Genomic DNA, 115,343 nt, shown 5'->3' with positions numbered 1-115,343 from the left:
TGAAAGCACCTTGACCCCAGGAAGGACGCCATGGCTCCACCCCCGGTAACCGGTCTCATCCTTTCTGGCGGCGGCGCCCGCGCTGCCTACCAGGTCGGCGTGCTGGCGGGCATCGCCGAGTTGCTGCCCGCCGGCGCGCACAACCCGTTCCCGGTCATTGTCGGCACCTCCGCCGGGGCCATCAACGCCGTCACCCTGGCCAGTGGTGCCGTGCACTTCAACGAGGCCGTGCAACGGCTCACTGCCTTCTGGCAGAATTTTCGCAGCCATCTGGTCATCCGCAGCGACTGGCCCGGGGTCGTGCGCCAGGCCAGCCGCTTCGTCGGCCACAGCCTGCTGGGGCTGGGCGGCCAGGCCCCCGTGGCGTTGCTCGACAGCAGCCCATTGCGCAGCCTGCTGCAAACGCACCTGAACCTGGATGGCATCGGCCACGCCTTGGCCGCCGAGCAACTGCGCGCCGTGGCGGTGACCGCCTTTGGCTACGAGTCTGGCCAGGCGGTGACCTTCTACCAGGGCCGCGGCACCATCGAGGCCTGGCTGCGCCATCGGCGTATCGGCGTACCCGCACCGTTGACCATCGACCACTTGCTGGCCAGTGCGGCGATCCCGCTGTTGTTCGCCCCGGTGCAACTGGGCGGCGAGTATTACGGCGACGGTGCAGTGCGCCAGTCGGCGCCGATCAGCCCGGCCTTGCACCTGGGCGCCAGCCGGGTGCTGGTGGTCGGGGTCAGCGGAAACCCGCAGCGGCCAGCGCCACCGGTGCCGCCCCAGCGTGTGTTCAGCGGGCAGCAGCCGAGCCTGGCGCAGATCGGCGGGCACCTGCTCAACAGTACGTTCATTGACAGCCTGGAAGACGATATCGAACTGCTGCAGCGCCTCAACCACTTGAGCGGGCTGTTGCCGGCGCACCTGGATGCCCGGCGCCTGGGGCTGGCACCGATCGACGTGTTGGTGGTGGCGCCCAGCCAGCCGCTGGATGAGATTGCCGCTCGGCACCGCCGCGAGTTGCCGGCGGCGTTACGCCTGTTTTTACGGGGGCCGGGGGCGACGCGCACCAGCGGGGCGGGGGTGTTGAGCTATTTGCTGTTCGAGGCCAGCTATTGCAGTGAACTGATCGAGCTGGGGCGCAAGGATGCCTTGGCCAAGAAGCGCGAGCTTTGCGAATTCCTGGGGATTTGATGTTGCCTGTGCGGGCCCTTTCGCGACAAGGGGTTGCGCCAATACCTGTGTAGGCGCGGGTTCACCCGCGAAAGGGCCGCAGCAGGCTTACTCGGCTATCTGCAACTTGCGCGCCTGGGTATACACATACCGCACCTTTTCATATTCGAACGGCGAATTCAGCTGGCCATAACGGAAGTTGGTGGTGTAGCGCTTGTCCACCACACGCAGGGCGAAGATTTCCGGGTGATCGGTGCTGGCTTCGGCCACGTTCAGGTAGTTGACCGCCTGCTCTCCCGCATAGTCCACCACCAGCCCGGTGGTATCGCGCAGGTTCGATGGGCCTAGCACCGGCAGCATCAGGTACGGCCCATCCGGCACGCCATAGAAGCCCAGGGTCTGGCCAAAGTCCTCGCTCTGGCGCGGCAGGCCCATGCTGGTCGCCGGGTCCCACAGCCCACCCACGCCGATAATCGTGTTGAACATCAGTCGCGCAGTGATTTCTGCCGAGCGCTTGGCTTTGAGCTGCAACACGCTGTTGAACAGGTTCGGCACATCGCCAAGGTTGTTGAAGAAGTTGCTCACCCCTGTGCGCACGAACTTTGGGGTTACATACTGATAGCCACTCACCAGCGGCAGCAGCACCCATTGGTCCAATCGGTAGTTGAAGTGGTAGATGCGCCGGTTGATCGACTCCAGCGGGTCGTACACGTTCAGCGCCTGCAGGGTTGAGCGCTCGAACTCGCGCTGGTCCAGCCCCGGGTTGAATTTCAGCTCACGCAGCGGGTCGAGGAAGCCATCGGCTTCGGGCGCCAGTGGCGCGGTGCCGATCACCTGCGGGTCGGCCTCGACCACGCTGGCTCTGGGTGCGGTTTCGGCGGCCAGGGTGTGGCCAGCGGCAAGCAGGGCAGTGGCGAAGAGGAGTTTGTTAACCACGGAAGAACTCCAGCATGGCGTCACTGTTGACGCGGTAGTTGAGGTTGCCGCAATGGCCGCCATGGGGGTAGAGGGTCAGCCGTTCACCGAACACCTTGCGCAGGAAGCCAATGTCGCCCGGGCCGAGAATGACGTCGTCGGCGTTGTGCATCACAGCGATCTTGTCACTGCTGCGCAGGTAGTCTTCCAGGGCATACAGGCTGACCTGGTTGACCAACTGCAGGATGCTGTTGCCGTCGGTGCGGGCGCGCCACATCGGAATCACCTGCTCGGTCATGTAGCAGTCGAAGTCGCACTGCAGGGCGCGCTTGAAGAACGGTGTCAGGCTGCTGCCTTCGGTGATCGGGAACTTCGGCGGAATGATCAGGCCACGGCGGTTGATCAGGTCGGAAGTGAAGGCGATGTCGGCTGCCGAGAAGCGGAACGAAGTGCCGATCAGCATGGCCATCTGCTCGTTGGACAGGTGCTGGCGCGACTGCTGGAAGTCGTACAGCAGGGCGTCGTTCAGGTCGATGTAGCCCTTGTCCTGGAAGTAGCGGGTGAGTTTTTCCAGCATCAGCTCGTAGAACGTGGTGCTGCGGTCGATGCCCTTGACCTGGGTTTGCACCAGCTTGTCGAGGTTGTTGATCGAGGTGTAGAGGTTGACCGGTGGGTTGAGCAGCAGCACACGTTTGAAGTTGAAGCTGCGGCGGGTTTCGTCCAGGTGGCTGACGAAGGCGGCGTCGAGCGCACCCAGGCTGTAACCGGTGAGGTAGAAATCACTGACTGGCAGGCGTGGATGCTGGGCGCGCACGGCCTGCATGACCCGGTACATGTCTTCGGCGTCTTCCTGGCTGATGCCGGGGGTAGCAAAGCGCGAGGCTGCACTCATGAAGTCATAGCTGGTGGGCGATGACAGTTGCACCACGTGGAAGCCGGCCTGGTAGAACAGCTTTTTCAGGTATTCATTGATGCTGCTGCTGTAGGGCGCACCGGTGCCGGCGATGATGAAGATCAGCGGCGCTTCGCGATCCTGGCGGGCCAGGCGGTACTTGAGCTTCTTCACTGCCCAGAAGTTGTCGGGCAACGTGAACTCACGTTCCGGGCGCAAGTTCAGGCTGTAGTCGGACTGATTGATGTCATCGTCGCTGGGCAGCTCAGGGCGCTTGTCCGGCGGCGTGGTGGCGATGGTGGCCTCGAACGGGTTGGTAAGAGGGTAGCCATAGCTGGCAGCGTCGATGTCCCGCGCTGAAGCGGCCACAGCCATGAGCAAGCTGCCGAGCAGGGCAGCGAGGCGCAAAGATCGAAGCATGTAATCCCCCAAAAGAACGCAAGGTCGAGCAGTGTGCAGGCTAGGACCACAGCCAGGCGGGCAAAGTTGCCCGCTGCGGTGGCCTTTGGCGTACTTGCTATCTGCAACATAGCCGCCGGGGTGTGATTTTGCCTTAGAAACGGGCATAAGCGATCATGGATGCTTTCGATTACCGCTATTGGAGAACAGGATGTCTCGTTCGCTGCCGACGGTGCTGCTGGTGCTGTTTCTGGGGCTTTGGCTCGCGGCCAGCTATGGTGTGCGTTACGGCCTGATGGAGGATGGCCAGTGGGTAGGGCTGTGCGCAGTGCCGACGGCGTACTGGCAGTGCGAGGTGCGTTCGCTGCTGGGGTTGGGCATTCACCATCAAGTCATGGCCTGGGGCGGATTGGGCCTGGCGCTTCTGGCCCAGTTCGTTTCCGCGCGTGCCGGCTGGTGGCTGGCAGTGTTGGCACTGGTGTTCGCGGTGCCGGCGCTGGTGCTGTACACCGCCAGCATTGCGGTGTTTGCGCTGGTACTGGCGGGGTTGCGCCTGGTCAGGCAACCCCCAATGTAAGCAGCTGCGCGTAACTTGTGGGAGCAACTGTCCTGCTCAATTTCCAAAAGCTGGCGCTCCCACAGGGATTGCGCCAGCTTTTGGAAATTGAGCAAGACAGTTTACTCACACAAGGTTCGCGCCGGGCTCGAGGACTATGCAGTATCAAGCCTGTCGCATCCGCAAGCTTCGCCACAACGCCGCTGTCATCAGCACACTCACCACCGCCCAGCCCCAGGCCTGCTGGTTCTCCAGCCCTTCGACGAACAACTGCGGCGCCACCCCGGCGCCGACGATGAACGCCAGCAACGCCACCTCCGCCCGTCGCGCCCGCACCGGCCACAGCACATACACCAGCGCCGGCAACGCCAGCGCCGCGCTGGGGAAGCTGCGGTAGCGCGGGTCGAACACCATTGCCAGCATGCTCACCGCCGCAGCGAAGCCCGCCGCCAGCAACAGCCAGCCGGCTCGCACCTGCAGCCAGGCGAACAAGCGCTCACGCCAGCCGGCCCGCCGCGCCAGCGCCAACAGCGCGTGGGCCAGTACCAGCAGGTTCAGCCCGGCCAGCATCAGTGCCCACAACCATTCCCCGGCAAAGCGCGCATGGGTGCGCATCAACTCACCCCACAGGCCCAGGCAAGCGGCGCCAAACGCTGCCAGCAGTGGCAGCAGGAAGGCGGCCAACGGTGTAGCGGGGCGCCCGGCCAGCACCAGCATGATCACCATCAGCACGGTGCTGGCCAGCAACCACTGCGGCCAGTCATGCAGGTTGCTCACGGGCCCTTCGAGCACGCCCTTGTCCTGCCGGTCCGCGTCGTACAGCCCCCAGTAGCCACCCACTGCGCCCTCATTGGCGCGTTTCCAGGGCTGATCGAAGGCTTCGATCAGGTTGTAGTGCCAGCCATTGCGCTCGGCCATGGCCACGAAGCCACGGATGAAGCGCGCCTCATTGACCCGGCTGGGCACCGCCGTTTCGCGTTGGCGGCCTTCGCTGGGCCAGCCGGTTTCGCCAATCAGTATGTCCTTGGGCGCAAAGCGTGTGCCGAACACCCGGCGCACATCGGCAACGTGGGCCAAGGCATCGTCGATGCCACGCGGATCGTCCTCCCAGTAGGGCAGCAGATGGATGGTGAGGAAATCCACTGCCGGGGCCACCTGCGGGTGCTGCAGCCAGAACTCCCAGACATCGGCGTAGGTCACCGGCACCTTGACCTGGCGCTTCACCCGCGCGATCAATTTGGCCAGGTGGGCACCGGTCACCTCCTTGCGCAACAGTGTCTCATTGCCGACGATCACCGCGCTGACCACGTCCGGGTTGGCGTTGGCAGCAGCGATCAGCAGGTTGATTTCCCTCTCGGTGTCGGCCGGGTGGGCGTTCACCCAGGCGCCCAGCATCACCTTCAGCCCATGCTTGCGTGCCAGCGCGGGGATCGCCTCAAGACCGCTCATGGAGTAGGTACGGATGCACTGGAACCGCTCGGCCAGTAACGCCAGGTCGGCGTCCATCCGCGCTGGGCGCAGGCGAAACGGCTGGTCGTAAGGCGACTGGTCTTTGTCGAACGGCGTGTACGAAGCGCATTGCAGCTTGTGCGCAGGGCTGGCCGCATCGGGCAGGTGCACAGGCTTGCCCAGCCCGTACCAGAGCCCCCCCAGCCCGAGCAGGGCCAGCAGGCAGGCAAGCAGGTACAACGGCAATGACAAGCGGCTACAACTGGGCATGTGGCGGTCCATCGTCTGGCACAAAAGGTTAGATAGTAGCCCGGCGCCAAACCTTTGGCATGCAAGGATCGCGCAGGCCGAGGTAGGCCGATGGCGCTAATGGCATAGTGCTGTCGCATATGGGGCGGGTGCAGGTCGCAGCTGGATCAGGTCGACTTGTGTTGCAGGAAGATGATGCAATCTCCAAGACCTGACGAGGGGATGCTTTGATGGCAACTTTGAAGAAAATGCGACGTTTCCTGGGCGTGGGCACCGCCCTGGTAATGGCCATGAGCGCTGCACAGGCTATGGCCAAAGAAGTAAGCATTGGTTACGTGGATGGTTGGGCCGACAGCGTGGCGACCACCAACGTGGCCGCCGAAGTAATCAAGCAAAAACTCGGCTATGACGTGAAGTTGCAGGCCGTGGCCACGGGGATCATGTGGCAGGGTGTGGCAACTGGCAAGCTCGATGCCATGTTGTCGGCCTGGTTGCCGGTGACCCATGGTGAGTACTGGGCCAAGAACAAGGACAACGTGGTCGACTACGGCCCGAACTTCAAGGACGCCAAGATCGGCCTGATCGTCCCCGAGTACGTCAAGGCAGTGAGCATCGCCGACCTCAAGACCGATAACAGCTTCAAGGACAGGATTGTCGGCATTGACGCAGGCTCCGGCGTGATGCTCAAGACCGACCAGGCGATCAAGGACTATGGCCTGACCAGTTACAAGTTGCAGGCCAGCTCGGGTGCGGCGATGACGGCGGAACTGGGCCGTGCCTATGCCAAGCAGCAGTCGATTGCGGTGACCGGTTGGGTTCCGCACTGGATGTTCGCCAAGTGGAAGCTGAAGTTCCTCGAAGACCCGAAAGGCGTATATGGCGCGGCAGAAACCGTGAACAGCATCGGCAGCAAGGAACTGGCCACCAAGGCACCGGAAGTGGCGGAGTTCCTGAAGAAGTTCAACTGGCAGTCCAAGGACGAGATTGGCGAGGTGATGCTGGCGATTCAGGAAGGGGCCAAGCCTGAAGCGGCCGCCAAGGACTGGGTCGCCAAGCACCCTGATCGTGTGAAGGAGTGGACTGGCAAGTAATCACCTTCCAGGGCCAATAGGGTTTCTTCGCGGGTGTACCCGCTCCTACAGGAGCGGGTACACCCGCGAACGGCTCATCACTTTGTTACGCAATCGGTAAAACACCGTTGCATCTAAGACTAAGGTCGTCTGGTTGGCGTTCATCGGCAGCATAAAGTAAGGGTGTGGGTTCCATCCCGTATCTGTGCTGCTAGGACAAAAACAATGAACGACAGCATTTACCTCTCGATACAAAACAGCCCCCGTTTCAAGGAGCTGGTCACCAAACGCGAACGGTTCGCCTGGATTCTCTCGGCGATCATGCTCGGCCTGTACTGCGCCTTCATCCTCCTGATCGCCTACGGTCCTCATTTGCTGGGCGCCAAGCTCAGCCCTGAGTCATCGATTACCTGGGGCATTCCCCTGGGCGTCGGTCTGATCGTTTCGGCATTCGTCCTGACCGCCATCTACGTGCGCCGCGCCAACGGCGAATTCGATGAGCTGAACAAGGAAATCCTGAAGGAGGCGCAACAATGATTCGCCAAGTCAAAGCCCTGGCCGTACTGGCCTGCGGAGCCTTCGCACCCGCCGTGTGGGCCGCCGATGCCCTGACCGGCGAGGTGCAGAAACAACCGCTGAACGTTTCCGCCATCGCCATGTTCGTGGCCTTCGTCGCCTTCACCCTCGGCATCACCTACTGGGCCTCCAAACGCAACAAGTCGGCATCGGACTACTACGCTGCCGGTGGCAAGATCACCGGCTTCCAGAACGGCCTGGCGATTGCTGGCGACTACATGTCGGCCGCCTCGTTCCTGGGTATTTCCGCGCTGGTGTTCACCTCGGGTTACGACGGCCTGATCTACTCGATCGGCTTCCTGGTTGGCTGGCCGATCATTCTTTTCCTGATTGCCGAACGCTTGCGCAACCTGGGCAAGTACACCTTCGCCGACGTGGCCTCGTACCGCCTCGGGCAAAAGGAAATCCGCACCCTGTCGGCCTCCGGTTCGCTGGTGGTGGTGGCGTTCTACCTGATCGCGCAGATGGTCGGCGCCGGCAAGCTGATCGAGCTGCTGTTCGGCCTGGACTACCATGTGGCGGTGATCCTGGTGGGTATCCTGATGTGCCTGTACGTGCTGTTCGGCGGCATGCTGGCCACCACCTGGGTACAGATCATCAAGGCTGTGCTGCTGCTGTCCGGTGCCAGTTTCATGGCGCTGATGGTCATGAAGCACGTGGGCTTTGACTTCAACACGCTGTTCTCCGAAGCGATCAAGGTACACGCCAAGGGCGAGGCGATCATGAGCCCCGGCGGCCTGGTCAAGGACCCGATCTCGGCATTCTCCCTGGGCCTGGCACTGATGTTCGGTACTGCCGGCCTGCCGCACATCCTGATGCGCTTCTTCACCGTCAGTGACGCCAAGGAAGCGCGCAAGAGCGTGCTGTACGCCACCGGCTTCATCGGCTACTTCTACATCCTCACCTTCATCATTGGCTTTGGCGCGATCCTGCTGGTCAGCACCAACCCGGAATTCAAGGACGCCGCAGGCGCTCTGCTGGGTGGCAACAACATGGCTGCGGTGCACCTGGCCAATGCGGTGGGTGGCAGTGTGTTCCTCGGCTTCATCTCGGCGGTGGCCTTTGCCACCATCCTGGCGGTGGTGGCTGGCCTGACCCTGGCCGGTGCCTCGGCGGTGTCCCACGACCTGTACGCCAGCGTCTGGCGCAAGGGCAAAGCTAACGACAAGGACGAGATCCGCGTATCGAAGATCACCACTGTCGCCCTGGGTGTGCTGGCGATCGGCCTGGGGATTCTGTTCGAGAAGCAGAACATCGCCTTCATGGTCGGCCTGGCGTTCTCCATTGCGGCCAGCTGCAACTTCCCGGTGCTGCTGCTTTCGATGTACTGGAAGAAGCTGACCACCCGCGGCGCCATGATCGGCGGCTGGCTGGGCCTGGTGAGTGCGGTGACGCTGATGATCCTTGGCCCGACCATCTGGGTACAGATTCTCGGCCACGAGAAGGCCATCTACCCGTACGAGTACCCGGCGCTGTTCTCGATGGCCATTGCCTTCGTCAGCATCTGGTTCTTCTCGGTCACCGACAAGTCCAAGGCGGCTGAGGATGAGCGCGCGCTGTTCTTCCCGCAGTTCGTGCGTTCGCAGACTGGCCTGGGTGCCAGCGGGGCGGTTTCCCACTGAAGCTGTAGCCATAACGCGCTGAAATGCACAACGCCCCGCTAGCCGGGGCGTTGTGCATTCAGGGGTTGCTCCAGGCAATACTGGCAAACTGCATCCCTTGGGAAATTTCCTAAATCCGCTCGGAACGGTCCTAACTTCCAATCGCCAGCGTTCACGAATAATCGCCACTACTGATCGGGCAGTCGCCCCTCAGCCAGTGATTCCCTCAAGGAGATTTGATCGTGAAACGTATGCTGCTTGCCCTCCCTCTGGCCATGCTGTTTGCCGGTGCCGCCCACGCCTTGGACCCGATCGAAAAGCAAGTGCAGGTCACTGCCCAGGTGCCGACCGATGCGTTCTTCGTCGAGCCGGTGGGCGGCAACTGGATGAACGACCCGCAAGAGCTGGGTTGGAACCCCAATCAGGCCAAGCTCGACCCTGTCCGCAAGGAGCTGCAGGTCAAGAGCACCGTTGGCGCTATCAACGCCTACCTGGTCTCGCCCGCAGTCATTGCCAGCGGTTCCCACAACATTGGCTTGGATGTGAAGGTTGGCGACACCGTGTTGCAGACCACCCCAGTCGAAGTGGTCAGCGCCACCCAAGCCGCACCGGGGGCGATCGTCGGCTTCGAAATTGCAGCCCAGCCTGCCCCAGCCGCGGGTTATGAGCCAGGCAACTACCAAGGCCTGGTGAGCATGATCTTCGAAACTGGCACGCCTTGATTCACCCCCCCCATCGTTCATTCGTTGTTGCCTGTTCCTGCCCTCGGCGCTTGCCGCGGGGCGGGCAGGTATTGCCCGCAAGCGACGCCCATGACCCTACAATTTCCCCTTTCCGCGCTGTACCTGAGCTTGCCGTTGGCAGCCTGCCTGGCCGCAGTGCCAGTGACGGGCCACGCTGCGACCGCAGCGCTGGGTGGCATCGAAGGTCTGCCCAGTGAGTTTGAAGCGCACTTTTATGAAGTGCCGTTGGCCGTGAGGGTAGACTTGGATGGCCGCTATCTGGGTGATGCCATGGTCGTGCTCAGCCGGGATCAGCGCGTGCAACTGCTGGAATTCACCGAAACCGTCGACAGCCGTGAACCAGAAAGCCTGAGGCGGCGCTGGCGCGAACGCCTGGTCGAGGGGCGCCCGCTGGGTGACTGCCAGGCAAACTGCCCAGATGGCCTGCGCGCAGTGCACTACAGCTTGGCCAATTCGCAGTTGTCACTGCTTACCGACCAGGCCGAAGCGTCAACGGCCGGCGAGCGTTATCACCGGCTTCCCGAACAGGGCAGCTACGGCCTGCTGGTGCGTAACCAACTCAACCTGGTCAATGATGGCCGAGTCACCAGCGGCCGCTATGCATTGCAAGGGCAGGGCAGCCTGGGTAACTGGACGACCCTGGCCGATGGCCAGCTCGACCGTGGCAGCGACAGTCAACAGGGCACGCGCTACCGGGTTGACCAGTTGTACGGTGAGCGACTGGCGCAGGACCACTTTTATCGCCTGGGCTATTTCACCCCCAGTGCCCAAGGCCTGACCCGCCAGCCACGGCTGATGGGGGCCAGCCCCGATACCACCCTGGGCCTGATGTTCGGCAGCAGCGACAGCCTGGCCATCGACAATGGTGCGCCCAGCGCGACGCCCATCTATGTCACGCCCAACCGCCCCGCCGTGGCGGAAATCTACCGCAACGGCGTACTGATCAATAGCCAACCGGTGCAGCCCGGCCTGCAGACGCTGGACAGCAAAGTGTTACCCGGGGGCATCTATGAAGTGGAAATCCGCCTGGTCGAGGACGGCCAGGTGACCTCGCGCAGCCAGGCATTCATTTACAAACCCAGCAACTGGCGCAGCACCGATGCCCCCTGGCGCTACAACCTGTACCTGGGGCGGCAGAGCAGCCTGTTGAGCAACTGGCAGCGCGACGCAGATGACAGCCTGGCGGCAGGCGTGCTGGCCAATTACCTGGTGCACCCGCGGGCTATCGTCGGCGTTTCGGCACAGCGCATCGACCAAACCCTGCAATACGGCACGTCGCTGGACTGGGATGTGCTCGACCGCTTCAAACTGTACGGCAACCTGTTCCGGGCCCAGGGCTACGGCAACGGCTACGACCTGCAATTAATTCACGCCGGTGAAAACAGCTCATTGGTGGCCAGCCAGAGCAGCACCTGGCTGACCCGCCCCGAATCACTGCGTGATGACCGTCAGCCGAGCCACTGGCAGGCGCGGCAAACCCAGACGTCGGTGTCTTACAACCATCGCCTCGACCCGCGCAATACCGCCAGCGTGCGTGTGTCGCACAGCAGTGGGGCCAGCGCCGGTACGGGGGTGGATTTGGGCTGGTCGTACTTCGGCCAGCTACTGGGGTCGCAGGCCAACTGGCGCCTGTCGCTGTTCGACCGACCGGGCAACGCGGGTACTGGTGAGGCCCGCAGCCGCGGCGTCAACTTGAGCCTGAGCATGAGCTTGGGCGGCACGAGTGGCCGGCGCCTGTCGGCCAGCGTCGGCAGCCGCACAGCGCGCGATGGCGGGCGCGACCTCAATGCCGCAGTGGCCTATCAGCAGGACGTCGACCTGGGCCCGCTGCGCAGCGTTGGCCTGACCGCCAGCGCCGACCGCTATGGCGCCGGCCTGGGTGGCGACACGCAGTTCGAGAGCCAGCAGCTGCACGGTGATGCGTATTTCCAGCGGTCTTCCTACAACGGTGAGTTCAGCGGCGGCCTCAACCTGGAAAGCATGCTGGCTGTCGGGGCTGGCAAGGCGGCCGTGAGCGGCCAGTACCTGCCTCACCAGGCTGGGCTGATCGTCGATGTCGAAACCGATATCCAAGGCTTGAAACTACGCGCTGACGACCGCCATGGCGGTACTGCCAATCTGCGGCCTGGGCGCAACCTGGTCCCGGTGGCCGCCTACAAGGCCGGCCATGTGCAATTCGACCTTGAAGGCGCGCAAGCCACCGCAGCGGTGATTCAGCCTTCCAGTGTGGACTACCACCTGAACCGTGGCGGCATTGGCTACCGCCAGCTTCGGGTATTGCGCACGCTGACCGTCATCGGCCGCCTGCTCGACAGCCAGGGTCGCCCGCTGCGGGGCGCGCAGGTGATCAACCACGCCAGTCGCAGTGTCAGTGAGGCTGATGGGTTCTTCGCCGTGGAAATGAGCGAGTCCACACCCAGCCTGGAGGTGCGTCAGCAAGGGCAGGTCGTATGCCTGTTGACGCTGAATCTTACGCAGCTGGTACGTGAAGACGATGTGCTGTTGGCCGGCGACCAGCGTTGCACGCCCGCAAGCCTGGCCAAGGCCGCTGATAGCGGGGGGGAGCGTGTTGAGAGCTAGCTCAGGGTCGGTAACAGAGCGGCCCTACCGTCGTTTCAGACGGCTCCTACACATCCTGCGATTGTTCCCGCTTTACGGTATGCCAATCGCTGTACTTATCCAAGGAACCTTCAAACGTGAATATCCATCGTCTGCTTGCCCTGGCCTGTCTGGTTACCCCGCTGGCAGCCATTGGGGCGCCCGAGCTTAATGTCGGCGCGTTGTACGATTACCTGGATTCCGGCAAAAGCACCTTGCTCAAGCGGGTGCGCAACGGCGGTGATACCACGGCGTTCGTCAAGGTCAGTGTCGCTGAGCTGGTGTACGACACCGATGGCAATGCCCGCGAGGTCGACACCGAGGGCATGCCGTTGGAGCAGCGCGGCCTGGTGGCCAGCCCGGCGCGGCTGATCGTGCCGGCGCAGGGCATGCAGGCGGTGCGCCTGGTGTACCGCGGGCAGCGCGATACAGAACGCTATTTCCGCTTGCGCTTCGTCCCGGTCCTGCCCGAGCTGGGTGATGGGTTTGCCGTGGACGAGGGCGAGGCTGAGCGGTACCGCAATAGCCTGAAGGTTGGGGTCAACTTGCTGGCCGGCTACGGCACGTTGCTGTTCGTTCGGCCTGGCGAAACCCGGTTTCAGACGTCTGTGCAGCGCAAGGGCGGTGGCCTTACGGTCAGCAACCAGGGCAATGCCACTGTCGTGCTGGATCAGTTCCGGCAGTGCCAGGCGGCTGGCGTAGCCTGCGAGACTGCCACCAAACATCATGTGTTGCCGGGGCGGACACGGCAATTCGAAGGGCAGGCGGCAAAGGTTCATCAGTTTGAGTTGCATGAAGGCGAAGCGCGCAAGCGCATGGTGGTGGAAGGATGAGTCGTAGCACAGGGCGCTTGGCCCGCATCCGTCACTTACGCGTCGGGCTGGTCGCAGGTTTGCTGGCATTCGCCCCCTTGGCCAGCGCACTGGAGGTGACGCTTTCGGCGCAATACCGTGGCGGTGGGTCGGGGCGCTTCGAGAACACCACGCCGCCTGCTGAATTTTGCAGGGTTTGGTCTGCCCTGTGCGCCAGTACCGGCACCGTAAGCCTGCCAATTAGCTACCAGAAGACAAGCATCAACCTTGCCCCCGACCTGCGCGATCGATATTTCGTGAAACTGCCGGGGCGTCGTGAGGTGGAGGTACGCCATCAACAGACGGGTGAGCCCAGGCAGATGACCTTCGAGGTGCGCTCCATCAGCCAGGAAGCTGTGTTGGGTAGCCCTTACAACCCGCTTAACGGCAGCTTCTCCGGCGGTTGTCGTGGTAAGAACTCTGTCGGCAACCAAAGCCGCTTCAGATACCACACCTCGTTGGTCAACCCGCAAAGCCCGACCCCTTGCGTGATCAGCTACTCATGGGTGCCGGATGATCAGGTAGATACCACGACGGTATTGGACACGGGCATTTCCTTCGAGCTGGACATCCCCCCGCCGTATCGCCTGCGCGCCGGTATGTACCGTGGCAGCCTCACTTACACCATAGGCCCTGGGGGCGACTTTGATTTCGGCAACAATGTTACCGGCCTGAGCGGCGATACGTTGGTGATCAACTTCGAACTGGATGTGCAGCACGCTTTCATCTTTGAGTTCCCGCCTGGCTCGGAGCGCGCCGTGCTTGAGCCCAAGGATGGTTGGCAGGCCTGGCTGGGCGGCGGCCAGGCCCCTGGGCTCATCTACCGAGACCTGCCGTTCCGGCTATGGTCCACCGGCCCATTCAAAGCCTACAAGTTGTGCCAGCACTACACCGCAGGTACGTGCGGTATCCGTAACGACGCCAGCCACGAGGTGCCTGTGACCGTGGCCATTACCTTGCCCGGAGGTATCGAGCACCAGGGCCGGCCGGTTCAGCAACTGGCGTTGCCTAGCGGGCAGGCGGCTGCGTTGGCGTTCGAATCGGCGATGCCCACGCTCAATCGCCCTGGCCAGTTGCGTTTCCAGGTGGAGCGCAACGACGTGCAGGCCATGCTTCGACACCCTGGCGCCACCTATGCCGGCCAGGTCACCGTCGTTTTCGACGCTGAGCTTTAGCCCACCGCCATGATGCGCGAGGTTAACCTATGTACAAAGTCGTGGTGGTTGACGACCATCCGTTCATCCGAGCCACCGTGTGCATGCTGCTGCGCAAGGAACGGCTCGATGTCGTCGGCCAGGCAGACAATGGTATTGACGCGGTGCGGCTGGCGCGTGAGTTGGGCCCGGACCTGGTCATCCTCGATATCGCCATGCCCGGGCTCGATGGCCTTGAGGTAATCGCCCGCATCAAGGCCATGACGCAGCCGCCCAAGGTTCTGGTGCTGACGTCGCAATTGCCCGAGGCCTATTCGCTACGCTGCATGCAGGCCGGTGCAATGGGCTTCGTGGCCAAGACCGATGAGCTGGACGAGCTTGGCAAGGCGGTGCGCGCAACATTGTCGGGTTATACGTACTTCCCTGAAGTGGCGCTGAGTTCGGTGCACAAGCAGGACCTGAAGTTCACGGACGCGCAATGCATCGCCTCACTGACCGACCGTGAGCTGATGATCCTGCAGCAGCTCGCCCGCGGGCTGAGCAACAAGGCGATCGGCGAAGCCATGCTGCTGAGCAACAAGACCATCAGCACCTACAAAACCCGGCTCATGGAAAAACTGCGGGTCAACTCGTTGATCGACCTGGCGGACTTCGCCCGTCGCAATGCGCTTATCTAGTCGCTACCCGTGCCAATCCGCGTCCTGCTGCTGTGGCTGCTGTATTGCCTGAACCCGCTACCCGTTTTGGCCGCACCGCAGCTCTACACCCGGGGCGTGGAAACGGGGCCTGCGCTGGCGCTGGCCCCCGCCGACCTGCGCTGGCTGTGGGAGAAGCGCCATTTGAACCTAGGGGTAGTCGGCCGCGACAACCCGCCCTTCGACATGCTCGGCACCGGCCAGGCCTATGAAGGCATCAGCGCCGAGTACGCCAGTGTGCTGGCCGAGAAGCTGGGCCTGGAAGTACGCCTGAGCCTGTTCGAGACCTACGACGCGGCTTTTGCGTCCTTGCGCAAGGGTACTGTCGACCTGGTCAGCTCGGTAACAGCACAGCAGGCGCAGGACGCCAAGCTGCGCCTGTCCAGCCCCTACATCGTTGACCAGCCATTGCTGCTGGCCAGTGAGCGGTTCGTCAGTGGCAACAGCGCAAGCCCTCGGCTGCTGGCGGTCGAGGGGTATCGACCGTTGGCCCTGCTTCAGCACAACTATCCCAACGCACGGATCCAGCTGCACCCCACCCCCTACAGCGCCTTGGCGGCGTTGCAGTTCGGTGAAGCTGAGTTGTTTCTAGGCAATGCCCTGAGCAGCCGCTATCTGTTGGCCCGAGGGCAACTGCCAGGCCTTGAATGGGTCGACCAGCCCGATTTTGCAGCCCAGCCCCTGGGCTTTGCCATGCTCGGGGACCACGGCCCATTACCCAGGTTGGTCGATGCCGTGCTGCAAGGCCTGACCGAACAGCAACATGCCCGCCTTCGCGGGCACTGGAGCCCACAGCCTGCCAGCCCCGTCAAACCCGGCCTGGTTGAACTCAGCGAAGCCCAGCAGCGCTGGATAGCGGAAAACCCCGTGGTCAAGGTGTTGCTCGGTGAGCACCAGCTACCGTTGAGCTACCGCGATGAGCATGGCCAGGTGCGCGGCTTGAGCATGGACGTGCTGCAACGCATCAGCCGCCTCACCGGCTTGCACTTCGAGGTGCAGGGGGGCACAGACATACAACACATGATCGAGCAAGTGCGCCAGGGCCAGGCCAATCTGATTGCCGGGCTGGTGTACAGCCCGGCACACGCCAGGCAACTGCGTTTCAGCCGCAGTTTTCTGAGCTTGCCGCTGGTCCTGGTAACGCGCAACGAGACCGTGGCCCTCAGCAGCCTGGCGCAGCTCGGCAGGCGGCCGCTGGCGCTGGTGCGTGGCAGCGCCCAGGCGCAGACGCTGGCCAAGTCTTACCCGGGGATCCGTCAGCGGCTCGTGCCTCATCCATTGGCTGCTCTGCAGGCGCTGGAGCAAGGCAAGGCAGGCGCCGCCGTGCTGCCACTGGACCAGGCGTGCTCGCTGGTTGCACGTCACTTTCCCGGCAGGCTGCGGATCGCTGCCAGCCTGGCGCTGCCACCGATGCACTTCGCCTTTGCCAGTAGCCATGCCGACGAAGAGCTGCTGGGTATTCTCGACAAAGCCTTGCTCGCGCTGCCCCCGGCAGAAATGGAGACCATGCTGCGACGCTGGCGTAACCCGATGATCGTTGGCGACGGGTTATGGCGCCGTTATGGCGGGCGCATGCTGGCGGGCTTCGCCTTGGCATGCAGCCTGCTGTTGCTGTCCCTGCTGTGGGTTCGTTACCTGCGGCGGATGCAGGTGCAACTGCATCGTGCAAAGCGCGAGGCCGAGGCGGCCAACCAGGCCAAGACGCAGTTTCTCGCGGCCATGAGCCATGAAATCCGCACGCCGCTGCATGCCGTGCTGGGCATGTTGGAGCTTGCCCGACGCAAGGCAGGGCAGGGCGAACTGGACCATTTGGCCATCGAAGTGGCGGCGGATGCTGCTATCGGGCTGCAGGAGTTGATCGGCGATGTACTCGACATCACACGCATCGAAACCGGCCAGTTGCAGCTGGCACTGGTGCCGGTGAGCTTGCGCGAGCAAGTCGCCCGGGTGGTTCAGCTGTTCGAGCAACAGGCACGCGGCAAGGGGCTGGCCCTGGACATGGTGTGCAAGGGGGCGGTGGAAAACTGGGTGATGCTTGACCCGGTGCGTTTCAAGCAGGTGCTGGCCAACCTGGTCAGCAATGCAATCAAGTTCACCGCGCAGGGCAAGGTCCTAGTCAGCCTGAATATGCAGGCTGCAGCCGGGCGGGCAAGTGTATTGCTCGAAGTCGCAGACACCGGCATAGGCATTGCCCAGGCCGAGCTGGAAAGCCTCGGGCAACCTTTTCGCCAGGCCAGCAATCAGCGCCAGTCGCCACGCAGCAGTGCCGGGCTGGGGCTGGGGATCAGCCGCAGCTTGTGTGAAATGCTTGGCGGGCAATTACGCTTGCACAGCGTGCTGGGCCAAGGTACGCGGATTGAAATCCGCCTGGACCTGGCGCTGGCAGCCCGGCCAGTGCTGGCCAAGCCGGCAACGCCGCAGGGCGACCCTCCCAGGCTGGCTGCCCTGCGCGTGCTGGTGGTCGATGACTACCCGGCCAACCGCTTGCTGCTCGCGCACCAGTTGGCGTTTCTCGGTCACCAGGTGCAAGTTGCCGAAGATGGTGATCAGGCCTTGCGCCTCTGGTTGCAGCAAACGTTCGACGTCGTCATCAGCGATTGCAACATGCCCAGGCTTGGCGGTTTTGCTTTGGCCCGGGCAATCCGCGAACACGAACGGCGCCGGGCCAGGCCTCGCTGTCGGGTGGTGGGGCTGACCGCCAGTGCCCTGCAAGAGGAGCGCCGTCGCGCGAGGCTTGCGGGTATGGACCACTGCCTGTTCAAGCCGCTGAACCTGGATACCCTCATGCAAACGTTGCAAGCTTTCCAGTACGTCAGCCGTGAGCCAGGCGAGCAACTGCCTGCCGTTGATCTGGCCCATTTGCGTAAGCTGGTTTGCGATGACCAGGCTGTGTTGGTGGCCCTGCTGGCCGATCTGGCCAGCAGTAACCTGGCGGATCTGGCACAGCTCAGATACTCGAGCGACAACCCCTCGGCGCTCGTTGAAGTGGCGCACAGGGTGAAAGGCGGCGCACGCATTGTGCGGGCACAAGCGTTGGTGGCGTCATGTGAACGGCTTGAAGCGCAGTGTACGCAACGGCCGGCGGATACGTCACAGGTGCGCCAGGCAGCCAGAGCGCTGGAGGAGACCATGCTGCGCCTGGACCGCTGGCTTGCCAGCTACCTCGGGGAGCATGCTCCCCGCCGCCAGGGCGGTACTGACCACACAGTCATGTCTGCCCATTCACTACCCTGATGAATCCTCCCAGCCCCCTTGCCCTTGATTAGACTCGCTGTACTACCTGCCAGAACAAGGCCAGCCACCATGCATAACCGCATCATGATCACCGGCGCCGGGTCCGGCCTCGGTCGCGAGATCGCCCTGCGCTGGGCGCGCGAGGGCTGGCGCCTGGCGCTGGCCGATGTCAACGAAAACGGCCTGCGCGAAACCCTGGAACTGGCCCGGGCCGCCGGCGGCGATGGCTTCATCCAGCGCTGCGATGTGCGCGATTACAGCCAGCTCACCGCCCTGGCCCAGGCATGCACCGAGCAGTTCGGCGGCATCGACGTGATCGTCAACAACGCCGGCGTCGCGTCTGGCGGTTTTTTCGCCGAACTGTCCCTGGAAGACTGGGACTGGCAGATCGCGGTCAACCTGATGGGCGTGGTCAAGGGCTGCAAGGCCTTTTTGCCGCTGCTGGAGCGCAGCAAGGGCCGGATCATCAACGTGGCTTCGATGGCCGCACTGATGCAGGGCCCTGGCATGAGCAACTACAACGTCGCCAAGGCTGGCGTGCTGGCGCTTTCGGAAAGCCTGCTGGTGGAGTTACGCCAGCAGGAGGTGTCGGTGCACGTGGTGTGCCCGTCGTTCTTTCAGACCAACCTGCTGGACTCCTTCCGTGGGCCGAACCCGGCGATGAAGGCGCAGGTGGGCAAGCTGCTGGAGGGTTCGCCCATCAGCGCCGCCGAGATTGCCGGATACATCCACCAGCAGGTCGCCGCGGGCGAGTTCCTGATTTTGCCCCATGAGGCCGGGCGCCAGGCCTGGCAGCTGAAACGCCAGGCGCCTGAGCGGCTGTATGACGAGATGGCCGATATGGCGGTAAAAATGCGCGCAAAGGCTCCTTCGCGATGAATGTTCTGTAGACGCACTGACCGGGGGCAGGGGGGTACAGGCCTGCTTCCGACAAGACCAAACCAGCTGATGCGTTAAGCCGCAGCATTTCAAAACGCCCCGACTGTCGGGGCGTTTTCATTTTTCGCAGTCACTCAGAAAACACCTACATACGCATTGATGCCCCATTCGTAAAGTGCCCGCCTGTCATACGGGCATCGATAAATGCCGGCATATTCGGGGACTGCTCAATGAAGTTACGTTGTTTTACCGCCTGCGCCCTGCTGCTGACGGCGGGGGCCGTAGGGGCGAAGGAAATACCTCAGGACGTCAGCGTTCAGGCTGTCGTTTCGACACCTGAATTTCAAGTGACTTCGGTGGGTAATTGGTGGGACGACGAACTTCGGGCGGAATATGACCCGAGCCGGCTCGTCTTCAAGCAAATTAAAAAAGATGTGTTTGTAAAAAGTACCTATGGGCCGATCTATGCGAAAACGGACAGTCCCTATTACCGGTTTACACGGGTAGGCGGTGCGGAATTTCAGCGCCGTTACTATATCTCGCTGAATCGCGTTGTCATGGGCACGGCGCCGGTCGAAATCGTCAGTGCTGCTGACGCCGCTCAGGGGAAAACCATTGAATTCAGGTTCTACCCCATGGGAGAGGGATCCACGGTTCGCATGCCCGGTACCTACACCACCCACGCCACTCTGATGTTTGAAACGGGTGCGCCCTGATAGTCGTTTTATGCGGTCGCTCCCGCGCGCCTGCTATTGATAATGTGCAACCGTTGAAGGAAATTTGATATGAAATCCTCTGTATTGGCTATTCCATTCTTTGCGATGTTTGCCGGTGCCGCTGTCGCCGCCGCTCCTGAGCCGATCAGCCATGACATTTCTGTAACGGCAGTCATTCCCGGCAATGACTTTTCCGTGGAACCTGTCGGTGATTGGGTTCGAGATGGCGTGACGCTTGAGTATCAGCCGCAGGCCGAGCAATTCACAAAAGTGACTGAAAATTTTATGGCCCAGAGTGATGTCGGTGCCATTCAGGCGAAGTTGCTGCAAGCCGCAGAGTTGCAAGAGCAGAGTAACGTTGACCAGAAGATTGCGCTGGTCATTACGGTAGGGGATAAGCCGTTGTCGCTCGCGCCTCAGGAAGTCATGGACGCCGAAGATGCCAAAGGCGGTAAAGAACTTCCTATTGCCTTTGAGGCTGTAAAGCCTGAGGGCGGTTTCGTGAAGGGTGATTATAACGGGGTCGTGAAAGTGTTGTTTGAGACGTCCTCCACCAGCCTTTGATCGATGCAGTGCCGCCTGCCTCCACCCTGTCGGATGTTGTCCAGCGGTGGGCAGGTGTTGATGTGGATTGAATCATGTTCCAGTTTGCTGCACCCGGCCGTGCACTCGCTGCCTGGTTGCTGGGTGCTGCTTGCCTCTTCCCTGTCGAAGTGTTGGCTGAACGCGAGCCCGATGCTAACGGCCTGAACACGTTCGGGCGTTTGCCTGAAGACTTCGAGGCGCACTTCTTCGAGGTGCCACTTGCGGTGCGAGTTGAGCTGGATCAGCGCTACCTGGGTGATGCCATGGTCGTGCTGAGCCGTGATAACCGTGTGCAAATGCTGGCATTTACCGACACCGAGCAGAGCACAGAGCCCGCCACATTGCGCCAGTTATGGCTTCAACGGCTGGAGGGCGGGCGCATGCTGGGCGACTGCCTGCAAAACTGCCCGGACGGGTTGCAGGCTATCCATTACAGCCTGGCCAATTCGCAGCTGTCGCTGCTCACCTCCGATGCCGAGAAACTGGAGCAGGACGCGCGCTATCACCGTCTCCCAGAGCAGGGCAGCACTGGGTTGCTGCTGCGTAATCAACTGAATCTGGTGAATGATGGTAATCAGACCACGGGCAGAATCGGCCTGCTCGGCCAGGGCAATCTGCATAACTGGACCACGCTGGCCGAGGCGCGCGCGGATCGTAGCCCAGCTGAGCAAGGCGATGTGCGTTACCGCATGAACCAGCTTTACGCAGAGCGCATGCACGAAGAGCAATTCTTTCGGCTGGGCTACTTCTCTACTGGCGCAGAAGGCCTGGTGCGCCAGCCAACGCTCCTGGGGCGTCGCCCTGACAGCACGCTTGGTTTGATGCTGGGCAGCAGTGACAGCCTGCTGGTCGACAATGGCCAAGCCAGCGCCATCCCTGTCTACGTCACGCCGAACCGCCCGGGTATCGTCGAAATCTATCGCAATGGTTCACTGATCAACAGTCAGCCGGTACAGCCTGGTTTACAGGCACTCGACACGCGGGTGTTGCCCGGCGGCATCTACGATGTCGAGCTGCGCTTGCTTGAAGACGGCCTGGAGACCTCGCGTAGCGAAGCGTCCATCTACAAGCCCAGCCGATGGCAGAACATCGATAGCCGCTGGCGCTACAACGTGTACTTGGGCCAGCAGCTCGAGTTGCTGAGTAACTGGGATAGCCATCGCGAACAGGGCCTGGCGCTCGGGGCCCTTACCAATTATCTGCTGCACCCGGCTGCGGTGCTGGGATTGTCGATGCAACAGGTCGGCGCTGATCTGCAATTGGGTACCTCGCTGGACTGGGATGTCCATGAGCGGTTCAAGCTGTACGCCAGCCTTAATCAAACCCAAGGTCTGGGCAATGGGGGTGATCTGCAGTTGACCTATACCCATCCCTCGGGCTCATTGTTGCTAAGCCACAACCAGACCTGGCTCGAGCCCAGCGGTCAGGAGCGCGACGATCGTTCACAGCGGCAGGTGCGCAGCCGCACCGCCTTTTCGATCAACCAGCGGGTAACCTCGCGCAGTTCGGCGACACTGCGCCTGGAACACAGTGCGGGCTCGGCCAGCGGGCTGGGAGCCGACCTCAGCTGGGCGTTCTACGGAAAACTGCGGGGGCATCAGAGCAGTGTTCGCCTGTCACTGTTCGACAGGCCCGGCACGCGCAGCAGCGCCGGTGTTCGCAGCCGCGGCGTTAACGTCGCTGTCAGCATGAAGCTTGAGCGCGACGGCAAGCAGCTTGGGGTCGATGTCGGTAGCCGCGCCTCGCGTGAGGGGGGGAACGACCCGTACGCTTCGCTGTGGTACAGGCAGGACGTCGACCTGGGCCCAGTGCATAGCCTGGGGGGCAGCGCAACGCTCGACGGCTATGGCACCAGCCTTGCCGCCAATGGGCGCTTTCACAGCCAGGCATTGCAGGGCGATGCCTATGCCCAGACTTCATCGTTCAACGATAACCTCAGCGGTGGCCTCAACCTGGAAAGCACCTTGGCGCTGGGCGCCGGGAAGCTGGCCATGGGGGGCCAAAACCTACCGCTCGATGCCGGCCTGATCATCGATGTCGAAAGCGACCTGCAAGGTGTGAAGCTACGTGCCAACGATGGCCAGGGCATGAGTGCAATGCTCCACCCCGGGCGCAATATCGTGCCGGTGACGGCGTTCAAGTCTGGTCATGTGCGCTTCGACTTCGACGCGAAGGACATGCCGCCAGCGCAGATCCAGCCCCTTGCTGTCGACTATCACCTCAACCGCGGTGGGGTGGGCTATCACGCGGTGAAAGTCATGCGAACGGTCACTGTGTTTGGCCGGCTGCTCGACGGCCATGGCCAGCCGCTGCAAGGCGCACATGTGATCAATGACGCCGGCCGCACGGTGGTCGAGGTGGATGGCTATTTCAGCGTCGAAATGAGTGAGGCACGGCCCACCCTGGAAATTCGCCATGGCACGGCAGGCAGCTGCCTTCTGACATTACCGCCGGACAACTTTGACCGCGACGATGACTTGCTGATCGTAGGTGATCAGCGCTGTGTACCGCGTATGGGCTGAACCGGCTTTCAGCCTGTCGCTTTAGAGGGCCTGATCCCGGGCCAGGATTGGATGTTGTGCAAACAGAGGTTGAAGATGCAAAGGTTCACATTTTACTTATCACGCTTGTTGTTCGCCGTGCTGCTGCTGCCAGGGTTTGCCAAGGCCGGGCCACAGCTGGATGTCGGGGCCTTGTATGACTACCTCGAGCCGGGCAAGGGCACCTATGCCAAACGCATCTACAACCGTGGGGACAGTACCGCGTTCGTCAAGGTCAGCGTGCTGGAGCTGGTGTACGACGGCGAAGGCGAGCCGCGTGAAGTAGACGTCGATGAGTTGCCCTTCGACCAGCGCAGCGTTGTTGCCAGCCCTGCGCGGATGATCATCCCGGCTCGTGGCATGCAGGCAGTCCGGTTGCTGTATCGCGGTGAGCGGGCTCAAGAGCGTTACTACCGGCTGCGTTTCGTGCCAGTACTGCCGGAACAGGATGACAGCTTTGCACTGGACGATGCGGAGCTTGAGGCTTACCGCAATGAACTCAATGCCGGTGTGCAGTTTCTGGCCGGCTACGGCACCATCCTGATCGCCAAGCCTACTGCCACGCAGTATCAGACCTCGATCGAGCGAGCGGGCGGAAAGTGGACCGTGCGCAACGAGGGCAATGCCACGGTGCTGCTCGACAATGTCCAGACCTGTGTGCGGGGCGACGACGACTGTGATCACCCGGCCAAGCACCATATTCGCCCTGGGCGCACGCGCGAGTTCATCGAAAAAACCGGTGTCGAATACCGCTTCGAGCTGGTGGAAGGCGATGCGCGCAAAGCCATCGATTTGAAAGCAGGGTGAGAGGTCCAGGCATGGCTGGTAAATGTGCAATGCTGGCGCTGCTGGTCGGCGGCTTTGGCGCATCGTGGGCGCAGGCTGCCGAGATCACGCTTGAACTGCGTTATCGCGGCGACACCAGGCAGTTCGAAAACCTGACACCGCAGTCGTCCCCTGTTTGCACCCAGCTGCCGCAGCTTTGTGCTGATCCACTGCAGAGCTTGCTGGATGTGAATGTTGAATATTCCAAAACAGTCGATGGCGAAGGCGCCGACGGTTTCTACCTCTCGGCACCTGTTCAGCCGACGCCGCTGCTGATGGTCCGTGATCAGACCGGTGAGCAGGTCAGCATGGACTTTGCCATTACCCACCTGGGCGGCACAGTGAGTTCGGACGATGGGGCGCCCACGCTTGCGGCGCGCTCGGGCCTGGACTCGAGTGGTTGCCAGGTTGCGTTGGCGAGCGCGGCGCATCGATTGTTTCTGTGGTCGGTGGCCAGCAGTGGGTGTTGGGCCGACCTCAACGCAGCGAATGCAGGCACGTACCATGTCAGCCACCTTACGCTGGGTTATCGGCTGAAGACGCCTTTGCCGGCGAGCTTGAAGTCGGGCGTATACCGCGGGCGGGTGGTCTATTCGGTAGGCCCTGACAGGGATGTAGGCCTTGGCTCGAGCCGAACGGTCTCCGGGCTCAGCGCAGATTCAGTCGCGATCAACGTTACACTTGAGGTGGTGCATGACCTTGAGGTGCGTTTCGAGCCGGGTTCCGAGCAGGTGGCGCTGGAACCGCCTCAGGCCCGTGGACAAGGCAGCCGAGGGCAGGGCAATGCAGACAGACTGGAAAAGGACGTGGCGTTCAGCCTGACTGCCAGCGGGCCATTCAAAGTTTGGGCCCTGTGCAGCACCGGGTTGGGAAGCACGTGCAATCTACGGTCGGCCAAAGGCCATGGCATACCGCTGTCGATGGCAATGACCTTGCCAGGTGTTACCTACAACGGTCGCTCGCTCTACCGGCAGGCAATGGCCTTTGGCGGAGCTGGGAACGCAATCAGCCTGGAAGTCCCGCCTGAAGGTGTGACCGGTAGCCAAGGGCAGTTGCATTTTCATGTGTACCCTCGCGGCCACGCCCCGGATCAGGATATGTTGCCTGGTACCGAGTATCAGGCCGTGGTGACGATCGTGTTCGATGCGGACCTTTAGGATGACAAGCGGGTGTTGCTACCCGCCTGCCATGCGCCTTCAGCAGTTGCCTGAAGTGGCTGTCCGCATCGGGTCATATCATCCCGAGCAACAGCAAGACCAGCAGAATCACCAATACCACGCCAATAATGCCGGATGGGCCATAGCCCCAACTACGCGAGTGGGGGAAGACCGGTAAGCCACCGATCAGCAGCAGAATCAGGATGATGATAAGGATCGTGGTCATGGTGGAGTCCTTGCGTGGTTGAGGGGCAAGGGCCTCGAATTGCAGGCCTCTTGTTAAATCGGACCGGCGCCGCTTGCGAAAGATTCCATTGGTGTATCGCGTGTACCGGCCTCTTCGCAGCACAAGGCCGATATGCTCGTGAAAATGCGCGCTCAGCCCCATTCAAGAGGAATGGTCTGTAGGAGAAGTTACTCTGAAATGTAGGGCTCTTCTGAATTGCAGGGGAACTATTGAGTAGCCGAATGCCTGGCAGGCAGTCTCCGGTTTTCCATTTGGCAGGAGGATCGGCACATGTTGGTAATCGGGCGTGAGGTGGGGGAAATCATCGTGATTGGCGATAACATCCGCATCATGGTGGCGGATGTCCGGGAGGGCGTGGTGCGTTTTGGCGTGGACGCCCCGCGCTCGGTGCCGGTGCACCGGGCCGAGGTGTACAAGCGCATAAAGGAGGCCAAGCAAGGCGAGGCCTGATGTTGCCATCAGCATCCCTACGCAGTCTTGCCCGCGAAGGGGGCCGAGCCTGCTAGTCGAGCAATTCGCGGGGCACATCGTGCTTGGCCAGCAACTGGCACTGCTGGCTCTCCAGGTCGAACAATATGAACGCCTGCCCCTTGGCCAATGCCTGGCGTACCCGCAGCACACGGGTTTCCAGCGGGGTGTCGTCGCCATTGTCGGTGCCGTCGCGGGTAACGAAGTCCTCGATCAGGCGGGTCAGGGTTTCAGCTTGCAGTTGGTCGTAGGGGATCAGCATGGTGGGCGGCGTCTTGGTATTGGTGCAGGCATGCTACGCGAAACCTTGGGGAATTTGGGGCCGCATGGCGGCCCCGAAGCCCTCAGCCCTTGTTACCCACCAGGCTGTCCACTGCTGGCACCCGCGTGTCGCTCTCCATCTGCGCATCGTGCTCCAGCTGGTGGCTGAAGCGTTCCAACGATGCATTGGCCGGCTGCGAATCACTGGCAAACACAGGCGGGCTCAGCAGGTACGCCGACAACAACCGGCTCAGCGCCGCCAGGCTGTCGATATGCGTGCGTTCGTAACCATGGGTGGCATCGCAACCGAACGCCACCAGCGCGGTACGAATATCGTGCCCGGCAGTCACCGCCGAATGGGCATCGCTGAAGTAGTAGCGGAACAGGTCGCGCCGCACCGGCAAGTCATGGTCGCCGGCCAGTTTCAGCAGGTGCCGGGACAGGTGGTAGTCGTAAGGCCCCGACGAGTCCTGCATCGCCACACTGACCGCATGCTCGCTGGAAGCTTGCCCAGGCGCCACCGGGGCGATGTCGATGCCGACGAACTCGCTGACGTCCCAGGGCAGGGCGCCAGCTGCGCCCGAGCCGGTTTCCTCGGTGATGGTGAACAGCGGGTGGCAGTCGATCAGTGGCTGGCGACCGCTTTCCACCACGGCCTTCAATGCCGCCAGCAATGCGGCTACGCCAGCCTTGTCGTCCAGGTGACGGGCGCTGATGTGGCCGCTTTCGGTGAACTCGGGCAATGGGTCGAAGGCTACGAAGTCACCAATGCTGATACCCAGTGCCTCACAGTCGGCGCGGGTGGCGCAGTAGGCATCCAGACGCACTTCCACATGCTCCCAGCTCACCGGCATCTGATCGATGGCGGTATTGAAGGCATGCCCGCTGGCCATCAGCGGCAGCACGCTGCCACGGAATACGCCGGTGTCGGTGAATACGCTGACCCGGCTACCTTCGGCAAAGCGGCTGGACCAGCAGCCGACGGGCGCCAAGGCCAGGCGGCCATTGTCCTGCAATTGGCGCACGCTGGCGCCGATGGTATCCAGGTGGGCAGAGACGGCGCGGTCGGGCGAGGTCTGCCGGCCCTTCAGCGTGGCGCGGATGGTGCCGCGGCGGGTCAGCTCGAAGGGGATGCCCAACTCATCCAGGCGTTCGGCCACGTAGCGCACGATGGTGTCGGTGAAGCCGGTGGGGCTGGGGATGGCGAGCATTTCCAGCAGCACGCGTTTGAGGTAGTCGAGATCGGGTTCAGGGAGTCGTTCGGACATGTCCAGGCCTCCGGTCGGGTTAAAATTTCGCAGTCTTTGTGGGAGCGGCCTTGTGTCGCGAAAGGGCCGCAAAGCGGCCCCGGCAATATCGGCAGCGAAGCTGAGATCCTAGGGGCGCTTCGCACCCCATTCGCGACACAAGGCCGCTCCCACAAAAAGCCGAGCAGTTGTCAGGCCAACGGCCGGCTATGGGGAAACAGCAGGTCGATAAAACGCTCGGCCGTGGGCTGCGGTTCATGGTTGGCCAGGCCAGCACGTTCGTTGGCCTCGATGATCACGTACTCCGGCTGCCCGGCATCGCGCACCATGAAGTCCAGCCCAACCACCGGAATTTCCAGTGCCCGTGCCGCCCGCACGGCAGCATCGGCCAGCACCGGGTGCAGGCGATCGGTGACGTCTTCCAGGGTGCCGCCGGTGTGCAGGTTGGCCGTGCGCCGCACGGCCAGGCGCTGGCCGGCCGGCAACACGTCGTCATAGCCAACGCCCGCTGCGCGCAAGGTGCGCTCGGTTTCGTCGTCCAGCGGAATGCGGCTTTCGCCACCGGTGGCGGCCTGGCGGCGACGGCTCTGGGCTTCGATCAACTGGCGCACACTGTGCTTACCGTCGCCCAGCACCTGCGCTGGGTGGCGGATGGCCGCGGCCACCACCTCGTAGCCGATCACCACGATGCGCAGGTCGAACCCGGCATGGAAGCTTTCCAGCAGCACGCGGCTGTCGAACTGGCGGGCGTGTGCCACGGCGCGGGTGATGTCGTCGATGCAGGTCAGGTTCACCGCCACGCCCTGGCCTTGCTCGCCATCGACCGGCTTGACCACCACCGCGCCATGCTCTTCGAGAAACGCCAGGTTGTCATCGGCATTGCCCGCCAGCTGTTGAGCGGGCACCTGCAGCCCGGCGTTGTGCAGGGCGTGCTGGGTCAGGCGTTTGTCCTGGCACAGGGTCATGGTCACGGCACTGGTCAGGTCGCTGAGCGATTCCCGGCAGCGAATGCGCCGCCCGCCCAGGCTCAGGGTGAACAGGCCGCCAGCGGCGTCATCGACCTGTACTTCGATGCCCCGGCGTAGCGCCTCGTCGACGATGATGCGAGCGTAGGGGTTGAGGTCGGCTTGCGGGCCAGGCCCGAGGAACAGTTGCTCGTTGATACCGTTCTTGCGCTTGACTGCGAAGGTGGGCAGGTTGCGAAAACCCAGTTTCTGGTACAGGCGCTTGGCCTGGCGGTTGTCGTGCAGCACTGACAGGTCCAGGTAAGCCAGGCCACGGCTCATGAAGTGTTCGATCAGGTGGCGCACCAGCACTTCACCCACGCCGGGGCGGGTGCAGTGTGGGTCCACCGCCAGGCACCACAGGCTGCTGCCATGCTCGGGGTCATCGAACGCCTTGGTGTGGTTCAGGCCCATGACGCTGCCGATAATCGCGCCGCTGTCTTCGTCCTCTGCCAGCCAATACACCGGGCCACCCAAGTGCCGGGGGGTAAGCAGCTCGGCGTCGACGGGGAGCATCCCGCGCGCCTGGTACAGCGTGTTGATCGCCTGCCAGTCGGCGGGGTTCTGTGCCCGGCGCACGCGGAAACCGCGAAATACACGCTGCGCCGGGCGGTAGTCGGTGAACCACAGGCGCAGGGTGTCGGACGGGTCGAGGAACAGCTGCTGGGGGGCCTGGGCCAGCACCTGCTGCGGTGCGGCCACGTACAGGGCGATGTCGCGTTCGCCCGGGTGCTCGTCGAGCAGATCCTCGGCCAAGGAAGCCGGGTCGGGGTAGGTGTGGCCTATCAACAGCCGGCCCCAGCCGCAGTGCACGGCACGCGGTTGGTCGTGGGGCTGGCTGCCGTCGCCGGCCAGGCGCGCCTGCAGGCGCTCGTAGGACGGCGCCTGGCCGCGCAGCAGGCGCTGACCATAAGCGATTTCATGGGCTTTCATCGGTCAGATTCCTTGTTCGCTCAGCCACAGGTTCAGCGCCGCCAGTTGCCACAGCTTGGAGCCGCGCAATGGCGTCAGCTGGCCGTGTGGGTTGCTCAGCAGGCGGTCGAGCATGGCCGGGTTGAACAACCCTCGGTCCTGGCTGGGGTCGGTCAACAGTTCGCGTACCCAGCCCAAGGTGGCACCTTCCAGATGCTTCAGGCCCGGTACCGGGAAGTAACCCTTCTTGCGGTCGATCACCTCATGCGGGATCACCCGTCGCGCTGCCTGCTTGAGCACCTGCTTGCCGCCGTCGGGCAGCTTGAAGCGTGCGGGAATGCGTGCCGACAGTTCCACCAGGCGGTAATCGAGGAACGGCGTCCGCGCCTCCAGGCCCCAGGCCATGGTCATGTTGTCCACCCGCTTGACCGGGTCGTCGACCAGCATCACGGTGCTGTCCAGGCGCAGGGCCTTGTCCACGGCAGCCGGTGCGCCGGGGCGCGCGAAGTGTTCGCGCACGAAGTCGCCGGCGGCGTCGGTTTCCAGCAGCCAGGGGGCCTGCACGGTGTCGCGGTATTCGGCGTGGCTGCGGTCGAAGAAGGCGTCACGGTAGGCCGCATAGGCATCGTCGGCGCCGTCCACCTGCGGGTACCAGTGGTAACCGGCGAACAGCTCATCGGCACCCTGGCCGCTCTGTACGCCTTTGCAGTGTTTGGCCACTTCCCGCGACAGCAGGTAGAACGCGATGCAGTCGTGGCTGACCATCGGCTCGCTCATGGCGCGGAAGGCGGCCGGCAGTTGGTCGATGATTTCGTGTTCGGCAATGCGCAACTGGTGGTGACGGGTGCCGTAGTGTTTGGCGATCAGGTCCGAATACTGGAACTCGTCGCCGCGCTCGCCGCCGGCATCTTCAAAGCCGATGGAGAAGGTCGACAGGTCGTCAACGCCCACTTCGCGCAGCAAGCCGACCAGCAGGCTGGAATCGACGCCGCCGGACAGCAACACACCCACATCGACGGCTGCCCGCTGGCGGATGGCTACGGCGTCGCGGGTGGCGTCGAGTACGCGGGTGGTCCAGCCTTCCAGATCAAGTTCACGCTCGTCCGGGTTGGGGCCGTACTTCAGCCGCCACCAGGTCTGGCGTTCCACTTCGCCATGGCAGTCGATGCGCATCCAGGTGCCGGGCTCCAGCTTCTGCACATTGGCCAGCAGGGTGCGTGGTGCCGGTACCACGGCGTGGAAGTTCAGGTAGTGGTTGAGGGCCACGGGGTCGAGCATCGGGTCGATGTCGCCGCCCTTGAGCAGTGCCGGCAGGGTCGAGGCAAAGCGCAGGCGCTCGCCGTTGCGCGACAGGTACAGGGGTTTGACGCCCAGGCGGTCGCGGGCCAGGAACAGGCGTTGGTTGTCGCGCTCCCAGATGGCCAGGGCAAACATGCCGTTGAGCTTGGGCAGCAGCGCCGCGCCCCAGGCGTGGTAGCCCTTGAGCAGCACCTCGGTGTCGCCGTCGGACCAGAAGCTGTAGCCCAGCGCCTGCAATTCCTCGCGCAGTTCGGGGAAGTTGTAGATGGCACCGTTGAAGGCCAGCGACAGGCCCAGCGTATTGTCGACCATCGGCTGCGCCGAGCCGTCGGACAGGTCCATGATCTTCAGGCGCCGGTGGCCCAGGGCGATCGGGCCTTGGCTATGGAAGCCCCAGGCATCCGGGCCACGCGGGGCCAGGTGATGGGTAATGCGCTCTACCGCAGCCAGGTCGGCTGGGCGAGGGGCTTGGTCGATGGGGGTGAAACGTAACTCTCCTGCTAATCCGCACATAAGTCCTTACCGGTTTTTCCGTTGGGGAGGTGATGCCCCGGATTAGGGCACCTTAAGGAACTGACCTATGTGCTTTTCGAGAGTTTTAGAATGTTTGGTTATATGACGCCGGGCAGGCAGCCCGATGCAATCATTTCCCCCGGATCAACCGGCGCAATCCAAACCGGTTTGGATGGCAAGCCTCCGCCACCGCCCGCGGCAATGGCAGCGGTTCGCCACATACCCAGGCCGCCACCAGCTCGCCGCTCAAGGGCGCTGTTATCAACCCGCGTGAGCCATGCCCGCTGTTCACATACAACCCGCCCAGCCAAGGGCAGGGCACATCCGGTACTTGCCGCGCATCCCGGCCCAGTACTGCATAGGCTTCGGTAAACGCCTGCGCGTCGGCAATGGGCCCGACGATCGGCAGGTAATCCGGGCTGGTGCAACGGAACGCAGCACGTCCCTGCAATTGCTCGGGGTCCAGTTCAGCCACAGCCAGCCGTTGCGCCAGATCGACGGAAATTTCGTCCAGCAGCGCCAGGTTGCCCTGGTGCTCGGCCACCGTCGGTGCAAGGTCTTCGCTGTGGAAGTCAAAACTGGCGCCCAGTGTATGTTCACCCTCGCGCGGCGGTGCCACATAGCCCTCCGCGCACACCACGGTGCGCAGTGCCTGGCTGCTGGCGGTGGCCGGCAAGCGGGTGATCTGCCCACGGATGCGCTTGAGTGGTAACTGCGCGCAAGGTTCGAAGCGCAGCACATCCGCCGCACCGGCCAGGACCACCACTGGAGCGCGGGCTAACAGCTGGTCGCCAGCCCAGGCTTGCCAATGCTCATCCACTTTGCGCAGTTCGAGCACGTCTTGGTGGGTCACCACGCGAATACCAGGGTGCTGCAACTGCTGTTGGCACAGCGCTGGCGGGTGCACCCAGCCACCTTCGGGGTAGAACAACCCGCCGCCAGGCAACGCCACGCCGGCGATGGCTTCGGCCTCCGCGCGCGCCAGGCAGTGCAGCAAGCCATGGTCGAAGGCGGCAGCCAGCTTGCCCTGGCGTTCGGCCTCCTTGCTGTCGAAGGCCAGTTGCAGCACCCCGCAGGCATCCCAGTCACGGCCACGCTGCAAGCGCTGCAGCTGACGCCGGGTGTAGCCGAACCCGGACAGGATCATCTGCGACAGCGCGGTGCCATGGGCAGACAGCTTGAGGTACAGCACCCCTTGCGGGTTGCCTGACGCTTCCTGGGCCGGGGCTTCGTGGCGCTCCAGCACGGTTACCTGCCAGCCGCGCCGGGCCAGGCTGGCGGCGCTGCTGCTGCCGGCAAGTCCGGCACCGATCACCAGCGCCTCGCGCGGCCCCTGTGTCACCGCGGGGCGCGCGTACCAAGGCGCGCATGGGCCGGGCAGGGGGCCGACGTAGGCGCCGCTCATCACCTCCCACTTCTTGCCGATGCCTGGCACCTTCTTCATGGCGAAGCCGGCTTCCACCAGGCTGCGGCGTACCCAGCCGGTGGTGGTGAAGGTGCCCAGCACCGTGCCCGGATGCGATAGCCGCGCCAGTTGCGCAAACAGCTCCGGGGTCCACATGTCGGGGTTCTTGGCGGGGGCGAAGCCGTCGAGGAACCACACATCGATCTGCGCATCGAGTTGCGGCAGCTGTTCCAGCACATCGCCTATCAACAGGGTCAGGGTGACCCTGCCACCGGCGAAGGTGAACTGCTGAAAGCCCGGGTGCACCGCCACGTATTGCTCCAGCAGTGGCTCGGTATAGGCGGCCAGTTCAGGCCACAGGCGCACTGCGCGGGCCATGTCGGCGTGGTCGAGGGGGTACTTCTCGACGCTGACGAAGTGCAGGCGCGCGTCGCTGTGTGCGTGCTGGTCGAACAGCTGCCAGGCGCAGAAAAAATTCATGCCGGTGCCAAAACCGGTTTCGCCGATCACCGTGCAGGCGTGCGGCGCCAGGTTGGCAAAACGTTCGGCCAAGCGGGTCTGTCCGAGGAACACGTGCTTGGTTTCTTCGATGCCTTCGTTGACTGCGAAATAGACGTCGTCATAGTGCCGCGAATGGGGGCGGCCCTGGTCGTCCCAGTCGATCTGGGCGTGCTGGAGGAGGGTGGGCATGGTGGGCTCGGTTGCAGCGGATGGCGGGATTTTATGCCATCCGGCTGAGCTGTGGGAGCGCGTTCATTGGTGAAGAGGTCAATACAGGCCGAAATGAAATCCGCTAGTCTTGCTTATCCATTGAAGGAGCCAGTGCATGTTCGAATCTGCCGAAATCGGCCACAGCATCGACAAGGAGGCTTACGACGCCGAGGTACCCGCTTTACGCGAGGCCCTGCTCGAAGCCCAGTACGAACTCAAGCAGCAGGCGCGGTTTCCGGTGATCGTGCTGATCAACGGCATTGAAGGCGCCGGCAAGGGTGAGACGGTAAAACTGCTCAACGAGTGGATGGACCCGCGCATGATCGATGTGCTCACCTTCGACCAGCAGACCGACGAAGAGCTGGCCCGCCCACCCGCCTGGCGCTATTGGCGGGCCTTGCCACCCAAGGGGCGGATGGGTGTGTTCTTTGGCAACTGGTACAGCCAGATGCTGCAGGGGCGGGTGCACGGGGTGTTCAAGGATGCCGTGCTCGATCAGGCCATTACCGGTGCCGAGCGCCTGGAGCAGATGCTGTGCGATGAAGGTGCGCTGATCATCAAGTTCTGGTTCCACCTGTCCAAGAAGCAGATGAAGGCACGGCTGAAATCGCTCAAGGACGACCCGCTGCACAGCTGGAAGATCAGCCCGCTGGATTGGCAGCAGTCGCAAACCTACGACCGCTTCGTGCGCTTTGGTGAGCGCGTGCTGCGCCGCACCAGCCGCGACTATGCGCCATGGCACATCATCGAAGGGGTAGACCCGAATTACCGCAGCCTGGCGGTGGGGCGCATTCTGCTGGAAAGCCTGCAAGCCGCGCTGGCCAATAATCCCAAGGGCAAGCACCAGGGCAACGTGGCCCCGCTGGGCCACAGCATCGACGACCGCAGCCTGCTTGGCGCCCTGGACATGACCTTGCGCCTGGACAAGGCCGACTATCAGGAACAGTTGATCACCGAACAGGCCCGTCTGGCCGGCCTGCTGCGTGACAAGCGCATGCGCCGGCACGCCCTGGTGGCGGTGTTCGAAGGCAACGACGCTGCCGGCAAGGGGGGCGCCATCCGCCGCGTGGCGGCAGCGCTGGACCCGCGGCAGTACCGTATCGTGCCGATTGCTGCGCCTACCGAAGAAGAGCGCGCCCAGCCGTACCTGTGGCGGTTCTGGCGGCACATCCCGGCACGGGGCAAGTTCACCATCTTCGACCGTTCCTGGTATGGCCGGGTGCTGGTGGAGCGGGTGGAAGGCTTCTGCAGCCCCGCTGACTGGATGCGTGCCTACAGCGAGATCAACGACTTTGAAGAGCAGTTGGTGGATGCCGGCGTGGTGGTGGTCAAGTTCTGGCTGGCGATCGACCAGCAGACCCAACTGGAGCGCTTCGAAGAGCGTGAGCAAATTCCGTTCAAACGCTACAAGATCACCGAGGATGACTGGCGCAACCGCGACAAGTGGGACGAATACTCCCAGGCGGTGGGTGACATGGTCGACCGCACCAGCAGCGAGATCGCCCCTTGGACGCTGGTGGAGGCCAATGACAAGCGCTGGGCGCGGGTGAAGGTGGTGCGCACCATCAACCAGGCGCTGGAAGCGGCGTTTGCCAAGCACAAAAAATAGCCGACGGTGATGTTGCCTGTTCTGGCCCTTTCGCGGGTAAACCCGCTCCTACAGGGGTACGCGATCCCTTGTAGGAGCGGGTTTACCCGCGAAAGGGCCAGAACACGCAACACCTCCCCCCAGCCATGCCCCAAAAGAATGACCTGATGAATTCTTTTCTCGGCACTCTCCACCGTCCCCGTCCTCCAACCCCGTAGAATTCAACAACCCCCACCACGGGCTTGATCGAGGATTTTATGCACACCACTTCTGGCCGCTGGGGCTATGGGCTGTTCCTGGCACTTCTGACGGCGCTGCTCTGGGGCATCTTGCCGATCAAGCTCAAGCAGGTATTGCAAGTGGTCGACCCGATCACTGTCACCTGGTACCGCCTGCTGGTCTCCGGCAGCCTGTTGTTCGCCTGGCTGGCGGCTAACCGGCGTTTGCCGTCCATACGCAAGCTGGCGCCCAGGGGCAGGGGCCTGGTGCTGGTTGCGGTGCTCGGCCTGATGGGCAACTACGTGCTCTACCTGATCGGTCTCAAACTGCTTAGCCCAGGCACCGCACAACTGGTGGTACAGATCGGCCCGGTGCTGTTGCTGGTGGCCAGCGTGTTCGTGTTCCGAGAGCGCTTCAGTGTGGGGCAGGGCATGGGCCTGTTGGTGCTGCTGGCAGGGTTTGGCCTGTTCTTCAACCAGCGCCTGGAAGAGCTACTGACTTCGCTGGGTACCTACACCACCGGCGTGTTGACCATCTTGCTGGCGACCAGCATCTGGGTGTTCTACGCCCTGAGCCAGAAGCAGTTGCTGACCGTGTGGCACTCGCAGCAGGTGATGATGGTGATCTACCTCAGCTGCGCTGCGTTGCTGACACCTTGGGTGCACCCGCTGGAGGCCTTGCAACTGACCCCGGTGCAAGGCTGGCTGCTGCTGGCCTGTTGCCTGAATACCCTGGTGGCATACGGCGCGTTTGCCGAAGCACTGGCGCACTGGGAGGCCTCACGGGTAAGCGCCACGCTGGCGCTGACCCCGCTGGTGACCTTCGTTGCGGTGGCGCTGGCGGCGTTGGTTTGGCCTGAGTATGTGCATGCCGAGGACATCAATGCCCTGGGCTATGTGGGGGCGGTCACGGTGGTGTTCGGTTCGGCGCTGGTGGCGCTGGGGCCGTCGCTGGTGGCGGGTTGGCGGGCCCGCCGGGCGCGGTTGGCCTAGTGTGGTGTTTCACAAATAACGACCATAACGCGCGGCGCTTTTTGCGCTCATGCGGCGTTGTCGCTCCTCGCCGTAGCTGGGCTACGACTCGTCGCGACGCCTTGCTTGAGCGCAAAAATCGCTCGCGAGTTATTGGCCGTATTTGCAAAACACCACACTAGGTCTGTCGATTGCCTGTACCGGCCCTTTCGCGGGTGAACCCGCTCCTACAATGGATCGCCGCTCGTCGTAGGAGCGGGTTCACCCGCGAAAGGGCCGGTACAGGCTACAGAGCAGTCAGCCCTTGCCGCCCGGCGCCAGCATGTTCTCCGGCCGCACCCACTGGTCGAACTGCTCATTGGTCAGGTACTTCAACGCCAAGGCCGCCTCGCGCAGGGTCTTGCCCTCGCTGTAAGCCTTTTTGGCAATTTCCGCCGCCTTGTCATAGCCAATATGCGGGTTCAGCGCCGTCACCAGCATCAACCCGCGCTCCAGGTGCGCGGCCATCTGCTCGGCATCCGGCTCGATACCCGCCACGCAATGCTGCTGGAAGTTGCGGCAACCATCGGCCAGCAACTCGATGGATTGCAGCAGGTTATGGATGATCACCGGCTTGAACACATTCAGCTGCAAATGCCCCTGGCTGGCGGCAAAGCCGATGGCCGCATCGTTGCCCAGTACCTGGCAGGCCAACATCGACAGCGCCTCGCACTGGGTGGGGTTGACCTTGCCCGGCATGATCGAGCTGCCGGGCTCGTTGGCCGGCAGGCGCACCTCGGCCAGCCCGGCGCGCGGGCCGGAACCCAGCAGGCGCAGGTCGTTGGCAATTTTCATCAAGGCCACGGCCAGGGTTTTCAGGGCGCCCGCCAGGCTGGTCAGCGGCTCGTGGCCGGCGAGGGCGGCGAACTTGTTCGGCGCGGTGATGAACGGCAGGCCGGACAGCGCCGCCAGTTCGGCAGCGATGGCCTCGGCAAACCCCTGCGGGGCGTTCAGCCCGGTCCCCACGGCAGTGCCGCCCTGGGCCAGTTCGCACACCGCCGGCAGGGTGGCGCGGATGGCGCGCTGGGCGTAATCGAGCTGGGCGACGAAGGCCGACACTTCCTGGCCGAAGGTGATCGGCGTGGCGTCCATCATGTGTGTGCGACCGGTTTTTACCAGCTGGTGGTGACGCATCGACAGCTCGGCCAGCCCTGAAGACAGTTCGGTGACGGCCGGCAGCAGCTTTTCCTGCACCGCCTGGGCTGCCGCAATGTGCATGGCGGTGGGGAAGCAGTCGTTGGAGCTCTGCGAGCGGTTGACGTGGTCATTGGGGTGCACCGGCGCCTTGCCGCCACGGCCTTTGCCGGCCAGTTCGTTGGCGCGTCCGGCAATCACCTCGTTGACGTTCATGTTGCTCTGGGTGCCACTGCCTGTCTGCCAGACAACGAGCGGGAACTGATCGTCGTGCTGGCCAGCCAGCACTTCATCGGCGGCCTGTTCGATCAGCCGGGCGATGTCGGCCGGCAGGTCGCCATTGCGGTCGTTGACGCGTGCGGCGGCCTTCTTGATCAGTGCCAGGGCGTGCAACACCGCGAGGGGCATGCGTTCCTTGCCGATGGCGAAGTTGATCAGCGAACGCTGGGTTTGCGCACCCCAGTAGGCGTTCTCCGGAACTTCGACCGGGCCCAGGCTGTCTGTCTCGATACGGCTCATTCTGTACTCACTCCTGTGTAGTTCGAAATCGCAGTTTAGGCCCTGATTCGACCGAGCGGTTCCGTCGCTCGTCGTGCCACTTGAGCACATCGCCACCACGGCGCAGAATGCTCTACTCTGAGGTGCCCGCCTCCCTCTCTTTGAAGGAAATGCAATGACCCGTCTCCGTGTCCTTTGTGCCGCCGTTGCCCTGGTTTGCGCCAGTGGCCAGGTACTCGCTGCCACCGCCAGCCACAACGCTGCTGCCGAGAAATTCCTGACCCTGGCCAACGCCGACAAGCTGGGCACCCCGGTGTACATGCAAGTGCAGCAGATGTTCGCCCAGCGTTTCGCCCAGACCAAGGCCCCGGCCGCCAAGCAACCGGTGCTGGAAAGCTACCAGGCCAAGGCCAATGCCGCCCTGGACAACGCCATCGGCTGGAACAAGCTGAAGCCGAAGATGGTCGACCTGTACACCCAGACCTTCACCGAGCAGGAGCTGAAAGACCTGGTCAAGTTCTACGAATCGCCGCTGGGCAAGAAAGTGCTGCGTGAAATGCCCAAGGTCACTCAGCAGTCGGCACAGCTGACCCAGCAGAGCCTGGAGCCAGCAGTACCGGTGGTGAACAAGCTGCTGGAAGACATGACCAAAGAGCTGGACCCGAACGCTGGCAAGGCCGCCGCCCCAGCGAAGAAGTGAGTACGCCGCAATGACCATGCAACAACGTATCGAACAGCAACTGGCCGCGCTGGCGCCGCAACACCTGCAAGTGCTCAACGAAAGTCACATGCACAGTCGTGGTCAGGAGACCCACTACAAGGCCGTGATCGTCAGCGAGCAGTTCGCCGGGTTGAACAGCGTCAAGCGCCACCAGAAGGTGTACGCCACCATGGGTGAGCTGATGGGCGAGATTCACGCCCTGGCCATCCACACCTACACCGCCGAAGAGTGGGCCAAGGTCGGCGTTGCACCGGCCTCGCCGGTGTGCGCCGGCGGCGGGCACTGAAACCTTTCTGTTGTTCTGGTAGAATCCTGCAAAATCCGGGGGCCGCTTTGCGGCCCTTTCGCGACACAAGGCCGCTCCCACAAAAACCGCACTAGCCATCAGGTTACGCGGTCCCCTGTGGGAGCGGCCTTGTGTCGCGAAAGGGGCGCAAAGCGCCCCCATGCTTTTCTATACCGTCAAACCCGGTCCGCCCCTTACGAGGGCAACCACCTGGAGATTCCGTTACATGTCTCAAGCCATCGTCGTCGCGGCGCTGTACAAGTTCGTCACTCTGGAAGACTACGTCGAGCTGCGCGAGCCGCTGCTCAAGACCATGCTCGACAACAACGTCAAAGGCACCCTGCTGCTGGCCCACGAGGGCATCAACGGCACCGTATCGGCCACCCGCGAAGGCATCGATGGCCTGCTGGCCTGGTTGCGCAACGACCCGCGCCTGGTCGATGTCGACCATAAAGAGTCGTATTGCGACGAACAGCCGTTCTACCGCACCAAGGTCAAGCTCAAGAAAGAGATCGTCACCCTCGGCGTGCCGGGCGTAGACCCCAACCAGGCCGTTGGCACCTATGTCGAGCCCAAGGACTGGAACGCCCTGATCAGCGACCCGGAAGTGCTGCTGATCGACACTCGCAACGACTACGAAGTGGCCATCGGTACGTTCAAGGGCGCCATCGACCCGAAGACCGAAACGTTCCGTGAGTTCCCGGAGTACATCAAGGCCAATTTCGACCCGAGCAAGCACAAGAAGGTCGCCATGTTCTGCACCGGCGGCATCCGTTGCGAAAAGGCCTCCAGCTACATGCTCGGTGAAGGCTTCGAGTCGGTCTATCATCTTAAGGGCGGCATCCTGAAATACTTCGAGGAAGTGCCTCAGGAAGAAAGCCTGTGGGACGGCGACTGCTTCGTCTTCGACAACCGGGTTACGGTGCGCCATGACCTGAGCGAAGGTGAGTACGACCAGTGCCACGCCTGCCGCCATCCGATCAATGCAGAGGAGCGCGCGTCCGAGCACTATTCGCCAGGTGTCAGCTGCCCGCATTGCTGGGACAGCCTGAGCGAGAAGACCCGGCGCAGTGCCATCGACCGGCAGAAGCAGATCGAGCTGGCCAAGGCCCGCAACCTGCCGCACCCGATCGGTTACAACTACAAAGCCGAGGCTTGAAGCATGTCTGCACGCCTGATCTATGTGATGGACCCGATGTGCTCCTGGTGCTGGGGTTTTGCGCCAGTGGCCGCGGCCCTGATCGCCCAGGCGCGTGAGGCAGGCGTGCCTGCCCGCTTGGTAACGGGCGGGCTGCGTACGGGCGGCAGCGCCCTGGACAGCTCCACTCGCAAGTACATCCTGGAACACTGGCAGGCGGTGGCTGATGCTACCGGCCAGCCGTTCCGCTTCGAGGGGGCCATGCCTGACGGCTTCGTCTACGACACCGAGCCGGCCTGTCGCGCCCTGGTCGCGGCACGCGAGCTGGATGCCGAGCGCGTCTGGCCGCTGCTGGCGTTGATCCAGCGTTCGTTCTACGAGCAGGGTACCGATGTGACCACCGCGCCGCAGCTGGTCGAGCTGGCCTCCCAGAGTGGCTTCGACCGTGCCGCGTTCGCCGAAACCTTCGCCCGTGCCGATACCCGCGCCGCCACCGCGGCCGACTTCGCCTGGGCCCAGGACCTGGGTATTGCCGGTTTCCCGACCTTGCTGGCCGAGCGCAATGGCCAACTGGCCTTGCTGACCAACGGCTACCAGCCGCTGGAGCGCCTGCAACCCTTGCTCGGCCGCTGGCTGCAGCAGGCCGCCTGTGCTTGATGTACCAGGGTCACCCGACCCGGTACCGGGCAAGCCATACACTGCGGGCGATCGACTGAGCTGGGCGGAAATCCGCCGCCTGGCCCTGCATCACAAGAAAAACCTCTGGTCCGCCAACCTCATTGCGTTACTGGCGGCGTGTTGCAGTGTGCCCATTCCGCTGCTGCTGCCGCTGTTGGTGGACGAAGTACTGCTCGGCCATGGCGATGCCGCGCTGAAGTGGATGAACCACCTGCTGCCGTCCAACTGGCAGGTAGCAGCCGGCTACATCGGCCTGATGCTGGCGCTCACCCTTTGCCTGCGCCTGGCTGCGCTGGCCTTCAACGTGATCCAGTCCAAGCTGTTCGCCGGGCTGGCCAAGGACATCGTCTACCGCCTGCGCATCCGCCTGATCGAGCGCCTCAAGCGTATTTCGCTGAAAGAGTACGAAAGCCTGGGCAGCGGCACGGTGACCACCCACCTGGTCACCGACCTGGACACCCTCGACAAGTTTGTTGGCGAAACCCTCAGCCGCTTCCTGGTGGCCATGCTGACACTGACCGGCACGGCGGCGATCCTGATCTGGATGCACTGGCAGCTGGCCTTGCTGATCTTGCTGTTCAACCCGCTGGTGATCTACTTCACCGTGCAGTTGGGCAAGCGCGTCAAACACCTGAAAAAGCTTGAAAACGACAGCACCGCGCGCTTTACCCAGGCGCTGGCGGAAACCCTCGATGCCATTCAGGAAATCCGCGCTGGCAACCGCCAGGGCTACTTCCTTGGCCGCCTGGGCCTGCGTGCCCGCGAGGTGCGTGATTACGCCGTGGACTCGCAATGGAAAAGTGATGCCAGTGGCCGTGCCAGTGGCCTGCTGTTCCAGTTCGGCATCGACATCTTCCGCGCGGCGGCCATGCTGACCGTGCTGTTTTCCGACCTGTCGATCGGCCAGATGCTGGCGGTGTTCAGCTACCTGTGGTTTATGATCGGTCCGGTGGAGCAACTGCTTAATCTGCAATATGCCTACTACGCCGCCGGCGGTGCGCTGAGTCGCCTCAACGAGCTGCTGGCGCGTGCCGACGAGCCGCAATACCCGGCCGCCAGCGACCCGTTCGCCGGCCGCGAAACGGTGGGCATTGACGTGCGCGACCTGCGCTTTGCCTATGCCGACGAGCCGGTGCTCGACCACCTCGACCTGTCTATCGCCGCGGGTGAGAAGGTGGCGATTGTCGGTGCCAGCGGCGGCGGCAAGAGCACGCTGGTGCAGCTACTGCTGGGCCTATACAGCGCCCAGGCCGGGACCATCCGCTTTGGCGGGGCCAGCCTGCAGGAAATCGGCCTGGAAACCCTGCGCGAGAATGTCGCGGTGGTGTTGCAGCACCCGTCGCTGTTCAACGACAGCGTGCGTGCCAACCTGACCATGGGCCGCGACTGCAGCGATGATGCGTGCTGGCAGGCGCTGCGCATCGCTCAGCTGGATGCCACCATCGCCGCCTTGCCGCAAGGCCTGGACAGTGTGGTGGGGCGTTCAGGCGTGCGCTTGTCCGGTGGCCAGCGCCAGCGCCTGGCCATTGCCCGCATGGTACTGGCTGAGCCCAAGGTAGTGATCCTCGACGAGGCCACCTCAGCGCTGGATGCCGCCACCGAGTACAACCTGCATCAGGCCTTGGCGTGCTTCCTCAGCGGCCGCACCACGCTGATCATCGCCCATCGCTTGTCGGCGGTGAAACAGGCCGACCGGGTGCTGGTGTTCGATGGCGGGCACGTGGCCGAAGACGGCGACCATCAGCAGCTGATTGCCGAGGGTGGGTTATACGCCAAGCTTTATGGGCATCTGCAGCAGAGCTGACTATCTGGCTGCCTTCACCGGGCTGATGGGAGCAACTGTCTTGCTCAATTTCTAAAAGCTGGTGCGATCCCTGTGGGAGCGGGCTTGTCCGCGAACACGGGCGAAGCCCGTGCCATCCACCGCGGTGTCTTCTTCGCGGGTAAACCCGCTCCTACAATGGCCAGCGCATACGCTGTACAAATTCCCCGATTCCTTGTCATAAAAATCCCCTTCACAGCGATGGCAAATGGCCTACGCTGTGCTTGTCTGGGTCGATTTACGCCTTATCTGCTCTGTGACAGGGACTCCATGAAGGGAAATCGCACACTCGAAGCGCCAAAGTTGCTCGGCATCACATGGCCTTTCATCGCCGTCGTGGTCCTTCAGGTGGCGTTGGGCAGCCTTAGCCTTTATACGCTCTCGGCCGTGCGCGCCTATGTCGCGGGCGAAAGCCTGTGGTCCAAGGCGCAGAAAGATGCCATCTATTACCTCAGTCTGTACGGCGAGACGCAGGACGACAGCACCTACCAACGCTATCGCCAGGCCATTACCGTACCGCAGGGTGACCATCGTCTGCGCGAAGTGCTCGACCACCCCAGCCCTGATCTGGACGCCGCGCGACAGGCGGTTCTGCAAGGTGGCAACCACCCTGACGATGTCGAGCGGATCATCTGGTTCTACCGCAACTTTCGCCATGTCAGCTATATGCAGACAGCCATCGATTACTGGGACATCGGTGACGACTATCTGGCCAAGCTGGATGTACTGGCCGGTGAAATGCGCCAGCGTTTTGCCGATGGCCCGGTGGATGCCGACACCGTCAGCGACTGGAAGGCCCGCATTGTCGCCATCAACGAAGGCGTGACCCCGGCGGCCAAGGCGTTCAGTGATGCCTTGGGCGAAGGCTCGCGCATGTTGCTACGGGTGCTGCTGATCACCAACCTGCTGACCGCGATGTTCCTGATCGCCATTGCCTGGCGCCGCTCCAGCAAGCTGTTGGCCCAGCGCCAAGCCTTTGCCAGCGCCCTGCAGGAAGAAAAAGAGCGTGCGCAGATTACCCTGCAGGCCATCGGGGATGCGGTGATCACCACCGATGTCGAAGGCAGTATCGGCTACATGAACCCGGCCGCCGAGCAATTGACCCACTGGCAATCCGGGCAGGCCCAGGGCCTGCCGCTGTCGGCGCTGTTCAGCCTGGTGGATGAACACGCCGAGGAGGACGGTCGCAGTTTGGTCGAACAGGTGCTCAGCGGCAGCCTCAAGGGCGGCTCCGAGCATGCCCGGCTTATCCAGCGCCTGGACGGCAGTAACGTGTCGATCAACCTGGTAGGCTCGCCGATCGTCAATGATGGCCAGGTCAGTGGCATCGTGCTGGTGCTGCACGATATGACCCAGGAACGCCAGTACATCGCCAATCTGTCCTGGCAGGCAACCCACGACGCCCTGACCGGGCTGGCCAACCGCCGCGAGTTCGAGTACCGCCTGGAACAGGCGCTCAACGACCTGGCGCGCCAGGCCGGGCGGCATTCGCTGATGTTCCTCGACCTCGACCAGTTCAAGCTGGTCAACGACACCTGTGGCCACGCTGCCGGCGATGAGTTGCTGCGGCATATCTGCGCGGTGCTGCAGTCCGGCCTGCGTGAGGGCGATACGCTGGCGCGGCTGGGCGGCGATGAATTTGGCGTGCTGCTGGAAAACTGCCCGCCCGACCAGGCCGAGCGCATTGGCGAACAATTGCGCCAGATGGTGCAGAGCCTGCACTTCGTATGGAAAGGGCGGCCGTTCGTGACCACGGTCAGTATTGGCCTGGTGCACATGGCCCAGGCCCCCGGTACCCTGGAGGCTTCGCTGCGCGCCGCCGACATGGCCTGCTACATGGCCAAGGAAAAGGGCCGAAACCGTGTACAGGTGTACCACGCCGACGACAGCGAGCTGTCCATGCGTTTTGGCGAAATGGCCTGGATCCAGCGCCTGCATGTGGCCCTGGAAGAAAACCGCTTTTGTCTCTACGCCCAGGAAATCGCCCCGCTCAAAACCTTCGAAGGCCCGGGCCATATCGAAATTCTGTTGCGCCTGCACGACGAAAGCGGCCGCACCATCCTGCCCAGCAGCTTCATCCCGGCGGCCGAGCGCTACGGCCTGATGACCGCGCTGGACCGCTGGGTGGTGCGCAATGTGTTCATGGTCATACGCCAGTGCCTGGAAGAAGGGCGTGAAGGGCCGTTGTCGACCTGTGCCATCAACCTGTCGGGGTCCAGCATTGGCGACGACAAGTTCCTTGAATACCTCCAGCGGTTGTTCGTCGAATACGCCATTCCGCCGCGAATGATCTGCTTTGAAATTACCGAAACCAGCGCCATTGCCAACCTGGGCAGCGCCATTCGCTTCATCAACGAGCTGAAAGGGCTGGGTTGCCGTTTCTCGCTCGATGATTTTTGCGCTGGCATGTCCTCGTTCGCCTATCTCAAGCATTTGCCCGTGGACTACCTGAAGATTGACGGGAGTTTCGTCAAGGACATGCTCGACGACCCGGTCAACCGGGCCATGGTCGAGGTCATCAACCATATCGGCCATGTGATGGGTAAGCGCACGATCGCCGAGTTCGTCGAAACACCCTTGATCGAGCAGGCCTTGCAGGAAATAGGCGTGGATTACGCCCAGGGCTACCTGATCGAACGCCCCCAGGTGTTCACCTGTGACAGTCTGCAGCGCCAACGGATCGCCGCCCGGCCTCTGTTGCAGCGAGCACCTGGCACGTTTCGCTAGTTGGAAATCACAAGGATCAAGGAGCTGAAAGTGATTGACGCATTCGTTCGTATCGGGCCTTTGATGGACCCCGCCAGTTACCCCCAATGGGCCCAGCAACTGATTGAAGACTGCCGCGAGAGCAAGCGCCGGGTGGTTGAGCATGAGTTTTATGCACGTCTGCGCGATGGCCAGCTGAAGCAATCGACCATCCGTCAGTACTTGATCGGTGGCTGGCCGGTGGTGGAGCAGTTTTCGTTGTACATGGCGCATAACCTGACCAAGACCCGCTATGGCCGGCATCAGGGCGAGGACATGGCGCGGCGCTGGCTGATGCGCAACATCCGCGTCGAGCTCAACCATGCCGACTACTGGGTGAATTGGTGCCAGGCGCACGGTGTGCACCTGCACGAGTTGCAGGCGCAAGAAGTGCCGCCCGAGCTGAACGGCCTGAACGACTGGTGCTGGCGGGTGTGCGCTACCGAGAACCTGGCCATTTCCATGGCGGCGACCAACTACGCCATCGAAGGCGCGACCGGTGAATGGTCGGCGGTGGTGTGCTCGACTGACACCTATGCGCAGGGGTTCCCTGAAGAAGGGCGCAAGCGGGCGATGAAGTGGCTGAAGATGCATGCCCAGTATGACGATGCGCACCCGTGGGAGGCGCTGGAAATCATCTGTACCCTGGCCGGTGAGAACCCCACCCTGGGGTTGCGCAACGAACTGCGCAGGGCCATTTGCAAGAGCTACGACTGCATGTTCCTGTTCCTGGAACGCTGCATGCAGCTGGAAGGGCGCCAGCAAGGCCGTATGCGACCGGCGTTGGCTGCGGGCTGATCGTTCGCTTGCACCGGCCTCTTCGCGGGTGAGCCCGCTCCTACCGGGTTATGCGATCCCCTGTAGGGCGGGTTCACCCGCGAAAGGGCCGGTACAGGCAAAACATCATTGGGCGTTGAACGCCTGCCCGTTCACCCCTGTGCTGTCTGGCCCCATCAGGTACAGGTACACCGGCATGATCTCTTCGGGCAGCGGGTTGTTCTGCGGGTTCTCGCCAGGGTAGGCCTGGGCCCGCATTGCCGTGCGCGTGGCGCCTGGGTTGATGCTGTTGGCGCGCACCGGCGCCACGCCTTCCAGTTCATCGGCCAAGGTCTGCATCAGGCCTTCGGTGGCGAACTTCGACACGCCATAGGCGCCCCAGTAAGCCCGGCCCTTGCGCCCGACGCTGCTGCTGGTGAACACCACCGAAGCGTCCTCCGACAGCTTCAGCAGCGGCAGCAGCGTGCTGGTGAGCATGAAGGTGGCATTGACGTTGATGTGCATCACGCGCATGAAGTTGTCGCCCGACAACTGCTCCAGCGGCGTGCGCGGGCCGATGATCGACGCATTGTTGAGCAGGCCATCGAGGCGGCCGAACTGGCCTTCGATCATGGCCGCCAGCTCGTCGTACTGGTGTGGCAGGGCGGTTTCCAGGTTGAACGGGATGACCACCGGCTGCGGATGGCCGGCGGCTTCGATCTGGTCGTAGACTTCGTTCAGGTTGGCCTCGGTCTTGCCCAGCAGCAGCACGGTGGCACCCAGTGCGGCATAAGCCTTGGCAGCCGCGGCACCAATGCCACGGCCGGCACCGGTAACCAGGATGACCCGGCCTTGCAGCAGGTCGGGGCGGGCGGTGTAGTCGAACATGGTTCTGTCCTTCGAGTTCGTGTGGGCGGCCGGGCCTATTGTAGGAGCGGGTTTACCCGCGAATGCGTCCGATCAGGCGCCAGTGTTGTCTGGGCTGGCGCATTCGCGGGTGAACCCGCTCCTACAAAGAGACGGTGCCCGGTCATCGGTCTGGGTTCAGCAGCCGCACAGCGCGCTGTCGATCACTTTGCGCAGTTCCAGCGGGTGGTCCACCACCACGTCGGCACCCCAGTTGTTGGGGTTGTCCTCTGGATGAATATAGCCGTAGCGCACCGCCGCCGTGCGGGTACCTGCGTCGCGGCCAGACTCGATGTCGCGCAGGTCGTCGCCGACGAACAGCACACTCGCCGGGTCCAGGTTCAGCGTCTTGCAGGCCAGGATCAGCGGCTCGGGGTCGGGTTTGCTGTTTTTCACGTGGTCCGGGCAGATCAGCAACGCCGAACGCTCGGCCAGGCCCAGCTGCTGCATGATCGGCTCGGCGAAGCGCACCGGCTTGTTGGTGACGACGCCCCACAGCAGGTTGCCTTTCTCGATGTCGGCCAGCAGCTCGGCCATGCCCTCGAACAGCTTGCTGTGCACCGCGCAGTCGCGCTGGTAACGCTCGAGGAATTCCAGGCGCAGGGCCTCGAAGCCGTCAGCCTCCGGGTCCATGGCGAACGCAGTGGCGACCATGGCGCGGGCGCCACCCGAGATCACGCCACGGATCAGGTTGTCGTCAACGGCCGGCAGCCCGCGGTCGGCGAGCATGGCCTGGCAAATGGCGATGAAGTCCGGCGCCGTGTCCAGCAAGGTGCCGTCCATGTCGAAGAGTACTGCTCGCAAACGCATGCTTATTCCTCGCGCAGGGTCTGGATCATGTAGTTGACGTCGACGTCGCTGTTGAGCTTGTAGTGCTTGGTCAGCGGGTTGTAGGTGAGGCCGATGATGTCCTTCACCTGCAGGCCTGCATCGCGGCTCCAGGCGCCCAGCTCGGACGGGCGGATGAATTTCTTGAAGTCGTGGGTGCCGCGCGGCAGCATCTTCAGGATGTACTCGGCGCCGACGATGGCCAGCAGGTAGGCCTTGGGGTTGCGGTTGATGGTGGAGAAGAACACCTGGCCGCCCGGCTTGACCATGCGGTAGCAGGCGCGGATCACCGAAGACGGGTCGGGCACGTGCTCGAGCATTTCCAGGCAGGTGACCACGTCGAACTGTTCGGGCATTTCCTCGGCCAGGGCTTCGGCGGTGATCTGCCGGTATTCCACCTGCACGCCGGACTCCAGCTGGTGCAGCTGAGCCACCGCCAGTGGCGCCTCGCCCATGTCGATACCGGTGACCGTGGCGCCGCGCAGGGCCATGGCTTCGCTGAGGATGCCGCCACCACAACCCACGTCCAGCACTTTCTTGCCGGCCAGGCTGACGCGCTCGTCGATCCAGTTGACGCGCAGCGGGTTGATTTCGTGCAGCGGCTTGAACTCGCTTTCGCGGTCCCACCAGCGGTGGGCCAGCGCTTCGAACTTGGCGATTTCGGCGCGGTCGACGTTGCTCATTGAACAGTCCTCTGAAACTTCGCAAAATTGCGCCGGAGTATACCCGAGCGCTTGGCCGCGAGGGTCGCTATAATCGCCGGTTTTTGATATCCGAATGACGGGGAGAGGCGATGCGCGAGCGACTTTTGGCGGCGGAGAAGGTGACCGCGATCCGCTGGCAGGGCGGCGCCTTGCACCTGCTCGACCAGCGCCTGCTGCCGTCGGAGGAGCGTTGGCTGGCCTGCGACAATGTTGCGCAGGTGGCCGCAGCCATCCGTGACATGGCAGTGCGCGGCGCCTCGGCGATCGGTATTGCCGCAGCTTACGGCCTGGTACTGGCCCTTGAAGAACGGCTGGCCGAAGGCGGCGATTGGGAAATGGAACTGGAAGACGACTTTCTCACCCTTGCCGAAGCGCGTCCTACCGCCGCCAACTTGTTCTGGGCGCTTAACCGCATGCGCGAGCGTCTGCTGCGCCTGCGTCCGGAAGAAGACGTTCTGGCGGCGCTGGAGGCCGAAGCGATGGCCATTCACGAAAGCGACCGTGAGGCCAACCTGACCATGGCCCAGCAGGGTATCGAGCTGATCCGTCGTCATCAGGGCAATGCCCAGGCCCTGCTCACCTTCGGCAACGCCGGCGCCCTTGCCAGTGGCGGCTTTGGCACCGCACTGGGGGTGATCCGTGCCGGCTACCTGGAAGGCATGGTCGAGCGGGTTTATGCCGGTGAGACTCGCCCTTGGCTGCAGGGCTCGCGCCTGACGGCCTGGGAGCTGGCCAACGAGGGAATTCCGGTGACCCTGTGCGCCGACTCGGCGCTGGCGCATCTGATGAAGACCAAGGGCATCACCTGGGTGGTGGTGGGCGCGGACTGCATCGCTGCCAATGGCGACGTGGCCAGCAAGATCGGCACCTACCAGTTGGCGGTCAGCGCCATGCACCATGGTGTGCGCTTCATGGTGGTGGCGCCGAGCACCAGCATCGACCTGAACCTGGCAACCGGCGAGGATATTCCCCTGGAAGAGCGTGACGCCGACGAGTGGCTGGACTTTGGCGGTGCCCCGGCGGTACGGGATGTGCAGGTATTCAACCCGGTGTTCGACGTGACCCCGGCCGACCTGATTGACGTTATCGTGACCGAACGGGGTGTTGTCGAGCGCCCGGATACCGCCAAACTGGCCCAGTTGATTTGCCGCAAGCGCCTGCACTGATACCCCGGTAGAACGCGTACTTTGTGGGAGCGGCCTTGCGTCGCGATAGGGCCGCAAAGCGGCCCCGGGATGTCGGCGAAGAAGCAAAAATTGCCGGGGCTGCTGTGCAGCCCTATCGCGACACAAGGCCGCTCCCACAATGACCGTGCACTGCCGTACAGATCTCCCCACCGCCCCCGCCTTTGTGATAATATCCGGCAGTTTCCAAGACCGCCCAAAGTGGCGGCCTTCATTGCGCAGATCCATGGCACAACTCATTGATTTGTCGTAAGTCGTCGCACCCTTATGCGCTGCGGCGGCGAGCTTCGTTCGGCCCTTGATGGAGCTGCGAAGTTTCACCAGAAAAAGGAATCAGGCTTCTCATGGGCGAACTGGCCAAAGAAATCCTCCCGGTCAATATCGAAGACGAACTGAGACAGTCTTACCTCGACTACGCGATGAGCGTGATTGTCGGGCGAGCGCTGCCCGATGCGCGTGACGGCTTGAAGCCCGTGCATCGCCGCGTTCTCTATGCGATGAGCGAACTGGGCAACGACTGGAACAAGCCGTACAAGAAATCCGCCCGTGTGGTCGGTGACGTGATCGGTAAGTACCACCCGCACGGCGACACTGCGGTCTACGACACCATCGTGCGTATGGCCCAGCCGTTCTCGTTGCGCTACCTGCTGGTCGACGGCCAGGGCAACTTCGGTTCGGTGGACGGCGACAACGCTGCCGCCATGCGATACACCGAAGTGCGCATGACCAAGCTGGCCCACGAGCTGCTGGCCGACCTGCACAAGGAAACCGTCGACTGGGTGCCCAACTACGACGGCACCGAGCAGATCCCGGCGGTCATGCCGACGCGTATTCCCAACCTGCTGGTCAACGGCTCCAGCGGTATTGCCGTGGGCATGGCGACCAATATTCCGCCGCACAACCTCGGTGAGGTCATCGATGGCTGCCTGGCGCTCATCGACAACCCGGAAGTCACCATCGATGAACTGATGCAGTTCATCCCTGGCCCGGACTTCCCGACTGCCGGCATCATCAACGGTCGCCAGGGCATCATCGAGGCCTATCGCACCGGCCGTGGCCGCATCTACATGCGCGCCCGCTCCGAGATCGAAGACATCGACAAGGTTGGCGGCCGCCAGCAGATCGTGATCACCGAGCTGCCGTACCAGCTGAACAAGGCGCGCCTGATCGAAAAGATCGCCGAGCTGGTCAAAGAGAAGAAGATCGAAGGCATCACCGAGCTGCGCGACGAGTCCGACAAGGACGGCATGCGCATCGTCATCGAGCTGCGTCGCGGCGAGGTGCCAGAGGTGGTGCTCAACAACCTCTACCAGCAAACCCAGCTGCAGAGCGTATTCGGCATCAACGTGGTGGCCCTGGTCGACGGCCGTCCGCGCCTGCTCAACCTCAAGGACCTGCTCGAAGCGTTCGTCCGCCACCGCCGTGAAGTGGTGACCCGCCGTACCGTATTCGAGCTGCGCAAGGCCCGTGAACGCGGCCATATCCTTGAAGGCCAGGCGGTCGCGCTGTCCAACATCGACCCGGTCATTGCCCTGATCAAGGCCTCGCCGACGCCGTCCGAAGCCAAGGAAGCCCTGGTTTCCACGCCGTGGGAATCCAGTGCCGTGCAGGTCATGGTCGAGCGCGCCGGCGCCGACGCCTGCCGCCCTGAGGACCTGCCGGAGCAGTACGGCCTGCATGACGGCAAGTACTTCCTGTCGCCGGAACAGGCCCAGGCCATTCTCGACCTGCGCCTGCACCGCCTGACCGGTCTGGAGCACGAGAAACTGCTGGCCGAGTACCAGGAAATCCTCGAGCAGATCGGCGAGTTGATCCGCATCCTCAGCAGCGCCGAGCGCCTGATGGAAGTGATTCGCGAGGAGCTGGAGGCCATCCGTGCCGAGTACGGCGATGTGCGCCGCACCGAAATCCTCAATGCCAGCCACGACCTCAACTACGGCGACATGATCCCGGAAGAAGAGCGCGTGGTCACCATCTCCCATGGTGGTTATGCCAAGACTCAGCCATTGTCCGCCTACCAGGCCCAGCGCCGCGGCGGCAAAGGCAAGTCGGCGACCGGCGTGAAGGACGAGGACTACATCGAGCACCTGCTGGTCGCCAACAGCCATGCCACCCTGTTGCTGTTCTCCAGCAAGGGCAAGGTGTACTGGAAGAAGACCTACGAAATCCCCGAAGCGTCCCGCGCTGCCCGCGGTCGTCCGCTGGTCAACCTACTGCCGCTGGAGGAGGGTGAGCGCATCACCGCCATGCTGCAGATCGACCTCGAAGCGCTGCAGCAGAACGCCGACCTCGACGAAGAACTGGACGAGGCTGAAGACACCGTGCTCGAGGGTGAGCTGGTGGAGGCCGAGGAAGTCGACGAAGAAGACGGCGACACCCCGGAGTGGGTTGCAGAGCCGACCGGCGCGTACATCTTCATGGCGACCGCTTCCGGTACCGTCAAGAAGACCCCGCTGGTGCAGTTCGCCCGTCCGCGCTCCAACGGCCTGATCGCCCTGAAGCTGAAGGAAGGCGACACTCTGATTGCCGCGGCCATCACCGATGGCGCCAAGGAAGTCATGATGTTCTCCGACGCTGGCAAGGTCATTCGCTTTGCCGAGAGCGTCGTGCGTGAAATGGGTCGCAACGCCCGTGGTGTACGCGGCATGAAACTGGGCAAAGGCCAGCGGATCATCTCGATGCTGATCCCGGAGTCCGGCTCGCAGATCCTCACCGCCTCCGAGCGTGGCTTTGGCAAGCGCACCCCGCTGTCCAAGTTCCCGCGTCGCGGCCGTGGTGGCCAGGGTGTGATCGCCATGGGTACCAAAGGGCGCAACGGCCTGCTGATTGGGGCTATCCAGGTGCAGGAAGGTGAGGAGATCATGCTGATTTCCGACCAGGGCACGCTGGTTCGCACCCGGGTTGGCGAGGTGTCCAGCCTGAGCCGCAACACCCAGGGTGTTACGCTGATCAAGCTGGCGGCCGATGAGACACTGGTGGGCCTGGAGCGTATCCAGGAGCCATCCGAGGACGAGCTCGATGAAGTGATCGAGACGGACGAGGAGGGTGTCGAGGCTGCAGCGCCAGACAATGAAAATGAAGAAGCTGCGGGTGCCGACGAGGCCCCGCAAGAGTAAGCGAGCGTAAACCCGAGCGGGGCGACCAAGGTCGCCCCGTTTGACTGTGTAGGAGCGGGCTTGCCCGCGATGCAGGCGCCACCGATCCTGCATGGAATGTGGCCACCGAATTACGATTTTGTTCTATTTGGCAGAGCGAGAGTGGATGTGAGCAAACGAGCCTTTAACTTCTGCGCAGGCCCTGCCGCGCTTCCTGACGCTGTCCTGCAGCGCGCACAGGCCGAGATGCTGGACTGGCGTGGCAAGGGGTTGTCGGTGATGGAAATGAGCCATCGCAGCGACGATTACGTGGCCATCGCCGAAAAGGCCGAGCAGGACCTGCGTGACCTGCTGTCCGTCCCCTCCAATTACAAGGTGCTGTTCCTGCAAGGGGGCGCCAGCCAGCAGTTCGCTGAAATCCCGCTGAACCTGCTGCCGGAAAACGGCACGGCCGATTACATCGAAACCGGTATCTGGTCGAAAAAGGCCATCGAGGAAGCGCGCCGCTTCGGCAACGTCAACGTCGCCGCCACTGCCAAGCCTTACGACTACCTGGCCATCCCCGGCCAGAACGAGTGGAACCTGACCAAAAACGCTGCCTACGTGCACTATGCGTCCAACGAGACCATCGGTGGCCTGCAGTTTGACTGGGTGCCGCAAACCGGTGACGTGCCGTTGGTGGTCGATATGTCGTCCGACATCCTCTCGCGCCCGATCGATGTGTCGCAGTTCGGCCTGATCTACGCCGGCGCGCAGAAGAATATCGGCCCAAGCGGCCTGGTGGTCGTGATCGTGCGCGAAGACCTGTTGGGTCATGCCCGCAGCAGCTGCCCGACCATGCTCGACTACAAGGTTTCGGCTGACAACGGGTCGATGTACAACACCCCGGCCACCTACTCCTGGTACCTCTCTGGCCTGGTCTTCGAGTGGCTGAAAGAGCAGGGCGGTGTTGAGGCCATGGAGCAGCGCAACCGTGCCAAGAAAGAGCGCCTTTACGGGTTCATCGACCGCAGCGAGTTCTACACCAACCCAATCAGCGTCAACGCCCGTTCGTGGATGAACGTGCCGTTCCGCCTGGCTGACGAGCGCCTGGACAAGGCCTTCCTCGCTGGCGCCGATGCGCGTGGCCTGCTCAACCTCAAGGGCCACCGTTCGGTGGGCGGCATGCGCGCCTCCATCTACAACGCCCTGGGGCTGGAAGCGGTAGAAGCGCTGGTCGGCTACATGGCTGAATTCGAGAAGGAGCATGGCTGACATGTCCGAACAGGAGCTCAAGGCGCTGCGCGTGCGCATCGACAGCCTCGACGAGAAAATCCTCGAGCTGATCAGCGACCGCGCCCGCTGCGCCGAAGAAGTAGCCCGGGTCAAGACGGCCTCGCTGAAGGAAGGCGAGAAGCCGGTGTTCTACCGTCCTGAGCGTGAAGCTGCGGTGCTCAAGCGCGTGATGGAGCGCAACAAGGGCCCGCTGGGCAACGAAGAGATGGCGCGGCTGTTCCGCGAAATCATGTCGTCGTGCCTGGCCCTGGAAGAGCCGCTGAAAATCGCCTACCTCGGCCCTGAAGGCACCTTCACCCAGGCGGCGGCCATGAAGCACTTCGGCCACGCGGTGATCAGTCGGCCGATGGCGGCCATCGATGAAGTGTTCCGTGAAGTGGCGGCCGGTGCCGTCAACTTCGGTGTGGTGCCGGTGGAAAACTCCACTGAAGGTGCGGTCAGCCACACCCTGGACAGCTTCCTCGAGCATGACATGGTGATTTGCGGTGAAGTCGAGCTGCGTATCCACCACCACCTGCTGGTGGGCGAGAACACCAAGACCGACAGCATCACCCGCATCTACTCCCACGCCCAGTCGCTGGCCCAGTGCCGAAAGTGGCTGGACGCGCACTACCCGAACGTGGAGCGCGTGGCCGTATCGAGCAATGCCGAAGCGGCCAAGCGGGTCAAGGGTGAGTGGAATTCGGCGGCGATCGCCGGCGATATGGCGGCCAACCTGTACGGCCTGACCCGTCTGGCCGAGAAGATCGAAGACCGCCCGGACAACTCCACGCGCTTCCTGATGATTGGTAGCCAGGAAGTACCGCCGACCGGCGACGACAAGACCTCGATCATCGTTTCGATGAGCAACAAGCCAGGTGCGTTGCATGAGTTGCTGGTGCCGTTCTATCAGAACGGCATCGACCTGACCCGCATCGAGACCCGCCCGTCGCGCAGCGGCAAGTGGACCTACGTGTTCTTCATCGACTTCGTCGGTCACCACCGCGACCCGCTGATCAAGGCGGTGCTCGAGCAGATCAGCCAGGAGGCTGTGGCGCTGAAGGTGCTGGGCTCGTATCCGAAGGCGGTGCTTTGATCTGAGGTTGTTGGGGCCGCTTCGCGCCCCATTGCGACACAAGGCCGCTCTCACAGGTGTAGCGCATTGTGGGAGCGGCCTTGCGTCGCGATGGGCTGGAAAGCAGCCCCAATGGCTCTTACCGGCTGTCCAGATTTCAGAACAGGGTTCGCACCAGTGGTAAATGCAGCAAAAACCAAACCCGCACCTATCATCGACCGCCTGGTCGTGGTCGGCCTGGGCCTGATCGGCGGCTCGTTCGCCAAGGGCCTGCGTGAAAGCGGCCTGTGCCGCGAAGTGGTCGGTGTCGACCTGGATGCCCCCTCGCGCAAGCAGGCCGTGGCCCTGGGCGTGGTCGACCGCTGCGAAGAAGACCTCGCCGCCGCTTGCGTGGGCGCCGATGTCATTCAGCTGGCCGTACCGATCCTGGCCATGGAAAAAGTCCTCGCGCGCCTGGCCCAGCTCGACCTGGGTGATGCAATCATCACCGACGTCGGCAGCGCCAAGGGCAACGTCGTGCGGGAAGCGCGTGCCGTCTTCGGTGATCGCCTGCCGCGCTTCGTCCCGGGCCACCCCATTGCCGGTTCCGAGCAGAGCGGGGTAGAAGCCTCCAATGCCACCTTGTTCCGCCGGCACAAGGTCATCCTCACGCCGCTGGCCGAAACCGACCCCGCCGCGCTGGCCCTGGTTGACCGCTTGTGGCGTGCGCTGGATGCCGACGTGGAGCACATGTCGGTCGAGCGCCATGACGAAGTACTGGCCGCCACCAGCCATCTGCCACATCTGCTGGCCTTTGGCCTGGTCGACTCACTGGCCAAACGCAATGAAAACCTCGAGATCTTCCGGTACGCTGCGGGTGGATTCCGCGATTTCACAAGAATCGCCGGCAGCGATCCGACCATGTGGCATGACATCTTCCTCGCCAACCGCGACGCTGTCCTGCGCACGCTTGATACATATCGCAGCGATCTCGACGCCCTGCGCGACGCGATCGCTGAAGGGGATGGGCACCAACTGCTGGGTGTATTCACCCGCGCACGGGTTGCCCGCGAGCATTTCAGTAAAATCCTGGCCCGCCGGGCCTATGTGGACGCTATGAACGCCAACGATCTGATTTTCCAGGCCCAACCGGGTGGCCGCCTGAACGGGCGGATCCGTGTACCGGGCGACAAGTCGATTTCCCATCGCTCGATCATGCTCGGCTCGCTGGCCGAAGGTACTACCGAGGTCGAAGGCTTCCTCGAAGGCGAAGATGCGCTGGCGACCCTGCAGGCATTCCGTGACATGGGTGTGGTCATCGAAGGCCCCAACCACGGTCGTGTGACCATTCACGGCGTGGGCCTGCATGGCCTCAAGCCGCCACCTGGGCCGCTGTACGTAGGTAACTCCGGTACTTCGATGCGCCTGCTGTCGGGCCTGTTGGCCGGTCAGTCGTTCGATGTCACCATGACCGGCGACGCCTCGCTGTCCAAGCGCCCGATGAACCGTGTGGCCAACCCGCTGCGCGAAATGGGTGCTGTGGTCGAGACCGGCCCGGACGGCCGCCCGCCGCTGACCATCCGCGGTGGCCACAAGCTCAAAGGGCTGACCTACACGCTGCCAATGGCTAGCGCCCAGGTCAAATCCTGCCTGCTGCTGGCCGGCCTGTACGCCGAAGGCAAGACCACTGTCACCGAGCCTGCGCCTACCCGTGACCACACCGAGCGCATGCTGCGCGGTTTTGGCTACTCGGTCGACAGCCATGGCCCGGTGGCCTCGCTGCAATCCGGTGGCAAGCTGACCGCTACCCGGATCGAAGTGCCGGCTGACATTTCCTCGGCAGCGTTCTTCCTGGTCGCAGCCTCTATCGCTGAAGGCTCCGAGTTGGTGCTGGAGCATGTCGGCATCAACCCGACCCGTACCGGCGTGATCGACATCCTGCGCCTGATGGGCGGCGACATCACCCTGGAAAACCAGCGTGAAGTGGGCGGCGAGCCCGTGGCCGACCTGCGTGTGCGCGGTGCCAAGCTGAAGGGTATCGACATTCCTGAAGCGTTGGTGCCGCTGGCCATCGACGAATTCCCGGTATTGTTCGTGGCCGCTGCCTGCGCTGAAGGGCGTACCGTGCTGCGTGGCGCCGAAGAGCTGCGGGTGAAGGAGTCCGATCGCATCCAGGTGATGGCCGATGGCCTCACCACCTTGGGCATCAAATGCGAGCCGACCCCGGACGGCATCATCATCGACGGCGGCCAGTTGGGCGGCGGCGAAGTGCATGGGCATGGTGACCACCGCATCGCCATGGCCTTCAGCGTGGCTTCGCTGCGCGCCAGTGCGCCAATTCGCATTCACGACTGCGCCAACGTCGCCACCTCGTTCCCCAACTTCCTGGCGCTGTGCGCCGAAGTGGGGATTCGCGTGGCAGAAGAGGGCAAGTCGTGAATTCAATGGCACCGGTTATCACCATCGACGGGCCAAGCGGCTCGGGCAAGGGCACGGTCGCAGGGCTGATTGCCCGCGAGCTGGGCTGGAAGCTGCTGGACTCCGGCGCGCTGTATCGCTTGCTGGCATTCAATGCCAGCAACCATGGCGTCGACCTGACCAACGAAGAGCTGCTGACCAAACTTGCCGCCCATCTGGATGTGCAGTTCATTGCTGCCGAGCCCGGTAAGCTGCAACAGATCATCCTTGAGGGTGAGGACGTCAGCAACGTCATCCGTACCGAAACCGTCGGTGCTGGTGCATCGATGGTGGCCTCGTTGCCGGCAGTGCGTGATGCGCTGCTGGTGCGTCAGCGTGAGTTCCGCGAAGTGCCGGGGCTGATTGCTGACGGTCGCGACATGGGTACCGTGGTGTTCCCGGATGCGCCATTGAAGGTCTTCCTCACCGCCAGCGCGGAGGAGCGCGCACGTCGCCGCTACCTGCAGTTGAAGGGCAAGGGTGAAGATGTTAGTCTGTCGAGTCTGCTGGATGAGATTCGTGCGCGTGATGAACGTGACACCCAACGTGCAGTGGCCCCGCTGAAGCCAGCGGCCGATGCCATTCAGTTGGACTCTACCGAGTTGTCCATCGAGCAGGTGTTGCAACGTATCAGAAGCGAGATCGCCCAGCGCGACCTTATCTGATAGCCAGGAAAGCAGGCAGGGGCACCAGTCAACGTCCTGCCGGCTTTCCTTTACTTAAAACGAACCCACATTGTCTGGAATGTGGTTATGGGCGTCTGTTTCGCCCGAATCTACAGGAATTAAAATGAGCGAAAGCTTTGCAGAACTCTTTGAAGAAAGCCTGAAAACCCTCAATCTTCAGCCGGGTGCGATCATCACCGGTATCGTTGTCGACATCGACGGCGACTGGGTTACCGTACACGCTGGCCTGAAGTCCGAGGGCGTCATCCCGCTCGAGCAGTTCTACAACGAAGCTGGCGAGCTGACCATCAAGGTCGGTGACGAAGTTCACGTTGCGCTGGACGCGGTCGAAGACGGCTTTGGCGAAACCAAGCTGTCCCGTGAAAAAGCCAAGCGCGCCGAGTGCTGGATTGTTCTGGAAGCAGCTTTCGCCGCCGAAGAAGTGGTCAAGGGCGTTATCAACGGTAAGGTTAAGGGCGGCTTCACTGTCGACGTTAACGGCATCCGTGCGTTCCTGCCGGGCTCCCTGGTTGATGTCCGCCCAGTGCGCGACACCACCCACCTGGAAGGCAAAGAGCTGGAATTCAAGGTCATCAAGCTGGACCAGAAGCGCAACAACGTTGTCGTTTCCCGTCGCAGCGTGCTGGAAGCCGAGAACAGCGCCGAGCGCGAAGCCCTGCTGGAAACCCTGCAGGAAGGCCAGCAAGTCAAAGGTATCGTCAAGAACCTCACCGACTACGGCGCATTCGTGGACCTGGGCGGTATCGACGGCCTGCTGCACATCACCGACATGGCTTGGAAGCGCATCAAGCACCCATCGGAAATCGTTAACGTTGGCGACGAAGTCGACGTACGCGTTCTGAAGTTCGACCGTGAGCGCAACCGCGTTTCGCTGGGTCTGAAGCAGATGGGCGAAGATCCGTGGGTAGCTATCACTGCCCGTTACCCAGAAGGTACTCGCGTACAGGCTCGCGTTACCAACCTGACCGACTACGGCTGCTTCGCTGAGCTGGAAGAAGGCGTTGAAGGTCTGGTACACGTTTCCGAAATGGACTGGACCAACAAGAACATCCACCCGTCGAAAGTCGTTCAGGTTGGCGACGAAGTGGAAGTCATGGTTCTGGACATCGACGAAGAGCGTCGTCGTATCTCCCTGGGCATCAAGCAGTGCAAGTCCAACCCATGGGAAGACTTCTCCGGCCAGTTCAACAAGGGTGACAAGATCACCGGTACCATCAAGTCGATCACCGACTTCGGTATCTTCATTGGTCTGGACGGCGGCATCGACGGCCTGGTTCACCTGTCCGACATCTCCTGGAACGAAACCGGCGAAGAAGCCGTGCGTCGTTTCAAGAAGGGCGACGAGCTGGAAACTGTCATCCTGTCGGTTGACCCAGAGCGCGAGCGCATCTCCCTGGGCATCAAGCAGCTGGAAGACGATCCGTTCTCCAACTTCGTTGCTGTCAATGACAAGGGCGCTATCGTCAAGGGCATCGTGAAAGAAGTTGACGCCAAAGGCGCCATCGTCACCCTGGCCGACGACATCGAAGCCACTCTGAAAGCTTCCGAAATCAGCCGTGACCGCGTTGAAGACGCGCGTAACGTTCTGAAGGAAGGCGAAGAGATCGAAGCCAAGATCATCAGCGTTGACCGCAAGTCCCGCGTTATCAGCCTGTCGATCAAATCGAAAGACGACGCTGAAGAGCGCGAAGCTATCCAGAGCCTGAAAAACGCTCCGGAAGCTGCTGCCGACACCACCATGGCTGCGCTGCTGCGCGAAGCAATGGCCAAGCAGAACTGAGTTCTGTTTGATCGGTAAAAAGGGCGACCCTCGGGTCGCCCTTTTTTATGCTCCGCAACCAGGCGGCGCGGTGGATGGCACCGGCTTCGCCGGTGTTCGCGGGTAAACCCGCTCCTACACCGATGGCGCTGGATCACACTCGCCTCAGGCTGACACGCCCCGTTGTAGGAGCGGGCTTGCCCGCGAATCAGGCAGCGCTGGCCTGCCTGAGTGGTAGACCATTCTTGAATTACTTCAATCTTGAATTTTTTTATTAAGTCAAGATCCACCCTGTTCAAATCCTTCCCAGCGTGCTACAAACTGGTTAAGCAATGATCTAGCTGCTTGATAACGAAGGGAAAAATATGACGAAGTCGGAGCTGATCGAACGTATTGTCACCCATCAGGGGCTGCTCTCGTCCAAGGATGTGGAGCTGGCCATCAAGACCATGCTTGAGCAGATGTCGCAATGCCTGGCTACCGGCGATCGCATCGAGATCCGCGGTTTTGGCAGCTTCTCGCTGCACTATCGCGCCCCCCGCGTGGGCCGTAACCCGAAGACCGGCCAGTCGGTCAGCCTCGAAGGCAAGTTCGTGCCGCACTTCAAACCCGGCAAAGAGCTGCGTGATCGGGTCAATGAAGAAGACGAGGCTGAAGCCTGATCTACCAAGGAGAGAATTCTGATGCGTAACCTCAAGCGCGCCCTGGCGGCAGTGTTCGTGCTGCTGTTGGCGGCTGTGGTGCTGTTCTTCGTGCTGGAGAACCAGCAAGCCGTGTCATTGGTCCTGTTCGGTTGGGCTACGCCAGCCATGCCGGTTGCTGTTCTGGTATTGGCTGCCTTGGTCATTGGCCTGGCGGTCGGGCCATTGCTGGGGGCTTACGGCGTGCAGCGTAGCAAGCGCAAGATCAGGGCTTCTGCCCGTCAGGCGGCACTGAACGGCAACTAAGGAAATTTCCTACACCTATTAAAGAAAGGTTCGCCTATGCATGCGTCGGCTGTCATGGAGTAATAGCCCACTTCATTTTCGGTCCAGGCGAGTGTGCGCAGCATGGAATATCCCAGCCTTTCCCATCACGGTGGTACCCGGGGTGTCACCGGGTCCTGTCACCAGCTGCACCTCGGCCCATCCACCAGTTTGCTGGTCGACTGCGGGCTGGAACAGGGAAGTGATGCGCCGCCCGGTGCAGAATCCGCCCCCCTCGCTTTTGATATCCAGGGTATTCAGGCCCTGGTCATCACCCATGTCCATCTCGACCATGTTGGGCGCATCCCTGCGCTGCTGGCAGCGGGTTACCGTGGCCCTATCCTGTGCAGCGAGCCCTCGGCCCGGCTGCTGCCGCTGGTACTGGAAGACGCCTACAAGCTGAGCATCAGCAGCGAGCCTGCGCAGGTGGCGCGCTATCTCGACTTCATCCGTGACCTTATCGTGCCGCTGCCCTTCGAGCATTGGCACACGGTGGTCGAGCGCCCTGGTCTTGCCTGCCGTATTCGTCTACAGCGCGCAGGGCATCTTCTGGGTTCCGCTTATGTCGAGTGCGATATCCAGCATGAGCAAACCAACACCCGTTATGTGTTTTCTGGTGACCTGGGCGCTTGTGGCAACCCGCTGCTGCGCCCGGTGCAGCCTCCGGAGCGCGCCGATGTGCTGGTGCTGGAAAGCACCTACGGTGACCGCCTGCATCCGCAGGCAGACGACCGCCGTCAGCGGCTGGAAGACGCCATCGACCGTGCCCTCGCCGACAAGGGCACCCTCCTGATTCCCGCATTCAGTCTTGGTCGCACGCAGGAGCTGTTGTACGAGCTGGAAGACATTCTGCACCGCAAAGCCTTGCTGAACACTACCGGTCCGGCCCCGGACGGGGAGCCGATCGACTGGTCACAGTTGCCCATCATCCTCGATTCGCCCTTGGCTCAGCGCATCACCAGCGTGTACCGGGAGCTGCACGAATACTGGAATGCAGAAGCCAGGGCGCGTGTTGCTGCAGGGCGCGATCCACTCGGCTTCAGCCAACTGATCAGTGTGGACACCCATGCCCGCCACCAGCAGGTGGTCAATTACCTCAAGAGCACCGGGCGACCGGCGATCGTGATTGCCGGCAATGGCATGTGTTCGGGTGGGCGCATCGTCAATTACCTCAAGGCCATGCTGGGTGATCCGCGGCATGAGGTGATGTTTGTGGGGTACCAGGCTAAGGGGACGCCGGGGGCGGTGATACAGGCCAGCGAAGGGGCGCAAGGGTTTGTGCAGATTGACCTGGATGGAGATATGCATGATGTGCGGGCGAAAGTCATATCGATGCACGGCTACTCCGGGCATGCGGACCAAGGGGGCTTGGTACGGTTTGCCATGGGAGGCAGAACGCCGGCGGGGAGGGTATTGCTTGTGCACGGAGACAGCAGTGCCAAGGAAGGATTGGCCAAGTCTCTGAGGCGGCGGATTGGCCAAATGGGGTGTCGTGCGGAGGTCATTATCGCCTGATGCTCGCTCTTGGTCTGGCGAGAGCGGAGGAGAGCATGAGGTGCGTTTCGCTGTAAGCTGTATGGAGTGTCTGAAGGGTTGGCCATCGTAGTGTGCGCTAAGTGAATATTCCGGCAAGAGAGTGAGTCGCAAGAGTGAGAGTGTTGGTGACGGGGGCTTCCGGCTTTGTCGGCAGAGCTTTGATCGAGCAACTTCGGCTCGATGATGGTTTACAGCTACGGTTGGCCCAGCGGCGAGCCATCGAAGTGCCGTTCGCCGAGTGCATTCAAGTTGGCGATGTAAATGGTGCAACCGATTGGCAAACGGTACTGACGGGTGTGGATGTAGTTGTGCATCTGGCTGCTCGTGCGCACATACTGCATCACCGCGACGCCGATCCACTGGCGATGTTCAGGGAGGTCAACACCCAAGGCACATTGAACCTGGCGCGTCAGGCGGCTTTCGCCGGGGTCAGGCGATTTGTCTTCATCAGCAGTATTGGTGTGAATGGCGCGCAAACGAAGGGTCAGGCTTTTAACGAGCGAAGTGCGGTATCGCCTCATTCACCCTATGCGCAATCCAAATACGAAGCGGAATGTGGATTGCTCAACATGGCAGAGTCGGGCGTTATGGAGGTCGTCATCATCCGGCCGCCGATGATTTTCGCAGCGCACGCGCCGGGTAATTTTGCACGGCTACTGAAGCTGACATCCCTTCCTGTGCCTTTGCCGTTCGGCGGGATGGATAATCTGAGAAGTCTGGTTTCGCTGCAGAACCTGATTGGTTTTATCGAACTTTGTGTCAAAAGTCCGCACGCGGCGAACGAGGTCTTCCTGATTTGTGACGGTGATGATGTTTCGACGGAGGAAATGGTTCGCCGGCTGGCTAAGGGTATGGGTTGTCGCCGTTGGTTGCTGCCATTTCCCAAAACCATCCTTCACTGGATGGCAATATTGACCGGCAGGGAAAGCATGTATATCCAGCTTTTTGGCTCGCTTCAAATTGATGCAGGCAAAGCGCGTGAATTATTGCAATGGGAACCGCGCGTGAGCACGCATCAGGGGCTCGAGGAGGCAGGTAGAAGGTACAAGGCTGGATGAATCGGCCCTTCCTGAATATGATGACTGCCAGTTGCGCAATGCAGTTGTCATGCTCGTGTGCCAAGACCTCGCCATGCGACTGACATGTTCGCTGCAGCTCACTGTAGAGATGACTCTGGGCCTGGAGGGCTGGGTGTCAGCCACCAGCTTATTAGAAGCGCCCGAAACCGCCTGCACCTATTATCTGGAAACTCATCGCCAATGAGCCTTCTCTGGCTGCTTCCTATTGCTTTTGTCCTATCGTTCGGCCTGACGGCTGCCCTGCGCCAATACGCCTTGTCGCAGAGCCTGCTGGATATCCCCAATGCACGTAGCTCGCACAGCATGCCGACGCCGCGCGGAGGTGGCGTTGCAATAGTTCTGACTTTTCTGCTCGCATTGGTGTTTTTAGGCGTATCCGGCAATGTTCCCGTCAGGATCTGTATGGCGCTGGGTGGATCTGGTGCAATGGTAGCCGTCATCGGCTTCATGGACGATCATGGTCACGTGGCGGCCCGTTGGCGTCTGCTGGCGCACTTCATGGCCGCTGCGTGGTCTCTGTACTGGTTGGGAGGTATGCCCCAGCTTTCGGCATTCGGCATGTCTGTCGAGCCGCGGGTAGTCGGTAGTATCTTTGGGTTGTTGTACCTCGTCTGGACGCTCAACCTCTACAACTTCATGGATGGGATCGATGGCATCGCCAGTGTGCAGGCAATCACTGTCTGCCTTGGGGCTTGCCTGATTTATGGCCTGACCGGCCACCTGGCAGCTATCTGGGGGCCACTGCTGCTTGCGGTCTCCGTCACAGGTTTCCTGTGTTGGAATTTCCCACCCGCGCGAATTTTCATGGGCGATGCAGGTAGTGGGTTTCTGGGGGTTGTGTTGGCCGGGCTTTCGCTCCATGCGGCCTCGCTAGATAGCGAACTCTTTTGGTGCTGGCTGATTCTCATGGGCGTATTCGTGGTCGATGCCACGTTCACCCTTCTACGCCGACTATTGCGCGGGGACAAGGTGTATGAGGCGCATCGGAGCCATGCTTACCAATACGCTGCGCGTCATTTCGGCAGGCATTTACCAGTCACCGTGGCCGTTGTGCTGATAAACCTGTGCTGGTTATTGCCAATCGCTGTCGCGTGCACCATCTTTGGTCTTGGCGGGACAGGGCTGCTAATCGCCTACGCGCCACTGGTGGTGCTGGCACTCAGGTTTCATGCGGGAGAGCGAGAGACGGATGTTGGTGAGGGATAGGCGGCGTTGCGCTTGTAAAGGTGCTTCAATGAGTACTATGGGCGAGTGTTCGTCAATAAAGCGCCATATGCAGGGAGAAGTCGATGAGCGGCGATAACCTGTTGGACAGGCTGCGAGTTTTCTTGGTCGCGTTGCCGAGGCGCCAGAAGAGGTTGATTCAGGTCGTAACTGATGTTTTGCTCATCTGGCTTGCCCTCTGGCTTGCATTTCTCGTGCGCTTGGGCATCGATGATCTTTCCGGTCCGCTCAAAGAGCACGCATGGTTGTTCGCCTTCGCTCCAATCGTGGCCATTCCGCTTTTCACACGGTTTGGAATGTACCGTGCGGTCATGCGTTATTTTGGCAATGACGCACTGATCGCCATCATCAAGGCGGTCAGTCTCTCGTCGTTGATACTTTCCGTGGTCGTTTTCTGGTACAGCAATCATCAGGCGATCGTGCCGCGGTCGATCGTCTTCAATTACTGGTGGTTGAGCCTGGTCATCATCGGTGGTTTGCGGTTGCTGATGCGCCACTATTTTATGGGGGACTGGTTTGCCGGCGCTCACGTGATGCCTTTTGCGGGCCGAGATGACGGCTTGACCAAGGTCGCCATCTACGGAGCTGGAACAGCGGGCAACCAATTACTGGCCGCCTTGCGCATGGGCCGTCTGATGCGCCCGGTGGCTTTCCTCGACGATGATGGCGACTTGTCCGGGCGGGTCATTTCCGGTTTGCAGGTCTACAAGCCCAAGCACCTTCAGCAACTGATCAATGAAACGGGCGCTCAGGAAATCCTACTGGCGCTGCCTTCGGCTACGCGGGCCCGCCGAAAAGAAATTCTTGGCTTCCTCGAGCCGTTCCCTTTGCATGTGCGCAGTGTTCCTGCTTTTGCCGATCTTGCTAGCGGCAGGGTGAAGGTAGGGGATATTCAAGACGTCGACATCGCCGATTTGCTCGGGCGCGATGCAGTGCCTGCGCAAAAAGAGTTGCTGGTGCGTTGCATTGAGAAACAGACCGTTCTGGTAACGGGGGCAGGCGGCTCGATCGGCTCCGAGCTGTGCAGGCAGATCATTGGCCTGGGCCCCAAGACGCTGCTGCTGTTCGATCATAGCGAGTACAACCTCTACACTATCCTCTCTGAACTTGAGCAGCGCATCAGCCGCGAGTCATTGTCCATACGTTTGTTGCCAATCCTCGGTTCTGTTCGTAATCAGGCACACCTGCTGGATGTCATGAAAGCCTGGCGTGTGGACACCGTCTATCACGCGGCGGCCTACAAGCATGTGCCAATGGTCGAGCACAATATGGCAGAGGGTGTGCTGAACAATGTCATCGGTACCCTCCACACTGCACAGGCGGCACTGCAGGCAGGCGTCGCCAATTTCGTGCTTATCTCCACGGACAAAGCGGTACGCCCCACCAATGTGATGGGCAGCAGCAAAAGGCTTGCAGAAATGATTCTGCAAGCTTTGAGTCGTGAAATGGCGCCGGTCATGTTCGCTGACAGTGGCAAGGTATCCAGGGTCAACAAAACGCGCTTTACCATGGTTCGTTTTGGAAATGTGCTGGGTTCGTCGGGCTCGGTTGTGCCGCTATTTCATAAGCAGATCAAATCAGGGGGGCCTCTCACGGTCACGCACCCCAAGATCACCCGCTATTTCATGACCATTCCCGAGGCTGCGCAACTGGTGATCCAGGCCGGGTCGATGGGAACGGGCGGGGATGTGTTCGTGCTCGATATGGGTGAACCGGTGCGCATCGTTGAACTCGCCGAAAAGATGATCCACCTGTCTGGCCTGAGTGTGCGTTCAGAGCGCAATCAACAGGGCGATATTGCCATCGAGTTCACGGGATTGCGGCCGGGTGAAAAACTGTATGAAGAATTGCTGATTGGTGATCAGGTAGTGAGCACGGACCATCCGATGATCATGGCTGCGCATGAGGATCACCTGTCCTGGGATGTGCTCAAAGATAAGCTTTCCGCGCTGCTCGCAGCGATTTCCACGGATGATTATGTTCGTGTCCGGCAGTTGCTGCGTGAAACGGTCAGCGGTTATTCGCCTGACGGTGAGATTGTTGATTGGATTCACACCCAACGCAGGGTCGATTCTTGAAAAAACGTCCGGCGCAGTCATTGCCCGCTGGTCAGAAGTTTCGAGCGCTCAAGGGCTTACGTTGGTGTCGGTGTGATTATGTTATCAAGGGTAGCGGTTTTGTATGTAGAATCCTTTGTCGTTTTCGCTTAGGTAAGTTTGCCTCTATTGAATCGTGGGAACGCAAAAGTGGCATCGCTTGTGGTCATTTTGTGCCGTTGCTTCCATGGATAGGGTGAATACTTTTCGATTTTTGTCAGGCCCCAAGGTAGAAAATTCTCGTGAAGATTTTAGTAACAGGTGGTGCAGGCTTTATTGGCTCAGCCGTCATTCGGCACATCATTTCCAATACGGCTGACTCTGTAGTCAACGTCGACAAGCTCACCTATGCGGGGAACCTCGAGTCTCTGCAATCCGTCGCTCAGAATCCACGGTATGCCTTTGAGCACGTTGACATCTGCAGTCGTGAGGAGATGGATCGGGTGTTCCGCGAACATCAGCCTGATGCGGTGATGCACCTGGCTGCCGAGTCCCATGTCGACCGCTCTATCACCGGGCCGTCGGCGTTCATCGAAACCAATATCATTGGTACCTACGTCCTGCTCGAAGCCGCGCGTGGCTACTGGTCCGGGCTCGACGAAGCACGTAAGTCGGCATTCCGTTTCCACCATATTTCCACTGACGAAGTCTATGGTGACCTGGAAGGGCCGGAAGATCTCTTCACCGAAACGACCCCCTACCAGCCAAGCTCCCCGTACTCGGCGAGCAAGGCCAGTTCCGACCACCTGGTACGCGCCTGGGCCCGCACTTATGGGCTGCCGACCCTGGTGACCAACTGCTCGAACAACTACGGGCCGTTCCACTTCCCTGAAAAACTGATCCCGCTGGTGATTCTCAACGCACTGGAGGGCAAGCCGCTGCCTATTTATGGCAAAGGGGATCAAATCCGCGACTGGCTGTTTGTCGAAGATCATGCGCGTGCGCTGTATAAGGTCGTGACCGAGGGTGAAGTCGGCGAAACGTACAATATCGGTGGCCACAACGAGAAGCAGAACATTGAAGTTGTGCGAACTGTTTGCGAGTTGCTTGATGAACTGCGCCCTGACTCCGCGTTCGCTCCGCATTTCAACCTGGTGACCTACGTTACCGACCGACCTGGCCATGACGTACGTTATGCGATCGACGCCAGCAAGATTCAGCGCGAACTGGGTTGGGTGCCGGAGGAGACCTTCGAGTCCGGTATTCGCAAGACTGTTGAGTGGTACCTCAGCAATGCGGAGTGGGTAGCGCACGTCAAGAGTGGCAGCTACCAGCAGTGGATCGACACGAATTACACCGCGCGTGCTGAAAAGCCATGAAGGTTCTGTTGCTGGGTAAAGACGGACAGGTTGGCTGGGAGTTGCAACGTGCCCTGGTAGTCATGGGTGAGATCGTCGCCTTGGGCCGGAATCCGGTGTCCACCTCATATGGCACGCTCAGCGGTGATTTGTCGGACCTGGACGGGTTGCGCCAGACCATCCGTGCTGTTGCGCCTGATCTTATCGTAAATGCCGCAGCGTACACTGCTGTCGACAAGGCGGAGACTGAGCAGGAACTCGCCCGTAAGGTCAATGCCTTGGCTAGCGGGGTGATTGCTGAAGAGGCAAAGCGTCTGGATGCATTGTTCGTGCATTACTCCACGGACTATGTGTTCGATGGTGCGGGTACAAGCCCCTGGAAAGAAAGTGATAGCGTATCGCCGGTAAACTATTACGGCGCCACCAAGCTTGAGGGTGAGCAACTGATTGTGGCGTCTGGGTGCAAACACCTGATCTTCCGCACCAGTTGGGTCTACGCAGCGAGAGGCAACAACTTCGCCAAGACCATGCTACGTCTGGCCAAAGAGCGGCAGATCCTGAATATCATCGCGGACCAGATTGGTGTGCCGACCAGTGCCGAGCTATTGGCCGATGTTGCGGTGCATGCAGTGCAGAAGACACTGAACAATCCCAGCCTGTGCGGGATTTACCACCTGGCTCCCGCGGGTGAGACGTCTTGGCACGCATACGCGACCTATGTCATTGCGTCTGCGCGAGCACACGGCGAGCCGTTAGCAGTGGAAACGATCAATCCAATTGCTACCACGGAATATCCGACGCCTGCAAATCGTCCGTTGAACTCACGTCTGGATACAACAAAGCTACGCGATGCTTTCGCTTTGCAATTGCCGGACTGGAAAGTCGGTGTAACTCGAATGCTCATGGAAATCTTGAATAAATGAACGCAATCAATCGTAAAGGAATCATCCTGGCAGGCGGTTCGGGAACGCGTTTGCACCCGTTGACCTTGGGTGTTTCCAAGCAAATGCTGCCAATCTACGACAAGCCGATGATCTTCTATCCGCTGTCGGTACTCATGCTGGCGGGTATGCGTGAGATCCTGATCATTTCGACGCCTGACGATCTGCCGGCGTTTCGCAAGTTGCTCGGGGATGGCAGCCAATATGGCATTCAGTTGAGCTACGCGGAGCAACCCAGTCCGGATGGCTTGGCTCAAGCATTCATTATTGGCGAAGAATTTATCGGCAATGACCCTTGCTGCTTGATCCTCGGTGACAATATTTTCTATGGTCAGCATTTTTCGGATAATTTGCGCGCCGCTGCCGAGCAAAAAGACGGTGCTACGGTATTTGGCTATCACGTGAACGATCCCGAGCGCTTTGGTGTCGTTGAATTCGACAAAAATGGCCGCGCCCTTAGCATTGAGGAAAAGCCCGCAGCACCGAAGTCCAACTATGCTGTGACCGGTTTGTATTTCTACGATAACGACGTGGTCGAGATCGCCAAAAGCATCAAGCCTTCCGCGCGCGGTGAGCTCGAAATCACCGATGTCAACCGTGCCTATTTGGACAGGAAGTCGCTTACGGTGCAGATGCTGGGTCGCGGTTTTGCTTGGCTGGACACAGGCACCCATGAGTCGCTGCTAGAGGCTAGCCATTTTGTTCATACAATCGAGCAGCGCCAAGGCTGGAAAGTAGCGTGCCTTGAGGAAATTGGCTATGCCAACGGCTGGATTTCGAAAGAACAAGTCGCCGCTCAAGCGGAGAGGCTGAAAAAGACGGGTTATGGCCAGTACCTGCAAAAGTTGCTGGAAGTGGGGGCTCACTGAGTCTCTTGTCCTCACATTAGCAAGGTAGCTAGCAGCATGTCCGACAATCACCCACGGGTTGCAGTGCTGCTGGCAGCATACAACGGCATGGCCTGGATAGAACAGCAAGTTGCCTCTATCCTGGCGCAAACCGGTGTCGTTGTAACTATCTACATTAGTATTGACCCCTCATCTGACGGGACAGAAGCCTGGTGCAATGAATATGCGATCAGTCATCCTACAATACACGTTCTGCCGCCATCGGGTAGGTTTGGGGGGGCTGCACCTAATTTCTTTCGGTTGATTCGGGATGTTGACCTCTCGGCGTACGATTACGTTTCGTTCTCCGATCAAGACGATATCTGGTGTCCAAACAAGCTCGAGAGGGCAACGATGACGCTACGTGTCGGTGGCTTTGACGGTTATTCAAGTAACGTTTTCGCTTTCTGGCCAGATGGCCGCCGCATGCTCGTGGACAAGGCACAACCGCAGGTGCAATGGGATCACTTCTTTGAGGCCGCAGGGCCTGGATGCACTTATGTAGTTACGCAGAGGTTGGCGGTGGCATTCAAGCGTCTGATCGAAGAACGCTGGCTACAGGTGCAGGAAGTTGCGCTACACGATTGGCTATGCTATGCGTTTGCACGCAATGCTGGGTTCCAATGGTTCATCGACCCCGTTGCCTGGATGGATTATCGGCAGCATTCGTGTAATCAGGTCGGCGTTAACGCGGGCCTGGGTTCCGCTGTCAAGCGGGTCAGCAAAGTCTTCCATGGTTGGTGGTTTTCTCAGGTAAGACTTATCTGTGAGCTAACTGCCAAAAATGCAGATGGCGGTCAGGTGAAAAGACCGGAGCTTTACGGAAGGCTGGCAATGATAAGATTGATGATTCAGTCAAGAAAATGTCGTAGGCGACCGCGCGATCAATTAGTATTTGCCGCATTGTGCATTCTGTTAGTGTTTCGCCAACGCTGAGCGTTGGTGTTGCGATCCCTATCATTCCATAGTACCTGCCACAGTTTTTCCAAGCGCCCGCCTATCTGCTGGCTTTTATATGCCTGCGCTGATAGTAGAAGATCGGTACGTCAGCCTTCTTGGCACTGACCGGTAATAAATTATAAGCGAGCTATAAACCCCACCTGTTTCATAAAGGGGGAGAGGTCAGGTATTCGAGTCGGTGGCCTGCCCCGCTTGAGTCCTTTACCCTAACAGTGGGTCGCCTAGCTGTCGACCTCGCTCCAATCCCGCTACCGTCAACTAGATCGATTGTATTCGATCCATGAAATTACCTACCGCCAGATGGGATTCATGGATCGAAATGATACAGTGCTAAAAAACTTCACACTGTGACTCTAATCTGAAATGCAAGTCATGAAAGTCTGTATGGGTGCGGTGCCTGATGATCAGGCACTGCGTGAGACAGCTATGGATGATGTGAAATCCTGTACCACGACCAGCCATCAGCACTGAGAAGCTTCACAAGGGTAGGGTTAGTGGCAAGCTCGGTATCCTCCGAGGAAGGCGAGGCCAAGACGGTGGCTCCCGTGAGCGCGAAGTCGAATACACCACTTGTGACGTTCACTCTCACAACATCCGGTTGTGGGGTTGTGATCACAAAAGGCGTGCTGTTATTGTTCTTCGTAGAGGTGAAAAACAAGTGCTGGTAACGATTGTAGATATCCAAGTATTTGTGCTCTGGGTCGAGTGACTTCCAGATTTTTATTTGAGGATAATAATAGATGCCATTCGTTGTGTGAGTGCCACTGGCAACTAGGAACATAGATGGAAGCATGTTGTTCAAGGTTACGATCTTGTCGGAGCTGCTGATCACTGATCCGGAGGCCGTCGTTAGCTTGTTCGAAACGTTTTGGGGGGCAATGCTGAGAGGATTCATGGTGGCTGTGGTTGCAATGCCGAGCCCCAAACTTATCGCCAAGAACTGTTTTTTGTTTCCTGTCACCAGGAAGTATCCGATTGCTGCGGTGGTGATCAGTACGCCCAGCATTACACTATTCGACAAGCCGGCAAGAATGCTGTCATCAAGGTCGTGAGTGTTTTTATAAACGATATAGATCCATGCGATTGATGTGAGTGCTGCGATCGACCTTTCAAACATAGTTGACTCTTCACGCTGCGTTCGCGAAATCAGCATGCAAGAAAGGATCAGTGTACTCAGGCCGAGGCTGAGATCTGCTCGGTTGGAGGGTACCCGCCCCCACATTGAGTACTTTGCAAATGCTTCGGGTACCCCTACGGTCATGAAAATCAGAGAAAATGATATAAAGATAGCCAGTGATATCTCAATGGCGCCAAGCGCTCTTCTTCGTGCGGCCAGTAGGAACGCGGCAATTAGAGGCAGTAGTACATAATAGAATGAGGCAATTTCGCTTTGATTGCTCAGCGGGCTTGAGAGGCGGTGCAGTGTCTCAATGTTGGTGAAGCCGCGTAGGATGAATGGTAGTGATAAGTTTCCGCCCAGTACAGTCGTGCGTTGCCCTGGATATACAGTATTCTCCATTGCTTCAATTGCTGGCTTGGCATCTTTCCACCAGAGCCCAACTAGTATCCCACTTACCATGAGGGAGAGGGATATGAAGCCTAAGGTGGAGATATTCAGTTTTTTGTATAACTTATCTCTGATAGCTATGCCAATCGTCAGTGCTACAAAAACGTATCCTAGCGAGACTTGCCATGGAGGGTACAGGACGAAAACGAATCCGGCGAATGCGATGCCGAGTAATAGACTATAAATCGCTTTGCACGATGCATTCTTTGCATTGATTAGTTTTATGCATGCCAAAAAAACAATGCATGGGAAAAGTGTCGCGTAAGCGGGCCAGAATGACCAGCCGACTACATAAGGGGATACGTTGAAAATGAGTGCGCCGAGAAAATTGCTACGCCACTGTCCTGGAATCAAAATGCATAAAACTGCCCACAGCGCGAGCAGGCAACTGAAGAAAGGGAAGCACCAGTCCCACGCGAGGGCGCGCTTCAGATCGAATAGGAAGAAACCCCAGGTTGCAGGCTTTGCAATCTGCGAAATGTGCGCAACAGGCACACCGGTCATTCCGATGATGAGCATGTTTTGGCCATCTTCACCATGATTGGTGTTGATGATCGGATTAGCGGGTTTATGATTGTATTGGGCTATTGCGAGCGGGGTGAGAACCAACCATTCATCACTACGTATCGGCTGCTCATTTCCCCAGATTTTAATGAGGTCGCTACTGATAAAGGGAGTTTGCCGGATTCCCAAGTTTACAGATGAGCCCGTTAGTCCAAGTGTCACGCAAGTGGTAAAAACTAGAGTGATAACGCCTGCAAACAGGTGAGGTGCATACGTTCTTGACTTGAGCAGTCTGTTAGAAATATTTTCAGCGAAGAAAAATGCGAACAGTGCTAGTGCAAGGCTAATGATAATTATGGTTTTGGTGGCGCGAATAAGTGTTTTTTGCTTTTTTTCATCGTTGCTGGCTGTTGCTGTTCCTGGAGACTCGCTTGTGCCAAGGCTTAAAGCTGGTCCAGTGTCTGGAATTGCTTGTACTTCTATCTTGTGGCTGCTGGAGGAGGTGTCATCATTGAGTTGTAGTGATAGACGCCATCCGGATTGAAGCCAATCCGGTCTTTTTGTGGAGCTTACTACATCAGGCCTTTCAACGCGTTCAAATGGGCCCTTGTATATCTGCTTGCCATCAATAGATACACTTAATGCTACTATCCGTTGAGTGGGAGTTGCGCCGCCAGCCCAACCTTGGAGAATGAGCTTTCCTCTGTCTATCTGAACTGAATCCACATAGCCATCACCATTGCTAGGCGTACCCCATGCGGCAGTACTCGAGATACTTGCGACCGCTGTGAACATGACCGCTATCAGGAATGACCAGAATGCTCTGGGTGCAACCTTAACGATGGAGTAATTCTTCATGGAGTACGCTCAGGCTCTAACCGTGATGATAATTCCAGCGATAATCACTGCAACACCGATGAAATATTGGGTTTGAAATTTTTCACCGAAGATCAAGTGGCTACCTATAGGGACCAACACGAAGGCCAGGGCCATAAGAGGATAAACTTTTCCGAGTTCAATCTTCTGTAGCACCCATACCCAGGCAATCGTTGTGATTCCATAGAGTGCGAATGCTGCAAAGAGTGTTGCCAGAAAATTGACGTCGAAAACACTTCCCGCTCGATGCAAGGCCGATGCACTAACCTTGAAGAGGATCTGTCCTGCAGCGATACCCAAAACGCAAATTAAGGCAATGATATAAGTCATTTACTGAGCTGCCTTGTTTGTTCTTTTCATCGGATGTAATGGGCGTTTTGGAACAGATTGAATGTCATGCCCGAGAAACGCCAGAATCAATTGTGTGCCAAGGATTACAGGCAGCGCGGAGACCATGACAGTGCCAGCAGGTGTGGTAATCCCGGACTGAAGAGAGTCGATCCAATGTGATGCCCCAAACGTTGTGCCGACAGCCATTAATAAGAGACCTGCTGGCAATTCGATTGACGCCAGTGACATATCACGAAGGTAATAATTGTAAAAAACCCGCTTGCCGAAATTGCGCAAGTGTTTGGCTAAAAACTCGCCGATTATTTTTGAAATTTTCAGGTTGCTGACTTCGTCTGCATATTTTGCATCCATGGGGATATCTACTGCTACCGCCCTTATCGTATTAAGTCGGAAAAGCATGTCGGTTTCAAAAAAATATCGACGACTTATTTTGTGAAAGGGGAGGTGGCGTGCAGCATCTCGGTGAATCGCTGTGTAGCCATTGGTAGGGTCGAAGAGATCCCAGTACCCTGACGAGAGTTTGGTCATGAATGAAAGGACTGCGTTGCCAAATAACCTCATTTTCGGCATTTGTCGAATTTCTTCGAGATCGAAGAAGCGATTGCCTTTCGTGTAGTCGGCTTCACCGTTGATGATGGGTTCAACGAATTTTGGCAACAAGTTCGGGTCCATCTGCCCATCGCCGTCGATTTTTACAATGATGTCCATTCCATCAGAAATGGCTGCTTGATATCCAGCCATCACTGCGCCGCCAACGCCTTGATTTTCAGCGTTTCGGACGACTATTACACGAGTGTCTTTGCAGTTTTCCTGAACGAAGTCGCCTGAGCCTTCCGGGCAGCAATCGTCTACTACATAAATTTTCTCGACTTCTTCCCCAATAGCATCTACGACGGAGAGAATATGTGCTTTGACTTTGTAGGATGGAATCACTACAGCAATTTTTATTTGACTTGTTTTTCTATCTGTCATTGCAAGACCAGTCAGATTGGTTTCGAATGCATTCATTTGTAGTTACTTCTCTATACGTTCCTAGGTGGGAATGCCAGTGAGAAGTCTTCATGCTCGAAACTCAGGTTGGGGTTGTATGCAGGGTCTGCCGCAATAACCTCCTTCCATTTCTCTTGCATATATCTAACTTCGCTTTTGAACCGCTCAATCTTTTCGGGCGTATCCTCCAGCCCGCGAGTCGCCGATTCGTGGTGATACAAGTCTGCATTTGGCGTCCAGATATTCTGGTATCCAGCGGCCATGACTTTCAGGCAAAAATCAACGTCATTGAAAGCAATCTTCAACTCGACTTCATTGAGCCCGCCGACTTCTTCGAAAATGGACTTGCGAACGATCAGGCATGCGGCGGTGACCGCAGACATCCCCTGTATCAGCGACGCACGTCCGAAATAGCCATGGTGCCCACGCGGCAGCATCTTGTGGGCGTGACCGGCCAATGTCAGCGGGCCCATGATGACGCCGCCGTGCTGCAAGCGGTTATCTGGGTACCACAGCCTGGCGCCGACAGCGCCTGCGCCAGGTTGCAACGCCAGCGACACCATTTCGCTCAACCAGTCAGGGCTGATCACTTCAATATCGTTATTGATCAGTCCGACCAGTTCACCGCGGGCTTCACGGACCGCACGATTGTTCAGGGCCGAATAGTTGAATGGCCCATCGTCACGGAGCACCCTGATATTCTGCTGCAGTTTGAGTGACTCGAAATACTGGAGGCTTTCTGGATCATCAGAGCCGTTATCCACCAGAATGATTTCGTAGTGCTGATAGCTGGTCTTGCTCGTTATGCTTTCAATGCACTGACGCACTAACCCAACAGCATTGCGAGTCGGGATGATTAGGGAAACCAGCGGCTGATCTGCCGGGAGGTCGTAGTGGACCCGGTACATACCGAAATCCAGAAGCTCGGCGTGGCCCTTGATACCTGTACGTTGCAGATGCTGGTCCAGTGCATTCTGACCGGCAATCTGTGCATATGGCTTTTCACCCAGCGACATAGCCGTGCTGCCAGGGTGAACGCGCCAGTGGTAGAGAACATGCGGAATATGAACGATCTGATCGGGCCTGACTTGTTCGACGCAGCGCAACGCCAGGTCGTAGTCTTGTGAGCCTTCCATGCCTTCTCGGAAGCCGCCAACCCGGTGTACCAGGTCCCGGCGGTATACGCCAAGGTGGCTGATCATGTTGTGTGAGCGGAAGAGATAGAGGTTCCAGTCAGTCTTGAAATAAGGGGCCGAGCGATTACCCTCGACGTCGATCTTGTCTTCGTCCGAGTAAATGACGGCAGCGTCGGGGTTTTCATGAACGGCTCGCGCGATCCAATAAAGGGCGTGGGCCGGCAGCAGGTCGTCATTGTCCATGAGTGCCACGTATCGGCCGCTTGCAAGCTCCAGTGCCGAGTTGCTGGCTTTGGAAATGTGGCCATTCTTTTCGCGTAGCACCACCTTGAACCGCTGATCCTGTTTGGTCAGCCCTTTCAAATAGGCAATGACTTCAGGGTCAGTGGACGCATCATCGGCAATGCAAAGCTCCCAGTTCTTGTAAAGCTGGGCAGTGACACTGTCGATAGCCTCGCGCAGTAGATCCATTGGCGGGTTGTAAACCGGCATGATGATCGAAATCAGAGGCTGGTCTTTCCACTGCCTGATTTCTTCGCTGATTCGCCAGCGATCATTATCGTCCAGGGTGTCATAAAGCTTCACCCAGCTCGCGTAGTCATGGCTATGGATAACCTCGCCACTTTCCGGGCTTACGAAGCTGGAACTGCCCGGGTTCGCGACCCAGCGAGCTCGAGCGATCAGCCCGGCTGTGCCATGCTGGCGCCATACGCTGATGGTCTTGCGAACAGTGCTTTTCAAGCCGCCACCACGTCGGATCACCGATGGCAGTAATTTGAGCCCTCTGTTGAGCCTGCGTGTCAGTGTGATGAGCTTTCGGGCCGGGGCGGTCGCCTTCCAGCTGGTCGACTTCTGCATGCCGATGATGTGCAGATTGAGGTGGTGGATATGGGTGTCTTTATCGACCTGCAGAACATGTAGACGCTCTTCGAGGTTACGAATGTGTTCGTCCTTCTGGGCAAGAGACTCTTGCCATCTGGCGATGGATGCCTGCAGCGCTGGAACGCCGAGCAGCTCCGGATCTTTCGCTTCGCCGGCGTTCAGCCCCATCATCTGCTGCTCGTGCAGCACCTGGGCCAGGGGCTCTTGTTGCTGGACCTTCTTCTGCAGCTGAGTCGACAGCTCATGAATTTTCCTGTCCTTCGCAAGCAGGGACTCGCTGAGTTCTGCAAGAACAGTGCTCTGGCTGACAGAGGCTTTGACATGCGCCAGGGCATGAGCGATTTCTTTGTTCGAGTCGACGATCAGATCAAGTTTACTTTGCAGGTCCGTGACAGGACTTACATGTCCAGATTGATTCAGCATGTTGACCTCCCGAGCCAACTGCGCGTCCGTGAATATAGTAAGGCTGATTTCCAGCTCGAGCTGCTCGCCGATTTGCAACGTTTCCATGTCCACGGGAAGCGTCACGCTGGGATCGTCAGTCAGAGCGAGGTAGAGCGAATCATCCGCGCGAGGGATCTTCCACGCGAACATTGCCGCTAGCGGCAGGCTGAGTTCGCCTGGCCATTCCCAGGCAATTCGGGCGCCAGAATATACCTTTATGCTTTCAATCGAGAAGCCCTGCCGCTGATCCACGGGATCGAAGCGGAAAACAGTAGAGGCTGCGAGTGGGCTGGGTAGAGCGAACTGGAGCCGTTGCGGGCCATCACTGACCTCGTGGCGCAGTGCTGACTGTTCAGAGAAGTTGCCATGCGCGTCACTGATATACAGCGTCGCGAATTTCGACGTTGATTGTGTGCTGCCCAGCTTGTGAATCAGGGCTTCGGGTGCCCAGTCCAAGAAACGGTCGGCTTTCTTTCCTGTGACTTTCTCTTGAAATGCCGCCTCGAGCGCAATGTAGCGCTCGCAATCTTCACGACTGATATCCAGCCCTGCGCTCGCCAGCAGGCCTATGGTGAACTCTTGGCGGCTGAAGGAGGCTGCGCTCGGGTAGAACGGGTTCGCTGCGGCCATGAGCAGCAGTAACGCGCGCATCATCAGGTGACCAAGTTCGACACCCCCGATCATCTCCCATTCAACGTCGATGAGCTGCGGCGTGCCGTCAGGTCTCAGCACGATGTTCTGCGGCACGGCATCGATGTAGTGGCCGGGAAGCACCGCGCCCACTGAGCGCAGATCGACATCTGCCTCATCTTGCTTGAGCAATGTCGCCAGGCAGGCGAGATAGGTTTTTATAAAGGGCGCAAAGCTGTCAATGCTCCAGTCGTGGTGAGCGGCGCTATCCAGAAAATCAAGGCTTAGCACCTTGCCGGCGGCGTATGCATCAATGCGGGGCAGTACGTACTTGAATGCGCTGCTGTCTTCATTCTCGGAAGGGGTAGCGGAGGAGGCCAGTTGTTTGTATTCGACCTGAATGCCGTCGTCAGTCATGACGAACAATGACTCTTTGCAATAGCGGGTCTTTCTGCCGATGCTGTAGTGATAGGCGAGGATATCGTCCTTCTGGCTATCGTTTTTTTTGCAGGCTGCTTTGATCAGGAAGGAGTTGGCAAGATCCATGCCCAGACGATTGTTGAACACCACCTGCCAGGCTTTTTCCAGGTTGAAGGTGGTCGACTCTGGCAGTTGAGGGTCTTTCTTGACGTTCTGCCAGGCAAGCGCCGCAGCATCGAACGCATCACACTGGAAGCCGGCTTCAGTGATGATCGAGTTGGGGAGTTTGTAGTCCGGGCTTGGAGCCATAAAATCGGATGCTTCAAAGCCGGCGGAGGCGAGCAATCTTTCCAGCTCTACCTTACCGAAGGTCTTGGGCTGGCCGTGTTGGTAGCGGCCTTCGATGCCGTACATGGCAATGCCCACGTGATCTTCCGGGGCGCCCGCAAAATACTTGAGACCAAGCTGGTTTTCGATGGCAATGAACAGATGACCGTCTGGCTTTAGCAACTGACGAATGCGTTTGAGCATGGCGAGCGCGGGGTTTTCGGCGTTGCTGAACATGCTGGCGTATTCGAGCACGCCGATCAGGGTCACGGCGTCGAACTGCACGTCCACCTTGAAATCGTCGAAGCGCTCCGCCAGCACGGTCACGTTGTCCAGGTCGCGCGTTCGGCTGGCGGCAATGGCTGCCCGGCGCGGGCTGCCTTCCAGGCAGAGCAGTTCGGCGCCGCACTCGCCCAGGTAACGGCTGATAGCACCGCAGCCTGCGCCAATTTCGAGAACACGCCCTTTGAGTAAATGTTCGAACGGACGCAGGATATTGCCGCGAACCGCGCTCAGATGGTACAGCTTCGCCCAGTCCGTGCAGTATTGAGGGAGCTCATCGGATAGGACAGAGACGTCGCTGGCCTCGCGAATAATCTTCGCCAACTCGGTTTCGCTGCTATCGCCGTCGCTGTAGGCGATGCCCCCAAAGTCGGAACGGACCCACACTTCAGTATCGCGGTCTTTGGTATAGCCATGTTGTTCTAGTGTGTTCATCGGGGCTTACCGGTTTATTTCCATAGTCAGAGCGAGGTCAATCAGGCCCAAGAGATTGGGTGTTGGCTCAACGATAAAATGAATGGAGTCGTAGCGACGATCGTGAGGGACGATTTCTTCGCCTTCGCGGGATGCCAGGCCGATGGATATAAAATAATCGCCTGTCGCTAGCCTGTTTTTGAATTGCAGGCGCGCGGTAGTCCTGGCGCCAGCTTCGCCCAGGGCTCGGGCATCTTCGCAATCAAGAAGGTATGAATTGGTGCCGTAGACCGTGACGCCTTCCTTGGTCTTGATGGTAAAGCCAATGATCGGATTGATGACAGGGCGGTTGAATGTGAACGCGAGCGTCAGGGTGATATCGTCGCCTGGCTCCACGCTGTTGGGATAAGCATTGCCTGCGGCGCTCAGGTGGAAGTCAGTGAGGGTCGCAGCGCCATCTCCCCAGCGATATTCATGCTGGTTGTAGTTGGGCCGAGTACTGTAAGCATCCTGGTCGAACAAGAGTGAAATGGCTTCGCGCGGTACGTCTGCTGACTCGGTGGAAGCGCTTTGAGCGTTTTGCTCCAACCCAGGCTTGATTTCCTCTTTGTCGCGACCGAAGAGGATGTCGGTGTAACGGTTAATGACCGGGCGCGATTTGCCAATCATTTCGACGCGACTCTTTTCCAGCAGAATCGCCCGAGAGCAATGCGTGACCACTTGTTCACTGGAGTGGGTGACGAGCAGGATACTGGTACCGTTATCTTTGAGCTGGCGTAGGCGCTCAAAGCATTTGGCCTGGAACCTCGCGTCGCCAACCGACAATGCCTCGTCAACCACGAGGATTTCCGGGTCGACCTGTGCTTGTACGGCAAATGCCAGTCGTACGGCCATTCCGCTGGAATAGGTTTTAACGGGGTGATCAAGGAATTCGCCGATATCTGCAAAACCGGCAATAGCATCAAAGCGCTGGTCGATTTCCTCGCGGCTCAGGCCGAGGACCGCACCGTTGAGGTAGACGTTTTCGCGCCCGGTGAATTCAGGGTTGAACCCAGAGCCCAGCTCCAGCAGTGCGGCGATACGACCGTGGGTCTCAACCTCCCCCAGCGTCGGCGTCAAGGTGCCGCAAATTATCTGCAGCAATGTCGACTTCCCTGACCCGTTGCGGCCCACGACGCCTACTGTTTCCCCTTTGTTGACATCGAAGCTGATGTCGCGTAGGGCCCAGTATTCCTTGCCGTATGTAGTGACCGGGTCGCCGGCCCAACGTTGGAGTCGCGGGACGATTGCCTGTTTCAGCCGGTCATGTGGCTTGTCGTAGCTGTAAAAGCATTTGGAGACGTTCTTGACGCTGATGACAGGTTGATCAGATGACATCGGCGAATCCTTTGCGCGTCTTTTGGAAGAACCAGAATCCGGCGGCAGCGATAATTGCACCCACCGCGAGGGCAGTTGCCAGGTTGACCCAGTCTGGCAGGTTGCCGAAGAGTAGGACGCTACGGCTTTCCTCGATGATGTAGGTCAAAGGGTTGAGCTTTAGCCAGGGCTGGTAGGCTTCGGGCAGTGCAGCCACTGGATAGAGCACCGGAGAGAGGAACAGCAGGACCGTTGTCAGTACGGTGATGACATGCCCCACGTCTCGCAGGTAAACGCCCAGTGAGGCCAATAGCCAACTGATGCCCAGGGTCGCGAGAATCAAGGGAACGAGGATCAGCGGAAACAGCAAGGCGCTCCAGTAGAGCGTGCCGACGATCAGGAACTGGGCGATCAGTAGCACCAGCAAGCTGATGCAGCTATGAAAGAGGGCCGATCCCAAGGTAATGACCGGCAGAATCTCCAGTGGGAATACCACTTTTTTCACGTAGTTACTGTTGTTCATGATGAGGGACGGGGCACGGTTGGCGCATTCCGCAAACAGCCCGTGAATGATCATTCCGACGAAAAGCAGTATCGCGAATCCACCTTTGCCAGTGTCTACTCCGACCCAGCGCGTCTTGAAGATCTCCGAAAACACGAATGTGTAAACGGCCAGCATCAGGATCGGGTTGAAAAACGACCAGGCCAAGCCCATTACCGATCCTCGATATCGGCCGATGACCTCGCGCTTGGTCATCTGCGAGATCAGCGACCGGTTTTTCCAGAGGCTGATCGTCAGGCTGGCGGGGCCGGCAGTATGACGCAGGTGAGCATTCACTATTCAAACACCTCTGCATCCTGCAGCAGGGCAGCGATGTCATCTTTGGCGGACAAGGTCGGTGCGTCGGTATAAGGCCATTCGATCGCCACGGTTGGGTCATTCCAGGCCAGGCTGCGCTCGAACTTAGGTGCCCAGTAATCGGTGGTCTTGTAGAGGAACTCAGCGGTTTCCGAAAGCACGACGAAACCATGGGCGAAGCCTTCGGGGATCCACAATTGATGCTGGTTGGTTGAGCTCAAATGAGCGCCAACCCACTGGCCAAAGGTTGGTGAGCTCTTGCGCAGATCCACGGCAACATCGAACACCTCGCCATGCGTTACCCGGACCAGTTTGCCTTGCGCATGCTTTATCTGGTAGTGCAAGCCGCGAAGCACGCCCTTCACCGATTTGGAATGGTTGTCCTGAACGAACGTGACCGACCTACCTACAACCTCTTCAAACACCTTCTGATTGAAGCTTTCGTAGAAAAATCCCCGCTGATCGCCGAAAACCTTCGGCTCGAAAAGAACAACATCCGGAATCGCAAGGTGAGTGGCTTTCATTGCTGCGGTATCTCCAGGTACGACCAGGACCGGTTGAGCGGTGCTGCTGGTAAAAAATCAGAAAGGGATCGGTCTGCGGCTCAACCCTTGAATCGGAGGCATGGCAATCGTCGGGATTATCGCCCAGGTACGACGGCGTAGCCCTTGCAAAGGCGACGGGTGCTATTCATGGGGAGAGCCAGATGTCGCGGCATCATTTCTCGTCGCCTTGGAATGTGCGCGATGGCTAGCAAACAGGGGCGGCAAGATCACGTTGCAAAGAGGTGACGTTGAAGGGGTGCGGGTGCGCTGTCTGTTTGATCATGATGCGAAAAAATGTCTTCTGTCTGCCGTCGGTAAAATCATGATTGCCGCGGTCAGACCGCAGCGTGGGGCTGTTGATCCATAAGGCAGTTACAACTCGCGTGCGGCGGGCTGTAAGCGCAGATCAGACTAGCATGTGGCCTCAAGCGTGACAACGCACGTCCGTCTGGGGCTTCACGTGTCATGCCGTGCCATTATATTTAAAGCTTGTTGAGAATCGCCGCTGCTAATAAGCTCAGGTTGCCGGCAAGTGTCTGACGGTATACCCCGGTCTCGCCCAGCAGTCGGAGGCGTTTGAATAGTGGACTTTTTCTAGCGGTAGCAAACTGCTCCATGATTCGCAGGTTGTCCTGGCTGAGGCTGGATTTGTATTTGGCCAAAATGCGCAGGTTCATTTCATTCCACTCACTGAAGCGCCCGCGGAGCGTGCAGGCAAGTCGAACCAGGCGTCGCCGAAATCCTGTATTAGATCCGATCAGGTTACCGCCATGCTGGCGATAGAGAAGAGTGGGTTGTGGATCATATATGACGACACCGTCATGGCTGCTGACGAGAAGGTAGGTCAGCCAATCATGTGCGACTATTTGAGCGTTAGGTTCGATCGCAGCCAGCAACGCTTGTGTGCGTCGATTGACCAGCATCGTATTGGCCCCGGCGAGGCTTTGGACCAACGCATTGCGGAAGCTTGGCGGTCTGGTAAAGAGCGGCGAATGCCCTGCGCATTTGCCGGCGGCGTCAATAAGCTTGGTGCGTGAGCAGTACATCGTGGCGACGTCGCTGCGGCTTTGTTGCAGTGCGGCCAGGCTTCTGGCCAGCTTGTCGTCAAGCCAGATGTCATCCTGGTCGCTGAAAGCGAAGTAATCGCCGTCCACCAGTGGATTCTGAATCAGTGAAATGAAGTTCCTGGCAAAGCCCTGTCGAGGGCCCTCGAAAATAAACAGTCGAGTACCAAGCGTGCGCTGATAATGATGAAGAATATCCAGGGTGTCATCGCTCGAGCCATCATCGGAGACATACAGAATCCAGTTTTTATGGGTTTGCTCTATAAGCGAGTCAAGTTGTTCGCGCAGGTACTTTGAGCCGTTGTAGGTGCAAAGAAGAATTGCAATCAAATTGTTTTCGTTCATGTTCCTGGCTTTATAAAATTTTTAGGCATCTGCTGTATCGGCGGCAGGTCGACTCTCGGGTTGTGACTGGCGTACGCCTGATGAAGGTTTGTCCGATTTCATCAGGCAGGATGAACATAGTAATCCAGGGTTGTAGCCGTTGTCATTGGGGCGGTTGGTGAGTCAGTCGTGGCGCAGGTCGACTGGCCAGCTTTTAACTCAAATTAATATTCATTACACTAGTTTCTTGGGTCTCTGGGCTATTTTCGGAATATTCCTACAGGGCCGATTTCTATGAGATTTTCCTGAGATGTTCGTGAATTTTTGGGGCGGGTTTCGATCGAACGGGCTTGGCTCACCCCGGCATTCGTTCACCACCTGTTCGTCCGGTCGGTCCACATTCAGGCAACCGCTACAAAGCTCCGCGTATGCTGTCCAATCTGTCCTCAGGGTTTTCCCACCTCCACAACCCGCGTATCATCCGCACACACAAATCTGAACATTCCCACGCTAGCCCCAGACCAAAAGTCTTGCGCCCCCCGCGTGTATGCTGCTTCAGGTACCCAGACAATCATCAGTGACATACAACGACCGGCCAGCTTCATGGCCAGGCCAGGCATGCCGGCTGTCCGACGGATGGGACGGTGCCCGATGAGATTTGAAGGAATAGGTTTTGATCAAGCGTAGAAAGGTTGCAATCGTCGGTTGTGCGTACCGTTTTCCTGGCTCTTCCAATGCGGGCTTCTGGCAAAACCTGATGGAGGGCCGCGACCTGGTGACCCAGGTTGACCCGTCGCGTTGGAACAAACGCGAGTTCCAGCACCCGGACAAGGCCAGCCCTGCAACCAGCTACACCTTCGCCTCAGGCACCTTGGGTGATATCAGCGCTTTCGACGCGGGCTTCTTCAGCATCTCGCCGCGTGAAGCCGCGATGATGGACCCGCAGCAGCGCATGCTGCTGGAGATGTGCTGGGAAACCTTCGAAAGCGCCGGGGTCAAGCCGTCCAGCCTGCGTGGCAGCAACTGCGGCGTGTACCTGGGCATCGCCGGTGTCGAGCAGTCCTACCGCCTGCTCGAGGACCTGTCGGCCATCGATGGCGCCACGGCGACCGGCAACACCATGAGTATCGCGGCCAACCGCCTGTCGTTTTTCTACGACCTGCGTGGCCCAAGCATGGCCATCGACACCGCCTGCTCGTCGTCGCTGGTGGCCTTCCACCAGGCGTGCCAGGCCATCCTCAGCGGTGATGTCGACCAAGCCGTGACGGGCGGTATCAGCCTGCACATGCACCCGTTCGGGTTCATGATCTTCGCCAAAGCGACCATGCTGTCGCGCACCGGGCGCTGCCAGTCGTTCGACGAAAACGGCGACGGTTACGCCCGCTCCGAAGGCGGCGGGTTGTTCCTGCTCAAGGACTACGACCAGGCAGTGGCCGACGGAAATACCATTTTGGCGGTGGTGGCGGCCAGTGCGGTGAACACCGACGGGCGCAAGTCCAGCCTGACCCTGCCCAATGCCGAGGCCCAGGCGGCGTTGCTCAAGCGCGCCTACACCCAGGCCGGCATCGCACCCGAGCAGTTGGACTACCTGGAGGCCCACGGCACCGGTACCGCTGTGGGAGACCCGATCGAAACCCGCGCCATCGGCGAGGCACTGGGCCAGGCGCGCGGCGCCGGCAACCCGCTGCCAATCGGCTCGGTGAAGAGCAACCTCGGGCACCTTGAAGCCGCCTCTGGCGTGGCCGGCCTGATGAAGGCACTGAACTGCCTGGCCGAGCGCACCGTGCCCGCTACCATTGGCGTGCAGGCGCTCAACCCGAACATCGCGTTCGCCGACCTCAACCTGCAGGTGGTCACCGAGCCCCTGCCGCTCAAGGCCGATGGCCAGTTGACCGTGGGGGTGAACTCGTTCGGCTTTGGCGGCGCCAACGCCCATGTCATCCTGCAAAGCCCCGAGCCACAGGCGCCGGCAGCGCAAGCGGCCAGCGCCCGGCGCGTGCCGTTACTGCTCAGTGCCAAGAGCGAACAAGGCCTGCGCGCAACCGCAGAGCGCTTTGCCGCCTACCTGGCCGGGCAGCCTCAGGCCGACTATTACGATGTGGCCTACCAGGCGATGTTCCGTCGCGATGCGCACAGCCATCGCCTGCTGCTGGTTTGCGACACTGCAGCCGAAGCTGCCCAGGCGCTGGACGACTATGCCCAGGACCCGACCCTCAGCGAACTGAGCGCAGTGCTGGAGGCCGGCCAGGCCCTGGACGGCGCCTCGGCACCGGTATTTGTCTATTCCGGCAACGGCTCGCAATGGCAGGGCATGGGCCGGGCGATGCTCGACCAGCCGCTGTTCGCCGCCGCCGTGGATGAAGTGGACGCGTTGTTCCAGCCCTTGGCGGGCTACTCGCTGCGCGCCGAGCTGCTGGGTGAGAATGGCGAAGGCCGTTATGCACGTACCGAAATTGCCCAGCCTGCGCTGTTTGCCCTGCAAGTGGCGGTTACCAAAGTGCTGGCTGCCGAAGGCATCCACCCGGTGGCGGTGATTGGCCACAGTGTGGGTGAAGTGGCCGCGGCCTGGGCCAGCGGCGCGTTGAGCCTGGAGGACGCCACCCAGGTCATCTACCACCGCAGCCGCCTGCAGGGCCTGACCCGTGGTACCGGGAAGATGACGGCGGTCGGCCTCTCGGGGGAGGCCACGGCGCAACTGATTGCCGAACTGAAACTGGACGGCCGCCTGGTGGTGGCGGGCGAGAACAGCGCCCGCGGCGCCACTGTGGCCGGTGAGGCTGACGCCTTGGCACTGCTGGAAGCGGCCCTGGAAGAGCGCCAGGTATTCGCCCGTCGCCTGGACCTGGACTACGCCTTCCACTCGCCGGCCATGGACCCGATCAAGCAAGCGGTTATCGACGACCTCGCGCATATCCGCCCGCAGGCTACGAAGATTCCGTTCTACTCCACTGTTGTTGGTGGCCAGTTGAACGGCGAACGCCTGGACAGCCAGTACTGGTGGCAGAACATTCGCTTCCCGGTGCTGTTCCAGGGCGCGCTGGCTGCCTTGGTGCGCAATGGCCTGAACCTGTTCGTCGAAGTGGGCCCGCATGCGATTCTGCGCAGCTACGTCAGCGATGTGCTGGTCGAGTGCGAACAACCGGGGCAGGTGATTGGCACCCTCAAGCGCAACGACCACAGTCCACTGCTGCTGGAACGTACCGTAGCCCGCCTGCAGCTTGCCGCCGTGGAGCCACAGTGGCAGGCACGCTTCCCGGTGGCGGGGCGCCCGCTGCGCCTGCCTAACTACGCCTGGCAGCGCGATCACTTCAGCTTGCCGGTCACTGCCGAGGCCTATGGCCCGCTGAGCCACGAGCGCGTGCACCCGTTGCTGGGTTACCCGGTAACGGACCAGGCGCTGACCTGGGAAAACCGCCTGGATACCCAGCAGTACCCGACCCTGGCCGACCACAAGGTGGGTGAGTCGGTACTGTTCCCGGGTGCAGGTTTTACCGAGCTGGCCCTGGCGGTGGCGCAACTGCACCAGCCGGGCGAGTTCGTCGATATCGAAGAGCTGGAAATTCACAACCCTCTGCTGCTGAGCAGCGAGGTCAGCAAGAAAGTGCGCGTGCAGGTGGAAGAGGCCGATGGCACATTGCGCATCAGCTCGCGCATGTTGATGCAACGCGAAGACTGGGTACAGCACGTGGTCGCACGCTTGCCGGGCGAAGCGCGCGGTGTGCTGCTGGACACCCGGGCACCGGCGTTGCCAGCCCGCCCGGCAGACTTCACCGGCGAGCAGCACCTGGCAATGACCTGCGCGGTTGGCCTGAACTACGGCCCCGCTTACCAGACCGTGGCCGCAGCCTGGGTGGAAGGGGAGCGCGTGTTGGCTCAGTTGGTCGTGCCTGCTGCCATCGAACACGAACTGGCAAGCCTGCACCTGCACCCGGCGCTGCTGGATGGTGCCTTCCAGCTGATTACCGAGCTGCTGGCCAGCCGCCAGGGGCATGACGATGGCCTGGCGTTCATCCCCGTCAAGCTTGGGCGCATTGCCTTTACCAATGCCGGCGGTGTGCCGGTGCTGGCCGAGGTGCGCCAGCGCAAGCGCACCGCGCATTCGCTGCTGGTCGACTTCACCCTGTTCGATGCCAGCGGCGCTGCCGTACTGGCGATCAAGGATGCGCGCATGCGTGCCGTGCGCCTGCAGTACGACCGCAGTGGCGATATCAAGCGTATGGCCCATGTGGGGCAGGCCGCGCCAGGCGCAGTTGTGCCTGTGCAGCGTAACGCCGTGGCCTGCTCGCCGCTGGCCGAGGCCTTGCAGTGCCTGGCCGACGAGCCGGCACAGGTGCGTTACCTGAATGAAGTGGAGCCACTGCTGGATGTGCTGTGCAACAGCTTTGTCCTCGATGCGGTGGAACAGGCCGGCGGCCGCATCAGTGCCGAGCAGGTCGCGCAGTGGTCGCAGGGCCAGGGCGACTTCCTGGGGATGCTGTTGCGCCATGCCGAGCACGACGGCAGCCTGCAGCGTAGCGCGGACGGCAGCTGGCGACTGGTTGACCAGGGCGAGCGCCCGACCTCGCAGGCTATCTGGCAAGAGCTGTTCAAGAGCTACCCCGAGTACTTCCAGATTATCCATTCCGTGGGCCGTATCGGCCGTCATCTGTCGGCGTTGCTGGATGGCAGCCAGGCCTTCGACACCCTGCAACCGCGCGAAACCAGCGGTGCCAGCCTGGCGCGCCTGGTGCTGGGTGCGGCAGGGCAGCAGCACCTGCTCAGCGGTATTGGCCAAACCCTGGCCGCGCGCCTGGCGCAGCTGCCGCCCGGCCAGCGCCTGCGGGTGCTGGAATTCGGCTTCGGTGGCGCTTCGTTTGCCGAGCTGTTGTACGCCGGTCTGGATTTCGATCGCCTCGATTATGCCTACTGCGTCGCCGAGCCCGAGCTTGAGCAGCGCCTGCGTGACGATTGCCCGGCGCTGCAGGTACTTGGTCTGGAGCAACTGGCCGAAGCCGGTACGTTCGACTGGGTCCTGGTGCCTACCGACTTCGGCCCCCTTGGTACCGTGGGTGACGCCTTGCGCCTGGCCAGTGGCCGGCTCAACCCGCACGGCCAGTTGGCGCTGCTTGGGCAGTACCCGGCGCGCTGGGCCGATTTCGTCTTCGGTGCCCAGCCAGATTGGTGGCTGGCCGGCCCGCAGCAGGCGTTGTCGCGCCAGCAAGGCCCGGCGTTCTGGAGCCATGAGCTGCAGCGACATGGCCTGACCGCGCTGCGCACGCTGGAGGCGTTGCCGGGTAACGCCTGTGGTAGCTACCTGTTGCTGGCGGACAAGCCCGCCGGTGCTGACACTGCTGCACCCGTGGCCGTGCAGCGCTGGGCCGTACTCGCCGAAGCCGGGCAGGGCGCTGCCCTGCGCCTGGCACAGCAACTGCGCGCCCAAGGCCAGCAGGTTGACCTGTTGCAGCCGGGTGACGCCCAGGCGCTGGCGGCACAGCTTGGCGCCTTTGCCCAGCCCCCTGAGCATGTGCTGCACCTGGCTGGTTTCGACAGCGGCACAGGCCTCGATGGCCAGGCCGAGCGCTGCATGCAAGCGGCCGCGCTGGTGCAGGCCTGTGAGTCGCTGACGATCGCCCCGCAGTGCTGGCTGTTCAGCCGTGGCGCTGCCGAGCACCTGTACAGCGTCGACACCGCCGCTGAGGTTGCGGCCATCGGCGACGCCGCCTTGTGGGGCTTTGGCCGTACCTTGGCCAACGAATCCCCGCACTGTCGTATTCGCCTGCTCGATCTGGCCCACGCGGCAGCGGTCGAGCTGGCGGTACCTGCGTTGCTGCACGCCGACAGCGAAACCGAGCTGGCCCTGGACGCCGAAGGCCGTCGCTACGTGCCGCGCCTGCGCGTGCTGGCCGACCAGCCGCGCCGCGCAGTGGGCGATGCGCAGTGGGTGTGCCTGGGCTTCGACCTGCCGGGCCAGCTGCGCAACCTGCGCTGGGAGGTGCGTGAGCCGCGTCAACCGGCGGCGGATGAGCTGGACATTCAGGTGCGCGCGACGGGCCTTAACTTCCGTGACGTGATGTTCGCCCTCGGCCTGCTGTCGGATGAAGCCATCGAAAACGGCTTCTCCGGCCCTACCCTGGGCTTCGAATTTGCCGGTGTGGTGCAGGGCAAAGGCGCCGAGGCAGTGGGCGACTTCGCCCCGGGTGACCGTGTGGTGGGCTTTGGCCCCTGCAGCTTCGCCAACCGCCTGGTCACCAACGCCAACGCCGTTGCACGCATCCCCGAAGGGATGTCGTTCGAAGCGGCGGCCACCATTCCGAGTACCTTCTTCACCGTGTACTACGCGCTGCATCACCTGGCGCGCCTGGAGCCGGGCGAGAAGGTGCTGATCCACGGCGCTGCCGGTGGCGTGGGCATCGCGGCCATCCAGATCGCCAAATGGCTGGGTGCAGAAATTCACGCCACCGCAGGCAGCGACGAGAAGCGCGACTTCCTGCGCCTGCTGGGCGTCAGCCACATCTACGACTCCCGTTCGCTGGCGTATGCCGACCAGGTGCTGGCAGCCACCGGTGGGCGTGGCGTGGACGTGGTGCTCAATTCGCTGGCCGGTGAGGCCATCAACCGCAACCTGCAGGTGCTGAAGCCGTTTGGTCGCTTCCTGGAGTTGGGCAAGCGCGACTTCTACCAGAACACCCGTATTGGCTTGCGCCCGTTCCGCAACAACATCAGCTATTTCGGTATCGACGCTGACCAACTGATGAGCGAGCGCCCCGCGCTCACCCGCCGCCTGTTCGCCGAAATGATGGAGCTGTTCGAGCAGGGCATCCTGCACCCGTTGCCGTTCCGCGAGTTCGACGCCAACCAGGTGGTCGAGGCCTACCGTTACATGCAGCAGGCGCGGCAGATTGGCAAGGTCGTGGTGACGTACGCCAACCCGATCCAGCAAACCGTCGACACCCGCGTGCAGCCGGTGCGGGCATTGCAGCTTGCCGCCGATGCCAGCTACCTGGTCACCGGCGGCCTGGGTGGCTTTGGCTTGCGTACTGCGCAGTGGCTGATCGACAAAGGTGCCCGTCACCTGGTGTTGCTGGGCCGTCGTGGCCCGGCCAGTGAAGAGGCCCAACCGCAGCTGGCGTTGTGGCACGCCCAAGGTATCGATGTGCAGGCCGTGGCGTGCGACATCACCGACCGTGAGCAACTGCGAGGGGTGTTTGATCGCATTGCCGCCAGCCCATGGCCACTGCGTGGCCTGGTGCACGCCGCGACGGTGATTGACGACAGCCTGATCCGCAACCTTGACGGTGACCAGTTGCGTCGCGTGCTGGAGCCCAAGGCCAAGGGTGCGCAGTGCCTGCACGAGCTGACCCAGGGCCTGGCGCTGGACTTCTTCGTGATGTTCTCCTCGGCCACCACCTTGTTCGGCAACCCTGGCCAGGCCAACTACGTGGCGGCCAACCACTGGCTCGAAGCCCTTGCGCGGCACCGTCGTGCTCAGGGCCAGGCAGCCACCGCCGTGCTGTGGGGCGCCATCGACGATGTCGGTTTCCTGGCGCGCAACAGCCAGATCAAGGACGCCCTGCAGAGCCGCATGGGGGGCTCGGCGCTGCGGGCTGAGGCAGCCTTGGCACAGCTCGAGGCCATGCTGTTGCAGGGTGAAAACGGCCATGGCGTGCTGGAGCTGGACTTCAAGGCCCTGGCGCGCTTCCTGCCGAGCGCCACTACACCGCGCTTCAGCGAACTGGCCCGTGCCTATGGCGGTGACCATGAGGATGAAGGTGGCGGTGAGGACATCCAGCGCATGCTGGAGGAGCTTGACGATGGCGAACTGCTCGAACGCTTCGTAGACATGCTCAAGCACGAGGTGTGCGAGATTTTGCGCCTGCCGCCAGCACGCCTGGATGCCCAGCGCCCGCTGCAGGAAATGGGGCTCGATTCGTTGATGAGCGTTGAGTTGGTGGTGGCGCTGGAAGAGCGTTTCGGTATTCGCCTGCCGGTGATGGAACTGAGCGACAGCTCCAGCATCGACAAGCTTGCCGCACGCTTGCTGGAGCTGCTGCGCGGTGAAGCGAGCAGCGGCGAAGAGCAACTGGCGCAGAATGTGCTTGCCCGCCATGGCAGCGAACACAGTGCCGAAGAGTTGGCGCAGTTGAACGCAGCCTTGGCCGACAGCAACGCGGCACCCAACCGACTGATTGATTAAGAGTGCCAGATGACAGCCAGAACCCCGACCGGCCTTGGTGGCGATGCCAAGCAACGCCTGATCCAGCAAGCCCTCGCCCGGCGCCGCCATGTGGCTGCCGAGGGCGAGCAGGGCGCCACCCTGGAGCAGGTACAGCAGGCTGCCCTGAAGGTGCCCGAAGCGCACTATCGCTTTGATCAGCACCCGGGGTACCAGCAACTGCGGGTAATCCAACAGAGTGCCATGCAGCTGGGCGTGAGCAACCCGTTCTTCCGTATGCACCAGGGCACCGCCGGCGCCCAGACGCAGATTGGCGAGCGCGAGTACCTCAACTTTGCCAGTTACAACTACCTGGGTTACTCCGGCCACCCGACCGTGGCCGAAGCGGCCAAGGCGGCGATCGACCGCTACGGCACCTCGGTGTCGGCCAGCCGCCCGGTTTCTGGCGACCGCCCGCTGCACCGCGAGCTCGAGCGCGAACTGGCGCGCCTGTACGAGGTGGACGATGCGGTGGTGATGGTCAGCGGCCATGCCACCAACGTCACCACCATCGGCTACCTGTTCGGGCCACGCGATTTGGTGGTGCATGACGAGCTGATTCACAACAGCGTGTTGCAGGGTATCCAGCTGTCGGGTGCCCGCCGTCTGAGTTTTGCCCACAACGACTGGCAGGCGCTGGACCGCCTGCTGGGCGAGCAACGCCAGCACTTCGAGCGGGTGCTGGTGGTGGTGGAAGGCATCTACAGCATGGACGGCGACTACCCCGAGCTACCCCGGTTCGTCGAGCTCAAGCATAAGCACAAGGTTTTCCTGATGGTGGATGAAGCCCATTCGCTGGGGGTGATGGGGGCGACGGGCAAAGGTATTCGTGAGCATTTTGGGTTGGCTGGCGATGACGTCGACATCTGGATGGGGACCTTGAGCAAGACCCTGGCCAGTTGCGGTGGGTACATTGCGGGCCGCACGGCACTGATCGAGCACCTGAAGTTTCTGGCGCCGGGCTTCTTGTACAGTGTTGGCATGCCGCCGGCGGTCACGGCCTCTGCGCTGGCAGCGTTGAAGCTGCTGGCTGCAGACAGCGAGCGGGTAGCGCAAGTGCAGGCGCGAGGGGAGCTGTTCCTGCGCCTGGCGCGTGAAGCTGGGCTGGACACGGCGACCAGTACCGGGTTGGCGGTGATCCCGGTGATTACCGGCAGTTCGTTCAAGGCCGGCCGCTTGTCCAGCGCCCTGTTCGAGCGTGGCATCAATGCCCAGCCGATCCTGTACCCCGCGGTGCCGGAGCATTCGGCGCGGGTGCGGTTTTTTGTGTCTTGCGAGCATACGGAAGAGCAGATCAGGCATACCGTGGCGGTGGTGGCGCAGGAGATGGCGCGGCTGGGGTGAGGGCCACGCCTACAGCCAGATGGCATCCCAGTGTGGGTATTCGCCGACATTGGGTGCCAGGCCGGCCCTGACCGGGTTGGCAATGATGTACCGGGCGGTATTGAGCAGATCATCATCCTTGCGCATGGCGCGATCGCAGTAGCCCGCCTGCCAGATGGGGGTGGCTGTTACACCAGCCTTGTGCAAGGCATGGCTGGACCTTGATTTGAAGCGGCGCATCAACGTGGCCAGCGTCACCTGTTTCAGTTCTATCAGCCAGTGCACATGGTCGGGCATGACGACCCAGGCCAGCGTGGCGCAGCTGTTTTCCCGGTCTGCCTGGCGCAGGTGATTGACCACCAGCCTGGCCAGGTTGAAGTTGTGAAACAGGGGGCGGCGCTGGTGGGTGACTGTGGTCAGCATGTATAGCCTGCCGGGGTGTGAAACCCGGTGGCGGCGCAGATGATGGGCGTGGGCGTATTGCATGGGGTCATCCTTGAGGCTTCGATAGTTCGAGCCAGCGTAGACGCCCACATGACGCCAGCAGCGATTCAACCATTGCAGAATGTGCCCACCGACCAGGGGGGCGGTGATTGGCCAGGGATATTGGCCAGCAGGCCCGGCCTCTTCGCGGGTAAACCCGCTCCTACACGACGGTCTGCGCCCAACCACCGATCTGTGCCCCCCCCCGATCGGCGTAGGAGCGGGTTTACCCGCGAATACGGTGGCGGCAGCAACGGTGACCGGCCAGGGATATTGGCCAGCAGGACCGGCCTCTTCGCGGGTAAACCCGCTCCTACACGACGGCCTGCGTCCAGCCACCGGGCCGGGGACTGGGCGTGGGTCAGATATGCGGTGCCTCATACGCATTCAACTGCTCCACAAACCGCCAATGGCTCTTCTTGCCAAACCCCATCAACCGCTTCAACCGGATATCCCAACGCATGTGGTGGTTGGCAATCCATGGCAATGCAAACAGGTGCGCCCCGCGCCAGGGGATGAACGGGTTACGCCGCAGGCTGGCATAGATCTCGACGCGGTGGCTGGCCTGATGGCTTGCACAACGGGCATGGAAACCAGACGTGTCGGCCACCACCAGGGTGTTGGCTGGCACCGCAAAGCGACGGGGCGGCGGCAAGCCGAGGGCCGCCAGCTCGGGCTCGTCGATGCGGAACGAACCCTCACGGTGCATCTGCTCGCCGGAGCGCGCCGCCCCCAGGCTTTGACGGTACTCCCAGGCCAAACGCTCCGGCGTCAGGCGGTGCGACCCCGGCACATAACTGAAGGGCCCTTGGTCATCCGCCACATCGTCCAGAAACAACCACGCCTTCGCCGTGGGGTGGAAGGTGTCGGCATGCAGGCGGGTCTGCGGGTCCTGGTCGGCATTGGCGGCGTCGATCACGATCGACTGCAACTGGTAGGTAATGCCACCGGTATTGGACGACGCATAGGCAATCAGGTCGCGCACCCCACGGTCCGCCACAAACGCCGCACTGGCCGGGTTTTGCGCCAGCACGTCCTGGTCAAGGCTGACCCGGCGGGTCACCGCGCGGCCCTGGCGCATTTCCCAGCCGGTGCTGCGCAATGCACCCAGCTCGGCGCGCAAGGCCGCAAACTGCTCGGCAGGCAGGGCGTTTTCACGAATGAAAAAACCGTTCTGCTCAAAATGCGCGCGTTCACCGGCATCCAGCCGCGAGGCCAGCGCATTGCGACGGTAACCTGCCATGGCCATCGCCAGCTGACGACGCTGCACATGCAGGCCCAGGGCATTGAGCCGGGCACTGCCCAGCACCGGGTTGTTCTCGAACGACTTGGCATGGGTAGCCAACTGCAGGCAATGCCAGGGGAGTGCCGCGTAACGGCCGATGTCCTTGATCGAAACAGGCATGATCTAGTCCTTTGATGGGGCCAATGGCCGGCCACAGCCGAGCATGGTCCGGGTATAGTTGAGCAACGGCGCCACTCGTCGATAGGCCACCGGCGCCGGATGGGGCGCGCTGAGGCAGGCGAGGGCGTGCCAGGCATCGCAGGGCAGGTCTTGCTGGACGTCGGCATAGCGCGCATAGCGCAACAAGGCGCCGGCTACCAACTGGTCCAGGGTTAAACGCCGGGTGCGGCGGGGCAAGGGCTGATGGTCCTCGGTCAGGCCCCAGCCGGCATAGAACGGCGTGCCATAGGTGACCACCGGCAGCCCGCGCAGCAAGGCCTCGAAACCGGCGGTGGAACTGAGCGTATGCAGCGCATCGACCTGGCCATACAGGCTGGCGATGTCCACCCCCGCCAGTACCTGATCGGCCAGCCCCACCAGCTGTGCCGGGGCGATGTGCCCGCGGCGCTTGCCGGCCTCCACGTCGGGGTGCGGCTTGTACAGAATCCAGGCATCCGGCAACCGCGCGCGCACCTGTTGCAGCAGGCGCAGGTTGCACCCGGCACCGCCACCGCTGCACAGCGCCGAGGCGTCATCCTCGACCTGGCCCACCACCAGTACCCGCCGCTGCCCCGGCTGCCCAAGCAGCGCCGGGCGCACATTGCTGCGCAGGTTGAACTTGCTGGTGCCGCTGGCAACGATCTGCGCCCGCAAGCGCGCCGCTTCGGCCAGGCATGGGGCGTCGAATTCGCCATGCTGCAACAGCTGCTCCAGGTCGCTGGCAGACTGCGCATCGTAATGAATGCCACCCCGGTCCAGCACCAGTGACAGCGCCGGGCTGTTGGTCGTCCCCAACCCCGTGGAGCGCAAGAAACCATCCTCGACCCGCCACACTGGCACCCCCGCCTGGCGCGCACGTTCGGCCAGGCCGGCCGGCTCGCGCGCAGCCCATACCAGCAGCCGACCCTGTTCGGCCGCTACCTGGCTTATCAGTTGCGGGCTGTCCACGCTGAAGCGCAGCTGCCCCCAACGGCTTGCGAAAAAACGCCGGATGTTGTGCTGCTTGTGCCGCTTCACGCCCAGCACCGTGGTGGGGCCGGCAAACGCAGCATCGCGTGCTTTCTTGCTGGCCAATTGGCGGGCAACGGTCAAGGCATCGGTCAACTGGCCGCTCAATGGATCGACATAACGGCAGTAACGCACATAGGCCGCCGCCACCAGTTGCACAAGGTCTGGCCGTGACTGCCGGCGAGCAATGGCCATGCGGTCATCGGTCAGCCCCCAGCCCGCGTAGAACGGCAGCCCGAAGCAGGTGACCGGCACGCCCTGGATCAACGCCTCCAGCCCGGCCTGGCTGGTACCCACGTACACGCGCCGGGCACGCCGGGCCAGTGACGCCCAGGCTACCGGCCGCGCCTCCAGCGTTACCCCACGGGCCCGCGCGGCATCCAGCAGGCAACTGGGCTTTTGCCCGCCCAGGCAATCTGGGTGAATGCGAACGCGCACGTCGGCATCCGGGTTTTCTGCCAGGGCCTCATCCAGCATTCGCACATAGTCGGCTTCGCATAGCCCGCCGCCCGGGATCGAATAATCCCCGGCAGTCTGGTCCACCACCAGCACCAGCGGTCGTTCACGGCCCAGCGGGTCGTCGTCGGGCAGGTCCTGGGCGTTGTTGTACTTGCCGATGCCGCTGCTGCGCATCAAGGCAATCAGTTCGCGGGCGCAATTGAGTTCGTATGCGCTGAGCGCCTCGGGCTGCTGCAGGATGTTTTCCAGCAGCGAAGGGCGGTCGGCCAGGTAGTGGATGCCCACCGGGTCGACCACCATGGACATTGGCGTATCGCCCTCGATGCCCAGCGAAGAAGAACGCAAAAAGCCGTCTTCCAGCGCAATGTAGGGCAGCCCCCAGCGCTGGCACAGCACCCGGGCATGGGCCGACGACTGCTTGTAGCCGATACCGGCAATGGCCTTGAGCCCCTTGGGCGCCTTGCGGCCACGGCGCCACAGCCAGAAGGGCGGGCCTTCCGGGCCGAGGAACTGCGGCAGGTGCAGGACCTTCCAGGCCACCCATTGCGACATGATGCCGACCCAGCCGGTGCCGTCTACCAGGGCATCGGGTGGCGAGTAACCTTCGGGCGAGTGGGGTACAAAGGGCGGCGTGTTGTGCATTACACGGCCCGCCACATGTTGCGCACCGGCGGGAACGGCACCCAGCGCTTGCGGCGCAGGGCAAAGCCATTATGCAGGTACAGGTGCTGCGCCCGATGATTGCTCAGCGGCACCTCCAGCTCTACCTGGGTAAAGCCCTGGCCGGCGGCGTGCGCGCAGCACGCCTGCACCAGCGCCGAGCCTACGCCGTGCTGGCGTGCGGCCTTGCTGACCCGTAGCCCGTACAGCAAGAACGGGTAGCGCCATTCGCGCAGTTCGCTCAGGCAGAACCCAATAAACCGCACCCAGCCGCTCAACAGGCCAAACTCACGCACGAACGGCCGCCAGTGCCAGGCAAACGGCCCGCGCCGGCCATGCTTGAATGCGGCAAAGCCCAGTGCCTGCTCGCCGTCGAAAGCCAGCAGCACACGGTCCCAGTGGATTGCCGCCCCCAGCAGGCGATAGCGGCAGGCCGTATTGCCAATCAGGAACGCCAGCGACCCCCGCCCCTCGGTCAGCAAGCGGGCCAAGGCAGGGTCTGCGGCACGTTCCGGCGACAGGTCCGATCCCAAAACGATACGCACCACGTTGTCAGGCTACCCCGGCACTGGCCACAGGCGTGCCCTGGCAGGTTGCCGGCGCCAGGGCATGGGCCAGCAATGTGCTGGACAACTGTTGCACCGGCATGGGCCTGGCCCCGCAGCCAGGCTGGCGGCGGTTGGACCACACCAGGTAGTCGGTATCACCCGCGGGCGCACCAACAGCCTGGTACACCTCGGGCAGGATCGGCACATGGTCGCCAAAGAAGCACAGCAGCGCCTCGTTCGGCTGGGCCAGCAAGGTGTCGCGCAGCATGCCCAGCATGCGGTCGGCGTTGCCGATGTGCCGCACATACGGCGCCAGGTCTTTCATGCCCGGCTGCAGCGGGCGGTCGAACCAGGCCGGCAGCTCGTGCGCGGCTACGCTTTCCAGGTGCAACGGGCCATGGTTTTCCATGGTGACCGCATGGATGAACAGCGGCTGTGTGCGGCCTGGCGCCTGCAGCAGCGCGCGGATTTTGTCTGCCACGGCGCAATCACCAATGAACGGCCCGGCCTTTTGCGAAGCGTTGAACGCCTTCACATCGATGAATTCATCAAAGCCCAATGCCGGCAACACCTTGTTGCGGCCATAGAAACCACCGTCGTACGGGTGGATGCAAATGGTCCGGTACCCCTGCGCCTTGAGCCTGGAGGCGATACTGGGCAGGCCTTGGCGGGCCAGCACCCGGTACGGGTTGAAGCGGTGCACGCCCAACCGGTCGGCAGGGATGCCGGTCAGGTAGGCGAACTCGGTCCGCACCGTATTGGCGCCCCAGGCTGCCACCTGCAGTTTGCCCCGGGCCAGCGCCTGGCTGGCCAACAGGTCGTACTGGTCGAGCACTTGCGGGCGCACGCCAGGCCACAGCCCACGCACATCGAAGAACGACTCGCTCTGCACCGAGACCAAGTCCGGCAGCGCCCCGGCCTGGGCCGCTGCCGGCTGCGAAGAGGCCGGCACAGCCCCAACAGCAAACGGCGAGCCCAGCCCGTCCCGGTCAACCGGCGCCCGCGCCGCCCAGAAGTACCGCCACAAGCTGGCCGCCAACCCCCAGCCACGCACATCCTGCTCGGCATCAAAGCTCGGCTTCACAGGCCGATGCCCCAGGCGCAGCAAGCCCAGGCCCAGCGCCAACGGCAGCAACGCCTCAAGCCGCGCGCCCGCCACCTCGAAGCTCAACCCCGCCCACAGGTAAACCAGAAAGCCCACCGCCAGCAGCGCGGCCTTGCCAAAGCCAAAGAACGGCAAGTACAACCGCGGGAACTTCACTGCATCGCTGAAATACTCGAAATCTGCACACACAAACGGCTCGCGCAGCGAGTGATACTTGGCGTTGCTGACCAGCACGATCAGCAGCCACAGCAGCAACACATTCACGCCACTGAACAACGGCCGCGCCGTCAGGGCATACAACAGCCCGAAGGCCACACACCACAGCCCCGCGTGCAGCAGCCAGCAATCGGCCGGGCGACGCAGGGCAGGGCGGGGAACCAGCAGGCGCTCGACCGCGACGGTCAAGCCCAGGCCGATCAAAGCGACCGGCAACATGGAAACATCAATCACTGTACTTCAACCCACGCAGGATCATCGAAGAAAGCCACTGCGGGATAAGCCCCAGCAGCCAGGTGCCCAGGTTGAGCGGGAACGGAAAGCTGATACGCGCCTGGTTCGCCGCCAGCCCGCGCTTGATACGCCTGGCCGCTTTGTCGGCGGTCCACAGAAAAGGTTTAGGCCCGGGCATTTCGAAGCACATCTTCGACTCCACATACCCCGGCACAATCACATTCACTTTCACCCCTTCCGGCGCCAGCCAGTCGCGGATGGCCTCGCCGTACACCCGGATGGCGGCCTTGCTGGCGCTGTAGGTCGGTGTGACCGGCAAGCCACGCCAGCCCGCCAGCGAGCTGAACAGGGCGATCTGCCCGTCGCCACGGCTGCGCATGGCGGGCAGGGCGGCCTCGACGGTGGCCAAGGCGGCCATCACGTTCACTTCCATCAGGGCGCGGCTGTCGTCCCAGTCTTCCGCTTCGCCATTGGCGCCCACGGCGGTGTTAAGCCCTGCGCCGACCAGCACCAGGTCGGGCTGATGCTGCTCGCTTACCCGGCGCACCATGGCCCGCAGGGCGTCCAGGTCGCGCACGTCGAGGGCTTCCAGCAGCACCTGGGCACCCAGGGCGCGGCATTGTTCGGCCATTTCGGCCAGGCGGTCCTGGCGCCGGCCTTGCAGGATCAGCGTCACCCCCGGGGCGGCGTAGGCAGGCGCCAGCGCGCCACCGATACCGCCTGTGGCGCCGGTGATGAGGATGCAGCGGGGTGAGGCATGCGAACTCATAGGTATTTTTCGATTCTTGAGGTTTTCGCCATCAGCACTTCCAGGCAGTTGGCCACGGCCATGTCCATGCCGCAGGCGGTGTAGAAGCCGCCGTTGACCTGGGTGGTGTGGATGACCGTGTTGCGGAAGCGATGGAAGAGCTTGATGTCCGGCATGTCTGGGGTGTGCCAGAAATCAGCCAGGCTGCCTTGGTGGGTAAGGCCGGGCATGGCGTAGATAGGGTCGGCCAGGGTGATGGTCGGGCGCCCGTGCAGCAGCGCCGAAGCGCCGGCGGTGCTGTTGACGGTAATCATGCCATTGATGTGCGAGAGCAAGGTTGGCATATGCCCGCTTTCCATGAACTCGACCCGGTCGGCTACGTCGTATTCGCGAGCCAGCGCCTCGGTGACGCGCCGGTAGTTGACCAGGCCAGGCGTCAGCGGATGGTTTTTGACCAGCAGGCGGGCATTGAACGGGGCATGCAGCGAGAACGAGTCGATCACGTGCTCGATGACCTGGGTCATGTTGTCGAACGGCGAGTGGTCGCGGATCTGCGCGTCGCTGTCCAACTGCAGCGGCAGCAGGAAGGTGGGCTGGCGCTCACGGGCGACATCGGCAACTAGAGCGTCATCGCGGCTGCGGGCGCGGAGCAGGCGCAGGCCTTGGCGAATGAAGCCTGCGTATTCCACTGCGGCGTTGAAGGGGGCATGGGTTCGGTAGTTCGGGTAGAAAAGGGCGTTAAGGGCGCCACCGGTGTGATACATCACATCATGTGCTGCGCGCGCGGTGAACGACAGTTTGAACGAGTTGCCGTTTTGGTAGCGCGGGATGTATTTGCCCACTTCGCGGTACCACTCCGGGTCCCGTGGCAAGCGCGAGTTGTTGTTTACGCCGTCGCGCTCCAGAGTGATCCAGTAAGGGCGGAAGTAGCCTTCCTCGAAGACGTGCACGCGAATGCCTTGCAGGCGGGCGAGCGTGATCGCGGTGCGGTGCACGGGGCGGCAGTCGCCGAACAGGACAAGGTCGGTGATGTTCAGCTCACGAAAAGTCTGGGTATAGTAGGCCTCTAAATCAGCTGTTTGTTGGCCGCAGCGCTGCCGTGAACCGGAACCATAGAGCACGTCACCTACGTTGAAGCTTATGCTGTGCACCCGCTGGTCAATCGAACGAAGGCCTTTGGCCAAACGATTGAAAAAGGGTGAGCTCACGCCTTGTAGAAACAGAAAGCTATTACGCGGAATCCCCAGCAGCGGACGACGCGTCGGCTCGAGAATCAGGCTGCCGGGCGCTTCCTGCCCAGCAAACTGCTCAACCGTCGTTTCAAATCCTGCCATCTGGAAGTTGCTCCGGGCTGCGGTAATGCATGCCAGTGTTGTAGTTCGTAAAGGGTCTGTTCTGCAGTGGTGAAACGATTGGTGATTCGGCTGACGTAGGTGGGATAAAGCAGGAGCGTCGCCGCCACCAGTTCATCCAGCGTTAACGTTCGACAGCGTCGACTTCGCACTTGAGCATCCAGCTCGTTGTCCGTCGTCAGTCCCCAGCCGGCATAGAATGGCTGGCCATAGGTGGTAACCGGCACTCCACGAAGCAGTGCCTCGAAGCCCGACTGCGAAGTGAGCACATGCACCTCATCGACCACCGCCAACAGTTGATGCAGGGGAGTGTCGCCGATGACTTCGTCGCACCAGTGCACCGTTTGCGCTTCGTCGCTGCCGCTTGCACGTGTACCTGCCAGTACTTCTGGATGCGGCTTGTACAGCACCCAGGCCTGTGGATTACGTTCGCGTACTGCACGCAGCAACTGCAGGTTGCTGAGAATGCTTGTGCCACCGAAGCGAATCGAGGCATCACCCTCGACTTGCCCGGTGACGAGAATTACCTTTTGCGCATCTGTTGGCCGTTGCCAGGACTTGCCCGGCAGGTTGTATTTGGTCAGCCCTGCGTTGCAGATCGCCAGGCGCAGCTCTTGTGCCCGCATCAATAACTGGGTGTCAAACGTATTGTTGGCGAGCATTTGTTCCAAGCGCGACGGGCGTGTGGAGTCGTAATAAATGCCAATATCATCGATCACCCACGACAGTGGCCGAGCTTTACCAGCGCCTAGGCCGACAGAGCGCAAAAAACCGTCTTCAACGCGGTGGATCTTTTGGGGGTGGCCGAGCAGCTCAAAATCGAGTTTGCAGCCCCAAGTAATGACGGGCATCGACGCAGACACACGCTTCTTGGGTTTGACGAAGCGTATCGCACTGCCGTTGAAGAACAGTCTGGCTAATGGCTCTTTCCAGCGGCTGAAACCGCATACTTGCATCGATGCTGGCATCAAGCTGCGGTGGTAGCGTTGCAGGCCTAACCATTTGATCAAAGATTCCGGGGTACTCGGCTCGCCCCGTTCAGGACAGATGTAGCGTGGGTAGCGCACCAAGCTCGCGTGGATCAGTTGGGCAAGACTAATCGGCGAGCGGCGAGAAGGGGCGGGCAGACGATCATCCGTCAGCCCCCATCCGGCATAAAATGGCATGCCCCAGGTATGTACCTGTACCCCCCACAGCAATGCGTCGAAGCCTAGCTGCGAAGTCATTACGTATACCGCGCGCATGCGCGGCAAAAGCTCAGCAGGATGAACGTTCTGAGTCAGAACCATCACCCGCGGGAGCTTTGCTACTGCAGCCAGATCGAAGTGCCCCGACTTACGCCCTGCAACCACGTCAGGGTGGACCTTGAGGAGAATGGTGCTGGCTGGGTAACGAGCCAAAGCTTCATTGAGCATCGCCACGAAATCGTCAGCTGTCGCGCCTTGCAACGATGCGTCGCCGGACGTTTGGTCTGCCACGAGTACGCAGTTCGCTGGAAGGGCGGGCACTTCAATACGCGAGTCGTTGTATTTCGACACCCGCTGCTCTTGCCAGAGCGCTTTGAGCGCCATCGCTCGTGCTCGCTGCTCGTGAGTGAGGGGCTCAGCGATCAACTGCTCCAGCCGAGAAGGTTGGCGGGCGTCGTAGTAGACACCGACATCATCGACAATCAGAGACAGTGGCGGCTCATCGGCACCTAGGCCTACAGAGCGCAGGAACCCATCTTCGATGGTCAGCACCTGCTTTCCGGCTTTGCGCGCAGCGGCCATGGCCACGTGCGCGCTTGGTTTGCGGCCCCATGCCATTACCCAATCCGCTTCCGAAACGTCAGCCACGACACCATTCTGCAGCTCGAAATCGGGCAGCAGCGCAGGCAAAGTTCTGATCTGCTGAGCCCCTTTGGACAGGATCAACAGGCGTTGGCGAGGCAAAACGTCATCCATAAACGTGTAGCGGGGTTCCGTTACCAAGGTCGCGAAGGGCAGAAGGCCAAGTATCCAGTGGGCGATTTGAAGCGGCGAATCTTAATACAGATTCAGGTTTGTTGGATGGTTTTATTGAGTTTTTTTCCCGGTGAAACGCAACGGATCCGGGTAGATCTCAGAGGATGACATCAAAATGACATCTATTCACAGCAGGCTGAGGAGATACTTGTACTTCTCCAGCAGCAGAGGCATGCGATCTCGCTCACGGTACTCTTGGATGGTTTCGGGGCGCAGGCAGTGGTAAAGCGCTGTCAAAAGGAACACATAATGCTGGTTCCGAGCAGCTTCATCAGGGTTGAATTTCTCGGGTAGCGCGCTGCGGTAAGCTTCGCTGAACTCCTTCTGCGCTGACAGGAAAAGCGCCATTTCCTTTCGTCGGAACAGGCTTCCCAAATAGGCGCCGCCGTCGAAGCCAATGCGCCCTAGCTTGACCTCGCTCCAGTCAATCAGATGCAACTGTCCGTTTGTGACAAAGAGGTTCTTGCGTAGGTAGTCCATGTGGCAGATGCAATGTGGGCTGCGCTGCGCCGCAACGGCCAGCTTACGCATTAATGGCCTGAACCCATCGAAACGCTCCGCCAATCCAGCAAATAGCGCATCCTCACGCCCAAGTGCAACTAGCCCAGGCAAACATCGCAAAAAATTGAATCGAGGCCTCAAGAGGAACCATGGCCGGAAGAAATCCATGCTCCATAGCAATGGTGCCTTGCTCAGCGATTGATCCCTTATCCAGCTATGGCTGAGGTCTTCCAGTTCAGTAATGCCCAGTGCCAGCTGACGCGCTATCGCGTGCATACGCGGTGGCTTGCCGCGCACAAACTCGGTGAAAATCAAACTCTCCCAGGGCGTTTCGATTACCCCCAGGCATGACGGGTATCTAAAATGTGTGCTACCTGTCAGCATTCCCTCCGCGCGATGCAGTCGCGCCTCCTGACTGCCGAGGAATGCAATCTTACGAATCGACTTTTCTACTAACTCGACGGGTTGCCCGGTACATGGGTCAATCAGGCGGTGGTGGCGCACGTAGTTAACAAACGAGGCATTCGAGGCCAAGTCCTGGCTACTGATGTCCAGCGCCAACCCCCTCCACTGGGGCATCAGGGCGTGCAAGTGGTTTGCCAGGGGGGCCTGTTGCCAGCGGTAGAGCGTCTTGCCCAGTGCAGGCGGGTGAGAAGGGGTATTCATGACATCCAATCAGCAGCAGCCCTTCGTCAATCTATAGCTCTAAAGACGACCATGCTGCGTCATATAGGGCCAAGACACAACGAAAAATTACAACAAGATGTTGATTTTCAAGGCGCATACGTACGTACGCAAGGTGGTATCCCCTGGGTTGGGTGGGCGGCGACGATCCTTCCGCGCTTAATTTTTAACGGCTCAGGGGTGAGGTTTGATCCAGCATCTGCCCTTGGCGCTTTGCTTAACATGCCAAAAACCTTACCATTCGGCACGCCGTACTATCTGCAATTTCAGAGACGAAAATGAACCATCTCAGCATCGCTAAAGAAGCTCTCATTGCGCAGGCGCAGGCCGTAACCCAATTGGCAGACCGCTTGGATGGCGAATTCCAAAGCGCCGTTGAACTCATCCTCGGTTGCCAAGGCCGTACCGTAGTCTGCGGAATGGGCAAATCTGGCCTGATAGGGCAAAAGATGGTTGCCACCTTTGCCTCCACGGGTACGCCAAGCTTTTTCCTGCACCCTGCCGAGGCTTTCCATGGCGATCTGGGTATGCTTAAGCCGATCGATGTCCTGATTCTCATCAGCTACAGCGGCGAAACGGAAGAGTTGATTAAGCTGATCCCGAGCCTCAAGTCGTTTGGGAACAAAATCATCGCCATGACGGGAAATGGCAAATCGACTTTAGCCAAGCATGCCGATATTTGGTTGGATATTTCAGTCGAGCGCGAGGTTTGCCCGAATAATCTAGCGCCTACTACATCGACTTTGGCAACTATGGCCATGGGAGATGCCTTGGCTGTTGCACTGATTGATGCGATCCGCTTCAAGCCTATGGATTTTGCTCGCTATCATCCCGGTGGCAGTTTGGGTAGAAAGCTATTGACCCGTGTCTGCGATGTTATGCATTCACCGGCTCCGGTCGTAGCACCAACTACCAGTTTCCATGATTGTCTGCTGGTCATGACGCAAAGTCGATTGGGTCTCACTATTGTAATGGATAGCGATAAGCTCGTCGGCATCGTGACCGATGGAGACCTACGCCGTGCATTGCTGGCGGATGAGAGAACTATTCACTCCATGGTGAGTGAGTTCATGACAGGCAATCCGCATACGATTCAACAAAATGAGCAGCTTTCAGTTGCTGAAACGTACATGCTCGACAACAAAATTAGGGCTTTGGCGGTTACAGGCGAAGGTGGTGCAATTGTTGGTGTTGTAGAGATATTTGATTAGTTTTATTCTTTGGGGGTAATAGTAATCAAGCAGAGGTGTCGGCGGAGCCTACCTCAAAAATGTTTCAGTTTTTGACTTGAAAGAAAAATTATTTTCAAGAGTTTTCTGGCGAGCTGACAGAAGCTTAATGAAATCGAAATATTATCGCGGTTACATGTTGCTAGATTGCTTTTTCAGCGATGTAAGGCTAGCGATTATGACCTTGCTAATACTAATGGGTGTTTTTTTTGCAACGCTGATGTTTTCGGCTTGTGGTTGGTACATCCATCTTTGTAAGAACGTGCGGTGTGAGTAGAACTGATAACTAAAAAGCCACCGTAAGGTGGCTTCTTTCAAGAGGATTTAGCCGTCTTATAAAAATTTTCAAAACAGAAATTAGTCGCGTCTATGTAGCCCTCGGCGCCACCGCAGTCGAAACGCTTACCTTTAAACTTGTAGGCGATTACACAGCCGTTCTGCGCCTGTTGCATCAGTGCGTCCGTAATCTGTATCTCGCCACCCTTGCCAGGTTCGGTGTTGGTAATGATATCGAAGATGTCCGGGGTCAGGATGTAGCGACCGATGATCGCCAGGTTTGACGGGGCGTCTTCCGGCTTCGGCTTCTCGACCATGTTGGTGATGCGGAAAATGTCGTCCCGAATCATGTCGCCGGCGATTACACCATACTTGTTGGTTTCCTGCGGGTCGACTTCCTGGATGGCGACGATTGAGCAGCGGAACTGCTTGTACAGTTTGACCATCTGGGTGAGTACGCCGTCACCCTCCGGGTTGACACACAGGTCGTCCGCCAGTACCACGGCAAACGGTTCGTCGCCGATCAGCGGGCGGCTCGTAAGGATGGCGTGGCCCAGGCCTTTCATTTCGGTCTGGCGGGTGTAGGAGAACGAACAGTCGTCGAGCAGGCGACGGATACCGACCAGGTATTTTTCCTTGTCGGTGCCCTTGATCTGGTTTTCCAGTTCGTAGCTGATGTCGAAGTGGTCCTCTAGTGCGCGCTTGCCGCGTCCAGTGACAATGGATATCTCGTTCAATCCAGCATCCAATGCTTCTTCGACTCCATATTGAATTAGGGGTTTGTTTACTACCGGCAACATCTCCTTAGGCATGGCCTTGGTTGCAGGTAGGAAGCGCGTACCATAGCCAGCTGCCGGAAACAAACATTTCTTGATCATAAAAATCCTTATTGGCAAGATCATAACGTGCGATCGAATGTTACGTGCTCAACGTTTTTTCATCAACTAAAAATTTTGGCAGTCATGATTTTGATCTGACTGAAAGCCTAATCATGTATAATGGGCAAGAAAAGTTCCCTGCATATGGAGTTGATGAAGGTGGAATCCGGAGTAAAAGTAGCTGTTTGTGCTATCTGCAGAAACGAACGAGCATATGTTGAAGAGTGGGTCTCATACTATAAATCCATCGGTTTTGATGATGTTTTTATCTATGATAATGTGAGCGATGACGGTACTTCTGAGTTGTTGGTTGCTTTAGATGCTGTGGGTGAAATAAAGCGAGTATACTGGCCGCGGAAGGAAGGTATTCCGCCGCAGCGCGATGCGTATGGGCATTTCATAAATGAATATTCACATAACTTTGATTACGTATTGATTTGTGATCTGGATGAGTTTTTGGTTGTTGATCAAGGAAATGTAAAAACCTTGATTGATCAGGCTGAGGCTCTCCATGATCAGATTGGTGCGATTGCGCTCCCATGGTTGATGTTTGGCTCAGGCGGCGAAGAGAAAGAACGTCCGGGCTTGGTAATTGAAAGGTTTAAAAAGTGTGAAGGTTCGGTTGCGAGATCAGTGAAGACGCTGTTTGCAACGAAAAACACTTATAATATGAGGACACATATTTGCGATTTGTTGAATGGTGTGTATTTAGATAATACCCTGAGTGTTGCTCAATGGGACCAGAAAATGCCCATTAAGCTGAAGAAGCCTGAGATGGGGCATGCCAGGATTCATCACTATTACACTAAGTCGAAAGAGGAGTGGCTTAAGAGAAGGGCCCAACCAAAAGCGGATAGAGCAAAAATTGAGCTTAAGAATGTTCAGGAATATGAGAAGTATAGTGGTTTTTCGATTACTAATGATCAAGCATCCATGCGATCTGCAGAAGTCAAAGCTAATATAGAATCGCTGAGAAAGAAAGTTTCCAGTATTCAAGTTGTATGCAATGAAGCTGACATTGAAGTTATTTCAATAAATGGGGACTGGATCTTCGGGGCGATAAAGAACTTAAAGTCCGACAGGCCGCAGACTGTTAGGGTTGTGGGTGAAATGTCTGAGGCCTATGTGCGTAGCGTCAGGATTTCTGATAATTTGCATATATTTACGTATAAGAATAAGTGGCGAAATACTTATGGGAAGTCGTTTCAGTTGTCGCTAGTTGGTGCAAGTCGTTCTAAGTTTATTACGCCTGCAGATTATCCTGCTCCAATGGTTAGCTTAAAATGGCTGGCGAAATTTATGGCTAGCGCAGAAGATCATATTTTTGCTTATGCACTACTCGCGCTAAGTGATAGCACGATTCACGAAGTAGCAGAGGTTTGTCGGCGCCTGAAATTTACAAAAAACAAAAAGTTTACTAACTTCTTTATAGCGCTCAGTTCCTACGCCTTGACTAAGGATCTTGATTCTTTATTGGTCGAAGTGGCTAAGGAGGACGAAGACTTTAGGAAAATGATATTCGATTCAAAGAAATCGCCCTATCTTTCAAAGTTGAGCGTCTAAGATATATGTGGTGCGACTGTGTTACCAGTCGCACTAAAAAACTAAGCTCTATTACTTGTGGTTCTTTCCCATGGGGCTCGTTTGGCGAGCCTGATGTCAAAGAAGTCATTCACGACTTTCTTGTATTTTTGATCCTCTGAACTTCCATTTCCGTCGTTAAAGCAAATAAATTTATATTTATATGATGATTTTGTCGTGATCGTGTCTATATTATTTGGACGTGCAATAATTCCGCTTGCGTCAGCTCGAACTGCGGCACCGGTTATATAGGCGAAATGATGATATAGGAATGAAGTAAGATTTATGTCACTTGAACTACGCGTTTTGGCTGCTCGTGTAGAAACAAATGCACTAGTATAGCGCTGCTCTAGCTCCTGCAGTATGGATTTTCGCAGCGCATAAGGCACATGTCTATGTAGTGTACGAGGAGTATAGCTAGGAAAGTCCTCTTTGAGGAGTTTACAAACATTACCGGCTGCAATTAGATAATCAGGGCTCTCAGCATCCATGCTCCCGGTTACCATTCCATAGGGTTCAAAGTATGAAAGCGAGCGACCAGCTTCGTCAAAGAAGTCGCTTGGTAAGCATGGCTGCGACAATACAAAGTCGTCATTCAAATATATAAATTTTTCGCTTAAGCCTGGAATTAGATGTAGCGAAGCTTCAATGGCATGCGAGTTGAATGTCGGTAGTACTGAGGGGTCTGGGAAGATATCTCCGTGATCAACCCATGTTATTCTCGGATCATCTAAGAGCCAATAGGGTTTATCACAGTTCGAAACAATATATATATTGTTAAGCCAAGGGGCGTATTTATGTAGCGACCTAAGCGAGAACTTAAGCTCATCATTATTCGTGTATCGATCTGGATCGAAAGCTGATTCGGGGAAAGACTCTCTCCATAAGTCTTGCCATCTTGGGTCCGCGTGATTCACCCAAGTATAAACCGCGTCAATTTTTTCTGAATTATTTTGTTCTCTTCCGCTATAAATGCTCTCGAGGTCTTTTACCGCGAAGCGCTTAACATGGGCTTTGCTAGAGCGAATATTTGCAATGCCTGCTGGATCAATGTCATAGAGATAGAATTGAATGATTTCTAATAGCCCAAGATCATTTGAAAATTCTACGACGAAGTTTGGTCTGGCACTAAGCAAAGACGAAACTTCGGCAACGTTTAATTTTGATTTTGCAGGGGATTGAATGCTAACACTACCACCAAGCGTATAAATACAAACGTCGGTTGGTGAAGCCTCTTTGAACCCAGATATGAAGTTAATAAGCCCGTTGAGATGACCACTCCAAAGTACAAGGCTATTTTGGTCGTTTCCATCTTCAGCCCCAATGCCGGCTTTAAGGCTTTCACGAAGGTAGGCCTTCAAGCCAAGGCGATTCACCTCCATCAAGTCAACACTATTGCGGTTGGCGCTCGGAAGGGAAGTTTTACTTGCGGTTTGAGGTGAGTTTTGGAATACACGTTTCCTGAACATATCGTAGAAAAACAAGTTCGGATCACGGAAGAATTTTCGTAACTTTTTGTATTTCACTTGTTTTTTAGTCATTTTAGCAGAAATCTCAAACGGCGCTTGAATGTGTCAAAGCGGTCAATATGTCCTGGTTTGTTCTCAAACAGTGCCGAATAGTCCTTGTAATCAAGATTTTTTAATCTGCATAGGTCAAGAAAATCTTCGATCAATGTAGAGGACTCAGGGTGTGTAGATCTAAGATGTTGATGTTGCGTCAAGAATCTTTGTAGATTTCCTTGGCGCGCAGTATAGTATTCCGTTCCCTTTGGAGTATCGTGATAAAGGTGAAACGCCATATCCTTATCAAGAAGCAAAGGTAAGCAAAGCCGACCGAGCGCCCGCCGGAACCCTGTTGGAAAGAGAGGCGATCTAGCTGTTGTAGCATCTAAAATATTGCCGCACTCTGTAAGGCTATTATAAAGACCGGCTAATCTAAGCATAAAGTCAAAGTCTTCATAGCCATGCCCTTCAAATTGTTCGTCAAAACCATCTAGCAATGAGAAATCTTGACTTCGCATTATAGTGACCGACGAGGGGTTGGCCAAATGCAGGAACTCTTTTCTTGAAAACTTAAAGTATCGGTCTCTCAGGTTTTTTGGGTCTCGCACTGAAATTAGTCGCTTTGAACCATGTCGAGATAGATACATGCATGGTATAAATACAAAGTCCAATTCTCCGTTCGCAATTTTATTTTTATATTTTGCGAAAAGATCTGGGTCAGGCCATATATCTACATCTAAGAGAATCAGATAATCACTCAAGGCTGATCGGCATGCAATATTTCTAAGACGAGCATTATTAACTGGGCCTGAATGAGGGACTTCAATTATAGAAGTATTAGAAAATTTGCCAATAATTTTTTTGAAGATGATTTCTGGCCATATTTTTCTGGCTGCCAAGCCAATAACTATTCTCCAGCCATGAATTTCACCCACACGGCAAATTCTCAGGGCTTTCAAAATTATGTCAATGGGCCGACTTCCCAAGTCAATAGGAAGTACAATTGTTGTCGATCCTAGAGTAGTTACTCTTTGCATTTCAGCTAACGACGCGTTCTTGAATATCAGAAGGGACCTTCTCCATCTGTAAGTAGACACCATCAGTTGAACACTGAATTTGTGAGGAGGTTCTGTTGTCAGTGAAAGCAGACTTTGTTTGAGTGTAAAGTGGAACTTTACAATCGTGGCCGGCCATGATAATTCGTAGATAACATTGATATTTTCCAGGAGGAATTGTATTGAGATCAATGCCTTCGTGCTTTAAAGTGCAGAACCAAGATTTATCATAGCTTGTGAACGATTCAGAGTAATACTGCCGTGTCAGAGATGGTCTATTATCTTTGGCGAGATCAACTCGAAGCGTTGTCAGAGATTCGGAGTTAGTGAGGAATAGTTGAAATTTTACGTCTTTCCAATTGTCGGAAGGGACATGTTTTAAAATCCCTACTCCTTCGAGGAATAGTCTTGAATTTTTTATGTAAATGTTCTTTAGTTCTATGATTGGCTTACCGATATCCGTCTTTTTTGATTCGTCAGCACGATCGCCATAGAGCTCGCAGTAACCATATTTGGGGGCAATGTTGTTGGCTAAAGAGTAAAAAATGCTAATCAAAAGTGAAGAGTGGTGACTCGTGACCTGGTTGTGAGCGCGGACTAATACTGAGCGACTTAGGAAGAAGTTGAAATTGTCGTACTTTAAGAATTCACCCTTAAAGGGCTTTATCTCAGTCGGAAACTGTATGTCAGACTCAGAAGTGAGAAGGTATATGTTTTTGTTGAGTTTTGTGTCTGTCTTTAATATGTTTGGAAGTTTTTCATCAAACGAAAGCGCAGAGTCGTTGTTTTGTGTGCCAAACATGTTGGAAGCGGTCTGAGGCCAGTTATTAATAACGTAGCTGGCGATGTTCATTTGCGGTACGGTAGATACTATGTTTTTAAAGTTGTATTTAAGGCCGTGGTAAAGTGCAGCGCTGCCACCCTTCGAGAAGCCTGCGAGTGTACATTGAGTTTTATCTAGATTTAATAGTTGCAAGGTGTGGCTGATGAGCGCTTGGACCGCGTGTTCAGGGCCAAAGTCGTTATTCTTCAATATGTAGTAAGTGCAGTGATCGCCAAAGTCATCCTTAATCCATAGTACATTGGCAGGGCAGTCTTGAAGTGCATTTTCGAAGTCATAAGTGAACTCGGATACTGCGCCAAACCCGGAAAATACGACTATTAAATGACGCGTATCATGTTTGCGGGGTTTGAATTTATATTTTACAGATAGATCTTTATAGTTGAATTTAAGTTCTTTCAATTTCAGATCCTCAAGCCTAGCAGTTAATGCTGCTAGGCTATTTAGAGATTATGCCGAAAGTTTAAATGTATTCCAGGTTTTTTCTGTCCGTGGCGAGTTTCCGTGTCTTTTGCAGTACTGTGTTAGGATCTGCGTCGCTGCGTCCAATTGACCGCTTTTGAAAAGTGCATGTGCTAAGTCGACGGTTGCATCTTTGTTTGGATTCAAATCCTTACGAGAAATAAACTCTTCTAAGTTGCGTACAGCTTCCACCCATGATTCAGACGCGATGCTTATTAATGCTCGCTCTTGCATGAATGTCCGCTCATCTGACGCCAATTTAGATCGAGAGATTGCCTCAAGTGCTAGGTCATATTGACCACTGCGTCTGCGGCTTCGGGCCAGTTTTAGCCAAAGATCCGGTGACATTTCGATCTTGGAAGAAGCTGCAGTCCAGCAGTCGCTTGCTTCTTTCCATTTCTGATTTGAGTAGAAAATATCACCCGCAACCAGATTTTGGTTTTCATCAACAAGCGGCAGTTTAAGACGGCTCAGCTTTTTCAAAGCGTCTTTATTCTTTCCTTGTAGAAACTGCGCTCGTGCGGCCTGGTAAGCATACATAGGATCAGCACTGGCTTTGTTTAAGTCTATCCAAAGCCTCTCAGCTTCCTCCCAGATCTCTAATTTCTCAGCGATCAGTGCGCGTTCTACTAGAATCTCAGGGTGCTGCATATCGTTTGTATAGTCAAACTGCGCTATTGCTTGGTCGATATTACCCATGGTTCTGTAATGTCGCGCAGCAGTGGCTACGACTATTGCCGGCATTTTTTGATCAACTAACTTCAGTTTGAAGTACTCGTAATCTTCAATAGTGATCTCATGAGGGTTTATAGTGAAAGAAACTGTGAGAGCTTCATCTCTCATCTCCTCAGACCAGAGGCCAAGCTCTCTGAGCTTTTCATGCCATTGAGCACATTTTGTGTATTCACCCAGCTCACGAAGCGTGCGCGAGTAGTCAATGGAGTCCGATACGCTCAATAGCGTTGGGGAGTTTTGGATTAGTCTCTCCCAAGCCTCTTGAGAAAGTTCCCAGTTAGCATTCTCCATTGCACGTGTTGCGGTGCGTCGTACAGATTTTGAGATATTAAGTAGTGAGACTGTATTCTTCTCAAGATCTACAATTGCTTTATACACTCGCTCACAGCTGGATAGGTCATGGAAAGCAAACGTAGCATTTCTGCGTTCTGCATACAGGGCTTGGTCAAGCGTGCCTTCCGCAGCCTCTTCAAGTGCGTCTAAGGTACTTTCCAAGGTTTTGCGCACAGGCCCAAAGCCGTCAAGCTCGTAAGAATAATAACCTTTTGTATAGGTGTGGCTACCGTTGAAGAAGGTATCCTGGTCAAATTGGAAGTAAACAACTTTACGATCCAGAGCCGCTACTTCGAATGCAACGGAGGAATAATCCGTCACTAGAATTTCGCAATCTGCGAAATATTGCTGCATTGAAATTTCGGGGCTGTGAGTGCCAATTTTTATAAACGCTGGGACTTCGAACTCTGGCAGGTATGGTTGAACGTTAGCATGTGGGAAGAACACTACATCATATTCATACTTTTCGGAGATTTCTCGCAGACGCGTAGAGTGCAGGAATGACTTCCACTCAGTTGCGTATTGACTCGTGATAAAGCCCGATTGTTTGTCACGCTCGAAACCATCGTCTGACGCTTTGCCGACCAAGTCGTGGCGCCATGTAGGCATTATCAAGATACTAGGACGAGCATTCCTAGGTGTGGATCTTAACCGGTCATGCCTTGGCAGACCGGTTAGAACTACTTCTCGCTCACAGAATTTATAACTATCCCCATGACAGATGGAGTCATATTCACGCTGTGACGAAGTAACGAAGCAATGGATATTCTTTCCATTCAGCCAGCCAGAGAGGTCATCTTTAATAATTCCGTGCTGCAGGAATGTGAATTTGTATCTCTTAAGGTCAGCGAAGTGTGCATTAGACAATCCACCAAATACATAATGGTCAGCATGTGATGAGATAAGGTGTGCAGCGTTGAGTAGTGCAATCTTGTGTTCTTCGGTTCCAAATGGGATAAGTTTGAAACCTTCGGCCTTGAGTCGGTTCCAGTCACTCGAAGAATCATTTAGAATAAAATAAATATTATTGTGTGAATGGTTTTCTTTTACATATCTATAGAGATGTTCCGCATTGTCATCTGCGAAAGAGTTTCTGTCCATGAAGAGCCAGCAATTAGCAAATTTCATGCGATTCTGATGGGACAGGGCTTGCTCTCGAAGAAGGATGGCTTCGTGTGGTAGAGATTCCACTGCAGGGGGCTTGATCTGTAGAAGACTGAATACTTCGGCGACTTCTACACGACCTTTATGCTGCTTTCCTTTAAGGCTAATCCGAGTATCGGCTTTGTCCTCAACTTTGATTTGAAGTGTTTTTGTGTCACCTGGTTTTAGCCAGATGATCCTTTCATGAAGGAACGTCTCGCCGAAGAGTGTGTGGCGATGAGTTTTGTCAAATACAGGTATGGTTAGTTTGTTATCAAAGGTAATAAGTTCTTTAGGGTTCGGGCTTCTCGTGAAGTAGCGAACCTTTATAAGGTCGCGGAACTCATCGGTCCCGTCGATGTAGACGATGTTGAACTTCGGTTCAGTGTTTTTGTAGTAGGAAATAAGTCCAAACTTCTGGAAAAACCAAAGCCCTGCAAGTTCAAAGTTTAACATGGTCTCGTAAGAGATGTGCTGCATGATCTCTCTAACGATTGTGGTATATTTATCTCTAGCCTCAGGCGTTAGATGGCTTAGCTTTCCATCGTTGTTGATGAAACGCTTAAAGTGCCAAGCTAGATCATAGAAGATTGTGCGCTGAATATAGGGTTTCACAGTCCCGTAACGCTTTAGGCTCTCATTTATTAGGCTTTGATAGCCAAGGCGAAGTTGGGCGTCAAATCTGCCGGGCTTTTCCCAGGCAGTGTCTATGGTCGATGTTCCGTTTTCGCGCTTTCGATAGTAGTACTTAGGGTCGCTAATGAAAGCTACATGATCATTATTGAGGCCCAATAAATAACGGTTTACAAAGTGACCGTCCTCAAAGGCCGGTCTAATCAATGGATTGAAAAACAAGTTCTCGCTCAGGACACGGATGCGTTTGAAGACAGCAGTGCTGGCGCTAAGTTGCATGAACTTACCCAGATCATCTGATCGTAGGTATTGATCTCCATTAGGG

General features: G+C 59.4%; 83 protein-coding genes. 48 read left to right on the top strand and 35 right to left on the bottom strand.

Features of this window, described 5'->3' with window-relative positions:
- Positions 1-30 precede the first annotated feature (30 nt).
- On the top strand, positions 31-1,179 hold the full coding sequence (locus BJQ17_RS09040) for a patatin-like phospholipase family protein (protein WP_004575812.1): 1,149 nt from the start codon (positions 31-33) through the stop codon (positions 1,177-1,179).
- Positions 1,180-1,266: 87 nt separating this feature from the next.
- On the opposite strand, the gene BJQ17_RS09035 is transcribed toward BJQ17_RS09040, so the two are convergent.
- Complete coding sequence (locus BJQ17_RS09035) at positions 1,267-2,013, bottom strand: VacJ family lipoprotein (protein WP_050543061.1); 747 nt, start codon at positions 2,011-2,013, stop codon at positions 1,267-1,269.
- 73 nt (positions 2,014-2,086) lie between these two features.
- On the bottom strand, positions 2,087-3,385 hold the full coding sequence (locus BJQ17_RS09030; RefSeq protein WP_003252583.1) for a serine protein kinase PrkA: 1,299 nt from the start codon (positions 3,383-3,385) through the stop codon (positions 2,087-2,089).
- A gap of 190 nt (positions 3,386-3,575) precedes the next feature.
- On the opposite strand from BJQ17_RS09030, the gene BJQ17_RS09025 reads away from it, so the two are divergent.
- Positions 3,576-3,941, top strand: a complete 366-nt coding sequence (locus tag BJQ17_RS09025; protein ID WP_003252585.1) for a hypothetical protein — start codon at positions 3,576-3,578, stop codon at positions 3,939-3,941.
- A 144-nt stretch (positions 3,942-4,085) separates the two neighbouring features.
- Here BJQ17_RS09025 and BJQ17_RS09020 read toward each other — a convergent pair whose 3' ends face one another.
- Positions 4,086-5,651, bottom strand: a complete 1,566-nt coding sequence (locus BJQ17_RS09020; protein ID WP_003252588.1) for a hypothetical protein — start codon at positions 5,649-5,651, stop codon at positions 4,086-4,088.
- Positions 5,652-5,848: 197 nt separating this feature from the next.
- Here BJQ17_RS09020 and BJQ17_RS09015 point away from each other — a divergent pair, with 197 nt between their 5' ends.
- The 15 genes from BJQ17_RS09015 to BJQ17_RS08945 all read left to right on the top strand — a co-directional run bounded on the left by BJQ17_RS09015 (position 5,849) and on the right by BJQ17_RS08945 (position 24,842).
- Positions 5,849-6,709 carry a glycine betaine ABC transporter substrate-binding protein gene (locus BJQ17_RS09015; protein WP_003252589.1) on the top strand — a complete coding sequence of 287 codons (861 nt, stop codon included), beginning with the start codon at positions 5,849-5,851 and terminating at the stop codon, positions 6,707-6,709.
- Between the two features lie 204 nt (positions 6,710-6,913).
- The gene (locus BJQ17_RS09010; RefSeq protein ID WP_003252591.1) at positions 6,914-7,225 is read left to right on the top strand and encodes a DUF485 domain-containing protein; all 312 of its coding nucleotides are present in this window, start codon (positions 6,914-6,916) and stop codon (positions 7,223-7,225) included.
- Positions 7,222-8,886, top strand: a complete 1,665-nt coding sequence (locus tag BJQ17_RS09005; protein ID WP_003252593.1) for a cation acetate symporter — start codon at positions 7,222-7,224, stop codon at positions 8,884-8,886. Before BJQ17_RS09010 ends, BJQ17_RS09005 begins: the two co-directional genes overlap by 4 nt.
- Positions 8,887-9,107: 221 nt before the next feature.
- Positions 9,108-9,587: a CS1 type fimbrial major subunit gene (locus BJQ17_RS09000; RefSeq protein ID WP_033725791.1), complete on the top strand. Its 480-nt coding sequence runs from the start codon at positions 9,108-9,110 to the stop codon at positions 9,585-9,587.
- 90 nt (positions 9,588-9,677) lie between these two features.
- Complete coding sequence (locus BJQ17_RS08995; protein ID WP_003252597.1) at positions 9,678-12,188, top strand: CS1-pili formation C-terminal domain-containing protein; 2,511 nt, start codon at positions 9,678-9,680, stop codon at positions 12,186-12,188.
- 116 nt (positions 12,189-12,304) lie between these two features.
- Positions 12,305-13,039, top strand: coding sequence for a hypothetical protein (locus tag BJQ17_RS08990; protein ID WP_003252600.1), 735 nt, complete (start codon positions 12,305-12,307; stop codon positions 13,037-13,039).
- Entirely contained in the window at positions 13,036-14,232 is a 1,197-nt protein-coding gene (locus BJQ17_RS08985; protein ID WP_003252602.1) for a hypothetical protein, read from the top strand. The genes BJQ17_RS08990 and BJQ17_RS08985 overlap by 4 nt, the downstream gene beginning before the upstream one ends.
- A 29-nt stretch (positions 14,233-14,261) precedes the next feature.
- Positions 14,262-14,888, top strand: coding sequence for a response regulator transcription factor (locus BJQ17_RS08980; protein WP_003252604.1), 627 nt, complete (start codon positions 14,262-14,264; stop codon positions 14,886-14,888).
- 9 nt (positions 14,889-14,897) lie between these two features.
- Positions 14,898-18,140: a transporter substrate-binding domain-containing protein gene (locus BJQ17_RS08975; protein ID WP_070095920.1), complete on the top strand. Its 3,243-nt coding sequence runs from the start codon at positions 14,898-14,900 to the stop codon at positions 18,138-18,140.
- Positions 18,141-18,209: 69 nt separating this feature from the next.
- Complete coding sequence (locus tag BJQ17_RS08970) at positions 18,210-19,019, top strand: SDR family oxidoreductase (protein ID WP_003252608.1); 810 nt, start codon at positions 18,210-18,212, stop codon at positions 19,017-19,019.
- A gap of 230 nt (positions 19,020-19,249) precedes the next feature.
- Positions 19,250-19,735 carry a hypothetical protein gene (locus BJQ17_RS08965; protein ID WP_003252611.1) on the top strand — a complete coding sequence of 162 codons (486 nt, stop codon included), beginning with the start codon at positions 19,250-19,252 and terminating at the stop codon, positions 19,733-19,735.
- 69 nt (positions 19,736-19,804) lie between these two features.
- On the top strand, positions 19,805-20,299 hold the full coding sequence (locus tag BJQ17_RS08960; RefSeq protein ID WP_070095919.1) for a CS1 type fimbrial major subunit: 495 nt from the start codon (positions 19,805-19,807) through the stop codon (positions 20,297-20,299).
- Between the two features lie 74 nt (positions 20,300-20,373).
- Entirely contained in the window at positions 20,374-22,842 is a 2,469-nt protein-coding gene (locus BJQ17_RS08955; protein ID WP_070095918.1) for a TcfC E-set like domain-containing protein, read from the top strand.
- Positions 22,843-22,893: 51 nt separating this feature from the next.
- Positions 22,894-23,667, top strand: a complete 774-nt coding sequence (locus BJQ17_RS08950; protein ID WP_050562065.1) for a pilus assembly protein — start codon at positions 22,894-22,896, stop codon at positions 23,665-23,667.
- Positions 23,668-23,678: 11 nt separating this feature from the next.
- Positions 23,679-24,842, top strand: coding sequence for a hypothetical protein (locus tag BJQ17_RS08945; RefSeq protein WP_070095917.1), 1,164 nt, complete (start codon positions 23,679-23,681; stop codon positions 24,840-24,842).
- 73 nt (positions 24,843-24,915) lie between these two features.
- On the opposite strand, the gene BJQ17_RS08940 is transcribed toward BJQ17_RS08945, so the two are convergent.
- The gene (locus BJQ17_RS08940) at positions 24,916-25,068 is read right to left on the bottom strand and encodes a DUF3309 family protein (protein WP_003252624.1); all 153 of its coding nucleotides are present in this window, start codon (positions 25,066-25,068) and stop codon (positions 24,916-24,918) included.
- A 291-nt stretch (positions 25,069-25,359) separates the two neighbouring features.
- Here BJQ17_RS08940 and csrA point away from each other — a divergent pair, with 291 nt between their 5' ends.
- Positions 25,360-25,539, top strand: coding sequence for a carbon storage regulator CsrA (csrA, locus tag BJQ17_RS08935; RefSeq protein WP_003252626.1), 180 nt, complete (start codon positions 25,360-25,362; stop codon positions 25,537-25,539).
- Between the two features lie 52 nt (positions 25,540-25,591).
- Here the strand turns inward: csrA and BJQ17_RS08930 are convergent, their stop codons facing one another.
- From BJQ17_RS08930 to mnmC, 5 genes are all read right to left on the bottom strand, one after another.
- Entirely contained in the window at positions 25,592-25,819 is a 228-nt protein-coding gene (locus BJQ17_RS08930) for a YheU family protein (RefSeq protein ID WP_003252629.1), read from the bottom strand.
- Positions 25,820-25,901: 82 nt separating this feature from the next.
- Positions 25,902-27,086, bottom strand: coding sequence for an osmoprotectant NAGGN system M42 family peptidase (locus tag BJQ17_RS08925; RefSeq protein WP_003252630.1), 1,185 nt, complete (start codon positions 27,084-27,086; stop codon positions 25,902-25,904).
- Positions 27,087-27,256: 170 nt separating this feature from the next.
- Entirely contained in the window at positions 27,257-29,002 is a 1,746-nt protein-coding gene (gene ngg, locus BJQ17_RS08920; RefSeq protein WP_070095916.1) for an N-acetylglutaminylglutamine synthetase, read from the bottom strand.
- Between the two features lie 3 nt (positions 29,003-29,005).
- Positions 29,006-30,793 carry an N-acetylglutaminylglutamine amidotransferase gene (locus BJQ17_RS08915; protein WP_070095915.1) on the bottom strand — a complete coding sequence of 596 codons (1,788 nt, stop codon included), beginning with the start codon at positions 30,791-30,793 and terminating at the stop codon, positions 29,006-29,008.
- Positions 30,794-30,923: 130 nt separating this feature from the next.
- Positions 30,924-32,888 (bottom strand): bifunctional tRNA (5-methylaminomethyl-2-thiouridine)(34)-methyltransferase MnmD/FAD-dependent 5-carboxymethylaminomethyl-2-thiouridine(34) oxidoreductase MnmC, encoded by a 1,965-nt coding sequence (mnmC, locus tag BJQ17_RS08910; protein ID WP_017147876.1) that lies wholly within the window; start codon positions 32,886-32,888, stop codon positions 30,924-30,926.
- Positions 32,889-33,024: 136 nt separating this feature from the next.
- Between mnmC and pap the strand changes: the two genes are divergently transcribed.
- Positions 33,025-34,518 (top strand): polyphosphate:AMP phosphotransferase, encoded by a 1,494-nt coding sequence (pap, locus tag BJQ17_RS08905; RefSeq protein WP_003252637.1) that lies wholly within the window; start codon positions 33,025-33,027, stop codon positions 34,516-34,518.
- A 236-nt stretch (positions 34,519-34,754) separates the two neighbouring features.
- Positions 34,755-35,708 carry a DMT family transporter gene (locus BJQ17_RS08900; protein ID WP_070095914.1) on the top strand — a complete coding sequence of 318 codons (954 nt, stop codon included), beginning with the start codon at positions 34,755-34,757 and terminating at the stop codon, positions 35,706-35,708.
- Positions 35,709-35,984: 276 nt separating this feature from the next.
- On the opposite strand, the gene BJQ17_RS08895 is transcribed toward BJQ17_RS08900, so the two are convergent.
- Complete coding sequence (locus BJQ17_RS08895) at positions 35,985-37,379, bottom strand: class II fumarate hydratase (protein WP_003252640.1); 1,395 nt, start codon at positions 37,377-37,379, stop codon at positions 35,985-35,987.
- Positions 37,380-37,533: 154 nt separating this feature from the next.
- Here BJQ17_RS08895 and BJQ17_RS08890 point away from each other — a divergent pair, with 154 nt between their 5' ends.
- The 7 genes from BJQ17_RS08890 to BJQ17_RS08860 all read left to right on the top strand — a co-directional run bounded on the left by BJQ17_RS08890 (position 37,534) and on the right by BJQ17_RS08860 (position 45,546).
- On the top strand, positions 37,534-38,058 hold the full coding sequence (locus tag BJQ17_RS08890) for a DUF2059 domain-containing protein (RefSeq protein ID WP_003252642.1): 525 nt from the start codon (positions 37,534-37,536) through the stop codon (positions 38,056-38,058).
- A 10-nt stretch (positions 38,059-38,068) separates the two neighbouring features.
- The gene (locus BJQ17_RS08885) at positions 38,069-38,365 is read left to right on the top strand and encodes a BolA family transcriptional regulator (protein ID WP_003252644.1); all 297 of its coding nucleotides are present in this window, start codon (positions 38,069-38,071) and stop codon (positions 38,363-38,365) included.
- A 226-nt stretch (positions 38,366-38,591) separates the two neighbouring features.
- The gene (locus BJQ17_RS08880) at positions 38,592-39,524 is read left to right on the top strand and encodes a rhodanese-related sulfurtransferase (RefSeq protein ID WP_003252646.1); all 933 of its coding nucleotides are present in this window, start codon (positions 38,592-38,594) and stop codon (positions 39,522-39,524) included.
- Between the two features lie 3 nt (positions 39,525-39,527).
- Positions 39,528-40,160: a DsbA family protein gene (locus BJQ17_RS08875; RefSeq protein WP_003252648.1), complete on the top strand. Its 633-nt coding sequence runs from the start codon at positions 39,528-39,530 to the stop codon at positions 40,158-40,160.
- Positions 40,153-41,985, top strand: a complete 1,833-nt coding sequence (locus tag BJQ17_RS08870) for an ABC transporter ATP-binding protein (RefSeq protein ID WP_003252650.1) — start codon at positions 40,153-40,155, stop codon at positions 41,983-41,985. The genes BJQ17_RS08875 and BJQ17_RS08870 overlap by 8 nt, the downstream gene beginning before the upstream one ends.
- Before the next feature lie 288 nt (positions 41,986-42,273).
- The gene (locus BJQ17_RS08865; RefSeq protein WP_070095913.1) at positions 42,274-44,730 is read left to right on the top strand and encodes an EAL domain-containing protein; all 2,457 of its coding nucleotides are present in this window, start codon (positions 42,274-42,276) and stop codon (positions 44,728-44,730) included.
- Positions 44,731-44,760: 30 nt separating this feature from the next.
- Complete coding sequence (locus tag BJQ17_RS08860; protein ID WP_003252654.1) at positions 44,761-45,546, top strand: TenA family transcriptional regulator; 786 nt, start codon at positions 44,761-44,763, stop codon at positions 45,544-45,546.
- A 105-nt stretch (positions 45,547-45,651) separates the two neighbouring features.
- On the opposite strand, the gene BJQ17_RS08855 is transcribed toward BJQ17_RS08860, so the two are convergent.
- From BJQ17_RS08855 to ubiG, 3 genes are all read right to left on the bottom strand, one after another.
- Positions 45,652-46,392, bottom strand: coding sequence for a YciK family oxidoreductase (locus BJQ17_RS08855; RefSeq protein WP_003252656.1), 741 nt, complete (start codon positions 46,390-46,392; stop codon positions 45,652-45,654).
- Between the two features lie 156 nt (positions 46,393-46,548).
- Entirely contained in the window at positions 46,549-47,220 is a 672-nt protein-coding gene (gene mupP / locus BJQ17_RS08850) for an N-acetylmuramic acid 6-phosphate phosphatase MupP (protein ID WP_003252659.1), read from the bottom strand.
- 2 nt (positions 47,221-47,222) lie between these two features.
- Positions 47,223-47,921 (bottom strand): bifunctional 2-polyprenyl-6-hydroxyphenol methylase/3-demethylubiquinol 3-O-methyltransferase UbiG, encoded by a 699-nt coding sequence (gene ubiG, locus BJQ17_RS08845; protein WP_003252662.1) that lies wholly within the window; start codon positions 47,919-47,921, stop codon positions 47,223-47,225.
- Between the two features lie 110 nt (positions 47,922-48,031).
- Between ubiG and mtnA the strand changes: the two genes are divergently transcribed.
- The 17 genes from mtnA (at position 48,032) to BJQ17_RS08760 (ending at position 70,393) form a co-directional block, all read left to right on the top strand.
- The gene (gene mtnA / locus BJQ17_RS08840) at positions 48,032-49,108 is read left to right on the top strand and encodes an S-methyl-5-thioribose-1-phosphate isomerase (protein ID WP_070095912.1); all 1,077 of its coding nucleotides are present in this window, start codon (positions 48,032-48,034) and stop codon (positions 49,106-49,108) included.
- 362 nt (positions 49,109-49,470) lie between these two features.
- Complete coding sequence (gyrA, locus tag BJQ17_RS08835; RefSeq protein WP_054888743.1) at positions 49,471-52,242, top strand: DNA gyrase subunit A; 2,772 nt, start codon at positions 49,471-49,473, stop codon at positions 52,240-52,242.
- A gap of 147 nt (positions 52,243-52,389) precedes the next feature.
- The gene (gene serC / locus BJQ17_RS08830; RefSeq protein ID WP_003252667.1) at positions 52,390-53,475 is read left to right on the top strand and encodes a 3-phosphoserine/phosphohydroxythreonine transaminase; all 1,086 of its coding nucleotides are present in this window, start codon (positions 52,390-52,392) and stop codon (positions 53,473-53,475) included.
- 1 nt (position 53,476) lies between these two features.
- Positions 53,477-54,571 (top strand): prephenate dehydratase, encoded by a 1,095-nt coding sequence (pheA, locus tag BJQ17_RS08825; RefSeq protein WP_004575796.1) that lies wholly within the window; start codon positions 53,477-53,479, stop codon positions 54,569-54,571.
- Positions 54,572-54,760: 189 nt separating this feature from the next.
- On the top strand, positions 54,761-56,968 hold the full coding sequence (locus tag BJQ17_RS08820) for a bifunctional prephenate dehydrogenase/3-phosphoshikimate 1-carboxyvinyltransferase (RefSeq protein WP_033725821.1): 2,208 nt from the start codon (positions 54,761-54,763) through the stop codon (positions 56,966-56,968).
- Positions 56,969-56,973: 5 nt separating this feature from the next.
- Positions 56,974-57,651, top strand: a complete 678-nt coding sequence (gene cmk / locus BJQ17_RS08815) for a (d)CMP kinase (RefSeq protein ID WP_003252672.1) — start codon at positions 56,974-56,976, stop codon at positions 57,649-57,651.
- A gap of 124 nt (positions 57,652-57,775) precedes the next feature.
- The gene (gene rpsA, locus BJQ17_RS08810; RefSeq protein WP_003252673.1) at positions 57,776-59,452 is read left to right on the top strand and encodes a 30S ribosomal protein S1; all 1,677 of its coding nucleotides are present in this window, start codon (positions 57,776-57,778) and stop codon (positions 59,450-59,452) included.
- Positions 59,453-59,796: 344 nt separating this feature from the next.
- Positions 59,797-60,093, top strand: a complete 297-nt coding sequence (ihfB, locus tag BJQ17_RS08805) for an integration host factor subunit beta (RefSeq protein ID WP_003252675.1) — start codon at positions 59,797-59,799, stop codon at positions 60,091-60,093.
- A gap of 21 nt (positions 60,094-60,114) precedes the next feature.
- Positions 60,115-60,378 carry a lipopolysaccharide assembly protein LapA domain-containing protein gene (locus BJQ17_RS08800; RefSeq protein WP_003252676.1) on the top strand — a complete coding sequence of 88 codons (264 nt, stop codon included), beginning with the start codon at positions 60,115-60,117 and terminating at the stop codon, positions 60,376-60,378.
- 102 nt (positions 60,379-60,480) lie between these two features.
- Positions 60,481-61,911, top strand: a complete 1,431-nt coding sequence (locus BJQ17_RS08795) for an MBL fold metallo-hydrolase RNA specificity domain-containing protein (protein ID WP_070095911.1) — start codon at positions 60,481-60,483, stop codon at positions 61,909-61,911.
- Positions 61,912-62,057: 146 nt separating this feature from the next.
- A complete protein-coding gene (locus BJQ17_RS08790; RefSeq protein WP_256559534.1) occupies positions 62,058-62,990 on the top strand; it encodes an NAD-dependent epimerase/dehydratase family protein in 933 nt (310 codons plus the stop codon).
- A 201-nt stretch (positions 62,991-63,191) separates the two neighbouring features.
- Positions 63,192-64,217 (top strand): glycosyltransferase family 4 protein, encoded by a 1,026-nt coding sequence (locus BJQ17_RS08785; RefSeq protein ID WP_054888744.1) that lies wholly within the window; start codon positions 63,192-63,194, stop codon positions 64,215-64,217.
- An 83-nt stretch (positions 64,218-64,300) separates the two neighbouring features.
- The gene (locus BJQ17_RS08780; RefSeq protein ID WP_012053380.1) at positions 64,301-66,313 is read left to right on the top strand and encodes a nucleoside-diphosphate sugar epimerase/dehydratase; all 2,013 of its coding nucleotides are present in this window, start codon (positions 64,301-64,303) and stop codon (positions 66,311-66,313) included.
- 260 nt (positions 66,314-66,573) lie between these two features.
- Positions 66,574-67,650, top strand: a complete 1,077-nt coding sequence (rfbB, locus tag BJQ17_RS08775) for a dTDP-glucose 4,6-dehydratase (RefSeq protein WP_054888745.1) — start codon at positions 66,574-66,576, stop codon at positions 67,648-67,650.
- Positions 67,647-68,552, top strand: coding sequence for a dTDP-4-dehydrorhamnose reductase (gene rfbD, locus BJQ17_RS08770; RefSeq protein WP_070095910.1), 906 nt, complete (start codon positions 67,647-67,649; stop codon positions 68,550-68,552). The genes rfbB and rfbD overlap by 4 nt, the downstream gene beginning before the upstream one ends.
- Positions 68,549-69,439: a glucose-1-phosphate thymidylyltransferase RfbA gene (gene rfbA, locus BJQ17_RS08765; protein WP_054888747.1), complete on the top strand. Its 891-nt coding sequence runs from the start codon at positions 68,549-68,551 to the stop codon at positions 69,437-69,439. The genes rfbD and rfbA overlap by 4 nt, the downstream gene beginning before the upstream one ends.
- A 36-nt stretch (positions 69,440-69,475) precedes the next feature.
- Entirely contained in the window at positions 69,476-70,393 is a 918-nt protein-coding gene (locus tag BJQ17_RS08760) for a glycosyltransferase (RefSeq protein WP_054888748.1), read from the top strand.
- Positions 70,394-70,841: 448 nt separating this feature from the next.
- Here BJQ17_RS08760 and BJQ17_RS08755 read toward each other — a convergent pair whose 3' ends face one another.
- The 8 genes from BJQ17_RS08755 to BJQ17_RS08715 form a co-directional block, all read right to left on the bottom strand.
- Positions 70,842-73,346, bottom strand: coding sequence for a hypothetical protein (locus BJQ17_RS08755; protein ID WP_127644091.1), 2,505 nt, complete (start codon positions 73,344-73,346; stop codon positions 70,842-70,844).
- Positions 73,347-73,355: 9 nt separating this feature from the next.
- On the bottom strand, positions 73,356-73,694 hold the full coding sequence (locus BJQ17_RS08745) for an EamA family transporter (protein WP_054888750.1): 339 nt from the start codon (positions 73,692-73,694) through the stop codon (positions 73,356-73,358).
- A complete protein-coding gene (locus BJQ17_RS08740; RefSeq protein WP_054888759.1) occupies positions 73,695-74,687 on the bottom strand; it encodes a glycosyltransferase family 2 protein in 993 nt (330 codons plus the stop codon). It abuts the gene before it with no gap.
- Positions 74,688-74,737: 50 nt separating this feature from the next.
- Complete coding sequence (locus tag BJQ17_RS08735) at positions 74,738-79,261, bottom strand: glycosyltransferase (RefSeq protein WP_070095908.1); 4,524 nt, start codon at positions 79,259-79,261, stop codon at positions 74,738-74,740.
- Positions 79,262-79,267: 6 nt separating this feature from the next.
- The gene (locus BJQ17_RS08730; protein WP_054888752.1) at positions 79,268-80,617 is read right to left on the bottom strand and encodes an ABC transporter ATP-binding protein; all 1,350 of its coding nucleotides are present in this window, start codon (positions 80,615-80,617) and stop codon (positions 79,268-79,270) included.
- Positions 80,607-81,434, bottom strand: a complete 828-nt coding sequence (locus tag BJQ17_RS08725; RefSeq protein WP_012053368.1) for an ABC transporter permease — start codon at positions 81,432-81,434, stop codon at positions 80,607-80,609. Before BJQ17_RS08725 ends, BJQ17_RS08730 begins: the two co-directional genes overlap by 11 nt.
- A complete protein-coding gene (rfbC, locus tag BJQ17_RS08720) occupies positions 81,434-81,979 on the bottom strand; it encodes a dTDP-4-dehydrorhamnose 3,5-epimerase (RefSeq protein WP_012053367.1) in 546 nt (181 codons plus the stop codon). The genes BJQ17_RS08725 and rfbC overlap by 1 nt, the downstream gene beginning before the upstream one ends.
- A 503-nt stretch (positions 81,980-82,482) precedes the next feature.
- Entirely contained in the window at positions 82,483-83,409 is a 927-nt protein-coding gene (locus BJQ17_RS08715) for a glycosyltransferase family 2 protein (RefSeq protein WP_012053366.1), read from the bottom strand.
- 652 nt (positions 83,410-84,061) lie between these two features.
- Between BJQ17_RS08715 and BJQ17_RS08710 the strand changes: the two genes are divergently transcribed.
- Complete coding sequence (locus tag BJQ17_RS08710) at positions 84,062-91,561, top strand: type I polyketide synthase (RefSeq protein WP_070095907.1); 7,500 nt, start codon at positions 84,062-84,064, stop codon at positions 91,559-91,561.
- A 9-nt stretch (positions 91,562-91,570) separates the two neighbouring features.
- Entirely contained in the window at positions 91,571-92,923 is a 1,353-nt protein-coding gene (locus BJQ17_RS08705) for an aminotransferase class I/II-fold pyridoxal phosphate-dependent enzyme (protein WP_004577066.1), read from the top strand.
- Between the two features lie 9 nt (positions 92,924-92,932).
- Here the strand turns inward: BJQ17_RS08705 and BJQ17_RS08700 are convergent, their stop codons facing one another.
- The 9 genes from BJQ17_RS08700 to BJQ17_RS08660 all read right to left on the bottom strand — a co-directional run bounded on the left by BJQ17_RS08700 (position 92,933) and on the right by BJQ17_RS08660 (position 104,329).
- The gene (locus BJQ17_RS08700) at positions 92,933-93,388 is read right to left on the bottom strand and encodes a transposase (RefSeq protein ID WP_003252719.1); all 456 of its coding nucleotides are present in this window, start codon (positions 93,386-93,388) and stop codon (positions 92,933-92,935) included.
- A gap of 358 nt (positions 93,389-93,746) precedes the next feature.
- Positions 93,747-94,790 (bottom strand): phytanoyl-CoA dioxygenase family protein, encoded by a 1,044-nt coding sequence (locus tag BJQ17_RS08695; RefSeq protein ID WP_004577660.1) that lies wholly within the window; start codon positions 94,788-94,790, stop codon positions 93,747-93,749.
- Between the two features lie 3 nt (positions 94,791-94,793).
- Entirely contained in the window at positions 94,794-96,938 is a 2,145-nt protein-coding gene (locus tag BJQ17_RS08690) for a capsular polysaccharide biosynthesis protein (protein ID WP_070095906.1), read from the bottom strand.
- Complete coding sequence (locus BJQ17_RS08685; protein ID WP_054888761.1) at positions 96,938-97,504, bottom strand: N-acetyltransferase; 567 nt, start codon at positions 97,502-97,504, stop codon at positions 96,938-96,940. The genes BJQ17_RS08690 and BJQ17_RS08685 overlap by 1 nt, the downstream gene beginning before the upstream one ends.
- A 4-nt stretch (positions 97,505-97,508) precedes the next feature.
- Positions 97,509-99,044: an LTA synthase family protein gene (locus BJQ17_RS08680; RefSeq protein WP_083285031.1), complete on the bottom strand. Its 1,536-nt coding sequence runs from the start codon at positions 99,042-99,044 to the stop codon at positions 97,509-97,511.
- Positions 99,045-99,051: 7 nt separating this feature from the next.
- Complete coding sequence (locus tag BJQ17_RS08675) at positions 99,052-99,828, bottom strand: SDR family oxidoreductase (RefSeq protein WP_003252728.1); 777 nt, start codon at positions 99,826-99,828, stop codon at positions 99,052-99,054.
- Entirely contained in the window at positions 99,825-101,141 is a 1,317-nt protein-coding gene (locus BJQ17_RS08670) for a capsule biosynthesis protein (protein WP_070095904.1), read from the bottom strand. Before BJQ17_RS08670 ends, BJQ17_RS08675 begins: the two co-directional genes overlap by 4 nt.
- Positions 101,081-103,102: a capsular polysaccharide biosynthesis protein gene (locus BJQ17_RS08665; RefSeq protein WP_070095925.1), complete on the bottom strand. Its 2,022-nt coding sequence runs from the start codon at positions 103,100-103,102 to the stop codon at positions 101,081-101,083. Before BJQ17_RS08665 ends, BJQ17_RS08670 begins: the two co-directional genes overlap by 61 nt.
- A 186-nt stretch (positions 103,103-103,288) precedes the next feature.
- Complete coding sequence (locus BJQ17_RS08660; protein WP_083285030.1) at positions 103,289-104,329, bottom strand: phosphotransferase family protein; 1,041 nt, start codon at positions 104,327-104,329, stop codon at positions 103,289-103,291.
- A gap of 296 nt (positions 104,330-104,625) precedes the next feature.
- Between BJQ17_RS08660 and BJQ17_RS08655 the strand changes: the two genes are divergently transcribed.
- The gene (locus tag BJQ17_RS08655; protein ID WP_070095903.1) at positions 104,626-105,558 is read left to right on the top strand and encodes an SIS domain-containing protein; all 933 of its coding nucleotides are present in this window, start codon (positions 104,626-104,628) and stop codon (positions 105,556-105,558) included.
- Between the two features lie 332 nt (positions 105,559-105,890).
- On the opposite strand, the gene galU is transcribed toward BJQ17_RS08655, so the two are convergent.
- On the bottom strand, positions 105,891-106,730 hold the full coding sequence (gene galU, locus BJQ17_RS08650; RefSeq protein WP_070095902.1) for a UTP--glucose-1-phosphate uridylyltransferase GalU: 840 nt from the start codon (positions 106,728-106,730) through the stop codon (positions 105,891-105,893).
- A gap of 153 nt (positions 106,731-106,883) precedes the next feature.
- Here galU and BJQ17_RS08645 point away from each other — a divergent pair, with 153 nt between their 5' ends.
- Complete coding sequence (locus BJQ17_RS08645) at positions 106,884-108,293, top strand: glycosyltransferase family 2 protein (protein ID WP_175442719.1); 1,410 nt, start codon at positions 106,884-106,886, stop codon at positions 108,291-108,293.
- A 41-nt stretch (positions 108,294-108,334) separates the two neighbouring features.
- Here the strand turns inward: BJQ17_RS08645 and BJQ17_RS29830 are convergent, their stop codons facing one another.
- The 4 genes from BJQ17_RS29830 to BJQ17_RS08635 form a co-directional block, all read right to left on the bottom strand.
- On the bottom strand, positions 108,335-109,852 hold the full coding sequence (locus BJQ17_RS29830; RefSeq protein ID WP_083285029.1) for a stealth conserved region 3 domain-containing protein: 1,518 nt from the start codon (positions 109,850-109,852) through the stop codon (positions 108,335-108,337).
- Positions 109,849-110,751 carry a galactosyltransferase-related protein gene (locus BJQ17_RS29825; protein WP_175442718.1) on the bottom strand — a complete coding sequence of 301 codons (903 nt, stop codon included), beginning with the start codon at positions 110,749-110,751 and terminating at the stop codon, positions 109,849-109,851. The genes BJQ17_RS29830 and BJQ17_RS29825 overlap by 4 nt, the downstream gene beginning before the upstream one ends.
- A gap of 103 nt (positions 110,752-110,854) precedes the next feature.
- Positions 110,855-112,114, bottom strand: coding sequence for a hypothetical protein (locus BJQ17_RS30935; protein ID WP_070095900.1), 1,260 nt, complete (start codon positions 112,112-112,114; stop codon positions 110,855-110,857).
- A gap of 48 nt (positions 112,115-112,162) precedes the next feature.
- Positions 112,163-115,297 (bottom strand): CDP-glycerol glycerophosphotransferase family protein, encoded by a 3,135-nt coding sequence (locus BJQ17_RS08635; protein WP_139139760.1) that lies wholly within the window; start codon positions 115,295-115,297, stop codon positions 112,163-112,165.
- Positions 115,298-115,343: the final 46 nt, after the last annotated feature.

This window comes from Pseudomonas sp. NBRC 111139 (genome assembly GCF_001753955.1).
Classification (GTDB): Bacteria; Pseudomonadota; Gammaproteobacteria; order Pseudomonadales; family Pseudomonadaceae; genus Aquipseudomonas; species Aquipseudomonas alloputida.
The sequence above is the reverse complement of the archived record's forward strand: the minus strand, read 5'-3'. Positions and strand labels throughout refer to the sequence as shown.

Bases quoted from the DNA above. Each gene is read 5' to 3' on its own strand.
- cmk (WP_003252672.1), top strand. From the start codon at position 56,974: ATGGCACCGGTTATCACCATCGACGGGCCAAGCGGCTCGGGCAAGGGC.
- BJQ17_RS09040 (WP_004575812.1), top strand. From the start codon at position 31: ATGGCTCCACCCCCGGTAACCGGTCTCATCCTTTCTGGCGGCGGCGCC.
- rfbD (WP_070095910.1), top strand. From the start codon at position 67,647: ATGAAGGTTCTGTTGCTGGGTAAAGACGGACAGGTTGGCTGGGAGTTG.
- BJQ17_RS08875 (WP_003252648.1), top strand. From the start codon at position 39,528: ATGTCTGCACGCCTGATCTATGTGATGGACCCGATGTGCTCCTGGTGC.
- gyrA (WP_054888743.1), top strand. From the start codon at position 49,471: ATGGGCGAACTGGCCAAAGAAATCCTCCCGGTCAATATCGAAGACGAA.
- BJQ17_RS08635 (WP_139139760.1), bottom strand. From the start codon at position 115,297: ATGCAACTTAGCGCCAGCACTGCTGTCTTCAAACGCATCCGTGTCCTG.
- BJQ17_RS09010 (WP_003252591.1), top strand. From the start codon at position 6,914: ATGAACGACAGCATTTACCTCTCGATACAAAACAGCCCCCGTTTCAAG.
- mupP (WP_003252659.1), bottom strand. From the start codon at position 47,220: ATGCGTTTGCGAGCAGTACTCTTCGACATGGACGGCACCTTGCTGGAC.
- BJQ17_RS08955 (WP_070095918.1), top strand. From the start codon at position 20,374: ATGTTCCAGTTTGCTGCACCCGGCCGTGCACTCGCTGCCTGGTTGCTG.
- BJQ17_RS08925 (WP_003252630.1), bottom strand. From the start codon at position 27,086: ATGTCCGAACGACTCCCTGAACCCGATCTCGACTACCTCAAACGCGTG.
- BJQ17_RS08705 (WP_004577066.1), top strand. From the start codon at position 91,571: ATGACAGCCAGAACCCCGACCGGCCTTGGTGGCGATGCCAAGCAACGC.
- BJQ17_RS08940 (WP_003252624.1), bottom strand. From the start codon at position 25,068: ATGACCACGATCCTTATCATCATCCTGATTCTGCTGCTGATCGGTGGC.
- BJQ17_RS08995 (WP_003252597.1), top strand. From the start codon at position 9,678: ATGACCCTACAATTTCCCCTTTCCGCGCTGTACCTGAGCTTGCCGTTG.
- ihfB (WP_003252675.1), top strand. From the start codon at position 59,797: ATGACGAAGTCGGAGCTGATCGAACGTATTGTCACCCATCAGGGGCTG.
- BJQ17_RS08730 (WP_054888752.1), bottom strand. From the start codon at position 80,617: ATGTCATCTGATCAACCTGTCATCAGCGTCAAGAACGTCTCCAAATGC.
- BJQ17_RS08785 (WP_054888744.1), top strand. From the start codon at position 63,192: ATGAGCCTTCTCTGGCTGCTTCCTATTGCTTTTGTCCTATCGTTCGGC.
- ubiG (WP_003252662.1), bottom strand. From the start codon at position 47,921: ATGAGCAACGTCGACCGCGCCGAAATCGCCAAGTTCGAAGCGCTGGCC.
- BJQ17_RS08660 (WP_083285030.1), bottom strand. From the start codon at position 104,329: ATGAATACCCCTTCTCACCCGCCTGCACTGGGCAAGACGCTCTACCGC.
- BJQ17_RS08915 (WP_070095915.1), bottom strand. From the start codon at position 30,793: ATGTGCGGATTAGCAGGAGAGTTACGTTTCACCCCCATCGACCAAGCC.
- BJQ17_RS08680 (WP_083285031.1), bottom strand. From the start codon at position 99,044: ATGTTGCCGGTCGCTTTGATCGGCCTGGGCTTGACCGTCGCGGTCGAG.
- BJQ17_RS29830 (WP_083285029.1), bottom strand. From the start codon at position 109,852: ATGACTAAAAAACAAGTGAAATACAAAAAGTTACGAAAATTCTTCCGT.
- BJQ17_RS08890 (WP_003252642.1), top strand. From the start codon at position 37,534: ATGACCCGTCTCCGTGTCCTTTGTGCCGCCGTTGCCCTGGTTTGCGCC.
- BJQ17_RS08655 (WP_070095903.1), top strand. From the start codon at position 104,626: ATGAACCATCTCAGCATCGCTAAAGAAGCTCTCATTGCGCAGGCGCAG.
- ngg (WP_070095916.1), bottom strand. From the start codon at position 29,002: ATGAAAGCCCATGAAATCGCTTATGGTCAGCGCCTGCTGCGCGGCCAG.
- BJQ17_RS08965 (WP_003252611.1), top strand. From the start codon at position 19,250: ATGAAGTTACGTTGTTTTACCGCCTGCGCCCTGCTGCTGACGGCGGGG.
- BJQ17_RS08780 (WP_012053380.1), top strand. From the start codon at position 64,301: ATGAGCGGCGATAACCTGTTGGACAGGCTGCGAGTTTTCTTGGTCGCG.
- rpsA (WP_003252673.1), top strand. From the start codon at position 57,776: ATGAGCGAAAGCTTTGCAGAACTCTTTGAAGAAAGCCTGAAAACCCTC.
- BJQ17_RS08900 (WP_070095914.1), top strand. From the start codon at position 34,755: ATGCACACCACTTCTGGCCGCTGGGGCTATGGGCTGTTCCTGGCACTT.
- galU (WP_070095902.1), bottom strand. From the start codon at position 106,730: ATGATCAAGAAATGTTTGTTTCCGGCAGCTGGCTATGGTACGCGCTTC.
- BJQ17_RS08735 (WP_070095908.1), bottom strand. From the start codon at position 79,261: ATGAACACACTAGAACAACATGGCTATACCAAAGACCGCGATACTGAA.
- BJQ17_RS08985 (WP_003252602.1), top strand. From the start codon at position 13,036: ATGAGTCGTAGCACAGGGCGCTTGGCCCGCATCCGTCACTTACGCGTC.
- BJQ17_RS08755 (WP_127644091.1), bottom strand. From the start codon at position 73,346: ATGAAGAATTACTCCATCGTTAAGGTTGCACCCAGAGCATTCTGGTCA.
- BJQ17_RS08690 (WP_070095906.1), bottom strand. From the start codon at position 96,938: ATGCACAACACGCCGCCCTTTGTACCCCACTCGCCCGAAGGTTACTCG.
- rfbC (WP_012053367.1), bottom strand. From the start codon at position 81,979: ATGAAAGCCACTCACCTTGCGATTCCGGATGTTGTTCTTTTCGAGCCG.
- BJQ17_RS08970 (WP_003252608.1), top strand. From the start codon at position 18,210: ATGCATAACCGCATCATGATCACCGGCGCCGGGTCCGGCCTCGGTCGC.
- BJQ17_RS08945 (WP_070095917.1), top strand. From the start codon at position 23,679: ATGGCTGGTAAATGTGCAATGCTGGCGCTGCTGGTCGGCGGCTTTGGC.
- mtnA (WP_070095912.1), top strand. From the start codon at position 48,032: ATGCGCGAGCGACTTTTGGCGGCGGAGAAGGTGACCGCGATCCGCTGG.
- BJQ17_RS08670 (WP_070095904.1), bottom strand. From the start codon at position 101,141: ATGGCAGGATTTGAAACGACGGTTGAGCAGTTTGCTGGGCAGGAAGCG.
- mnmC (WP_017147876.1), bottom strand. From the start codon at position 32,888: ATGCCCACCCTCCTCCAGCACGCCCAGATCGACTGGGACGACCAGGGC.
- pheA (WP_004575796.1), top strand. From the start codon at position 53,477: ATGTCCGAACAGGAGCTCAAGGCGCTGCGCGTGCGCATCGACAGCCTC.
- BJQ17_RS09030 (WP_003252583.1), bottom strand. From the start codon at position 3,385: ATGCTTCGATCTTTGCGCCTCGCTGCCCTGCTCGGCAGCTTGCTCATG.
- BJQ17_RS08695 (WP_004577660.1), bottom strand. From the start codon at position 94,790: ATGCCTGTTTCGATCAAGGACATCGGCCGTTACGCGGCACTCCCCTGG.
- BJQ17_RS08740 (WP_054888759.1), bottom strand. From the start codon at position 74,687: ATGACAGATAGAAAAACAAGTCAAATAAAAATTGCTGTAGTGATTCCA.
- BJQ17_RS08700 (WP_003252719.1), bottom strand. From the start codon at position 93,388: ATGCAATACGCCCACGCCCATCATCTGCGCCGCCACCGGGTTTCACAC.
- BJQ17_RS09015 (WP_003252589.1), top strand. From the start codon at position 5,849: ATGGCAACTTTGAAGAAAATGCGACGTTTCCTGGGCGTGGGCACCGCC.
- BJQ17_RS08675 (WP_003252728.1), bottom strand. From the start codon at position 99,828: ATGAGTTCGCATGCCTCACCCCGCTGCATCCTCATCACCGGCGCCACA.
- BJQ17_RS08760 (WP_054888748.1), top strand. From the start codon at position 69,476: ATGTCCGACAATCACCCACGGGTTGCAGTGCTGCTGGCAGCATACAAC.
- BJQ17_RS08745 (WP_054888750.1), bottom strand. From the start codon at position 73,694: ATGACTTATATCATTGCCTTAATTTGCGTTTTGGGTATCGCTGCAGGA.
- BJQ17_RS09020 (WP_003252588.1), bottom strand. From the start codon at position 5,651: ATGGACCGCCACATGCCCAGTTGTAGCCGCTTGTCATTGCCGTTGTAC.
- BJQ17_RS08895 (WP_003252640.1), bottom strand. From the start codon at position 37,379: ATGAGCCGTATCGAGACAGACAGCCTGGGCCCGGTCGAAGTTCCGGAG.
- BJQ17_RS08715 (WP_012053366.1), bottom strand. From the start codon at position 83,409: ATGAACGAAAACAATTTGATTGCAATTCTTCTTTGCACCTACAACGGC.
- BJQ17_RS09025 (WP_003252585.1), top strand. From the start codon at position 3,576: ATGTCTCGTTCGCTGCCGACGGTGCTGCTGGTGCTGTTTCTGGGGCTT.
- BJQ17_RS08855 (WP_003252656.1), bottom strand. From the start codon at position 46,392: ATGTTCGACTACACCGCCCGCCCCGACCTGCTGCAAGGCCGGGTCATC.
- BJQ17_RS08950 (WP_050562065.1), top strand. From the start codon at position 22,894: ATGTTGTGCAAACAGAGGTTGAAGATGCAAAGGTTCACATTTTACTTA.
- BJQ17_RS08665 (WP_070095925.1), bottom strand. From the start codon at position 103,102: ATGGATGACGTTTTGCCTCGCCAACGCCTGTTGATCCTGTCCAAAGGG.
- BJQ17_RS08930 (WP_003252629.1), bottom strand. From the start codon at position 25,819: ATGCTGATCCCCTACGACCAACTGCAAGCTGAAACCCTGACCCGCCTG.
- BJQ17_RS08885 (WP_003252644.1), top strand. From the start codon at position 38,069: ATGACCATGCAACAACGTATCGAACAGCAACTGGCCGCGCTGGCGCCG.
- BJQ17_RS08800 (WP_003252676.1), top strand. From the start codon at position 60,115: ATGCGTAACCTCAAGCGCGCCCTGGCGGCAGTGTTCGTGCTGCTGTTG.
- BJQ17_RS09005 (WP_003252593.1), top strand. From the start codon at position 7,222: ATGATTCGCCAAGTCAAAGCCCTGGCCGTACTGGCCTGCGGAGCCTTC.
- csrA (WP_003252626.1), top strand. From the start codon at position 25,360: ATGTTGGTAATCGGGCGTGAGGTGGGGGAAATCATCGTGATTGGCGAT.
- BJQ17_RS08960 (WP_070095919.1), top strand. From the start codon at position 19,805: ATGAAATCCTCTGTATTGGCTATTCCATTCTTTGCGATGTTTGCCGGT.
- pap (WP_003252637.1), top strand. From the start codon at position 33,025: ATGTTCGAATCTGCCGAAATCGGCCACAGCATCGACAAGGAGGCTTAC.
- BJQ17_RS08880 (WP_003252646.1), top strand. From the start codon at position 38,592: ATGTCTCAAGCCATCGTCGTCGCGGCGCTGTACAAGTTCGTCACTCTG.
- rfbA (WP_054888747.1), top strand. From the start codon at position 68,549: ATGAACGCAATCAATCGTAAAGGAATCATCCTGGCAGGCGGTTCGGGA.
- BJQ17_RS08980 (WP_003252604.1), top strand. From the start codon at position 14,262: ATGTACAAAGTCGTGGTGGTTGACGACCATCCGTTCATCCGAGCCACC.
- BJQ17_RS08865 (WP_070095913.1), top strand. From the start codon at position 42,274: ATGAAGGGAAATCGCACACTCGAAGCGCCAAAGTTGCTCGGCATCACA.
- BJQ17_RS08645 (WP_175442719.1), top strand. From the start codon at position 106,884: ATGAAGGTGGAATCCGGAGTAAAAGTAGCTGTTTGTGCTATCTGCAGA.
- BJQ17_RS08795 (WP_070095911.1), top strand. From the start codon at position 60,481: ATGGAATATCCCAGCCTTTCCCATCACGGTGGTACCCGGGGTGTCACC.